A 115,343-nucleotide genomic window follows, 5' to 3' on the forward strand; every position below is an offset into this window, starting at 1 on the left:
TTTAATCGGCTGGATTTCTACGGTCGAAAATTCCACTGGAATTTTCAACGCAACGAAATCATAGCCGAGACCGTTGTGCTTCATTATAACCAACCGCTAACCAATGATAAAGTTCTTTAGAAAAATTAGACAAAAACTACTCTCTGAAAATAAATTCAGCAAGTATTTGATTTATGCAATTGGAGAAATCATTCTTGTCGTTATCGGAATTTTAATTGCATTGCAAGTTAACGAATGGAATAGTGATAGAAATAAAAGAAAATCAGAAAAGATATTATTAGTTCAACTTAAAAGTGATTTAGAAAAATCGAAAATTGAGTTAGGAGAAATAAAAGAGTATCATTTAGATAGAGCAAGAGCAAGTACTATAATACTTCAGTCCTTTTGGAAAACTGAAACCCCAAATGATTCCATTGTAAATTATTTCCAATTAGCTGGAAGCACCAAAATGTATAGTCCTATATTAGGTACAACAAAATCTCTTATAAGTTCAGGAAATATAGATTTGATTAGCTCATCCGAGTTTAAAAATGACATCGTATCTTATGTTGAAAAAGTAGAAAGTAAGCTGAAAGATATTAAAAGACACGAAGAAAGTTATTTTAGAAAAGGCGTTGAACTAATTGATGAAATAATGCCAAATACTGTTCAACCAAAAGAATATTATATAAAAAGGTTTGACGAAGCCACAAAAGAAGATTTGGATAGATGGGATGAGACTGGTTTATTTATAGTACCTAAAAACTTGGATATGGTTCCGTTTAAATCAGATTTAAAAAATATATTCCAAAACAAATTATTTTTTAGGGGCTATAAAAAGTTATACTTATATCAGTATAATGGTTATAGAATCTATGATGAAATACTTATACTCACAATTGAGTTATTGGATAAATTGAACAGCACTGAATTAGTGAAAACTGAGTAAAAAAATAAAATAACGAAAGCACAACAATGGCTATATGTAATTGCTTGTTCTCGCCTACTTTGGAAATTCCTGCGGAATTTCCAACTTGGTGTGTACTTGCAAAGTTAAGTGCTAACCCACGCAACTACTCATAGCCGAGACCGTTGTGCTTCATTATAACCAACCGCTAACCAATGATAAAATTCTTTAGAAAAATTAGACAAGATTTACTCTCAAAAGGAAAAACGGGAAAATATTTAAAATATGCTCTTGGAGAAATTGTTCTTGTAGTGATTGGTATTCTAATTGCGTTATCGATTAATAATTGGAATGAAGATAATAAACAACAATTTAAATCAGAAAATTTAAAAACTCGTCTGCAAAACCAGATTAATCAAAATATTCAACAGACAGAAAAGAAAGCAGGTGACATAAAAATACGGCTTGAGAAAATGACTAGCCTTATGTTAATGATTGGAGAGCCTTTAGAAACATTTGACTTTAAAGAGCTTGATGCAAAATTTAATATAATACTAACTGATTTTCATCTTGGTCTTGATTTGAATACACTGGCAGAGGCGCAAGACAATGGCGAAATTGCATCTATAAAGAACGATTCCTTAAGAGTTGCACTGTATAAACTTGCAACTATAAATGAAACGATAGAGCAACGCGAAACTATAGCAAATAACGACAATCTTAATTTTGTAGTACCTTATTATTACAGAAACTTAAATGGAAGGAATATTGCTTCCAATACCGATATTAGCCATAGAGAAAAAATCGGCAGTTCAAAATTGAAAAACCATAATTACAGTGATATACTTAACGATAGAGAATTTGAAAATCTTTTAGATTATAGAATCTATTATTCTCAAGAAATGCTGGAACGCTATGATTACTTAAAAGAATATTTAGAATATATAAAACTATTGTTGGAAAAATCAAAATAACGAAAGCACAACAACGTGTATAGCCAATTGCTCTTTCTGTGCGTATTCGGAAAATCCTAGCGGATTTTCCTATTGGTCCGGTTTTCTTTATTAACTTAGTTCTAGCCAACGCAACAAGCCATACACGAACACGTTGTGCACAAGTTGAAAAAAATCACGGATGAAAGCCCAAATTGAGAAATTTAAAGTAAACGGAAAAGTTTACGCTTGGACTTATAAAGACAATCAAAATAATTATCCTGGGTGGAATTTTACGTTGGATAAAACTGCAAGTGAAAGTCTGACCGAATTGATTGATTTGATGGATGAATGTGAATGGGCAAGTAAAAAGACTTTTGGATTAGAAATGCCAACCGATTTACAAATTGGCGTACCGAATAACCAAAACGGAATGGCGAGATGGAAAACAACATCCAAAATGACTTTTAACCACAGAAAAAATGAATCAGAAAATCATTGGTTGATTAAAAAATCTGATATCGGAATCGAAATACAGTTTGGAATTAAAAAGCTGACTGAATTACGGAACGCAATAAATGGAATACCAAAAGGGAAAGGTGATTTTGCTATCTCAAGTAATGATGACGAAAACATCCTCTATTTTTGGTGGAATTTGGAAAAATAAAAACCTGTGCACAACAACGGCTATAGTTCATTACGGCTGAAATTCCTAATCGGAATTTCAAGCCTTTTTGCTATATTTATGGTTACGGCGGAATGATACTCGCGTACCATTCCGTAACGAAACCATAGCCAAAACCGTTGTGGTTCATTATCAGAAACCGATAACCAATGATAAAATTCTTTAGAAAAATTAGGCAAAATCTACTTTCAGAGGGCAACACTGGAAAGTATCTCAAATATGCCATTGGAGAAATAGTTCTTGTCGTTATCGGAATTTTGATTGCACTTCAAATTAATAATTGGAATGAGGGAAATAAGGAAGACATTTCTGCTAAAGTTTTAGCCAAATCACTAATTCAAGATTTGACAAAAGATGTCGAATTCTTATCTGATGCAACAAATTTTAGTGCCTTTAAAATTAAGGAATGTGATGAGTTATTTGACATCTTAAAAACACCAATTACGGACTGGGATAAAGAAAGATTTTATGAAAAAGTAAATATTGTTGGTCAGTCTAATCCCTTTTTTCCAACTAATGGAACTTATCAGCAAATAATTACGACTGGCTCATTGAAATATTTCGACCAATCAATCTCAAATGAACTGAATGCCTACAATATGAACATTGAACAAGTTCGATATTGGAGTGAGGCGGAAGATAAAACGCTTTGGCTAATGGCTGATATTTTATGGAAAGGTATTAATGTACAAGCACTTGGCGAAATTAGATTTGATAATCAAACAAATAATCCGAGATACATAAGAATTAAAGATGAATCTATAGATGAGTTTTCAAACTACATTGCTGGAGTAAAAACATACCGATCTAAAACTCTAAATGAATATAAGGAACAATTAACTTTAGCACAAAAGATAATCTCTTTATTGAAATCGGAATATAATATTAATTAAATAACGAAACCACAACAATGGCTATAAGTAATTGCTGGTTCTCGCCTACTTCTGAAAACCCTCGCGGATTTTCAGTTTGGTATGTACTTGCAAAGTTAAGTGCTAACCCACGCAACTACTCATAGCCGAGACCGTTGGCAACAATATGGACTAACCAATCAAAACTCAATAATATGGAACGTAAAGATTTCTTAAAAAAGTCAGCAATCGGAATTGGAGCATTGTCTTTTATTCCTATGATAAATGCTTGTAAATCTGAATCAAAGAATGAGGTTAACAACAAACCTTTAAAATCCGGTATTACAGAATTACAAAAACCCAAAATTGTAAAAGAAAACGAGGGAAACAAATTGAATGTTTTGGGAGATAATCAAAATATCAAATTGACCGGTGCTGACACCAACGGACAGTGCACCTTAATTGAGCAGAATAATGAGCCAGGTGTCGGAATTCCACCTCATGTCCATGAAAATGAAGATGAGGTTTTTCAAGTATTGTCAGGAAAAGTTGAAATGAATGTTGGTAATCAAACCACCACATTACAGGAAGGTGACTTAATTTTCTGTCCAAAAGGAGTTCCACATTCATGGAAAGTTGTTGGAGAAGAAAAAGCCCGAGCTATGTTGAGTATTTTTCCTGCTGGTCTAGAGGGAATGTTTAAGGAATTAGCGGAATTACCTGCAGGACCACCTGACATGGAAAAGGTTAAAGCTATTTGCGGGAAGTATAATTTGAAGTTCGTTTAAATAAAATACAGTTGCCGACAATGTATAACCGCAATTACGGCGGATTCGTCTACGTCCGAATCCACTCAGTAATTTGAAATGTTATAAAATCAATAAAAATAGTAACTTAGAAAAACCGTAACTGACGGTTATACAGAAACGTTGCCTACAATTTGAAAAAGATTTCTCTCATACTGACATTTATTTTTGTTGCTGGATGCGGTTCTAGCAAATACAATGCTGACATTCTTTTTGAACAAAAACTCAAAGACTGCACTCAAAATAAATATGCTGAATTGGCTGATAAGTCATTACCAATTGACACTCTTCTTTTTAAAAAGGCAAATATTCATAACTTATTTGAAAACAAATTAATATTTGACGGTTATCTTAATGAAATTAGCATTAAGGGATATTCTGACCTTTTAAAAAGTGATATACCTAATGAGTTTTTCATTGAATTTGAAGACGAGTTAGGCTTTGACCCTAGTCTATTGTTTCCAATAAACTCATACATTTCGTGTTATGGTATTCTTTATGAAAGACTCAAGCTATTTAACGAAAAAAGTTGGCAGTTTAAATTTGGTTATGCTTATAATCAATATGAAGCATATGGTAAAATGAAATTAAAAAGTGAATACCTAAAAAATGCTTTGTATGAAATTCCCGAATCAAAATTTCAAGACATACTTTACAGAAAAGTGTTCCTTGACCTGATATATTCTGATTATGAAAATAAAAAACTGTAGGCAACAATGTATAACCGCAAATACGGCGGATTCGACTACGTCCGAATCCACTCGGAATTGCAAGCGTCAGTGATTAATCGAAAAGCAGTAAATTTAATACCGTAACTGACGGTTATACGAGACCGTTACAAGCAAGCTAAACCAAACAATGAGCGAAAGTATATTATTTGAGATTTTAAAGAAATCAAAAGAGAACAAAGAAATTATCGGAATTTGGAAATATAATGACGATGACGGATTTTGGGCTGGATATGTGAAAGATTATAATGAAGAATTAGTTACAATCCACCACTTTACTAAATATGGAAAGTCGGACGGAATAATTATTGAGCGAATCGAAAACATAAAAAGTGTTGACTTTGACGATGATTACGCAAAAGCAATGCAATGTCTGATTGACTATTCATCGGAACTTGATAAAGACGAAAAATTTGAGTTGGAATTAAACGATGACGAGGAATGGCAAACTGGAATATTAAAACAACTCGAAGGAACTGACCGAATTGCTCGCTTGGAAATTAATGGTTCTGATTATTTTTCTGGATTCATTACCAAACTATCTGAATCGGACTTGATTCTGCATTGCGTTGGAAAAATGGGAGAAGACGAAGGAACAGTAATTTACCGAATTGAAGATGTGACTGCTGTACGAGTTAATGACATTGAAAATAGGAAAAGAGTAATGCTGTTTAAATGGAGAAAAGCCAGCTTGTAACAATGTATAACCGCAATTACGGCGGATTCGACTACGTCCGAATCCACTCGGAATTGCGAGCGTCAGTACTTAATCGAAAAACAGTAATTTAAAACCCGTAACTGACGGTTATACGAGACCGTTGGCTTCAATGCTGAAAAAATAATTACGATGTCTATAAAAAATATAAATGTATCACCTTATTTGAGCATATTTGGAATAACCATATTATTTCTCTTCCTATCTGGTATACTCATGTTCTTAACATTTGATTTAGAAGAAAATTATATAAAACATAGTATCAAAATAATTTCAATCGGCTCATACATTGCGTTAACCTATTTTATCAGTAAATATTATTTTAATAAAATCAATTTAATTCCACCGAAGTTAATTGGAATAAACTTTTCTTTATTTATGGCTATACTAATTGGGATTTTCTTTGCCTTGATTATACAATTACCATATCGAATTTACGCCATAATCAGAACAGGGGATTTTGTATACATTTTTTTGGCTTTTAATATTGAGAATTTTATTAAGGCTCTAGGCGCTGGAATATTTGAGGAAATAACATTTAGAGGTACATTATTAAATTTCTTTAACCAAAAGAATAAAAAATATTTAGGGTTAATTATTTCTTCTCTGATTTTCGGCTTAATCCATATTGGAAATTCATTCATAGGTGTAGAAATATCATTTATATACGTTATTTATATTATCTTTTATGGTTTCTTATTTGGTCTAATTTATTTAAATCTTGGACTTATTGCTTCAATTTCAGCTCATGTTGTCGGTAACTTTCTTATTGGTGGATTTATAAAACCTAACATATCTGGTTTTTATTATAATGTAGCAATAATTGTAATTTTATGTGTTTGGTTGTTTTTTAGAGATAAAAGAAAACAAAGTAATAAAAGCACTAAAGCCAACAACGTGTATAATTAATTGCTTTGGTCGTTGCTTATTTGGAAAATTCCTTCGGAATTTTCTCGCGTTCGTTTTTGTTTACTAAATTAGTTGCTTAACCACGCAACTAACCATACACAAAACCGTTGTGCAAAATGTGGGAAATGAAAAAAATAAAGAACATACTATCTATAATTTTATTCTTTTTTGCTGGAGGAAGTATTATAACTATTGCTACCATTCTGATTAATACCTTTCAATCAAGTGAACTGAATGACTTATCAATAGGATTTGAAATTGGATTCTACATTTTTACGATTTCTATTGGTGCCCTTGGACTTATAAAATATTGGGATTCTGTAGAAGCAAAAAGGAATGAAACTAACTGGACTAAATATAAAATTCTCGATGAAAAGTATAATGATTTTGTTGTTTCAAATAATGAAATAATATCTTCTTTTGAATGGCAACATAAGTTTGACAAAATTGCTGAAGTTTGTCTAAAAGAAAAGAAATACAGGAAATCAATTGAAAAAGGAGAAAAGATTGATTTTAAAAATGAAGATATACAAGTTATTGAACAACTTGATAGATTTCTTGACTTTTTCGAAAACCTATACTACGCAGTTTCAAAAAAAATTCTTGATTACAGCGACCTTCAAATGTTTTTTCATTACCACATTATAACTCTTAATGAATATTATGAGGATAAAGAATATAAATCCTTTAGAAATTATGTTGACAACTATTACTTTAACATTGACAAATTCCTTTCAGAATATAAACAGACTATTGAAAAATAAACACTTTGCACAACACCGTGTATAAAACATAGCTAGTAAGTGCTAAACCAAAAGGATTGTGCTCATATGCAAAACCGCCAAATTTTTAAATTTGGCTTTTAGAATAGAAAAATTAAAAACAAAACATAAAAATTCGGCTCTGTGTTTATCCGAAAAACTAGCGTCTTTTTACACGCTACGTTTCATACACAAGACCGTTGTGCTTCATTATCAGAAACCGCTAACCAATGATAAAATTCTTTAGAAAAATTAGACAAAACTTGTTGATGGAAAACAAAACTGGGAAGTATTTCAAATATGCTTTCGGAGAAATAATCCTTGTTGTGATTGGAATTTTAATAGCGTTATCAATTAACAATTGGAATGAAGAAAATTTACAAACTGCAAATTTTGACAAAATACTAGATGGACTCGAAATCGAACTTATAGAAAATATCGAAGAAGCAAATTTTGAAATACCATTATACAGAAATTCTATATCAAAAATTAAAAACGCCCTTTTAAACAAAGTTACTAGAGACGATTTTATTAATGATGTTAATTTAAGAAATTTAATAAGCGATGATAAGTTTGATTTTAATTCCGATGATATTAAAGCCCTAATTCAAAATCAAGAGAATTTTCCAGAGAAATTTAAGGTTCTAATTCCAAGTCTAAAAAAATATCTCAAAATAGAAAGACGATATTATTTGGCTGAAAAAACCTATGCCGAACATGTGTCTAAATATTTGCAATACCTTATGGATAACCAATCTTGGTATGGTAAAAAAACATATTACGAAGTTGATACTTTGGCCTTAGAGCAGGAAGTTGATTTTTATCATAAAAATACTTTTTTTAAAAACTATTTAAATACTTATAACTCTACAATAAAAAATGTCTTAAGAGAAGGTACTAGTGTTAAAAGTGCAAGTCTTACCATTTTAGCAGAAATTAAAAGAATTAGAGAGAATTATATCGAGGAGGATATCATAAAACTATTTGCCAAATTCAAAATGATTCCGTTTTTAGAAAAAACATGTGACTATCCAGAAAACAAAAACAACTATGGAGATTTATTGCACTTACCATTTTTTAATACTACTAATAAGCCAGTTGTATTAAAATGGAGTAATTATAGTTCAAACAAAATAAAGTTAGCCCCAGGAGAGTTAGTTGTTAATTCAGCTAAAAATCGAATAAGAGAAAAAGATGTTGTACAAGTAATTTCCGATGGAGTTTGTATAAAAAAATACCAAGGATTTGAAGATGGTTTTATATTAATCGAATAAATTAGTACTATGATTAAGTTTTTTAGACGAATTAGACAAAACCTACTGATGGAAAATAAAACAGGAAAGTATTTTAAATATGCCATTGGAGAAATAGTTCTTGTAGTAATTGGAATTTTAATTGCCCTTTCAATTAATAATTGGAATGAAGAAGTTGGTAAAACAAAAATTGAAAAGGAAATTGTACAAGAGATTATATCTGATCTCAATGAAAGTAGAAACAAACTTATAGAACTGTCAAAAAACGATAGCGGAAAATTGCCTGAATATATAAGGTCAATGAAGTTGGTTGAAGATTATTTTATTGACCAACCAGTTTACAACGATTCTATGGCTATTCATTTTTCCCGAATCTTTTCGTTTTCAAATATTGAATACAAAATAACAGGTTACGAAACACTTAAGTCCATTGGTTTTAATATAATTAAAGATAGAGAAATAAGAAAGGATATAGGTATATACTTTACTCAAACCGTGCCTCAAACTTATAGACAGTTTGAATTGGTGGAAAAGGAACAATATGAATATTTAATTGAACATCAAAAAAAAGACTTTAATACAATATTTTTAGATAATTCTTCGGAAAGAAAAGTTCTTCAAATACCCATTGATTATAAAAATTTAAGACAAAATAGAGATTTTAGACAAGCTGTAAAAATGTATCGTTATATCACTGATTTATACTTTCAAAACACAATAGAATCTCTAAGTGAAACTAATAAACTGATTTCAAAGCTAGAAGAATATCTTAAAAACTATTAAAGAGATAAAATTTGCTTGTAAAATTCAATAAGGAAAAGAAAAATAACGAAAGCACAACACCGTATATAGTTTATTGCTAGTTCTAGCCTACTTACGAAAATCCTCGCAGATTTTCTATTCGGTTTTTATTTGCTAAATTACGTGTTAAACCAAGCAACAAACCATATACAAGACCGTTGTGCTTCATTATCAGAAACCGCTAACCAATGATAAAATTCTTTAGGAAAATTAGACAAAAACTACTCACTGAAAACAAATTCAGTAAATATTTGATTTATGCAATTGGAGAAATAATCCTTGTTGTTATTGGAATTTTGATTGCATTGCAACTCAACACCGCTAAAGAAAATAAGGAAAAAAGTGAATTGGGTTATAAATACTTAACCGAAATGAGAACTGAGGTTCAAAGTGATTTTTTTGAATTAGATGGTAGAATTAGAAGGTTAAATAGAAATATTAAAAATCACGAATCTGCTTTAAGAACTAACAATATAGACGCTTTACCTCTAGATAGTATTAATATGATAATTAACCCAATAAATCTAGATTTTGAAATTAGTGAATTGACTTTTAATAGAATGAAGAATTTGGGATTAACCTCATTATCTGAAAACGAAGATTTAAACTCACAGATAAGTGAATATTACAATTCTTCGGTTGTGAGTTTAAAATTAGGAATGGACTTTGTTTTTGAAGAACTAAAAAAGTACACAGACTTTTTTAAATATAATCAAGATGCAATTGATTATAGCTTTGACCATACTGTAGAGTTTGAATTTCCTGAACTCTACAATCAATCAAGGGAAGAGTTAATTAATGAAAAGAGATATAATAGTTTACAATTTATTAAATCCAATAGAGGGCGAATGATCATACTGAGTGACCTAGAAAGCAAACGATACTCACTAGCTATATTGAAATCATTCAAAACAATTACGCAAAATCTATTGGAATCTATTGTTGAACAATTAAAAAACAATAACTCACTTATTGAGCCCTTACCAGAGTTTCCATCTGATGCTGATTTTACAGAAATTACAGTAAAACCTGAAATTCTAGAAAAGTATATTGGCACGTACCAATCTGAAACTAGTACAGTTCTTACTGTTTTAGTAGAGGGTAACCAAATTTATATACAGGGAAAAAACAGAAAGGATGAAATTATTCCCTCTGGTGAGAATAAATTTTTCGTGAAGGATTATTTTTTATCAATAATGTACAATAAGAAAGAAAATGAAATAATAAGCTTTACTGTCAATAACGGAGGAAAAAAAATAGAATTTTTCAAAATTGAATAATAAATAACGAAAGCACAACATTGGTTATAATTCATTGGGGCTGAATTCATAGCTTGATAAAAAATACTATATTTAACTTTAAAACTAATCTGACTTGATTTCGATACACAGCTTGCCATCGCTCCGAAACACACGCACAGCCAAAAAACGGGCTGCGCTTCCCCTCGCTAACGCGAGATAATTACGCGCCAACGCTAAGCTGTCAATCCCCACCGAAATCATAACCAGAGACGTTGTGCTTCATTATGCCAAACCGCTAACCAATGATAAAATTCTTTAGAAAAATTAGACAAAAACTACTCTCTGAAAATAAGTTCAGCAAGTATTTGATTTATGCAATTGGAGAAATAGTTCTCGTGATAATTGGAATCCTTATTGCGTTAGGAATTAACGAAAATGTAAAAGACAAAAATAATTTAGAATTACGCGATTTATACATTATTCAGTTAAATGATGAAGTAAATCAAAATATAAAACAACTAAATAATTTAGAAAATGAAACTAGTGAATTAATTAAAGACGTGGATACTTTAATTCGATTATTAGTGAACAAAGAATATGATAACCCTAAATTGGCATCAAAATCCCAAATACTAATTATGGCTAATGATTTTCACCCGATAATGATAACTTATGAAAATCTGAAGTCTTCTGGTGACCTAAAACTATTTGATGATTTAAACGTACGTAACTCAATATCTGAATCATATGAAACATTTAATGAGATAAAAACTGTAGAGTTAATAGATAATAAAGGGGTAGAAATATATTATGAGAATTTTTTGATACCTAATGTAAGTTTTTGGGATATGAACACAAACCCAAAAAGTTATGCTAAAGAAACTTATTTTCAAAATATGGTTTTAGCGCGAAGTGTATCTCTGCGACAAAATAGAGATGCATATGAGAAATCAATCGAATCCTTAACGAAGCTAAAAACTACTTTCAACGAATTACATAATGATAATTAGAAAATAACGAAAGCACAACACCGTGTATAATTAATGGCTAATTCTCGCCTACTTACGAAAATCCTCGCGGATTTTCTATTCGGTTTTTATTTGCTAAATTAGGTGCTTAAACACGCCACTAATCATACACAAACACGATGAGAACACATTCGCCAAAGGCGAACTTTAATTACTACGTGCTTTCGCACTCTCGTCCTTAAAGTAAATGTGTTCTCATCACAAGGGTTAAACCAAATTACACAAATGACTTTACAATAAACAATCGCCTTTGACGGGCTTCGAGCCAAAACGTGCGCCATCGTCGGTTAAAAGTAATTTGGCCCTGGTCCTCGAATTCCCAATCTAATAAATTCTACAATTTACTCCTCGCTCCGCGAGGCTAATTGACGACCAATAATTAGAGATTATATGGAAGTCCGATTCTCTAATTATTGTTGGAGAATTTATTATCTTTTCATTCTCAAACCAGAACTACGTTTAACCCTTGTGTTGTGCAACATTTAAAAAAAATTATGAGCGATAAAGAAAAACCAAAAAAACCAAAGGAAACATCAAGACCAAATACGACTTCAACTTGGCAAACTTTCAATAAAAATGAAAAGAAAGATAAGACCGAAAAGAAGAAAAGAAACTAATAAAATAATGGCTGATTTTTTAAATCTATCAACCATTTTTGACATTTGTTCTCTATTTCTATTCATAGCATTATTATAGCTTTCAATTTGAGTAGCTAAATATTCTTTATCAAGTTCTTCATCTTTGAAACTGTCGAAATATGAATTAATCATATTTTCAGGTAATGCACCATTGAAACTGATTTTTTGTGGGAAAAGGTTCTTTCTTAAAAACAAAAGGCTAATAATGCTTCCAGCTAATAAAATAATATAATAAAATTCTAATTCTATTATTTTAATAAATGAATATGAAAAGATTGAAGTTATAAAAGCAAATAAAAGAAATGACTTATTTCTATTTTCAGATATTGAATTTAAAATGTGCGTTGCCATTTTATCAGCTTCTGAAAAGATTAACTCTAAAGAGAATTTCGTATGATTTTCTATTTTAATTTTTTCCATAATGTAAATTTAAATTAATAATCTTATTTAAAAAACGTTGCACAACAATGGCTATAATTCATTGCTACTACTCGCCTATTCCCAAAATTAGTTTAACTTTAAACGTCTGGATTTCTACGGTCGAAAATTCCGCTGGAATTTTCAACGCAACGAAATCATAGCCGAGACCGTTGTGTACAATTTTTGTCACATCAATATTTTTTTATCGTCTTTATGAATAAATGTATTTATCATGACACTAACCAATAAACGACCGATTTTATATTTTTTATTATTTATTTGTACTTTTTGCTTTGCACAAAACAAGATTATTGATTCTCTGACAATCCTAAAACCAACAGGGTCTTATTCTGTAGGTACTATGATTTATGAATGGACTGACGAATCCCGAATTCTCAATTTAACCAATCAGAAAAATGATAAACGGACTATTATTGCCCAAATTTGGTATCCTGCTGAAATTGATAAAAACTCCATAAAAGCAAAATATTCAGCATTATCAAATGATTATAAACATGTTATTTCTAATTCATATTTGCGACCTTCATTTAATTCATCAATCACTAATTCCAACGTAATACTAATTTCTCCCGGCAGAGGAACAGAACGTTACTTGTACACATCACTTACCGAAGAACTTGCAAGTCATGGATTCATTGTAGTTTCAGTCGATATGCCAGAAATTGGATATACAATTTATAAAGATGGCTTTGTTGTAAAACCTTCAAAAGAATATAAAACTCCTCAAGGTATGATGGGAGGTCCTTATGAAAAGGTCGACGCTTTCTTTGAAAAGCCAACTGAAATTGGATATCAAGACTTGCTTTTTACTCTCGCCAAATTAAATGAACTCAATCAAAATGATGTAAACCAGCGTTTTAAATCCAAAATGAATTTACAAGAAATTGGCATATTTGGTCATTCCTTAGGTGGTAGAATCGCGGGAAAATTTGCACATCAAGTAAATGCTGTAAAAGCATATATTTCCATGGAAGGAATTCCACCAAGAGAAGTGAGATATGAGGGCTTATTAAACATTCCAGTAGTCATGTTATGCAGTAGTGGGACATGGCCATATGCAAAAGAAAACTATTTCAGTTTGATCGATAATAGAAAAAATAGTGTTTATATGATTGAACTGCCTGAATTTGGCCATAATTCTGTTACAGACAATCCTTATATTTACCCTGAAAGTTTCAATTATTCTATAAATGCTTCGTTAGGATTGGAAATCACTCGGAAAATTGTTTTAAGTTATTTCAACGAAACGCTGAAAAAAAACACTACTTTTTCAAATATTCTAATTGATATAAAACAAATTAAGGTTTCTAAATATGATTAAAACAGTACACAACAACGTGTATAATTAATGCTTCATTCCTACTTCAATTTAAATCTATATCTTTAATCAACTGATTTGCAACTACTGAAAATCCTCCGGATTCTAAGTCGCACAAATCATACACGAACACGTTGTGCTTCATTATGACAAACCGCTAACCAATGATAAAATTCTTTAGAAAAATTAGACAAGATTTACTTTCAACAGGAAAAACTGGAAAGTATTTTAAATATGCTATTGGAGAGATTATACTTGTTGTTATTGGAATTTTGATAGCACTTCAGATTAATAATTGGAATGAAAACAGGAAATTAGAAAACAATAAACAAAAACTATTGCTTGCATTAAAACAAGAACTTCAAATAAATAAAGGAATATTAGAAAATTATTTAATTGGGCTTCATAAAAATAATTCTCAAGTAAATAAGCTTATCAATTATTCGGCTGGAGCTCAAGAATTAGAAATTGATAGTGTTAGAATCTATGCCTCTACTCTATCATACCCAATAAAACTATCCTTATTAAATTCGGTTTTCGAAGAGGCTGTTTCTGCTGGTAAATTTGAGATTTTAGGGGATAGTCTAAAAAGTACTCTTTCTTTTTTAAAGGATTTTACTCAATCTAGAAATAATATTAATGATAAAGGTGATAATCTTCATTTTAATAATAATGGAAATAACACCGATTTAATAATGATTCTAGATGTTTATAATTTGGATGGTGATGAAAGTAACAATTTACATCCATCACTAACAAAGCATCCAGATTTTGTAAAAAACGATGAGGATTTTATTAAATATATAAAATCTTCAGATACATATGCCAAAATAAGCAAAGTCCATTATTTTAATGTTTTAGATGAAGGTTGGATTAAAAATGGTCTATTATGGTTAACAACCGAAAACATTAGACGGATTGATAAAGAGCTAAGTAAATAGAGAAAAATTATGAAATTCTTCAAAAAAATAACGAAAGCACAACAATGGCTATAATTCATTGCTACAATATGGCAAAGCCCAAAATTAGTTTAACTTTAAACGGCTGGATTTCTACGGTCGAAAATTCCGCTGGAATTTTCAACGCAACGAAATCATACACAAACACGTTGTGCGTCATATAAAATAAAAACCGTTTAGAATACATTGTAAAATTAAAACCAACCAAAATGAAAGAACCTATCACAAAAAAATCGAAAGGAATTAAGTTCGATAAAGTTGGGTACTATGCAATAGGATTAATCGTTCTAGCATTTTTAGGTTTTTGGCCCACCTACTTTTCAAAATTCTTTGATGGCACAGCCAACTTCAATTCCTATTTTCATTTTCATTTTGCAATGGCATCAATGTGGATTGCGCTATTGATCTTGCAACCCATCCTTATAAAGAAAAAGAAATTCTCTATCCACAGGAAAATCGGAAAATTGAGTTTTATGATTTTACCCTTATTCTTCGTTTCAGTAATTTTATTGAAACATTCAAATCTAGGAGGTCAAGTGACCGAAGGATTAGGTGCAAGTTTGTGGCTACAATTAAAAGATTTAGTAATTATTGGCACCATGTTTACTATCGCAATAGTGAACAAACGTAATATGCAAATTCATGCTAGAGCCATGATTGCAACTGGGATTGTATTTATCGAGCCTACTTTAGGACGTTTTGTTATTCTTACCGTATTACCTGAGCCGGATTTTATGCTAGGACTAGGGATTACAGTTATCATAATGTATCTTTTAATTCTTTCCCTAATTTTCATCGAACGAAAACAAAAAAGCGGACGATGGGTATTCCCTTTACTTCTTGGACTATTTATGGTATTTCACTATCTCATATTCTTTCAAGTAAGTTTTCCATTATGGGATTCAATTGCAGAATGGTTTGTAAAATTACCTATAACATAATAAATGAAATTGCGATTTAAAAAATACGAACGCACAACACCGTGTATAATTAATTGCTAGGTCACTGCCGACTTACGAACATTCCTTCGGAATATTCTATCTGTGATTTATTTGCTAAATTAGGTGCTTAACCACGCAACTAACCATACACAACAACGTTGTGCGTAAGTTGAAAAAATGAGTAACTACGATAGAATAAATAGCGAAAGGAATATATTTCTGACCAAAATATTTGAGCCAGAAGAAAACTCATTGGAATTTGAATTGACAATGGGAATAGTTGGCGAATTGGAAAAGAGTCATAAGATTCTCGGTGTTGATATCGGCCCTTCTCGACCAGTTTATCACAATGAAAATAGTGAAATATTCAAAATAACTTTTGACCGATATATTGCCTACTCGGTAATTAATGAAAGTTACGAAAATCTTGGAGGAACTGAATACGTTGGAGAAAAAATTCGGACTTATAACAAATCGAATTTCTTGGACTATGTAAAAGCGGACACTTTTGCATCGGCGGACTATCCAGGAGAATTTAAGCATTATGCATTTATATCGCTAAATCACATTGTGAACGTAGTATCAACTGTTGAACCGAAAATTGAAAAAGTAAATTGAAAAACCTACGCACAACAATGTATAACCGCAATTACGGCGGATTCGACTACGTCCGAATCCACTCGGAATTGCTAACGTCAGTGCTTAACCGAAAAGTAACGCATATTAACCCGTAACTGACGGTTATACGGACCGTTAGCCACAATACCGAAAATGAGTAGAGTCAAAAAATTTCTTACTGAATTAGACGACTATGAACTAGCAAATTTTGCAAAGTTCAAGCTTCTTACTTATATGAAAGAAACTCAATCGGATATAAAAGAATATTTAGCTGAGCGGAATCTTACGGAAACCAAAATTGACCAACTGATATCTGAAAACCCAAAGTCAAAGCTGAAAGACGATAAAAAAAGGTGTCCAAGATGTTATTCAGATAAAATCCGAAAGGATAAAGTCGAATGGACAGATACAGCTGTGAAAAGCGGATATTCAGATGAAATAGCCTCTTTAGATGGGTTAACTGGACGCGCGACCTTCGTAGAAAATGAAATATGCAATGTTTGTGGAATTTGGATTTCTGACCCAAATAATGAAAAAGGAAAATCTATTTGGCGAACAATTTGGAATTATCTGACTGACAATCCACTTGGATTGTAAAAAAGTACAATGGCTAACAACGTGTATAATTCATTACGGCGGAATTTCCTATCGGAAATTCCCTGCACTTTTGCTATCTTTCGGTTTACGTCGGAATAACACTGCGTGTCATTCCGTAACGAAACCATACACAAGACCGTTGGCAACAATTTGGAAATGATTCGAAATTGATGTATATTTACACCAAACAATTAAATTATGTCAAGACAAAGTATATCATTTACAGAACCTAACGACGAATGGCTTAAAGCCCAAGTCAATGGAAAAGAATATTCAAGCAAAAGCGAATTAGTAAACGATTTAATTAGACAAGCTAGAAAACAACAAGTCGAAATTGATTGGGTACGAACTAAATTGGAAAAAGCTGAGAATAGCGGATTTACAAGCGAATCAAAAAATGAAATTTTAGCCCAATCAAAAACTCTACTGAATGGCTAAATATCGCTTAAGTAATGAAGCTAAAAATGACTTAATCCGAATTCATCACTATGGAGTTAAAAAATTTGGAACTACTCAAGCGGATAAATATTTTGAATCATTCTTTGAATATTTTGAAATTATTACCCAAAGACCTTTTTCATTCGAGTCAGTTGATTATATAAAAAAGGACTACAGAAGATGTGTTTGCGGAATAGATAGTATTTACTACAAAATAAATAACGACGTCGTTGAAATAATGGCAATTGTCGGAAGACAAGATTTAAACCACATACTGTAACCTGAATAATTAAAACTGTTGCCAACAACATGTATAATTAATTGCTTGGGCAAGTGCTTATTTGGAAAATTCCTTCGGAATTTTCTTTCGTTCGTTTTTGTTTGCTAAATTAGTTGCTCAAACACGCAACTAACCATACACAACAACGTTGTGTGTAATTTGAAAAATGAACTTCTTTAGAAAAATATTTCGTCAGAAAAAGACTAAAGCGGAACCTAGAAAAACTGTTCCTCGACCTGAAAATTGGAATAAGACTCTATCTGATTTAATGCAAGAAATGAAAGATGGAAAAAGACATCAAGTCGGACAACCAGAAACTGACTGGGCTCTCGAGTATGAACGTAGCTTGATTCCCGAAAATTATCGTTATCCGAAAGAAGGAGATTTGTATGAATCAAAATTTGACCAAGAAATTGAATTTTTAACAGCTTGGTCAGCACCTTTTACTGGTGGCGGAAAAGCCACTCTTTACAAAGGAGAACAAATATGGATAAACTCTGAACCTAACGAAGAGAAACCGATTGGTAGTTATGCTCTTCCTGTAAATTATTCGGAATTGGAAAAAAGAATGGTTTCAAAAACTGATAGAAATGCGTCGAAATATGGAAACTTCTACTTTCATTTTGATACTGTGATATTGAATGACAAATTTAATCTCATACAAACTGGATTTAAGAAAAAACCATGGGAATAAAAACTACACACAACAACGCGTATAGCCCATGCCTTTGAATACACTGAAATTTATTTACCTTTAAACTAAATAAATTCCGTGTAACTCACTCTGCCGGATCCACCTTCGCATAGCTTCGGTGGAAGAAGTCGGCACGAGCCATACCTGCCTGACGGCAGGCAGGCACGAACACGTTAGCTGCAATGGGGAAAAAATCATCCAGAAATAGGTTGACTAAAAATGAGCTTCAAATTCATGAGCACTACACCACCAACCAATAATTCAGTAAAAATAGCATTGCTGGCATTTATTAGTAGTCCTGCATGGCGTTGGTTTCAAAAGGCCATCGTATTGACGATTTTCTCTTTAGTGGTGAATCATTTAGCAACACGTGATAGTTTTCCCGGTGGTGAATCGTATAGATTCCCCATAGAAGGTTTTCTGTCATCCATTGTTTTATGCGTTCTCATTGGAATCATAGCGCATTTTAATTTTAAATTTTACAAGAAAAAATATTTCTCTAAAAAGGTAGAAATTGTCACTATTGTATGGTTTATGGGTTCTACTCTAGGGTATATTACACTCATGTATATTCCTGTAAATATTATTGCAGATAAAGTTGTGGGGGGACAGACAGTGTATTATTATTTATTAATTGGTTTGCTGCTTACCATATTATTGAGTTTTGTTCTAATAGGTTTATGGTATGCGCAAGACATATATAATTTATACAAGCTATCCATAAAAGATGCAGAAATAACAATTGAAAGCGGTGCAAAAATCACGAAGCTCACATATGAAAATATCTTGTGCTTTTATAGCGAAAACAAAATTGTATATACGGTTCAAAAAGATGGCTCAACAATTACCACCGATTTTACATTGAACGAGCTCGAGGAGAAGGTAAATGATCAATTGTTTTTTAGAGCCAATCGTAAAATTATAATCCACAAAGATGCCGTAGACCAAATTGAAAAGATTGAAAATGGCAAGTTAAGTATTCGGTTAAAAGCCTCCATTGAAAACGATGCAAATGCCGAAATTCATATCAGTCGTTACAAGCGAAAAGCATTTATGAATTGGTTTCAATAAAAGATGCCATCAACTACCGACTATTCAGTTATAAATTTACTACCATTCAGTAAAAACATAAGTATTTAAAAGGTTTTTCAGAGAATTTGTTCATTATTTCGTTTAGAAATTAAAATCAAAAAAATGAACAAAATTACCTTACGTCAAACATTAATCCCATTAATTACTATTGCAATCATCTGCTTTTTATGGTTTGGACCAATCACTAGAAGTATTATAGAAAATATCATTATTTCTATATTAATCATTATAGCAAATTATATAGAATACAATGGAAAACCATTTTCAGCACTTGGATTTCAACGTGAAAAATTCACATTCAAAAACATCCTCGTACTTGCTCCATTAGTTGCACTAGGACTCTTTGTTTTTTATGTCTTTGTATTGGTTCCTGTAGTTACAAAACTCACAGGATCTCCTATAGATTATTCAAGTTTTGATGAATTGAAAGGAAATCTTCCAGTCTTTTTAATTACTTTATTATTAGTATGGGCTACTGCGGGATTTGGAGAAGAAATTATCTTTCGTGGTTATTTTATGCGACAATTTGTAAAATTCTTTGGAGAAAGCAAAATCAGTATGGTGCTTAACATTATACTAATTACTGGTTTTTTTGGCTTTATGCATAGTCAGCAAGGAATTACTGGGCAACTTGTTACTTGGATTATCGGAGCACTCTTAGCCCTGATATTCTACTTGCGTAAATACGATTTGTGGTTTGTTATTGCCGTACACGGTTTTTTTAACACCATCGCTTTAACTTGTATTTACTTTGGTTTGGCGTAACAGCGCAAGTGGATTTCACTCTTGAGTAATCGTTGCGCTGATGGACTCGTTACGGAATAAATACTCAGGAAAACGCAAAGTTTCGTGTTTACTCAGACCAAACCACAGCAGCTAACAACGTGTATAGCACATGCCTTTGAATACACTAAAATTTATCTATCTTTAAATTATATAAATTTTGTGTAACTCACTCTGCCGTATCCTCCTTCGCAGAGCTTCGGTGGAAATAGTCGGCACGTACCATACACAAACACGTTAGAGCCAATATTGACCAAAATATGAAAACAAAATTTACAATTTTAATTTCAGCAATCATTATTATTTAGTCTTGTAAATCTTCAATTGAAGAAACCGTTGACTTAAAGGTTCAAAATTGGATTCATGGTTCTGAAAACTGTGAAGATAATACTGACCCACCAATTCAGGTAGTTAAGTATAACAGTAATACTCGGATTTTACGTCAAAACAAATGCACAAATTACGAGGCACCTTTTATGTTTCTATTTTTTGGAGAAGACAAAGTATTATTGATGGATACTGGAGCTACAAAGGATGATGAACTCTTTTCTAAAAAAACAATAAACACAAGTTAAATTACCTTAAAAAAGAAAAAATGGGAATAGCCATTATTCTTATTGCTACCCTCATATTGTAGCATATCATTCCACTACCTTTTAGACTGATTTTGGATATACTGGATAACCACGAAATTCTTAAACAAAAATGAAACATTTTAATTGAAGCGCTATGTACTATTATTTATGATAACTTGGAATCTGACTAAAAAAATACTCAATTAATATTCAAGTTACAAGTGAACTTCAGAAAAGAAAGAGCGATGTTTCAAAAGCTCAAAATTGGATAATGGTATGTATAAAAGTTGATGACTTTCCTATAACTGGAATTGAAATGAGTAAAAGGCAAAGTATAATAACAAATCTCAGTAATACGGGGTTTTGGGCTAATTTCAAAAAAACCTTTTTTATTATTTAAGTCTGCCAAATCATCGATTTATTGTTTTTAATGACTAACTTCAAAAAAACGTCAACTCTTGGCTTCGTGCAGATTTGAAGATATTATGAAAAACATCCTTTTAATTCTAGTTTCAATTCTATTAACCTCTTTAATATATGCTCAAAACGAAACTGAAAAATCTAATTCTTCGCAAGCAAACCTTCAAATTAGAGTTAAAATAGAAAATTATCCATATGATATAATACAATTAGGATACCATTTTAATAACAGGCAATATCTAACCCCTGATGCTATAACAAAAACTGATACCATCTATAAACAACCTGATGGCTTTTTTGTAATCAATATAAAAGAACCAATAAAACCAGGCATATACCTGTTAATTGTACAACCTAATAATAACTATAGTGAAATTTTAATTACTCAAAATGACCGAAATATTGAAATTTCATCAGACTATAATAATCTTATTGAATCCATGCAATTTGATGCTGGTTCTTTTGAAAACAGGCTGTTTTATGATTATTTAAAATTTATTCAGAAGAAAAAAGAAGAAGTAAAAGCACTGCCCCAAGATGAGATAAATTCTGGCCAAAGTGACAAGACCATGTCTATTAATGATGAAGTCTCTGCTTACCAAAACGATATAATAAAAGTCCACCCAAATTCATTCACAGCTGCACTAATTAAATCTACTTTAACTGTAAAAATACCAGAATTTGAAGGTTCAGAAATGGATAAACAAAACAAGAGATTTTATTATTACAGACAGCATTATTTCGATAATATAGATCTTACTGACCCTAGAATGGTCAGAACCCCTATTTTATTTAATAGCGTGGAGAACTACATTAATAAATTGCAGGTGCAACATCCTGATTCTATTAGTAATGCTATAGATTTTGTACTTAAAAAAATGGAACCCTCTGAAGAGACCTATAAAAACTATGTTGTTCATTTTTTAAATAAATATGCAGAGTCTAAAATTATGGGAATGGATGCTGTTTATGTCCACATGGCTGATAACTATTATGCTAAAGGCAAAACACCTTGGATTGACGAAGCCCAACTGCAAAAAATACTTAAAAAATCCAATGCCATTAAACCAACATTAATTGGGAAGGTTGCACCAAACATGGCTTTAGAGTCAAATAATGGGTTTAAATTTGATCTTCATGACATAAAAAGTAAATATACATTGCTCTTCTTCTGGAATGACAATTGTGGTCTTTGTGCAAAAAGTATAAAAGATCTAATTGAAGTCAATGATAAATTAGAAAACTTAGATGTTGAACTTGTCGCGATTTGTACAAGAAATGCCGAAGAGGTTAAGAATTGCTGGGATTATGCAACTAATTGGAAAATTAATGAATGGTTTCACGTAAAGGTTGATTCAGAAAATGACTTAGTAAGTAGCACATATAATTTTACAAGTAGCAAACCAAAAATTTTTGTGCTGGATAGCAACAAAAACATCATAGGTAAGAACTTAGGCGCTGATCAAATAGTCGATTTTTTAATTAAGTTCAATAAAAATTAAAGTGACAGACACTATACAAACCCATTGGATGAAAAAAATGCTATAATTCAATGTAGTCCAAACGATGGCAAATACAAAAAAATGAAAATACCATATTTAGCATTCTTACTATTAATTTCTAATCTAGTATTTAGTCAAAATAATTTCGCTGACCTAGAATATAAGCTCGTTAATGAATTTATTGAAGTAGGCTATCCAAAATCAAATTTTGAATCCATATTTAAAGTATGTTCCCAAACCAATTTGTGTGTTGGTGTTGGCGAATCGGATATTGTGATAGGGAGGTTTAAACTTGAAAATAATGCGTTTTTAAATCTATATTATAGTGAGGGCCAAAGTGATGACCCACAACTAATTATCGAACACAAAACCAAAATTATATTAAATGTTATTGGTGACAAATTTCATTTTAGAGGCAAATCTCTTTATGTTGAAGGCTATTCAAATAATCTATTCGACAAAAAAAGAAAGTTCATATTTGAAAATGGTAAATTCAATGAAGTTAAACAGCCACTATATTTTGTAGGGATAAAGGGTAAGCTTAAGCGTAACATTAAAATTCATGAAACTAAAGATTTGACATCAATAGTTGCAACATTGCCAAAAAATTATCCAATTGAGATAGTTATGGCCGAGTTTAATGAAAATGATATTGCTGAGTACTTTCTTGTTAAAACAAAATTCGGACTCTTAGGATGGTTAAAAATAGAAATGGATGATGAGAACGGAGGATTAATGGATGGGTTTTATTTTCATGGGGATTAATTCACTGCTATGCTTTAATAAACAGCATATTATCCTCAATTATACAGTAATAAATATATAATCTATAAAATGAAGAATGTTTTCTATTTATTAATTGGTGGAGGAATCATTGGATATTTAATTTATGTCGTGGTTCAAGTGTTTTTAATTGCTTTTGGCGCAAATCAATCAACCTGGGGGACATTTAGTGGGCATTTAATAGCTGGAAGCATTCTATTATTGGTGGTAGTATTCGGTTATTTATTGGGTAATAAAAAAGAAAATAACTCCGAAAACCAACGGTCTTCCGTTTCCCAAAATATAACTGCACCTTCCTACAATAAGGATGAAGATGAATTTCCGGTTTCAAAGCTTATTGTAACGGCTGGTAAAGACACTTGCCGAGAGCTGGAATCTAAAATTAGAAATCACGAGGCCGTAGTCAGTACTTTTCAAGATTCCGGGAATTGGTATTCAAATGGAGAAACGGGTCCCGAATGGTTTACATTACACATCACTACCTCTCAAGATCGTAAGGAAGACATTGATACACTCGTAAAATTGGAATTAAAAAAGATCGATAAGTTCATTTCTTCACAAAGTTTATTTTGGGAATAACCATTAATTAAAAAAACATATTAGATAATGAAAAAAGTAATTCTAATTATAATTATTAGTGTTTTGATGTTTCATGTAAACGCTCAAGAAAAAAAGACCTTTTATAAAAATGGAGAAGTATCAGAAATAGGAAATTATTCAGATGGTGTAAAAACTGGAGAATGGAAAACCTATTATGACAGCCGTGAACTGCTATCTTTAGGAAACTATAAGGATGGGAACAAGTCAGGAGAATGGAAATATTTTATTAAAAATGGAAATGTGGCAATTATTGAGAACTATTCTTCGGATGGAAAAAAAACAGGAGAATGGAAACGGTATCTTTATAATGGACAATTAATGCACCTTACAAACTATATAGAAGGAGAAAAAAATGGTATAGAAAAAATATATTTTAGTAATGGGCAGTTGAAAAATATCAGAAATTATGTCGATGGAATAATTGTTGGAGAAGATAAGTGGTATTATAGGAATGGGCAGTTGCAAGAAATAAGTAACTATGTTGATGGAAAAAAAACGGGTGTATTTAAAAGGTATCATGAGAATGGAGAACTACAATATATATCAAACCATGTTGATGGAAAACAAGCAGGTGAATTTAAAATGTATTATACGAATGGACAGCTAAAACTCATAGGAAACTCTTTCGATGGAAACCGTAAGGGAGAATTAACATGGTATTATGACAGCGGTGAATTATTATCTTCAGAAAACTATGTTGATGGAAAACAAACAGGTGAATCGAAAACCTATCATAAGAATGGAGAACTACAGAAATTAGAAAACTTTATAGACGATTATAAAGAAGGAGAATGTAAACTGTATCATACAAATGGTCAAATCTATCAAATTATAATATATAAAAAATATAAGACGATGGAAATTCTTTCTTGTTTTGATGGTAAAGGAAATAGTTTAGATAAAGGAACATTAAAAAATGGCAATGGAACGATTAATGAATATGATATTGATGGGACCTTTATAAAAAAAGCAAACTATGTTGATGGGGGAATTATTGAAGAAACGAAATACTATTATGCAAATGGGCAGTTAAGGAAAAGTGAATCTTATGCAAATTTAAAACGGACAGGAAAATGGAAGTACTATGCTGAGAATGGAGAACCACAATTTATAGTAAACTATAAAAATGATAAAATAACAGGGGAATGGAAACAGTATCATGAGAATGGAGAGGTCTCAGTAATAGGAAATTATTCAGATGGAGTAAAAACCGGAGAATGGAACAGTTACCATACAAATGGTCAAACTTATCAAGTTCGTTTTTACAAAGAAAATAAACTAATGGAAATTCTGTCTTGTTTTGATGGTAACGGAAATAGATTAAATAAGGGAACATTAGTAAATGGCAATGGCACTATTAATGAATATGATATGAACGGAACATTGATAAAAACAGTAAACTATGTTGATGGAAAAGAGAATTAACCGTCTTACCAACTTAATGTTGAATTTAAAATAGAAAAATGAAAAAAATAGTCTTACTCGCAATTTTTAGTGTTCTAGTGTTTCATGTGAACGCTCAGGAGAAAAAAACCTTTTATAACAATGGGCAATTAAAAAGTGTAGGAAGTTATGATGAATCTTCTAATGATTATGGAGTCAAAAAAGGAGAATGGAAAACCTATTATGAAAACGGACAATTAAAAAGCATAGGAAGTCATGAAAGGTTGGGTTCAAGTAGTAAGACCAAACACGGCGAATGGAAATTCTATTATGACAACGGACAATTAAGTGAAATTTCAAACTATAGTTTTGGCTGGAAAAAAGGGAAGTCTATAACCTATTACAAAAACGGACAGTTAAAAGAAAGTGTTAGCTATAACAGTAATAAAACGGTAGGGCGAACAAAAAAAATTGGAGCCTATAAGGTATATTTTGAAAATGGACAAATAGGCCAATCTGGAAACTTTGCTGATGATGAGAATTGGTCTTCTGATGTGAAAACAGGAGCATGGAAAATCTATCATAAAAATGGAAAATTAAGGTACAGTGGAGGCTATGTAGAAGATCAACCAACAGGAGAATGGAAAATCTATTACGAAAATGGGCATTTAAGTTCTATAGAGAACTTCAAGGATAATTATAATCATGGAGAAAGGAAGCTGTATCATACAAATGGACAAATTTATCAAGTACTGTTTTATAAGGAAGGTAAATTAATGGAAATCCTATCTTGTTTTGACGGTAACGGAACTAGTTTAAATAAAGGCACATTAGTAAATGGCAATGGCACTATTAATGACTATGATATGGACGGAACATTGATAAAACAAGTCAACTATATTAACGGAATAGAAAAAAAATAACGTTTTACAACTTGATGTTGAACTTAAAATAGAAAAATGAAAAAAATAATCTTACTCGCAATTTTTAGTATTCTGGTGTTCAACCTAAATGCTCAAGAAAAAAGATACTATTATGATAGTGGGAAATTACAGGCTATTAAAAACTATTCAAATGGAAAACTAGACGGCGCACAAAAGGAATATTATGAGAATGGGCGATTAAAATCAATTAGTAACAATTCTAATGGAGAAATAAATGGCTTGTTTAAAATGTATTATGAAAATGGTCAATTAAGTAGTATCATAAACATGTTAAACACTAAAGAACATGGAAAAGAAATGGCCTATTCTGAGAACGGCGTGTTAGAACGAGAAAACAATTATTCATATGGGAACTTACATGGAGAATGTAAAATCTATCGGATAAATGGCGAACTGGAAAGAATACAAAACTATTCTAATGGAAAACTAGATGGCGTACAAAAGTACTTTTATGAGAAGGGAAAACCACCTACTATTGTAAATTATTTAAATGGAATACGGCATGGAGAATTTATAAATTACTATTTAAATGGCAATATGTCTGAAAGCGGCATTTTTTATAGAGGAAAAAAGACAGGAGAATGGAAAGTATATGATAAGAGTGGACAATTATACTATATTGGAAACTATATAGACGGTAAGAAAACAGGGTTATGGAAGTTTTTTAATGAGAGCGGTCGATTAAGCCGTACCGGAACTTATTCAAATGGAGAATTAATAGGAGAATGGGAAGAATATCCATACATTGAAACTGATGTTAATACTTCCAAGTCTGTTAATATTGACAAACAGGAATCGATGACTGAAAATCATATAGACTATAACGCTGATGCTAATGCTTTCAAGTCTGTTAAAATTGGCCATCAGGTTTGGATGAGTAAGAATCTTAATGTTAGTAAGTTCAGGAATGGCGACCCAATTCCTCATGCTAAAACCAAAGAAGCATGGGATAAAGCTGGAGACACATACAGTCCTGCTTGGTGCTATTATGAAAATGAAAGCAATAACGGTGAAATTTTAGGCAAGTTGTACAATTGGTATGCTGTTAATGATGAAAGAGGCCTAGCACCTTTAGGGTGGCACATCCCTTCAGATGATGAATGGACAGAGTTAACCGATAATCTAGGCGGTGTTGATAAGGCAGGTATTAAAATGAAAAGCATGAGTATGTGGGATGATTATAATAATATTCGAGAAAAAGGCGTTTTCGAAGCGCTCCCAGGTGGTAAAAGGTTGAGAGGAAGATTCTCAAATGGAGGTACAAAAGGTGTAAGTACTAGCTGGTGGAGTTCTACGGAATTCTGGACTCGAAGTCTTTTTTACGTTAGAGAAGGGGTAAATAGAGAATATGGAGGAATGCGAACTGGAATTTCTGTTAGGTGTATAAAAGATTAACCGATTTAGTAATACAGATTTTGTTATATAAAGTCTAAAATTATGAAAAAACACTTCATTTTTATTTCACTTTTTTTAATTACCATGAGTTCTTTTGGGCAGAAAAAATTACTTCCACCCAAAATGGAAATTAAGGATCCTGTACTTAAGGAGTTTATCAGCAATTTAAAAAACGCCGTTAAGAAGAAGGATAAAGAATACATACTTAGTATATTAAGTTCAGACATTTTGGTTAGTTTCGGAGGTAACGGTGGCATTGAAGAATTCAAGAGTCGATGGAATTGGTCTTCAGACGATTCCTCTTTTTGGAAAACAATGGACAAGATATTACAGTTGGGAGGTGAAAAATATAAAGGCGGTGGAATTTACTCCATACCCTATGTTTTTTCAAATTGGCCTAGAGATGATGAGAAATACGGGGCGTTTGAACATATGGCCATTACAGGAACCAACGTAAACGTTAGAAATAACCCAGACCTAAAAAAATCAGAAATAGTTGGACAGTTTAGTTATGATATTGTGAAAGTAGATTACGAAAAGTCTATTAGATCTATTGATGAAACAATTTGGTATTATACAGAAAGTCTCGACGGAAAATTAAAAGGGTACGTTTTTCGGGATTACATTTGGTCGCCGGTTGGCTATCGAGCAACCTTCGAGTTTATTGACAATGAGTGGAAAATGACTGTTTTTGTTGGCGGGGACTGATTATACTAATAATGTTCAGCATTTTAAACTTTGATGCTAATTATTACATGACTTCTCAATCGTTGCATAGACATTTGCGCCGTTTAATTCTTATGTAAAGTTAAAATCTAAACATCCACCCTCCTTTTTTTTTAGAAAATATTTACAAATCGCTTTAATAAAATAAGTGACAAAATTTCTGAATCATTCTTTTTTTAAATAGTTGTGAAATAACAAATCCCCGAAGGAAAAAGAAAATATTAACATTTGCCAACAACGTGTATAATTCATTACGTCTGAAATTCCCTTCGGAATTTCCTCGCTGCTGAATTTTGGGTTCGTCCCTTTTTGCTATCTTAGTTTTATCGGAACGAAATCATACACGAACACGTTGGCAACAATCAAACTGAATTATTATACATAGCACTTTAGAAAAAATTCAAGTTTAAAAATCCTTCTAAAATTTCCACATTTTTCTAATTCTGTTTTTCTTATTCATAATACTAGTTCCTTTTAACGTGTCCCATAGGAATAGACCAGATATTTTCTCAACTTTAGAAGTTTCAACTAAAAAACTATCTAGAGGTTCAGGAGACTCCTCATTGGGTATGATAAATGACCACATATTAAATGTACCTGTATTTCTCTCTGTTAGAACAGACTTAAAAAAAGCATGAGGAAGTGGTAATGACACTTTAATACTAGGATCATCATCACCAATCATTATAACTTCTTGGTCAAAATAAAACAATGGTCCAGAAATTACATATGTTTCAAAAACCTTAGGATCATTATTTAATTCCCTGACCGCTTTCTCCAATTCTTTCCATACACCACCATTAAATTCAGAAACTTGAGGACACATATTAGACAAGAGAAAAGTTTCACTATTTTGAATTTCAGTATCAATTTGATTAGCACTAGCTACAAGATGACCCCTTTCAAATCCAGAACCAATATAGACATCCTTATCTGCTCTAAATTTCTCAGGTATTCTATAATCTGATCTGAAGACATCTTTTCTATCGACATGATTGGTATCAGGATTAACAATTTCTAAAGCCCATTTTGCCTGTCTAAAGTAGTACGAGTAACCCAACACATAATGTCTATTAAATAGTATTTGGTCTGCTTCTGGTAGACCGTATCGTGTTTCTCGTTTAAGATTTTTATTACTCATGGGTTCTTATGTGATTGGTCAATAGGTTATTAAAATTAAAGAAAATAAAATTATCATAGTCCTAATCAAATATACCTTTTAGAATCTATACTCTTTAGAATAAACTTTAAAAGTAAAATTGACGAACACTTTACTTTCAGCATTTTAACTATTAATTAATTGGGATTATTGATTCTCCTGAAATTTTTAACCACTCACTGACAGATACTTTTTAAAGCACAGAATTTAGGTTGATATTTGATTATTATAGTCTTATTCAATGAATATAATAAAATGATACATTATCCACTTCATTTGGTAACTAAAAAGAACTTTAAATCCGACCTAGTTTATTTTTTCCGATTTTTTTTTTGACTCTTAAACTACATAAATTCAAAAAGTATAATTAATTAAACGCAAATAAATCATTATATTACACTTATATAATAGTTATTAACCAGAAAATTTAAACTGCATACGATTCTGCATACGATTTTATAAAAAAAGAGCTCGGAAGCCCAGTAAATACTTTTTGTTTTAGGCAAATTTTGAGTTCATAACCCGGAGGTCACGAGTTCAATTCTCGTTCTCGCTACAGCAGTAAAAGCCCAGCACTGACAAGTGCAGGGTTTTTTTATGCGCTGCATTGAAGCTTGCTTCAAAATGAGAGCGCAAAAAAACTCTGACAAAACGAAGTTTTGATGGGTTTTACTATTGTAAAGCTCACCAGCGAAGCATCAACAGCATGTAATTCTCGAAAACCAATGGGATGCTGAAGGCTCAAAAAAACTCTGACAAAACGAAGTTTTGATGGGTTTTACTATTGTACAGCTCACCAGCGAAGCATCAACAGCATGTAATTCTCAAAAACAATGAGATTCTGATAGCGCAAAAAAACTCTGACAAAACGAAGTTTTGATGGGTTTTACTATTGTACAGCTCACCAGCGAAGAATCACAGCATGTAATTCTCAAAACCAATGAGATTCTGAAGGCGCAAAAAAACTCTGACAAAACGAAGTTTTGCAGGCTTTTACTATTGTACAGCTTCACTAAAAAGATTCATCGAAGGTAAATCTGAGAGATAACGATTAATCACTAAAACTCCATAATTAGAACCAAACTTAAGTAAGATTCTCTCCTCCCAAAGTTAGCTAAAGAAACAATCTAGATAAAAGTTGTAACTTTAGTTAAAAGAAAAATTACGCATGTGGGCTTTAGGCTTTTTATTTAGTGCAGTTTTCACTAAAATGGCTAATCCAAGTCAAAATGATTTTTTGGTTGACATCCTTCAAAAAACAATACACAAAACCGTAAAAGCACATTAGAAAACCAGAAGAAACAAGAATGTTATTCGACAGTATAGAATATATATCCATAGAGAATCAAACCACAAGTTTTCCAAAACATTTTCACGAAACGTTTTGTATATCACTTATACATAAAGGCATTGAACAAATTGATTTTGAAAACCAAAGCCTTTTTACAGAGGCTGGTAGCATATCTATCACTAACCCTTACGAAATACATTCTAACCCACTAATTGATAATGACTCTTACCTAAAGTTTGATACAATCTACGTACCAAATAAGGTGGTGAAATATGTGCTAAACGGAAGAAATATAAAGTTTATAAACCGACAAATAACAAGTAAAAAAGCCAATAAGTTGTTTTTAAAGCTGAAAATAGCCTTGGATACCAAAGATGATGAAATGGTAGAATCTTATCTGTCACAGTTTATGCAAGTCTTAGAACAGTACTCACAGGAACACAAAACTGAATATTCAGGTTTAAATTTTAATAACTACAACCAAATTAGAAGTTACATCGAAAGCCATATATATCATAAGATTAGCCTTGACGAACTATCCAAAATAGCCAATATCAACAAATATGGATTCACAAAAAAATTTAAAGCTTGGACAGGTATGACTCCTATGAATTATGTATTAATGCGGAAAATATTTTCAAGTAAAAAATTGATCAAATCCAATACAGAACTTACTGATTTAGCCTATCAATACAACTTTACCGATTTGGCACATTTTTCAAAAACGTTTAAGCGTTTTATAGGTATTTCACCAAAAGAATACCAAGTAAACTATAGTAGAGAATTGTAATTACCAACATTATACAAGTGGCCATAGTTTTATAAAATTACATTTGGTAAAAATTATTGCCATATGAAAAGAATTAAATTATTACCGCTATTTCTTGTTCTTATTTCTATCACTATAAATGCGCAATCCATAGATGCTCCCTTACCACAAGAAAAAATGCTGAAGGATTTAGAGATATTTAAAAATATCCGTTTAGAGGCCAACTCAGGGCTTTACAAATACAGAACAAAGCAACAAATAGATAGCATATACAATTGGGCTGAGAACACAATACAGAGCTCATCAACGTACCGCGATTTTTACAATATCATTTGCCAATTAACGGATTTTGAAGGAAGCTCACATAATAACACGGTCTTACCATCAAAAATTTCAACTAAGTTACGAGATGAAGGCAAGGGCTATTTTCCGTACCCAATAAAATATATTTACAACAAATGGATTATTAACTTTGAGAATGGCACAGTTCCTTTAGGTAGTGAACTAGTGAGCATCAATAATGAAAATATTGCAGACATCATTAAAAACCTCAATAAATACTACACAACAGATGGTGTAAACACAACAGGAAAACGGATAGGGTTAGATATTGGTTTTAGTAAATACTATCGAATTAATTATGGACTCAAAAGTGAATTTTTGGTTGAATATAAAACAAGAGATTCGAATGAAATTAAAAAAACAACACTCAATAGTATTTCATACAGAGCCTTTTACAAAAATGTAAATAAGCGCTATTCAAGACCTTTTGATACTGTCAATTATAAAGATTGGAAAGAAAACGACACCTATCATTATAAATCTATTGACCATCAAACCGGCATACTAACAATAAACGATTTTGGATTGGGAAATGAAAAGGACCCGAAACATCTCAGGTATGTTGCTTTTTTAGATAGCGTTTTTACAACAATTAAAGAGAAAAATATTAAAAATTTAATAGTAGATGTGCGTTATAATGGTGGCGGAACAGATCCTAATGACTTAGTTACTTTTTCATACTTAGCACAAAGAAACTTTCAAGAAAATACCCAAGCTTGGATTAGCTTCAAAAAAATACCATATCTAAAATATATTTACTCTAAAATCCCAAGGTTCTTAAGACCGCTTGGTGTTGGCAAATACAACAGAGAATTTCAAAAAGAATTTCCAGAAGAAAAAAACGGTAAATACTATCAAAACGCTAGCAGTGCAGACCATAGCATATGGAAACCAAATAAAAATGCGTTTAACGGAACCATCTATCTGCTTATTAGCCCGAGAGTAGCTTCAGCTGGCAGTTTATTTGCTGCAATGGTAGCAGGTAATAAAAATACAATAGTCATTGGCGAAGAGACCATGGGTGGTTATTATGGACATAATGGACACACACCTTTGGGTTATATCTTGCCAAAATCTAAAATTGAAACCTTCTTTTCTGTAGTGAATTTAGAACAAGATGTGCCTAAGAAAGCCAATCAAATTTATAACCGAGGGATAATACCAGATTATAAGGTGATTCAAAACTATGAGGATTACTTAAACCAAAAAGACACACAAATGAACTTTGTTATTGACTTAATAAAAAAGAACAGTACAAAATAAGTATCAGTCGTTGAATTATTATATCCTGAAAACTTAAACTGCTCACCCAATTCTTTACTTGTGTATTACTGACTCTCGTCATTTTAGGAATGCCTAACGCTTCCGCCCACGAGACTTCAGCTCTTTGAGCTTCACATAAATCAATTTCATGCGACCTCGGGAGTCTTCACGCCTTTCGATTTCAAAATTAGAAATCGATTTAATTAGAGGTGTTAATTTTTGAAACCCATAATTACGAGAATCAAAATTTGGTTGTTTCTTTTGCAGTAAACTACCAACATCACCTAAAAATGCCCAACCATCATCATCGGCAAGATCGTCTATAGTGCTTGCTATAAACTGAATCTCCTTACGAGTTATTTTATCATAGTTGTTTTTAGAGTCTTTGCTTGTAGAGGAGGCTTCCGTTTCATTTTCTAAAACCTGGTGTTTTAAAATCTCTATATAAATAAATTTATCGCAAGCTACAATAAACGGGTTTGGTGTTTTCTTTTCACCAATACCGTAAACTTTCATCCCTGCCTCTCGTAAACGGGTAGCCAAGCGTGTAAAATCACTATCGCTAGAGACCAAGCAAAAGCCATCGACTTTCTCTGAATACAAAATATCCATAGCATCGATGATCATAGCAGAATCGGTTGCATTTTTACCTGTGGTGTAGCCATATTGCTGTATAGGTGTGATGGCATTTTCTAACAACATATTTTTCCATTTCGACAAATGGGGTTTGGTCCAATCACCATAAATGCGCTTTATGGTTGGGTTACCATATTTAGCAATTTCTTCCATCATTTCTTTTACATAAGCAGATGGAATATTATCACCATCAATGAGCACTGCTAATCGTATATCTATCATTATAATTTTGTGTTTATAATTGATTTAAAGGTAATGGCTTTAATATAAAAAACCACTTTATATAAAGTGGTTTTTTATATTATATATTTTACTGTTCTACACCTTTCCAAGGAAGGAAGATAAAGTATAACGTAATCTCAATTAAAACAAGTGTTGCTTTACCGCATTGTTAGAATGCACCTCCTCCATCATCATCGTCATCATCGTCATCATCATCACTTTCGCAAACTACACCATGTGCAATGATGAAAATCTCACCACTAATGTCTGAAAGCGAATAGGAATCACTTGAAGCATCATCTAATTCATTCTGATGAGGATATTGACCAGGTGCCACAGTAGCATTACCATTATTACCTATTGGATAAGGCAGTTCACCTACATAGAGGTGGGTTTCATTTAATACAAAACCTTCAAGCATGTCAAAATCTACATCAACTGTTCCAAGGGCTTCGTCATAACTAACACTTAAGGATCCTACAAGAGTTCCTTTATCAGTATCGCACTGACCAGCACCAGAATACAGATCAAAGGTGTATTCACCACCTGATAACGGACCAATAGTCCAACCCCAACGGTTAAATCCGTCGTCTAAAAAGCAGGTGGATGCATCCTCCCCTCCAATCGCAAAAAGAGTCTCGCATGATGCTTCGTCATCCTCATCTGATGACTCATCATCCTCTGCCTCGTCATCATCATCTGCTGAAGTGTTAGATTCGTTTGCTGTAGAATTTAATTGCTGACCTTCTAACTCAACTGGTTCAGTCTCGCACGAGAACGAAAACACTAAGGCTAAACAAATAAATAAAGTGGTTAAATTTTTCATAGTAGATTATATTTGATCCTCTAAAATTATATGAATATCCCTTGTATTACAAATATTTTCGATGTAAGGTAAATCATAATATGTTTTATCCTACATATTTATGATTTAAATTCTGGGTTTAAACTCCAGTAAACCATATAAACGGCACCAACAAAAAACGATATGTTGAGCAGGTAAAAACAGATAAAGATCATTTATTACAACGATTTATCTCCTTATTTTACCCTACATTATATTAGTTCTCGCAAGGACTAATTGAAGCTGATACTACAATTAAAAGATTAAAAAATCACAAATGAAGGATATCAATTATTTGTTTATACTTTTAGCACTGGTCGCTGAAATAATAGGAACCATAGGCGGTTTTGGCTCTTCGGTATTTTTTGTTCCCTTAGGCAATTTTTATTTTGACTTCCACTCGGTTTTAGGATTGACAGCAATTTTTCACCTGTCTAGTAATTTGAGTAAGATTTTCTTGTTTAAAAAAGGATTAAACAAACGGCTATTACTGTTCATAGGCATACCTTCTGTAGTTTTTGTCATTTTGGGAGGTATGATGTCAAAAATTATAGATGCTTACTTTTTGGAAATCGTCTTAGGTATTTTTCTAGTGGGCTTAAGTGCTTATTTTCTCATCAAAAGCAAATTAGTTGTACTTCCAAAAAACAAGAATGCTATTATTGGCGGATCACTCTCAGGTTTTTCGGCCGGATTGCTCGGCACAGGAGGTGCCATTAGAGGATTAACAATGGCTGCATTTAACCTAGAAAAAAGTGTTTTTATAGCCACTTCTGCTTTTATTGATTTTATGATAGACTTCTCTAGAACAATTGTGTATTACAACAACGGGTATATTCACAAACACGACCTTAAGTATGTGCCGTTTTTATTGGCTATTGGTTTAATAGGATCCTATATTGGCAAGAAGATCCTGGTTTATATACCACAAGCAAAATTTCGTAAACTGTCCTTGGTCTTTATCCTATTAATAGGAATAACCACGCTGTTTAAAGTCTACTTTTCTTAGGCAATAATAACAGAACATAAAATTAAATTTGCAGTAAACAACACTGACTCCCGTCATTTTAGGAATGCCCTAAGCTTGCTACTTTTATGAGATACATAAAAGCGTCATAAACTGATTAATACTGAAGCCATGGGAAAAATAAGCACCTCCGAACGACAAATAACATTATACTACAGTTCTAAATCCGTTAGAGCCAAGCAAACTATGGTCTATGCCATTGCTGAAGGCTTACCGGTCTCTTCTATTGACATTATGAAAACACCGCTTACAGGCACACAAATTGCCAATTTAGCCTCTCGTTTAGGTATTGAAATTAAGGATTTGGTGAACCAAGACCATCCTGCTTACGAGGAGAAATTTGAGCATGCCGATTTATCAGATAGGGATTGGATGAAAATGATACAGCACAACCCAGAGATCATGAAACAGCCAATAGCCTTGCGTGGCGATATTGCCATATTGGTAGAAACACCAACGGATATTATCAAGATTTAGATTCTTTTATCAAGCCATAGCTTAATATAGTTGGAATAATAAACCCTAGAATACTGACCCAAATTGGGATCTCTGCATTATCTACGGATAACTCTAAATTTAAAATAGCACGTAGTAAATGTAAAAGTGCCACAATGGCAAATACTACTGCTGCAATTTTGGTATACGGTTTCATAACTATTAGTTTTTAGGTTACTTCATAAAGCCTAAACAAATGTAGGTGGTACCATTTGCAGATACTATGATATTGGTCAGTAAGAAAACTAGTGCACTGCGCTTTAAACAATCCTTAGCCCAACAACTCAATAAGTAGGTTGTTGTACTTATTAATATTAATAAGCCTTAAGTTAAGATCTATACTTTTGTTTTTGTAGTCTTTTTTAAGGTAGGATATCATTAGAAACAAACTTTCTATCAGCTTTTCTAAATCATAATCTAGGGCACGTTTTATCTTGTATTGCTCTGTGAGTTTTTTAGTGACTTTTTTACGTGAAATTGCCAAGTATGGCAATTCGTACCTTACAGCTGCAGCAAGTTCCTCTAGCTCCAGGTTTTTAATAATCTCCACACGCCTTTTATCATCTATGTCCATGGATAAACTTACATCCATTAAAAACTTAAGGTTAAGCTTGGCCTCTGTTCTTAAGGCACGCTTTACGGCACCTACTTTGGCCGCTTGGGTGGCGCCTTCTTTGGCGACGTCGTAAATGTCTTTGATGATACTCATGGTTTAAATTTAACTTTTAGACGTCAATTATCTGTTGAAACAAATTAATACTTTACATTTTTAATACCCTTTTGTTTTGCCCTCTGCATACTTGTTTTCTCTATCTCTTGCTTGAGTATTCTCATATGAGCAGCAATTTGACGTCTTATACTTGGGGAATCCATCCCATCTTTTCTTTCCTTCTTAGAATTTATATAGTATTTCTTAGATGCATTGGTGGCATAGGTCAAAAAATTACGTTTTCCAAAATGTGTATATCGGCTATATAACTGTTGCTTAAATATTTTATCTGACTTAGAATTTTTGCTATATGCCATCATTACTGTTTTGACAACTCTCGCTTTGAGCTTTCTAAAATAACGAGATAAACTTGAAGGTCTTATGTAGATATTCTGACCGTTATATTCAAATCCTAAATACTGGAGGTTCTTAAAATTCTTATTTTCATTTGGCAACTCATCAAACATTTTAGTAGTTTCATTATATTGACGCTTAAAAGATCTTAATTTACCAGTCATTGAAGTTTTAAAATCTATAACATCTGTTTTCTTGTCCTGAATAGTTAATTTGTATTCATCATTTATAAGGTCCATCAAGAAATTCTTTAATCTATTGACATCCTCTTTTTTGCATATTATCATCAAGTCATCGCAATATCTTCGGTAAACAAATCCTTCCTTTTTACCTTTCTCAACAATTTGTTTGTCAAAGTCTATCAAATATACGTTTGACAATACCGCACTCATTGCCGAACCTTGAGGTATACCATTTTTACTTAGCGTCCTATCCCTCTTCCTGTTTAAGGTTATCAAATTACGTTTACGCAATATTTCCATCTTGTCGTTGTAAGTTGATCCGTTTAGTGTAGAAGGAATAAAATCAAATAATGACTGATAGCCCTTATCGTAACCTTTCTTGTATTTATATTTCTTCTTTTGCTTCCTTTCATAACGTCGTAGGTTGATCTTAAAATGTTTTAAAAAACTTTTATAATTCACATATGAATACTTTGTTAAAGATCGAAACACTTTATATTGGTCAGCTGGAAGTTTATTTTTTCCAATTACCTTACCCCACATTTGCTTGAGTATTTCATGATCTATATGATCAAAATAGCCCTTTATGTCCAAAGTAATAACAGAACACTCACCATGTAAGTCAATCATATTGTCGACCTCTTCAAACGTTTCCTTTGAAAACTGAATATTACATTTACCATCAAGATCACTTCTATATGCCAAAACTACCTCATCAATAGAAATAGACTTAATATAGCTCTGATAATATTTGTTCAGCGCATAGGCATAAAAGCCATAAATGTAAGTGTCGAAATGCGATGCAAAAAGTATCGGCCTAATCTTAGTTTCTAAGCCATAGTCATCTTCACCTACTTGATAACGATATCTCGGTGTTTTCTGCAGTACCTTGAGCAATGGTGAGAAACCATATTGTTTTATTCTACCAAAAGTTGGATCAGATAGTATCGTTTGTAGACGTTCTTTATGCGTAGGAAAATCAAAGTAGGGATCAAATTGAGGATAAGTTTTAAGTTGAAAATCATTTTCAACTTTTTCAACATATTCATCCCATAATTCATTTGTATACATGCTCTTTATATTTCTTTCAATGGGAGCATGGGCCATGGACGTATCAGTTAACCGACACCACGTATTACGACGTGTTCCCCAATCCACAGAGGAATTTCACCTCTTAAGACCCTATCTCCAACCCATGGCGGATCATATTGCTATGCCGCACTCCAGGTCCAACTTGACATTGCTGTCGTAAAAACCTAACCCAACCCTAAAGTTGCGGTATCTATCTTACTCGCGTAAGAACCAGGGGAAATAAGAACAAAGGTATTGTTATGAATGTTATCAACTCTTTAAACAACTTAAGATTCCTTCTACTGGTATCACCAGACTGTGAAGGAGCCCACCTGGCAGTGCAACTGACAGATTTGGCACTAATCTTGCATATATCAAAGAAAATGCTTAACTTAAACAATACACCAATTGAGCCTTTTGTCCTAATGGCAAATACCTCAAAGCAAGTAACATACAGCAATAATTGTGCCGAAATAAATAAAGTGAAGTATTGTCAGTAAATTGTTATTCACTCCCTAAAACTCATCTATCTTCTCCTTTATTTTTTGGATTTAACTTAGTATAATCACTAATTGAAAAAAGTAAATGGTTTCTTGTTACTTTATTGATAATCCCCTCTCCCCTCCGCAACCATATCTATTTGTTCTTTAGCCTCACCAATAGTAACCTGCCCATTCATAAGTATCTGTAATAACCAATCGAATAAAGAAGCTAATTTGTGGGTTATAAGCGAATATTTCATTTTACATTTTTTATTTCAACTTTTCCTTTAAAATAGGCTTAGCCATACTTGTTTTTCCATTCGATTTTTCACCTGTTTTATGACAATAGTTTTCAGGAAAATTTTCATCACCATATTGTATCCATACTTTCCAAGCTTCAAGACTTAAGGGTTGCTCAGGATTGTATGGAATTTCAATACCAGTTCTAATACAATAACCTATTTCTTCAGAACTAGCATTATCATCTTCTTTTAGTGCATTACCACATTCAGGACAAAACCTATAGTGATCTTCTAACTTAGAATCACATTTAGGACAGAGAACAATAATATTAGTAATTATGTCTTTCTCAGGTTGGTCTTGGTAAACAAATTCAGTGGGAATGTCTCTAATAAAATCAGAAACTGCCCCTTTTTGACTCATTAAATACAAATGATCTTCTGCCCTTGTTAACGCTACATAAAAAAGTCGTCGTTCCTCTTCTAGCAAATGATCGTAATCTGTAGGTTTTATAACTTGGTAAATCTTATCCTGCAACCATGGATCTGGGAAACCACCTTTATTAGAATGTAACCCTAAAATAAACACGACTTTAGCTTCCAATCCTTTAGCACTATGTATTGTCTTAAATTGTATTCTATGACCAGAATCCTTTAATTTCTGTTTTAAATCATATGCCATTGCTGACCTTCTATATAGTACTAATATGTCTTCTGGATTAACACCTTTACTTATATGAGTCTCTATAGTTTGCCATATAAATGCGTTAGTTTGTCCTTCTTCTTCCTCATAAAATATCTTGATTTTCTGTCCTCCACGTTTAACGGCTTTAATTTCTTTAGGAATTTGAAATTTATTCTTCTTAATAGCTTCTGTAGATGCACTTACAATTGGGTCTGTACTTCTATAATTTAAGTTAAGAGTTAGTAACTCTGAATTGTTAAAGTGTTTTTTAAAATTTACGATATAACCAATTTCAGACCCTCTAAATCCATAGATACTCTGCCAATCATCACCGACACAGAATAACTGGGTGTCTTTTTTTGTAAGTAGATTAAGTAATTTTACTTGTAGATTATTGACATCTTGAAATTCGTCCACCAAAATGTGCCTATACTTATCCTGATATCTTTCTCTAATGTTCGGATAATCCTGCAGTAATTGTATGCTCTTGGTTAATAAACCATCAAAATCTAAATACGATTTATTAATACAATAGTCATTAAATGCATTAATAATTGGAATTGCCAGTTCGTAGAACATTCTAACCCTTTCATAATCGCTTTTTGAAGCCTCTTCTACTATCTGCTCTACTGGTTTTTCTGAATTTACAATTTTGTTCCTGACCTCGTTCACCTCTCTAAAAAAACGTTTTATTTCTTTTCTGAAGTTTGAAAACTCTTCATCATAATGCAAGACAGTTGCAGAAGTTAAATCATCACTTATTCTTCCTTTGATGACACGATCTAAAACTTGATTGAAGATTGCAGAATTATGAGTAGCATCATCATAAGTTTTTATACAGGTGTTGCCTGCTATCTTCATTTTACCTTCTTTCCAAAACGATGGATAACTCTTATTACTTATATGTTCTAGGTAGACATTAGCCTGTGGAATGAAAAAGTCTGGATGAAAGACTACCTTTTCAACCTTTACTTCTGGTTCGTAAACATAATCTATGCTATTGCGATATAACCAATCCGCAATATACTGTTCAGATTTTGAACGAACTTTATCGCCTTTTAAACACGTAAAATACTTCCCTTCTGGTCTAAACTCTTCTTTAGCTTTATCATTATGTATAAAGTCTACAAAATAATCTAAGATGTAACGTTTTAACCTTAAAAGAAACTCCTTATCATTAGATAAATTAATGGTAACCTTTTCAATTATTTCGCTTACGGTCTCCTCAGCAGTTGAGCCAATAAATTCGCTATTTGATTTTTGGTCTGAAACTATCTTGAACTTATTATCAAAGACATGTACACCGTCTGTTTTTATCAGTTGATAACATAGACTATGAATAGTTTTAATGGTTAATCTGTTTAACCAAGGAAATTTATTTAAATAAGTACGACGTTGCTGATTTCTTTCCTGCGCTGTAATACCTTTAGTTTTAAGAAACTCTTCATAAAAACCTGTTTTATCTGAAGACAGAATCATTCTATCTAGCATTTCATTTGCAGCATTTTTAGTAAAAGTTACGGCGAGGATGTTTTTTGCATCAACAAGCTTATCATCAATTAAATAATTTATTTTATGAAGTAAGGTCTTGGTTTTACCAGAACCTGCACCAGCTAAAACAAGAAGACGTTTACAATCTGATAGTACAGCCTTAAGTTGCTGATTATTCAGTGAGGTTAGATTAGTTTTGGTTGATATGTTTTTCATTTGCTTATTAAAAATATTTGGGGACTAAAACAATGACTTATTATTTGGTAATTCTCGCTTTGCGTCCTCTACCATATAAATTGCTTTACAATTGGAACAATACAAGTAATATTCATAATAATAAGATTGGTTTGGTTTTAATTTTCGTTTTTTAGGGCTTTTATTTATAGTAGGTGTACTACATTTTCTACAAGGATCACCTTCGTTTTCTATTTTCTGTTCTTTGTAGTTTTCAATATTCTCTAAATAATCTAAATAGCCTTCGTCTTCTAATTTGTCCTCTAAGTTTATGCCTTCGTTGGCTAAAACATCGCAACGTTCATTTTCTATATGACCTGCATGACCTTTTACCCAATGGAATGTTACTTCATGCTTATCTAGCACATCGAGCAGTCTTTCCCATAAATCCTTGTTCAGTACCAAATTGCCTTTTTTACGAATCCAGTTGCTTCTCTCCCAATTTTCTGCCCAACCTTTTTCGATACCATCTACCACATATTTAGAATCTGAAAAAATGGTAACCTTCGCTTTGGTCTTAATGCGTTCTAAACCAAATATCACTGCCATTAACTCCATCCTATTGTTTGTGGTGAGCTCATAACCTACAACAAATTCTTTTGTTCTGCCTTTATAGCTTAACACAACACCAAATCCACCTTTGCCAGGATTAGGTTCTGCACCTCCGTCGGTAAATAATTCAATTTCTGGTATGTCTCCATCTCGCCAACTCATTATTTTGTTGCTTTTTCAACAATTTTGATTTCTTCTTCCGTTAACCCATAGAGCTCATAAACCATTTGGTCTATTTCTTTGTCCGTTTTATCAATTTCTGCTTTTAATCCCTCTGCTTTTTGTTTTTGCTCCTTAAAATACTGCATCCATTCAGCTTCATCGCTTAATGAAAGTTTATTGTATTCTGTTTCATTTTCTTTAGCAGACTTTTTTCTAGTTTTTTCCAACTCTTTCAAAAATTCTCCAAAATCCAATTCGTGCCAATTCTGAAGTTTTTTTGTCACATTAAGTTCACCAAACTTTTCTATTATAAGTGTTAAGAATTTATCAATTTGATTTAAGAAAGATTTTTTTGTTTCAATACAATGCTTAGACTTATTTATAAAGTTGGAATTATTATCAGGGATTATAAACGGAAAATTCTCCATAAAACCTGTAGACATTTCATAATAATTATTTGCTTTTGGTGGACATTTTAGAGAAATTAAATATTTGCAAAAAGAACTATTTAAAATGGGCAATATTGTATGATATAATTCAAAATTTTCTTCATTTAATAAATAAGCATAAACACGTGCATTTCGAAATAATTGCCTTTTATCATCAAATGCAAATTTTGTTGTATTCGTAGTTCCAGGATAAATTATTTTGATAGAATCATATATCCACTTCTCTCTTGGCCTATTTAATTGATACCATTTACTAGAATTACTGTAATCTCGCCTTCCTTGACTTCTACTAACTAGAATAGCTTTTTTATCATTTAAATATTTAAAAACATTAGGATATTCGGATTTGAGAGTGTCAATATCAAGCAGTGTTGTTTTTCCCTTTATTTCCTTATAAGGATATAAGCAATATGTTTCAGGTATTGCTAAGTGCCATTTATGTAGTTCATTTGGCCCCAAAATTGGATATATTAATTCTTCTTCCAATTTCAAATCCAAAACTTGTTTCTTAGTTAAGTAAAAAACTTCATCAGAACTGGTTACTACACCAGTTTTGGCATTACCAATTTCCTTTCCATACTTTACACCTGATAACCCTTCAATTCTTCTGAGTAAAGATGTATCTGAGACAATTACTTTTTTAGAGCAAAAGTTATCTAATTCAAGTTTGAAAAAATTAAGTGTATTTACCTGCGAAAATTCGTTGTTTGCATTTGTTATTAAAATTGAAGGATTACTTGACTTTACTGAAATAAATATTCCGGCATAAGTTGTGGCATCCTTAAACACCTGTGAATCAGAGGAAAACATTATTATTTCAGTTTCTGTGTTTTTTGCAATAAATTTTCTTAGCCCTATGCCTGAGGTGGTGTAAATGAATTGATAGCTGGTTATAATTGAATAAATTCCATGTTGGTTAAGTAGGCTTATAGATTTTTCATAAAAAATACTCGATAAATCAAATTTACCAGATGATGAAGTGAAATTAGTTTTGTAAAATTGAACATGTTCCTTAGAGATAAACTCAACCCTTATATAAGGTGGATTTCCAATAATTACATCAAAACCACCTTTAGCAAAAACACCTGGAAATTCGTTTTGCCAATTAAAAGCTCTATCTCCCGCAACGTTTAGGTCGTCAATCAAGCTATTACCACATTTAATATTACTATTTAATGAAGTCAATTTTCTGCCTTTTTGTGCAGTTCTTAACCACAGCGAGAGTTTTGCAATTTCTACACTTTCTTCATTAATATCTACACCATAAATGTTGTTTTCTAAAATGGCATTTTCCACTTCGCTCAATACCATTGCATCTCCAAAAAGTTTGGCTTGTAATTCGTCAATGTATTGATGTTCTGCGATTAGAAATTCCAAGGCTTGGTTTAGAAAAGCACCACTACCACAAGCTGGGTCGCAAATGGTAATTTGTAATAACCATTTACGGTAATCTTCTAATTTTTGGTTGAGTTTCTTTATTGTGGCTTTTTGGCGTCCTTTTCTTTCTTTCTCATACTCATCTTCTTGTATGTCAAGTTCGGTTTTCTTTTTCTCACAAAGTTTACCAACCGTATTATCTACAATGTATTTCGTAATATATTTTGGTGTGTAAAAAACACCGTCTTTCTTGCGTTTGGTTTTACTTTGGTCAGATGTAACTCCTTGAATTTCTGCTTGAATTTCGTCAATGTCGTTTAACGAATGTTCAAAGATATGTCCGAGGATGTTTACACTTACTTCACTCTCAAAATCGTAGTTACTTAAATTAACTGTGTGTTTATAAAGTAAGTCGTCATTGATTTTGATGTTATCTAAAATCTCGTCTGGTGCAAAAAGTCCACCATTGTATGCGAAAATATCGTGTTGTTGTCCTTTGTGTCCTGTGTTCATATAACCGAAATACTTTTTAAATCGGTCGTATAAAGGAAAATACTCGTCATATTTATCTCGTAAATCAGTCCATTGGTTTACGATAGAACGAATAGAGTTTGGTGGAAGCAACAATCTATCTTCTGCAAAAAAGATAAATAGGAAACGATCGAGTAATTTCTGAGTTTTCTTGAATAACGTTAGTTTGTCGTATTCTGGATTTTCTTTTTGTATAGCATCAAAAATTTCGTTTCTAAATGAAGCGTAATCTTTGTAAAGTTTTTTAGTGACGTTTTCCTCTTGCGTTAAGGATTCATCTTTAATCTTTTTCGGTATGTCCTTTAAAAGGTATTCAGACGATAGACAAAGCCAAAGAAGGTCGAAACGTTCTTTTGAGAGTTGAAACAGATTAAATTCCTCAAAGTCAACTGCGTTGTCAATGTAAAAGCGCAACTTCTCAAAGTTTGACGTAATGACATAATTACAACCTGGTTGGTTGTTTTTATATCCAAATGCTTGGGTTTCTACTTTGTTTAAGTCTGTTGTGTTGGTGCCTTTCAGTTCAATGACTGCAAGTGCTTTTTCGCCTTTTAGGATTGCTCCATCTGTCTTTTTAGAGCCTTTTATGTTCTTTAATTCGGTAGTAAGATTGAAGTCAGGCGTTGGGTTCTTGGTGTAGCCCAAAACATTCACAAAAAGGTCAATCAGAAATTCGCCTTGGTATTGTTCCTCTTTCGAGTTTCGAATGTTTTCTTGAATCGATGTATTATGGAAATGGTTGGTAAACTTGTTGTAGGCTTCGTTTACTTTGTCTTTATCTAATCCTTTAAGATATTTATTTAGTACAGAATTTTGGTATAATGGCATATTAGCATAGCCAATACAATCTTGTAGTGGCAAATTAGTTTTAATTGATTAATAAAAACCAGTTCTAAGGGACTATAAATATATAAAACAGATTTTGGCTTCAAAGTGATATTTGTCATAATAATTAACAATTTTACTTTGTTTCACCACCACCAAACATACGCCTACCCATAGCCTTCACATCATCAATAGCTTTACCTTTTACCAACCAGGAAATCCCAAAGGGAATTACTGCTGTGGTTTCAAAAATATAGACGTAGTAGTCATGGATAATAAACGCTTCTGTGATAAAATGCTCTATGGCAATACAAACGAGTATTAAAGCTACTGAGATAAATACCGCATTACCACACCACTTATACAACTTATGGTTGCCATCGTCTGAGCCTCTAGTAAATTTGTAGCGGGACATCCAACCCATACAGAGTATAAAAACACCAGCACTCACCAAATGCACTGTATTTGCCCAATCTTTGTTATGTCCAAAAAGAGGAAGCTCACATACGTTACACATAGCGTCAATAATACTATTAGCACTGCCCACACAACTCGTTGGTATGAATACTACAATAAGTGCCGCCAAACCACCAATATTAGTTAAAAAATCATCGCTTATGGTTTCTGTAGCCTTATCTATTTTATAGCCCTTATACGAGAGTAAAAATAAGCCAAAAGCTGAGAGTATAATTATAAAAATAAGTGAAGGCAAGGTACTGTAATAGTAATGACTTATTGAGGCGTAGAAGTCCCAAGCCGCCAATGGTAACACAATAGGCAAAAACAACCCAAGCGTACCTATAAGCTTACGGATTCTATAATCGGAGTGTTGGAGGTCTGTGGGTGGCATTGACTTTAGTTATTATATACAGTCCGACAAATTACTCTCAGGTATTCCTTTTTCGTTCTCTAACCCATTTTGATATTCGATTTTATAAATAAAATCACCCGTTTCAACTAATGGAGATTTATCTATACTCATAACCACTGCCTTTTTATTATCGTGCATAACGCACTCTCCTAATTCATATTTTGGTAAAACATCTTCTGCTGCATCTTTAGCCGCATCAACTGCCTCTTTTACAGCATCTTCTGCAGAGTCTATTGCGTCTTTAGTTGCATCAGTAGCTGCATCAGCTGCGTTTTCAATTGCATCTTCATTTTTTTCTTTTGTTTCTCTACAATTATATATTAATGCAAGTATCACCATCAACACTAAAATATATATGATTCTATACTTCATAATTAATTTGTTTTTACTTTGTTTAATTCGGTCTTAAGCTTTCCCCAATATTCAGATATTTCATTCAACGATTCATTAAAATCGTCTCCAGATTTATTATTCACATCCTCCAAAATGATTTTCTCTAGGAGCATAGCTTTTATCTCATTTAAGTACCTCTCTTTTTCTTGTAATTTGTTTTTATTGTCATTTAGACTTTTTAGTGCATTATTTACACCTGTTGGTAATTGAGCGAATGAAGTATCATTGTTATTGGAGGTTAAATTAGTTCCAGCAAGCTGAATAGAAGCAAATAGGTTAATACTTTGAGATAGTGCTTTAAAACTAGCCTCTATTACATCCTCAGCATCTAATCTAACCCCTTTGATAGTGAAATTATTATTATAATCACCACTTTTACTAGAGTTCTCTTCTGGGTTTTTCCTTAAAAGGACAGCAATATCAGTATCTCCCATAAATGTTGATACTTTAGTTTGGTTAAAAGTACTCTTCCAAATTTTGTTTTTGTTAGTATCGTCCGTAACAAATGATGTCAAAGGATCTCCAAGCAGGTGAAATCGTAATCTGTTAGATGCTTGTTTTGTAGAATTAACAGACTCTTTTGTTTTGGTTACCTTTTCATTAAAAATATCATACTTTAATTTACTTGATTTTAAGGATTCCAGCTCTTTATTTTGAGAATCATCTTTATTATTAATTGACTCCATCCTTTCTATTTCTTTTTCTTTATCAGTAGAATTGTTTGACAAAAAGTTCTCAACTTTGTCATAAAAAATAAGTAACTGATTTTGTAACTCAGTTGCTTGATTTAATGCACCGAGGTTATCATTCTCTGCATAAAGATTTTCTGTAATTTTTATCTTCCCTTCTATTTCATTAAACATATCATTTACGGCTTCCTTTTCAGAGGAAGCATCAGTAAGATAATCATCCAAAAACTCAAAGTAATCTTGGTTTATTAATTTTCCTTTTTCATAGTCATACCTTATATTTTGAATTACTGTTGGAATCTGTTCTTTTAGGTCATCCTCCACCTTTTGAACAACTGCATCTCTGTTCGCTGCACTAACTTCAACCTTTAATCTTGCAGTACAAGAAGACATAATAATACCTGTTAAAACCAAAATGAGACTATTGTTAATTATTTTCATTGTACCATTTTTTTATGTCATTAAATGACGTTATACTTTTACTAGCACCTAAGGTTCTTATCTCACTTATAAGCAATTGAAGCATAATTTCTTTATTATTCCGCTCATTTGAAGTATCATCTGTTTTTAGAGAAGTAATATAATTGTCTATTTTGAGTGCAAACAAGTCCATATCATTCTTCTTACTTGCAATTTGATTTTCCAATTCTTCATTGGCTTCTAATTTGTCTTTATTAGCCATTAATGCTAATGATTGTATTACATCATTATTTACCGAAGTATTCTTAATTTGAGTTGCGATTGCTTCAGAATTAGAAGACAGAATTAAAACTAATTCTGAACCATCTTCTTTGAGCCCACCAAAATTCTTTGATTCCTGTTCTTCATTTTGAGGTTCGGTTTTCTTTTTGACCGCAGTAGAATCACTTGGTGAATCCTCCACTGAATTCTCCTTGGTGAATAATCTTCCTTTTTCAACTTGTGGTATTTCGTTAAAATATTCATTAACTGCCTCTTGGTTGAAATAACCTGAAAGATATCTAGAACTTGACATAAATGACCATCCACGAATTGAAACCCTATAATAATTTGGAACTATTGAAGTTGGATTTGATGATTTAGCGTCGTTTATTTTATCCTTGAAGTAATGTGTTTCCCTGAACGATGTGCAGGACATGAGTAATGCCAATAAAAACATTACAGAAATTTTCATTTTCATAATTCGGTTGGTTTTGGTTAATAGTTAAAATTAATAGCAAGCACAATAGTAGTCCATACCCAATACTGGGTAATTTTTACGTTTCGTGCGTCAACAACGAATTATGTTAATCCGTACCTTAAGGACAGGTACTTAGTGAATTGTCTTTAAATTATAAAAAATATCTGGATTTACAATAAATATTTTCTTACATACCTTAATAATCGGTGAAGTGTAGGTTTGAGAGGTATTAAAAGACCAAATCTCGCATTAGGGATAATTTGGCTTCTGCTTTAAAAGTCTTTAATATAACCTAATCAACTGTAATAGATATTCGCAATTTTTAATACCTTTAATGGTACAAAAATTTATTTCTATGATCTTTTTATATGTATTTCTTGGTTTTCTAGTATTGTCGGCATTTTATGGCATTGGCATTTATAACCGCTTGGTAAAATTAGGCACTCTAGTTGATGAGGCTTGGAGTGGCATTGACGTGCAATTAAAAAAGCGTTATAACCTAATACCCAACCTGGTAGAAACTGTAAAAGGCTACGCCAGCCATGAAAAGGAAACCTTTGAAAATGTAACGAAAGCCAGAAGCCAAGCGCAAAATGCAACAACTGTGGAAGATCAACAAGCGGCTGAAAATCAGCTAAACAAGGCTTTAATTAACTTATATGCGGTTGCAGAACAATACCCAGAGCTAAAAGCCAACGAGAATTTTTTAAACCTGCAAAATCAATTATCGGTTATAGAAGGTGATATTGAAAAAGCCAGACGCTACTACAATGGAACCACACGCGATTATAATATTGTTATAGATTCGTTTCCGTCTAATATTATTGCAGGACTCACCAACTTTAAAAAAGCAGCCTTCTTTGAAATTGAATTGGCAGGCGAACGCGAAAATCCACAAGTAAAATTTTAAGCCTTGCGAAAACTCGTTTGTCTTTTAGTCTTTTTTAGCACCTCATTGGCTTTGTTTGCACAAACTGAGCGTGTGTTATCGTTTCATTCTGCCATAGACGTTGATACCTCAAGTGGTATTACGGTAACAGAGTCCATTAAGATTTATGCCAACGGTACAATTTTTAAACGCGGCATTACACGCACCATTCCAACCGTAAGCCGCGATAGTACTGGAAATACAATACGACACAATTTTAGAATCCTAGCTGTAGAACGCGATGGTAGACCATCGAAATACCACACTAAAAGCGGGAGTGGTAGCACGACCATATATGTGGGCGAAAAGGATGTGTTTTTAACAGAAGGCGAATACGACTATACCATTACCTACCGCATGACTAGACAAATTCGCTTTTTTAAAGACTATGATGAACTCTATTGGAATGTGAATGGTTTTGATTGGGCTATATCGTTTGGTGAGGTGTCTTGCGATATTACACTACCATCTAGTGCTTCTATAATACAAAATGCCTGTTATACCGGACGCTATGGTAGCACAAGTACGGATTGTACCGCCACACCACTATCAGGTCATAGCATACGTTTTAATGCTGGTCATTTAAACGCTGGCGAAAACTTAACTGTGGCTCTAGGCTTTAGCAAAGGTAGTGTCACTGAGCCTCCTCCTCCACCTCCACCAACATGGTTTCAAAAGTTTGGAGCTCTTTTGTTGAGCGCCTTTATCAGTTTAGCGCTCTTGTTTTATTACGGCTACACCTGGTTACGATTTGGTATAGACCCAAAAAAACCAACTGTAATTCCGCAGTGGGACATCCCACACAGCATGTCACCGGCTTCTGTAGGTATGTTAGATAAACGACGTTATCATGGTGATTTAATAACAGGCACTATTATAAATTTAGCTGTAAAAGGCTACCTTAAAATTGAAGAAAAAACGCAAGACTATGTGTTTGGTTTGTTTAAAAGTCAAACGTTTATCATCCATAAGTTAAAGGAGGATACTGGCAATCTTAAAGCTGAAGAAAAGGTGTTATTCTCAAAACTATTTGCTGATACTGATCAACTTAAATTAGAGGGTAAATATGATTCTGATGTAAAAAGTGCTGTTACAGCCTATAGAAAATCACTAAAAAACCAGCATCATAGTTTTATTTATGAAGGCTTTAATTACAAATTTTGGTTACTTCCATTTTTTACTATTGTGGCTTATGTTGTGGCCTTTGTGATTCTTGTTTCGGAATATTTTGAAGGTGATAATGATGGTGTGATATTCGCTGTGTTTTTGGCGTTGAATATTATCTTCTTTTTGATTTATCAATACCTCATACGCAAACCTAGTATAGAAAAGTTGAAGTTAAAATCAACGATTGATGGCTTTAAACTATATATGAGTGCCGCGGAAGACAAGCAAATTGCACATTTTAATCCACCAGACTTAACACCAGAAATTTTTGAAAAGCTCTTACCTTATGCTATTGTATTGGGCGCTGAAGATGTTTGGGGAGCAAAATTTCAAAACCTCATTAATACGGCTATGGTTGATCAAAGTTATCAACCTACATGGTATGCTGGTCGTGTAACCAACTTCTCTAGCTTTAATCATAGCTTAAATTCTTCATTATCTAATTCTATTAGCAAATCTGCAACACCACCATCTAGTAGTGGTAGCGGTTCTGGTGGTGGAGGCTTCTCTGGCGGCGGTGGCGGCGGTGGCGGAGGTGGCGGCTGGTAGTGGTCGCTTTGTGTGTATGTTAAACATTAATCTTTCCTGTAAGTAATTCTATCGCGTATCCCACCACTTGCTCTGTGGATAATAACATCTGCTTTTTTGTGTTTGGCCAATGCTGGTGGCAGTGAATTACCACCAAATACCATGTATGAATTTAAAGACGGTTTGCGTTACACCTATTATTGCGTAAGCTATGAAACCACTAATTGTGATGATGCTTATTGGAGTGCTCTTGAAACAAGCGAGGCCATACCCAATCCTGATGCCTTTTCAATTGAACCTAATGTATTAACCATTGATGGTGATATGCTATTTGACCTGGAGTTTTCTTGTGATAGCAATGTTGTTAACGTCATATTTCCAGATAGTGTGTGGCAATGGTGGCGTATTGGTACCTCACCAACAGACTGTGAGTAATTTATACAATCTTAGAATTTATTTAAAATAGCCTGTAACATTTGGGATACCTTTATTTAGGATCCCATAGACGTAGGCTTTCTATAATTGCTTTACCAGCCTCTACATCCTTATCTAAACAAACAACTCCGATCTCATAAATAGTATGTTGTTGTTCATCACAGATCATGGCGAAAAAACAACGATAGGTTTCATAATTGCCTTGCACATAACTTACCTCATATGAATGACCCTCACCAGTTTTCTTTGCTAATTTTAAAACCTCTGAAATATCATTGAGCTTACTGTAAATAGCATTATCTTTTAACAACGTGGTCTTTTTGGCAATTTCTTCATACATGTAAGTGCTAACAAATCGCTGTGCTACAAGTGAGACTATTTGCTTGTCATTAGCATAACGTGCCTGTGTGTCATTAGAAAAGTTTTGGTCTAAATTCAATTTGCCCATGCTTACAAAGCTGATATCTAAACCATCAGGCCTGTTATAATATTGTGTTTGTGCTTTGACCATAGGACCCAGCATTAAAATAAATAGGATGGTATTAATTACTTTCATAGGGTATTGTGTGTATTTTCAAATTCCAAATTATGTTGCTATAATCTTGATAACTCGGCCTCGGCTGCTATATAACCAAATCCTGCCCAATTACCATTGGCCATTAGATAGTTGTACATGGCCATTGCTGTTTCCATCTGATCATTATACTGGTGCCAATGAGCTATGCCATAGTTCACGGCTTCTTTTGATCCTCCTGAGGTATTAGCATCCAAATCATTATCCAACAAGTCACCTTTATAATACAACAACAGCATATGGTAGGCCTTGTTTTCAATAATGTTCATCTCAAATGGGATGGGTTTCAGCAATTCATCAGCCTCATCAGCACGGTCTAAACGTTGCAATATCATATACAACCAATGTAATGCTGCCACACGCATATCATCATTGGTAGAGGCTTGCAAACAGTTCTCAAAATTGGTTAGGGCATTGGCCCAGTCTGCCTTTAAGTAATAGGCAAGACCTAAATGGTAATAAATATTGGTATGCAACGATGAGACTGGTATATTAAGTGCATTAGGCATACCATCAGGTTCAACGCGATCGGGTTGTCCATTTATAAGCCCACTTGCCGTTTCCAAATCTTTTATCGCTAAATCTAGTTGTCGCGTCGTAATATATCTATGGCCACGATGACGATACATGCGCGCATCGTCAGGGAACTTTTCTATCCCTTCTGTAAAAACACCTATGGCTTTTTGGTAGTCTCCTAAATAGGCCATACGTCTGCCCAGCCAAATAATAAAATCCGGGTTCATAGGATTACTGTTATACGTATCTAATGCCTTTAGGTATTTAGAAACTTTAGCAGAGTCTTTAGCTACTAATTGCGGACTTACCAATGGCTTCATTACTAGGGATTGCCCTTGAAGGGTATCAATCTTAACACTGTCTATGGGTATGGATTTCCAACCCTCTTGGCAATTTACCAATAGGCTTAGCAAAAGTAATAGTAGTATTCGCTGTTTCATAAATTTTTAAATATTGATTTAGTTATAAACTAATCTCACAAATAGAAACCGATTAGTCATCATAGCTAATCCGATCTCGTATACCACCACTTTCGCGGTGAATAATAACATCTGCTTTTTTGCGCTTTGCTAAGGTTTTGGCCTTGCGTATGGCTGTACTCTGCTTTCTATGTTTAGATGTAATGCGTTTATTGCCTTCGCGTCTTACAGCCCAACCGTCTTCATAAGGAACGACATGCTGGTGCCAAGTGCGTTTTGGGCCAATATCTTTTCCCAAAGCTTTGAATATGGCTTCAATTAATTGGCGAATAGCATCTGCTATGGTGTTTTTTTTGGACATAGTTTTTTTAATTACTTAAAAGTAATCAAATTTTATATGTTCATTTTGGCTTGGTCCACTACTTTCATTTAAAACACTGTTTTAAATGGAGGTATATTGCGTTGCAAAAGCAAAAAATCGTTGTTGCCCATCTTTGTGAAACTTTTATTCTATTTTTTTTGCCTTACAGCTTTCTTCATTTTGTCTTAATATTACCTTCATTTTGTCTTGATACAAAACGAAGCAAAAAATCAAAACGATTTTTAGGAAATTACTGCGTACCATTCGCCACTAATTTTATATTTCTAAATCCTAAATTACTCTATTCTTCAATCCTTATTCTAGGTTATGATAAGCTTTTAAGCTCATTATTTCTGAAAATCGTTGGGTTGAATCATGATAAAATTCTGAACTCATTACTTCTCAAATCGTGGTTGCTAATCTTTATGGCATTCCTGTTCTAACAAAAAGTAAAATCCAGCACCGAAGTGCTGGATTTAAGGAAATAATCATTAAAAAACCGATAATTTTCACCGATATGTTAGTCCTTTGTCGCTTTCTTAAATGTGTAATTTACGCCAAACATAGCCATTGAGGTTGTCATCTCATAAGATACTGAGGTACCTGGAATCTTACCTAATGGATTATTTGGTGAAATGTTCATTGGGCTTAATAATTGGCCTTCTGTAGCACCATCGCTATCACCATAGTGGTAAACCGCATCTAGTCTCCAGTTATCATTAATCTCATAACTTAAACCAAATTGATACGCATGCTTTATAATTGCAGTTGCTGGTGTTGAGAAAAATGCTAATTCTTCATCAATAGGGTTTGTACTATAGGTATAACCTAAACGTAATGGTAATCTATTGATACCTTTATATTGTAATCCTGTAGAAATAATAGAGATATCTTGCCATCCAAAACCTTTTACTGATCCCGTTGGGAAACCATTACTGCCTATTTCCCAGCCACTAGCTTCAAAACCTTCCGTGTTTTCATAAAGTACACGTCTAAAATCTAAAGCAAAATCAAAATTAGTGAAGGAATAACCTAAACCAAGCGATACTATGGCAGGGTAATCCATTTGGAAATTAACATCTGGTGCATCTGTACCATCAAGGTATTCGTTATCAAATTCAAATTCACCAAACGTCTGATTAGTTTTATAGGAAGCACCTAGTTTTAAACCATGACCTGAATCATAGAATACACCAACCTGCGCACCAAAACCAAAGGCAGGTGTACTATCCGCTTTTGGATAGCCCTTACCTGTGCCACCCATTGAAGGTGGGAAATCTGGCGATGCTAATGGATTAGGGTTTAACTCTAATGCCGCATAGTTAAAGTTAGGTTGTATACCTATAGATATTTTATCTGTTAGCTCATAAGCATAAGTACCACTCACTTGCAATAACATATAATCGGACTCAATATGTCCAAAACCATTAAGCGCTTGTGGCCAGTTGATGGCATTGGAGTTGTTTGGATCCCAGTTCATATTTGGGTTACCACTCATATCCATTGGCAAATTTGTCTCTTGTGGAAACGTTACCCCAAAACCACTAATACCAAAGGCTGATACACCAAAGGTGTGCTTGCTGTTTTCTTTACCCCATACCATACCAATTGCTGGCATATAAGACATACCTCTGTCATCTTCAGTAGTACCAAAAGTTGCAGGAGATGCTGGTGTGCCAGGACCAAACGTACCAGCAGGATACAACATACCTGTTGGTAAGCTAGAACTTAATTCTGGTGATGAGAAGAAAAAGCCTAAATCAAACTTTAAGATCTTATCATCAAAAACTGAAATCGCTGCTGGATTCCAGTGCATAGCACCAGAAATATCAAGTGGTTGTGCCGTAGAGGCGCCACCCATTGACATGTTTATAGATCCGACGCCTTGCATAATATGACCAGTTTGGGCATATAAGCCAAGCGAAAATAGTAATACCATTAGTTTCATAAATGTTGTTTTCATGATAAGAAATTTTAAAACATCCTGCGAATAAAATTAGTTTAAGGACTAGGTTTATTAATCGCTTTATTGAATGTTGGTTAATACCTAGCTACACACAAAAGTATGTGGCAATTATTTACAGAAATATGACAAATATCATAGATGGAAATTCAAAAAATCAGAAATTTTTGAACCGCCCGAAACACCTATAAAATAAGGTGTTTTGAGACTATGGCCTTATGTAACATTTGTTACAATAAGACATGACAAATGTCATGCTTGGAGATGAGGTATCACCCTAACTTTACACCTAGAATAACAGGCCATGTCTTTTTACATGACCGCAAAACTAAACTCAATGAAAAATTTAGTGATCTTAGGTGCAGGAACAGCCGGTACGATGATGGCGAATCACTTGGTAAAAAAGCTTTCTAATAAGGAATGGCAAATTACCATAGTAGATCAATATAAAACCCATTATTACCAACCAGGTTTCTTATTTCTGCCTTTTGATATCTATACAGAAGATCAGGTAAAAAAGGTCGGTAAAAAATTTATTCCTAAGGGTGTAAACTACATTCAGAAAAAAATTGAACTGATCTCACCAGAAGATAATAAAGTCACCTTAGAAAATGATGAAACTCTTAATTACGATATTCTTATTGTTGCCACAGGATCTACAATAGCACCTGATGAAATAGAAGGTATGGACGGCCCAGAATGGCGCAAGAGTATTTTTGATTTCTATACCTATGAAGGTGCCAAAGCCCTTAGAGATAAGTTACGCGAATGGGAAGGTGGTAAACTCGTAGTGCATATTACAGAGATGCCAATTAAATGTCCTGTAGCGCCTTTAGAATTTGCATTTTTAGCAGATTCTTATTTTAAAAACAAAGGTATGCGCGATAAGGTAGATATTACTTATGTAACACCTTTAGATGGAGCATTTACCAAACCAAAAGCGACTAAAGCCTTACATCACTTGTTAGAGGAAAAACAAATATCTGAAGTTACTAGCTTTAATATTGAACGCGTAGATTACGAAAACAAAAAGATTATTGATTATGCGGATACTGAAGTAGACTACGATCTTTTGGTTACCGTACCTACTAATATGGGTGACGAACTTATAGAACGCTCTGGCATTGGTGACGACCTTAATTTTATCCCTACAGACAAAAACAGCTTACAGTCTAAGGCCTATGAAAACGTATTTGTTATTGGTGATGCCACTAACCTACCGACTTCTAAAGCGGGTTCTGTAGCGCATTTTGAAGCTGAAATACTTGAGGAAAACATATTGAAGTATATAAAAGGAGAACCTCTTGATGCTTCATTTGACGGCCATGCAAACTGTTTTGTTGAAACTGGTAATGGCAAGGCCTTATTGATTGACTTTAACTATGAGCAAGAGCCTGTAGAAGGAACTTTCCCAATTGCTGGTATAGGACCAATGCAATTGTTGAAGGAAAACCGCATGAACCATATGGGCAAACTAGCCTTTAGATGGGTGTACTGGAATATGCTTTTAAAAGGTGTACCAATTCCGTTTGTATCGGCAAACATGTCTACAAAAGGGAAAAAAATTGAAACCGCAACTGTTTAATTATTAATACAACTATTAAATTCTAAATATCATGAAAAAATTAATTGCCAATAGAGAAATAGATGTTAACGAAGAAGGCTATCTCGTTGACTTTAAACAGTGGGACCGTGAAATTTGTGAGTGTATTGCTGGCGAATGTAACGTGGTTATGACTGAAAAACACTGGGAAGTTGTGGAATATCTGCAAGATAAACACCATAAAGAAGAACCTTTATCAATACGAGGTATTAAAAAAAGTGGTGTGATAAACATTAAAGAATTCTATGGCTTATTTCCTGGTGGACCATTAAAAATATCGACTAAAATAGCTGGTATTCCTAAACCAAAGAGCTGTATTTAAGGCTTAATTATAATTTTAAAAACACATTATTATGGGTACAAAAGTTAAAAAAATGCTTTTCATATTATCCAAAGCAACAATAGAGAATGTTTACGCGGCATTTGTAATGGCGAATGGTGCACGTATGGAAGGTATTGAATCTGAAATATTCTTTACATTCTTTGGTTTAGAAGCCATACAGAAGAAAAAATTAGAAAATCTACACGTCGCTACAGTAGGTAATCCTGCAATGCACATCCCAACGATGCTTGGTGGTTTACCAGGTGTTGAGGCACTAGCAACTAAGATGATGAAAAAAGAGATGGAAAAACTAGATATGCCACCTGTTGGTGAGTTCTTAGAAATTCTATCGGATTCTGGTTGTAAACTTTGGGGTTGTAAACTGGCCGTAGACATGTTCCATCTTGAGGAAGATGATTTTATAGAAGAACTAGACGGAATAATAACTATTGGCGATTTCTATAGTCGTGCGGATCAAGAAGGTACGCACCTACTGTTTATATAATTTAAATACTTAGCAATAAGTTTTAATTGAGTTTAGACGTTATAGGTCATTGCGGTGAAAGTTTTTCATGACGAGACTTTTGCCGCAAACCTATTATCGCTTTCTACTGCGATCCGTATTACAGCGTCTACATCTTGACAGATAGGTTACCGATATCTCATAGACTCCATCTGTTCTTCCTATATTGGTTGTATTCATATCATAAGACAATCCAAATCGAAATTCATTATACTCCAATCCAAAAAACGCATTTACGGAGGTTAATAGGTGACTATTGTCATCATTCTTAGCAGGATTTGTGGCCGCAGTCACACCTATTAAGAATTCATTCACCTGAAACAAGGAACCTATATCCAATCGATTGTACTGCCCTTGTTGCATATAATTGGCCGTCATCATAATGCTATAATCATTCAAGAAGGGAAATCTATAGTTTCCATGAATGGAAAAGAAAATATCCAAGGGTAATTTTTCACCATCAACAAATGAGATATTAGGTGTATTGAGGTGTTTTGCCGAAAAACCAAACCAATAGGTTCTTCCGTTTAATTCTGCTTTTTCAAATACAAATCCACTGGAAATATCAGCAAAAAAAACATTCTCTACATTATTGCTCAATGGGTCTACAGAAACCGGATTAATAACACCTGTATCAATATTAATCTGGTCTGCCAAAGTGAGGTTTCTAAATCTAATATCCTTAAAGCCTAATCCTACTTCTATGGCAGGTCTAAAAAACCAACCACCGTTTAAATTCACACGATGTGCATAATTGGCATTAAGCTGGTAGAAATTGTAATTATTAAACGATTCGTGTTGCCAAAGGGCACTAATACCAATACCGAAACCTAAGCTTGGACCATAGTCATAGGACTTGTTAGCATAAGCATACTGTGTGTTAATCCTAAGATTCAGATTTGGCCATTGCGTTCTGCTAAGTACGCCAGCACTAATACGATCGTTATCTTCAAAACCGGAAAATCCAGGATTTAGGGTTTCTTGTATGTAATTGGACTGCGTGAATATTGGATCTTGTGCAGTTGCTGACCAAACGCAAAAAACAAGTACAATGCAGGCTATATGTCTTAACTTCATTCTTGTTTTACTTGATAAATACAAAGGCACCTTGTTTTTTGATTTCGTCACCATAGAATGTCTTGGCAGTGAATGTGTAATAATAATTTCCGTTTTCGACAATTTCGTCTTTTATAGTACCGTCCCATCCTCTTATATCATCACCAGATTCTGAATAGATTAAACTGCCCCAAGTATCAAAAATATTGAGCTCTAAGGTATTTAACCCTCTAAATACAGGACCGAAATAATCATTTAGACCATCTTCGTTGGGTGTAAAGGCATTCGGCATAATTAGTTTATAACCTTCTTCTACAACGAGTGTAATGACACGTTCGTATACACAGCCAAATGGATAGGTCACGGTTTGTGTAACAATATAGCTTCCGACTTCAAAATACGTATGCACCGGATTTTCTTCAGCTGAAAAACTTCCATCGCCAAAATCCCATAAAATACTCACATAGTCTCCCGTAGCTGTATTGGTAAATTCAATTGGATCTTGAATAGAATAAACACCAAAATTTAAGAATCCAAACGAAGAGACATCAAAATCAGGATCACCTAATTCTGGTATTTCAACGTTAAAACTAAAATTAGTAGTACAACCTTGACTATCGGTAACTTCTAACATTACTAGACCTTCCTCGTCTGTAGTCATTAGTTCATTATTGAGTCCACTTACCGTTCCACTAGACCACGTGTATTGAAATGGAGGTATGCCTCCACTTGCCATAGCTACAAAAGTCTGTTCTACAGTTTTGGTATCACAATCTACGTCGGTTTGTGTGTCTACATCCAGTGTTAATGGCTCAAAACGATTGACATCCCAGCTTCCTTCTATATCACATCCGTTAGCATCCGTAACTGTAACCACGTAAGTGTTTGGTGGTATATTGTCTAAATCTTCTGTAGATGCACCATTAGACCATGCAATAGTGAATGGTGGTGTACCACCTTCAATCAATAGGTTTATAGCACCACTATTGGTATCGTCACAATCTAAGGCATCAGTAATAATTGCTGATAATTGTAAAGGCAGAATATTAAATATGGTAAAACTTTCCTGGATAACACAAGGTGTACCATCCGTTATTGTTACCGAATAATTACCAGGAGCTAAATTATTACGCTCTACGCCAGCACTAGGATCATCATCCCAAACAACTGTTACTGGATCAATACCACCTTGAAAATTCAATACAATACTTGCATCATTTTCACCAGCACAAGACATTTGTGTCACTAAAGGATCAATTAAGAAAATTGGTGCTTCCTCTATTTCTATTTCAAAAGCACGCTCACAATCTTCAGAATCGGTAATCGTAATAATATAGATTCCAGCAGACAGATTAGTTTGACTATTTCCTGTTCCGAAATTGCTCCATTCAATAGTATATGGCGGAATTCCACCAGTGATATCATTTATAGTAATTGACGCATCATTATCACCATAACATTCTATTTCAGTCGTGGTAACATCAATATCAATTTGATCATTCTGTAGTACCTCAACCGATAAGGTATCCGTACAGTTGGATGTATCAGTAACAGTAAGGTTGTAAAAACCTGCAAATAAGGAATCTATATTTAGATCTGTACTTGTGTAACCATTTGGTCCAGTCCAAGAATAGGTATAACCTGGTCTTCCTCCTACAACATTAACCTCAATAGCTCCAGTATCTTCACCAAAACAAATAATATTAGTCTGTGTTATTAAAGTGGCTTGTAGTTCTGTTGGTTCAATTATTACAAAGGTTAGTTCTATTGGTCCACAATTATTGGCATCTGTCACTGTAATATTATAAGTGCCTGGACCCAAATTTGAAAGGTCTTCATCAGTTGAAAATGGTGTGCCATCCAATGTCCAAGTATAAGTATATGGCATTGTACCACCAGCAACATCAACATTTATTTCTCCATCATTAGCTCCAAAACACGAAATGGTTTCAGGATCAAAATCAACAAAACTAAACGTAAGCTCATCTGGTTCTGTCACTGTAAAGGTTTCAGAATACGGACAACCGCCATCATCAATTATATCTAATGTGTAAGTACCTGCTTCGAGGTTAAAAATATCTTCATCTGTACTTATAAACCCATTTGGCCCAGTCCAATTTATAGTATACGGATTACCTGTTGTGAATGGTACACCACCTGTTATATCTATTTCAATAGATGAATTATTAGATTGATAACAAATATTATTAATTACTGCTGAGGCTACTGAAATTGAAGGGTTAACGGTAACAACTACTTCAAAATCGGCACCAACACAATCTCCTGAAGTTGGCGTAATGGTATAAGTAACTGTTGAAGGACTCGTTGTGGTGTTTACTAATATCTGACTTATTGTTGTTGAAGCTGTAGATTGATCTGTTGCTCCTGTTACAGAACCAACAGGTGTTACCACTGGTGTTGTCCACGTGTAGGTGGTATTTGCCGGAACAATATCACCAGATGTTGTATCTGGGATGTAATTAAATGCATTGCCACTACATATTAATGCTGTACCATCAGAAACACTTGGTGTTTGATTCACTATAATTTCAGCCGTTTGAGAAATTATTTCAGAACATCCACCAGAACTGAAAGTTAAAACAGCATAATAATAGGTGGTTCCTACTGTGTTAACAGGCGGATCATAAGTGTTTGTTGTTACACCAGTAATTGGTGTTCCTGAAGTTGTATCGTCAATTGTATTTTCATACCACTGATAGGTTGGTGTACCTGTACCATTTGAAAATGATACCACAAGTGATGCCGTGGATTCACCTATACACAATTCATCTGAAATTGGTTGCGCTGTAAATTGAGCTCCTGGGTTAACCTCTACTTCACTTGTATCACTGATCACCTCACAACCCGACACATCTTGTGTCACTTCACAATAATAATATAATGTGCCAACTGTATTGGTTGGTGGTGTATAATTTGCGTTAGTTGCACCTGTAATCAATGTGCCTCCTACATTACTATTTATGGTGTTAACATACCACTGATAAGAAATGTTTCCTAAACCACCACTTATTTGAACCTCAACATCTTGAGAGGTTGTATTTTCACAAATACTTTGGGTGGTAATCGGCTGAGATGAGATAACTGGATCATCTACAACAATAACCTCAGCAACATCACTTAAAAGTCCTGGGCAACCATTAGCAGTATAACTAATTTCTACATAGTAATAATAGCTTCCTGTTGTATTAAAAACTGGAGGTGTGTATGATGAAGCTGTAGCTCCTGGAATTAAAGTACCACCTGTATTATTATTTATTGTGTTTAAATACCATTGGTAGTTTACAGTACCAATTCCACCTGTTAAGTTAATAGAGAGGGCATTCACTGTACCTCCATTACAAATAGATTGTGTTGGTAATGGTTGTGCTACAAATTGTGCGGCATCTGCAACTTCAATAGAAGCCGTGTTTGAGGTAATTTCATTACAACCACCTGTAGAGAATGTAATGACTACATAATAATATGTTGTACCCACTGTATCCGTTGGTGGTGCATAATTTACAGTTGTTGCTCCTGCTATTGGTGTACCTGTTGTATTGTCATCTACCGTATTCTCATACCATTGATAAACTGCTGTACCTGTACCTTGAAAGGTCACCGTTAAATCATTGGTTGTACCATTTAAACACACTTCATCTGATATAGGTTGCGTTAAAATTAGCGGTGCTGGCTCTACAATTATTTCAAAATTTATAGGCGAACCAATACAACCGTTTAATTCAGGTGTAACGGTATAAATCAATGTAATGTCAGAACTTGTAGTATTTACAAGTGTTTGAGCAGGTATGGTATCCGTATTTCCATTTGGTATATAGCCTGTTAAACCGACAGGATTATTTGAAGTCCAAGTATAAGTTGTACCTGGGAAATCTGAAGTAATACTAATTTCATTAGACTGTGTCCCAGAGCAAATGGTTTGAGATAAATCTGTATTTGTTATGGAAGGGATATCATTAACAGAGAATGTTTCTGAAACTATGGATGTGCCACAACTCGTAGTAATTTCAAAAGTAACTGTATAATCACCAACTGAAGCATATGTAATTGTACCGGGATCTAATTGATCTGAAGTTGCCGGTGTACCACCAGGAAAAGTCCAGCTGTAAGTAATAGTCTCAGTTGCAGGTGCACACACCTGTACATTGGCAACAGGATTAATAGATGCTGAACCACAAAAATCAGGTATGGTATTTAAGGTTGATGCTGGTGGTTCCTTCACTTCAACAATTTGCGTTGTTGTATAATCGCCACAAGTGTTAGTAACCGTCATAGTCAATTGGTAGGTACCAGCACTGTTGAATTGGAACGATGGATTTTCTGAATTCTCAGTAGTACCATTGGTAAAATTCCATGATGCAAATGTGCCACAAAAATCAGGTGCATATGCCACTTCCCATAGATAGGTTTCTCCACCGCAGGAATCAGATAAATCAGTGGTATTGGTAGCATTAACATCAAAAGGTATACAGCCATTATTATTATCTAATGCAAAATCAGCAACCAAATCTGATTCGATACAAATTTGATATTGAACCGGATCTGCAATACCACAAAAATTCTCTTCAATTAGTGTTACAGTATATGTTCCTGGAGCTGTATATATGTGCGTAGGGTTTTCTAAATTAGAGGTTGTACCATCACCAAAATCCCATGAGTGATTCGCTATTGTGGTACAGTTTGGTCCGAAACCACCAGTTGTTGTATTAGTAAATTGTATTTCTGTATTGACACAGCCAGGCGTTTCAAATTCAAAATCAACTGCTGGCTGATCTAATATAATAATAGGTCCTGCTGTTAGTACAGTTTGTCCACAAGAGGTGGCAATAACCAAGGTAATTGTATAAAAAGGAACCGGACAATTAGATTCGGTATACTCATGAGGTATCGGAAAAGGATCAGCTAAAGATGGGTTATTAGGATCATAATTGGCAGTTGCCGCAATAAGTTCTGCCTGCGTATATTGAGCTGTGGTTCCGTCACCATAATTAATAAAATAAGTGGTGTCAGGTGGATTAGTTCCCCAAGACCCTATTGCAAAATCAAGTTCGTTGATAGGTAAACATAAATTGACCGTGTTACCTGGACTTATAATCGCCCCTACCGGATTACTAGAATTCTTTACGAGGATGGTCTCAGTAGCATTACATCCTGTATCTCCATAACCTGTAATGACCATATTAAAGGATCCTAGTTCGGCATAAGTATGTGAAATTGGGAATGTAATATTTGTTTCTGAAGTGCCATCTCCCCAATCAATATCATAGCCTGTTATACAGGCTGTTGAGGTAGACGTGTTTCCTACATTAACAGTATAAGAAGGGTCCACCGTGTTATTACCACAGTTATCAAATGGATCGGTAAAAATCGCATCTAAGTCTTCAAAACTTAAATCTGGCCTTTGCTCTACATTAATAACTGAAGAAAAACTAGTACTGCAACCATTGGCGTCAGTAACGGTTACTTCTGCAGTGTAGTTTGAAAAACCACAACCAAAAGCATCATATATATGTTCAGGGTTTTCGTCTGTTGAGTTAATACCATCACCAAAAGCCCAATCGTAAGTGAATGGTCCATTACCTGTTACGTTTGATGTAAACATTACAGGGTCTGCTGAACATCCACCATCATTAAAGGTAAAACTAACCGTTGGTGGTTCTGCAACTGTTATAGTCGCTGTTCCTGAAACTACCTCAGTATCATTATTATCGTCAGTAACTGAAATCAACTCATATACAAAATCACCAGCTACGTTAGTATTTACATCTACCGAAACAGAATTATTGTTACCCGTTGTAGAAACGGATTGATTTGCTCCTCCATTTATTGTATATACAAAAGTGTACGGTGTATCTCCTCCAGATCCAGTGAAGGTTATTTGAGGTAAGGGAGTCTCATTTAAACATACGGTAGCGGTACCAGAAATTGTTGCATTAGGTGGAAGTTCAAATATTGTAGAAGTCCAATACTCATTAAAATTACTTTCAGTTAAAATGCTGGTTGCTAGGTTAAATGCACCAATACATCCAAACAAAAAAGTGAATGCCAAGACAAGTAGGTTATATCTATTTTTAAGCATAAATCTTTAATAGCTAATAATTTAAAGCGTTCCAATGTAACTAAATTCTTATGAAATAAATAATTGTATAAAGATTTTTCGATAATGTCTCAATTTATTCTATAAAAAATAATAGCCCTAATTTATCTAGGATTATTGTAAAAAACTAGACGATTAAATGCTAAATTATCGCAACACCAAGCTCATAATATATTATTAAAGCCTATATAAAATGAAAGTGTATTACTTAACTTTGCACCATAAATATACTTTGTAAGTATTATGAAAAAGGAGAAAAAACCAGATCAAGTTGTTTATAATACAGAAACTCAGCGTTATGAAGCACACCTAAAACCTTACGCAACAGATTTGGTGGCACCTGTTATTACTTCTACAGATTCTATTGCCTGGAAAAACAGGAACATTAATAAGGTTAACAGACATATACAAGCCAAGTATAATGAGCTAAAATCTGCTTACAATCAGATGATGGAGCAGTACGAATTTAATAATCTGGTTTATAGTGCATCTTTTAATTTTGAGCCTGTAATCGGCGAAAATTATCATTTATATAAAAGAACAAACGAAACTACTTTCCTCTCTATTATTTCTCCCGAAGAATGCAACTTTAATCATATTGGTAGTTTCTATCTTGATTCAGATGGTATTTGGCACAAAATCTAGTGAAAAAATCAAAATCCTAAGTTTTTTCACTTAGCTAATCATTACATTCTTAACACTTTATGATATTAGACAAATAAAATCCTTGATTTTTACAGATTATAATTATATGATTTTCAAATAGTTATAATTTAATTGTGCATTTCATCGATTTTTTTTGCATTTAATGGGATGTCAGTATATATTTGCTTCGAATTTAGTCCCAAACTAAGTTAACCGCTTATGAAAACTATTACCCACCCCAAGCTAAGGGCTTTTGTCCTTATGCTATTCACAACTGTGTGTGCACTGGCGCAAACGCCAGATTATAATGTACAACATTTACAAGACGATATTGCTAATACAGGAGGTTCAAACACTGGTTTTACAGCTGTTTCCTCAACTGCAAGTGCATTTGCATTAGCTAACAATAACAGAAAAGTTAGTGCAGGTGTTAATGGAAATGGAGGTAACTTAGCAGCCGATGATCTTTCAGGTGCAAGAGTTCTTACTGCTACTAATACCCTAACCTATTATAGGCAAGCTGGATCAATAGCTTCTAATACAAGATTTAACACGTCCATATGGGAATATGTAGGTCCTGTTGGAGGTGCAAATGAAATGATTGTGCGAGGTCGTTATGCGGTATCGCTTAATGGTGCAACAAATAGTGTTACACAAGGTTTAAGTGGAATTACAAACGCTAACGATTGTATTCCTTTTATTACTGGAATATTGACTAATGATGGTGCTGCTGGTGCAGATACAGGAACTGCTGTGGCTTATCTAGAAAATGCCACAACACTACGAGTTCAAAAAGGTACTAACACAAATAATGTAACTGTTTATGTAACGGTTGTTGAATTTACAGGAAGTAATTGGACGGTATTACATGGTGACTCAGGAAATGTTGCAGGAGATACTGGAACCATAACACTCAGAGATGGGTCCGACGGTACAGGTACAGCCACAAACGTTAGTGCATGGAGCGATGCTGTTATGTTTAGTCATCACAGAGCAGATAATGCTGCAAGTGGTGTAAATCAAGCCATAGAAGATAACTGGCCAGTAATGGCACCAGGCTCTAATAATCAAAGTGTAGATTGGACATTTTCGGGAGGACATTTATCAGATGGTACCAACCGTCAATTTGTACATGTTTTGGCCAATACCAATCTAAATGTAACGCGATATACAAATACGAGTAATGCTGCAAACGCAACAACAATAGACATTACATCAGCTGGATTGAGTAATGTAAATGAAGCTTTAATTGTTGGTACATCTATAAGTAGTGGTGGTGGTACCGCTTATGGTAGAGGTTGGAGAAACTACTATTTAAACTCTACAACACAAGCTGCGCATTGGGCGCATAGAAGTGGCAACACAATGAGCCATAACATACAAATCGTTGATTTATCAGGATTGGTAACTTTAGCTTCGGGACCAGAGATGAATGTACAAGGAAACGCAACGACCATTGCAGATGGAGATACTACTCCTGCAACAGCTGACGATACGGATTTTGGATCTGTTAGTACAATTTCCTCACAAGCAAATATATTTACGATTCAAAATTTAGGAACTACAAATTTAAATTTAACTGGCGGTTCACCTTATGTTACAATTGGTGGAACACATGCAGCAGATTTTACAATAACAATAATTCCTGGTGCAACAATTGCATCATCCGGTTCAACGACTTTTGAAATAACATTTACACCAGGAGCTGCAGGCTTAAGAACTGCAACGGTATCTATTGCTAATGATGATAGTGATGAAAACCCATACAATTTTAATATCCAAGGTACAGGAACCACACCTAGTTATTGTGCTGCAAACGGTAACAATGACAGTTTTGAATATATAGGCAATGTAACTTTAAATACAATAAATAATACTTCTGTAGGAGGTACTACATCTACTGGATATTCTGATTTTACAGGAATTTCAACATCTTTAACACAAGGTGCAGTATATCCAATATCTATAACACCAGTTTGGACAGGAACAGTTTACACCGAAGGCTTTGCAGTTTATATTGATTTTAACCAGGATTATGATTTTGCCGATGCTGGTGAGCTAGTATTTACAGCAGGTCCTGATACTGTTTCACCACAATTAGGTAATATAACGATTCCAGGTGGTGCAACAGTTGGTAATACTAGAATGCGTGTCATAATGGATGATGCAAACCTTCCAGTTGGACCATGTGGTACTCATAATTATGGTGAGGTGGAAGACTATACAATTACTATTGCGGCTTCATCACCATTAGCGGAGATTAATGTAACAGGTAATGGCACGAATATAGTTTCAGGTGACATAACGCCAAGTACAACAGATAATACAGATTTTGGCAATGTTGACATCGCAGGTGGTACCCAAGCAAATTCTTTTATCATAGAGAATTTAGGAGGTACGAATACACTTAATCTTACCGGAGCTTCGCCTTATGCAATAATCGGCGGTACACATGCCGCTGATTTTACAGTAACAACAATACCCTCCAATGCAATAACAGCTGGTAGCAATACCACTTTTATAATTACCTTTGACCCAAGTGCGTTGGGTATAAGAACAGCAACAGTTACAATTGCAAATGACGATTCTGACGAAAACCCATATACTTTTAGTATCCAAGGGAACGGATTTGTTCCGCCTCCATGTGGTTCAACTGTGGTACATACTGCAAATTTTGAAAGCGGTTTAGACGGCTGGACATCAGGTGGTGCAGATGCTTCTAGACAAAATAATGCGACTTGGTCATACCAAGGAAGTTATAGTCTTAGAGTAAGAAACGTTGATGCAGTTGGTTCAACAACTTCATTTGATTCTCAAGCATTTGATTTATCTAACTACAATAAAGTAGACTTTAAGTTTTTCTTCGCACCAAACAGTGTTGAAGACACAGAAGAGTTTATGTTAGAATATAGTAGTGATAATGGTACAAATTGGACAACCGTTCAAATTTTTGAAGGTGGATCTATTGCAGCGAAAACTGCAGATTTTGAGTCTACAACAAGTGCTATTTTTTATGGTAAAATTGTAACACTCAAAGACACCGATTATACATTCCCTGCCTCTACAGTATCTCGATTTAGGTTACGCTGTAATGCCAGTGCTACTGATGATGAAGTCTATATTGATGAAATCACAATTACAGGTACTAGCTATTGCACACCGACAGAAGGACCAGGTGGTGTTAGCTCTGATTTAGATTTATGGTTGCGTGCAGATATGATAGATGGCGTAGATGAAGATGCCGATGGTGCTTTAGTCTCTGATTGGTTTGATAACGGAAAGGGTAATCATGCTTCTACAATGGTATCTGGACTAGAACCAGTATATAGAGACAATACAACAAATAATATAAATTTCAACCCAGTAGTTGAGTTTGAAAACAATAATAACACTGCTAATTCTGATATGACCTATATCATTAGTGACGGGAGTCGTGATGAATTAACAGGTACAGGTGGTTTTAATAGTGCTGATATGTTTGTTGTGATCGTACCAGATCCAACAATTACAACAACTATGATTCCTCTAGATACATTTACAAGCTCAGATCCAACCGTAAATGACATACAGGCGGAGGATGTAACCGGTTTTGGATATGGAGCATATAGTCAAAGATTTACAAATGAATATTTTGGTTATTGTTTAGGAACCTCACAAGCTGGACCACCAATTACTGGATATGGAAGAGGAGATACGGCTGGAACTGTTGATTATAATCAAATTGGTATTATTAACATAAGACACAATGGAGCTGTAAACGACATGGACATGTATCTAAACGGCAATACCATTGGTAATGTAACTAGTGACGCACCAGATTTTTCAACAGTGGCAAACACAAAATATTGGTTAGGACGAAGTCAATACTGGAATGGTAGTTTTGATGGTAGAATTGCAGAGGTTATTACCTACTCCTCCACTCAAAATGATGGTGATGCCACACAGGCACGAAATAGAATTCAATCGTATCTCGCCATTAAATATGGTATTACTCTTGGTGTTAATGGTACATCGCAAGATTATGTAAATAGTGACGGTACCGTCATTTGGGATCAATCTGCAGATGCTGCAGCCTATAATTATGATATCGCAGGTATTGGTAGAGACGATGCCTCTGAATTAATACAAAAACAATCAAGCAGTATAAATAATGCTACAGATGTTGACGGCCCTATAGAAGGTGTCATAACAGTTGGCCTTACCGATATATACAATACCAATAAAGAAAATAAAGACTTAAATGCTACAACCCTAGGAGACAAAGAGTTCTTAGTATGGGGTAATGATGGTACAGACTTAAACTTAGCCGCTTCAACAATTACTGTAAATATGAGTGCTGGTATTGCACCTGCACTAACTACAGACGTGACCTTCACGGCCATGCAACGCACTTGGAAATTTGTTGAGACTGGCGGTGATATACCAGAAGTTAAAGTAAGCATACCCCAAAATGCAGTAAGAAATATTACACCTCCTGGTCATTACTACATGTTCATCTCTGATACTGGGATTTTTGACCCTACTGCAGATTACAGAGTAATGACTGCAGATGGTAGTGGCAATTTAGAAACCACCTATGATTTTGATGGTACCAAATTTGTAACCTTTGGTTATGCGCCTCAAATCATAGCAGAACGATCTGTTTATTTTGATGGAGCAGCAGATTATATTGATGTTGATGACCGTTTAGATTTAAATCCTGCTGAATTTACAATCTCTGCATGGATTAAAAGAGATGCTGCCGATACAGGTACAGCTTCTATAGTATCTAAACGTGACGCGACCTTCACAGAAGGATATGATTTGAGAATATTGAATGATAACAGAATTGAGATAATTTGGAAAAATGGTACAGACCAAAGTTTAATATCAAATACAAGCATTCCAGATGATGAATGGCACGAAGTTGCTGCGATTTATGATGGTACACGTGTCTCCTTATATATTGACGGTGTTGAAGATAACACTGCAAATAGAACTGCTCCTGTAGCAACTAATGAGAACTTCTATATTGCCGCTGCAGGTAAAAATACACCTACACAGTTCTTTAGAGGAAACATTGATGAAGTTAGAGTGTGGGACGCGGCCTTATCTGAAGACGAATTGCGCTTTGTAATGAATCAGGAGATCTCTGATAATTCTGGTCAAGTAATGGGTAATGAATTACCAACTTCAATATCTAGAAATGACATAGACGTTATTCCTTGGACAGACTTGGCAGGTTATTACCCAATGTCAATCTACACCTATACCAATACTGATGATTTATCAGGTAATGGCAACCAAGGTGCATTAAGAAACTTAGATACCGTAGACAGACAAACTACTCCATTGCCATATGAATCTACCCAGAATGGTGATTGGGATACAGACACAACATGGACCAATGGTGACGTAAACGTATTGCCAGGCACAGCTTCTATAGTTGATAACACTATTACGGTAGACTGGAATATTGTTAGGACATCCCACGATATCACTATGGACAACTCTTCATTGCCAGCAGGTAATAATGATATAAGAACTGTTCTTGGATTGTATGTTGACGCGAATGAATTGACCATAGATGGTGACAACAGTACAGATACTGGGCACGCCATTAACGTATCGCATTACCTGAGCCTTACAGGTAAATTAGACCTTGAAGGTGAGTCTCAGTTGATACAGGAAGAAGATTCTGACCTCGATGTTGCAGTGAACGGTGAACTGGAAAGAGACCAGCAAGGTACAGCTGATACCTTTACTTACAACTACTGGTCTGCTCCTGTTGGAGACACAGATATTGCTACAAACAATTATAGCTATGCGCTACAAGATATTTTTTACGATGGTACTAATGCAGTTAATTTTGACAATGCTAGTTTAAATGGTGCGGCAACAAGCCCTATTACCATTGCAGATTACTGGATCTGGAAATACGCCAACCAGCCAAGTGATAACTATGCGTCTTGGCAACATGTAAGAAGTACCGGTACCCTTAATGCTGGTGAAGGTTTCACCATGAAAGGCCCTGGTACAGGTGTTATTTTAGCGGAACAGAACTATGTGTACCTTGGTAAGCCAAACAATGGTGATATCAACCTTACCATTACTGGTGGTAACGATTACCTATTAGGCAATCCTTATGCTTCTGCTATAGATGCAGATCAATTTATCAGGGACAACGGACCTGAACTACAATATACAGACCCAGGATCTACTCCTGAAAGCAACCCATTGTTGAGCGGTACGCTTTACTTCTGGGAACATTGGGGAGGCGGATCTCATATTCTACAAGAATACCAAGGTGGATATGCAACCTACAATTACTCTGGTGCAGTCGCAGCAGCGTCGATAGGCACTAACGATCCCGATGTTGGTACAGGTGGTACGCCTACCAAACTACCTGGAAGGTACATCCCAGTAGGTCAAGGATTCTTCGTAGTTGGTGAAAACACGGGTACGATAAACTTCAACAACGGCCAGCGTGTGTTCCAGAAAGAAGGTGGTGCATCGTCGGTATTCGTTAGAAATGCCACTGCTCAAAATTCTAGTGACAACCAGGTTTCTGACGAAAGAATGAAGTTTAGAATTGGCTTTAACTCGGTTAACACTATCCACAGACAGTTGTTGTTGACTATTGATGAAAATACGACAGAAGGTGTAGACTGGGCCTACGATGCAGTGCTCAACGAAGAGCAGATAGACGATATGTACTGGATTATCAATGACGAGGCCTATATGGTACAGGCCAATAGCGAAGCTGAAGTTGATACGGTCTATCCATTAGGTGTTAAGACAGATACTGACGGTAACAATACCATTACTATTGATGAGTTGGAAAACGTACCTAGTGATGTAAACATCTATCTGCACGATAAGGTATTGGAGATCTACCACGATTTAAGAGCAAGCGATTATTCTATCTTCTTGAATGCTGGTGAATATCTAGATCGTTTCGAGATTACATTCGGCGTTAATGGCGATGCCCTTGGTATTGATGATATTGAGAGTGAATCCCTGGATGTACTCTACTCCAATGACATAGAAAAAATTGTACTGATTAACCCTAATCTTATTGAAGTGAGTTCTATCGAGCTGTTCAATATCCTGGGACAATCTGTACATCAAATAGAAAATATTTCAGAGAGCGGTTACTCTGAATATGACGTTGAGAATTTAAGTACTGGAACTTATATTATTAAGTTATATACTGCAAGCGGTTCGGTATCTACTAAAAAAGTTTTGGTTAAATAATTTTGCCCCAAATCTTAAATCTTAACCTTAAAAACCCTGACACAGTCAGGGTTTTTTTGTGACCAAAGCTGAAGTAACGGGTCATAATAATAGAAATTTGACTTAAATTTTGGTATTATTTATGCATTTCATCGAATATATTTGCATTTAAAGGATATAAGCACTACGTTTAGCCTACCTATTACCCTGGAAATTTAGTCCCAAATCTAAATTTAACCGCTTATGAAAACTTTTGCCCTAAAAGAAGGTTTATTCTTTTTATGCGTTGTTTTTGTGTTTACATCCAGTGTTTATGCATATCCAACAAAAGAAATAGGTAAAGAATCTTTAAAGATTGACAATCATGTCATTACGTCAACTATTGATGCCGTAAAAACAAACAAATCATCATTTTCATGTGGTACTACAACCGTAGTGCATACTGCAGACTTTGAAAGCGGTTTAGACGGTTGGACATCTGGTGGTGTCGATGCGTCTAGAGTTAATAGTGCAACATGGTCTTATCAAGGTAGCTGGAGTTTACGTGTACAAGATGATGATGCCACGGGATCCGCTTCTTCTTTCGATTCTCCCGCTTTTGACCTTTCAAGCTATAACAAAGTAGATTTTAAGTTCTTCTTCGCACCAAGAAGTGTTGAAGACACCGAAGAATTTATGATTGAGTATAGTGATGATAATGGTAGTACATGGACAACCGTTCAAATATTTGAAGGAGGATCAGTTGCTGCAAAATCAGCAGACTTTGAATCTACTACATCAGCTATTTTCTATGGTAAAATTGTAACACTCAAAGACACCGATTATACATTCCCTGCCTCTACAATTTCTCGTTTTAGAGTGCGGTGTAATGCTAGTGCAAATGATGATCAAGTTTATATAGACGAGGTAACAATTACAGGTACAACTTATTGTACACCAACAGAAGGACCAGGTGGCGTAACCTCAAATCTTGACTTATGGTTAAAAGCAGATATGTTAGATGGTATCTCTGAAGGAACAAACGGTACTGATGTCACAGAGTGGATTGATAATGGCAAAGGAAACCATGCAAATACCATGGTACCTGAGTTAGCTCCAGTTTATAGAGATAATGCAACTCAAAATTTCAACTTTAATCCTGTCATTGAATTTGAAAACAATAATAATACGGCCAACCGAGATATGACCTACATCATTAGTAATGGCAGTAGAGATGAACTAACAGGTACAGGAGGATTTAATAGTACAGACATGTTTGTAGTGATAATGCCAGATCCTACAATCACAACATCAATGATTCCCTTGGATACCTTTACTAGTACAGATCCTACAGTAAATAGTACACAAGCCGAAGATGTAACTGGTTTTGGATATGGTGCTTATACTGGTCGATTTTCAGGTGAATATTTCACATATTGTCTAGGAACAACCTCTGGAGTTGGAGGACCGGGATATGGTAGAGCAGATACCACTGGCTCCAATGACTATAACCAAGTTAGTATTATTAATATTCGAGAAAATGCCACAGCCACAGAAGTAGATATGTTTCTTAACGCAAATACTGTAGGCAATATTTCCAATGATGTACCAGACTTTTCAACAGTTGGTAATACAAAATATTGGTTAGGACGAAGTCAATACTGGAATGGTAGTTTTGATGGTCGTATAGCAGAGATAATTACGTATTCAGCAACGCAAAATGATGGAGACGCCACACAGGCACGTAATAGAATTCAATCGTATTTGGCCATTAAATATGGTATTACACTGGGTGCAAATGGTACATCGCAAGATTATGTAAATAGTGACGGTACAGTCATTTGGGATCAATCTGCCGATGCTGCAGCTTATAATTATGATATTGCAGGTATCGGTAGAGACGATGCCTCTGAATTGAACCAAAAACAATCCAGTAGTGTAAATGATGCCGTTGATGGTACAGGACCAATTGAAGGTATTTTAACTGTAGGTCTTACAGACATCTATGACACTAATAAAGAAAATAAAGACTTAAATGCTACAACCCTAGGAAACAAAGAATTCTTAGTTTGGGGTAACGATGGTACAAACTTAAACTTAGCTGCTTCAACAATTACTGTGAACATGAGTGCTGGTATTGCACCTGCACTAACTACAGACGTGACCTTCACGGCAATGCAGCGTACTTGGAAATTTGTTGAGACTGGTGGTGATATACCGGAAGTTAAAGTAAGTATACCTCAAAACGCTATCAGAAACATTTCACCTCCTGGAAGTTATTTGATGTTTATTTCTGATACGGGAATTTTCGATCCTACAGCAGATTATAGAATAATGACTGCGGATGGAAGTGGAAATTTAGAAACCACTTATGATTTTGATGGCACCAAATACGTAACTTTTGGCTATGCGCCTCAAGTCATTGTTGAGCGTTCGGTTTATTTTGATGGTGTCGTTGATTATATAGATATCGAAGATAGATTAGATATCAACCCTACAAACTTCACAATTTCATCATGGATTAAGCGTGACGCAGCCGATAGTGGTACCAAATCAATAATCTCAAAAAGAGATGCTTCGTTTTCATCAGGCGGATTTGATTTAAGGATTATTGATGATAACAGAATACAAGTCTATTGGAAAAATGGTTCTAACCAAATACTACCTTCTATTACAAGTATACCAGATGATGAGTGGCACCATGTAGCCGTCACCTATAATGGAACCACCGTTAAGATTTATATAGATGGTGTTGAAGATAATTCTGCAGCAAAAACACCACCCTTAGCAAATGATGAATCATTTTACATTGCCGCTGCAGGTAAAAATACACCTACACAGTTCTTTAGAGGAAACATCGATGAAGTTAGAGTTTGGGATACTGCCTTATCTGAAGACGAATTGCGCTTTGTAATGAATCAGGAAATTGAGGATAACTCAGGTCAGGCAATGGGTAAAGTTTTACCTTCTGCAATTACCAAACATGATATAGACGCAATCCCTTGGACAGACTTGGCAGGATATTACCCAATGTCAATTTACACCTATACCAATACGGATGATGCTTCGGGCAACGGTCGTCAGGGCGCATTAAGAAACTTAGATACCGTAGACAGACAAACTGCTCCATTACCATATGAATCTACCCAGAATGGTGATTGGGATACAGACACAACATGGACCAATGGTGACGTAAACGTATTGCCAGGCACAGCTTCAATTGTTGATAACACTATTACGGTAGACTGGAATATTGTTAGGACATCCCACGATATCACTATGGACAACTCTTCATTGCCAGCAGGTAATAATGATATAAGAACTGTTCTTGGATTGTATGTTGACGCGAATGAATTGACCATAGATGGTGACAACAGTACAGATACTGGGCACGCCATTAACGTATCGCATTACCTGAGCCTTACAGGTAAATTAGACCTTGAAGGTGAGTCTCAGTTGATACAGGAAGAAGATTCTGACCTCGATGTTGCAGTGAACGGTGAACTGGAAAGAGACCAGCAAGGTACAGCTGATACCTTTACCTACAACTACTGGTCTGCTCCTGTTGGAGACACAGATATTGCTACAAACAATTATAGCTATGCGCTACAAGATATATTCTATGATGGTACTAATCCTGTAAATTTTACTGGATCAGGATTTGACGGTGCTGCAACGAATCCTATAACCATTGCGGATTACTGGATTTGGAAATATGCCAACCAACCTAGTGATAACTATGCGTCTTGGCAACATGTAAGAAGTACCGGTACCCTTAATGCTGGTGAAGGTTTCACCATGAAAGGCCCTGGTACAGGTGTTATTTTAGCGGAACAGAACTATGTGTACCTTGGCAAGCCTAACAATGGTGATATCAACCTAACTATTACAGCAGGCAATGATTACCTAGTTGGTAATCCTTATGCCTCGGCCATAGATGCCGATCAGTTTATCAGGGACAACGGACCTGAACTACAATATACAGACCCAGGATCTACTCCTGAAAGCAACCCTTTGTTGAGCGGTACGCTTTACTTCTGGGAACATTGGGGAGGCGGATCGCACGTCTTAGCAGAATACCAAGGTGGGTATGCAACCTATAATTATTCTGGTTCCGTCGCTGCAGCTTCTATTGGAACAAACGATCCCGATGTTGGTACTGGTGGTACACCTACCAAATTACCTGGAAGGTACATCCCAGTAGGACAAGGATTCTTCGTAGTGGGTGAAAACACAGGTACGATAAACTTCAACAACGGCCAGCGTGTATTCCAGAAAGAAGGTGGTGCATCGTCGGTATTTGTAAGAAATGCTACTGCCCAAAATTCCAATGACAATGTAGCATCTGATAACAGAATGAAGTTTAGGATCGGTTTTAATTCGGTTAACACCATTCACAGGCAATTGTTGCTGACTATTGATGAAAATACGACAGAAGGTGTAGACTGGGCCTACGATGCTGTTCTTAAAGAAGAGCAGATGGACGATATGTACTGGATCATCAATGACGAGGCCTATATGGTACAGGCAAATAGCGAAGCTGAAGTTGATACGGTGTATCCTCTTGGCATAAAAACTGATACGGATGGCACAAATACCATTACAATTGACAAATTGGAGAATGTACCAAGTGATGTAGATATCTATCTACACGATAAGGTATTGGAGATCTACCACGATTTAAGAGCAAGCGATTATTCTATCTTCTTGAATGCTGGTGAATATCTAGATCGTTTCGAGATTACATTCGGCGTTAATGGTGATGCCCTTGGTATTGATGATATTGAGAGTGAATCCCTGGATGTACTCTACTCCAATGACATAGAAAAAATTGTACTGATTAACCCTAATCTTATTGAAGTGAGTTCTATCGAGCTGTTCAATATCCTGGGACAATCTGTACATCAAATAGAAAATATTTCGGAGAACGGTTACTCTGAATATGACGTTAAGAATTTAAGTACTGGAACTTATATTATTAAGTTATATACTGCAAGCGGTTCGGTATCTACTAAAAAAGTTCTGGTTAAATAATTTTGCCCCAAATCTTAAATCTTAACCTTGAAAAACCCTGACCATTGGTCAGGGTTTTTTTATTTCTTTAAAGTATCCAAAAGTTCGCCGAAATTTAATTTTTCTTGTGCACCACTCATCATATCCTTTAAAGTGAAGGTTTCAGATTTTAACTCTTCTTCTCCAACTAAAACAACAAATGGAATATCTCTACGATTGGCATAATTCATTTGTTTTTTCATTTTGGCACTGTCAGGATAAAGCTCAGCTTTTATTCCTCTCTCACGAAGCTTTGAAACCACTTTAAGACAAGCCATGGCTTCACTATCTCCAAAGTTTATGAATAACACTTTTGTGGTTTCGGTTATGGTATCAGGAAATAAATCTAATTCTTCGAGCACTAAGTATATTCGGTCTAGACCAAAACTTATACCTACACCACTCATATTTTTAAGTCCAAAAATTCCGGTAAGATCATCATAACGACCTCCGCCACCAATAGAGCCTATCTTTACACCTTCAGGAGCTGATACTTCAAAAATGGCACCTGTATAGTAATTAAGACCACGTGCAAGCGTTACATCTAGTTCTAGCTTTGCAGATTTCAATTTTAAGTCTTCTATAGCTTTATTTATAAACTCAAGTTCTTTAATACCTTTCAAACCTCCCTCAGAAGGGCCCAAAATCGTTTTTAAACTTTCTATTTGAGATCCAAAATTACCCGTTAATTCAAACAAAGGTTGAAGTTTAGCAATACCTGATTCTGCAATACCCTTGCTCAGCATTTCTGTTTTTACCTTCTCCTCTCCTATCTTATCGAGTTTATCTAAAGCAACTGTAAAATCAATGAGCTTATCCTTTGCTCCAATCACTTCTGCAATTCCTGACAAAACTTTACGATTATTGATTTTAATAGTAGCACCATGGAGTTTTAAAGCATTAAAAACTGCATCATAGAGTTGTATTAACTCAACTTCTTGAAATAATGCCTTAGAACCAACCACATCAGCATCGCATTGATAAAACTCTCTAAAACGTCCTTTTTGTGGACGATCAGCGCGCCAAACCGGCTGTATTTGATAACGCTTAAAAGGGAATTCGATGTCGTTTTGGTGTTGAACTACGTAACGTGCAAAAGGTACCGTTAAATCATATCTAAGTGCTTTTTCAGATATTTTTGAAGTTATCTTCTGTTCTGATTTTGAAGTATAGTCTTCGTCTGAGAGTTTTTTTAGATATTCTCCGGAATTTAGAATTTTAAATATTAATCGATCGCCTTCATCACCATATTTCCCCATTAAGGTTTCAGAATTCTCAAAGCTTGGCGTCTCAATAGGTTGAAAACCAAAAACCTCAAACTTATCCTTAATAGTATCTATTATATAAGTTCGTTTTGCTACTTCTTCTGCATTAAAATCTCTTGTTCCTTTAGGAATACTTGGTCTTTGAGCCATCTTCTCAATTAATTTTCACAAAAATATTATAAATTTTAAAGGCATTACCAAGATATTTTGATTTTATAGTAACTTTATAGTGTTTAAGTAGTCTTATACTTTTAAACAACCCAACTATTAGAAAATTTCTATGTTTTCATTAGCAAGAGAAAATGTTAAAATCGCATTTGGTTCAATTAAAAGTCAACTTTTAAGAACCATTTTAACTGTATTAATTATCGCCATTGGTATTATGGCGCTTGTGGGTATACTAAGTGGTGTATCGGCCCTAGAAAATACAATTTCTAGTAATTTCTCTTCTATGGGATCTAATACCTTTAATATTCAACGTTACGAATTTACAGCACAGCGTCAAAGTAGTAGGGAACGACAGAAAATAAATCCAGTTATTAGCTATAGAAATGTAAAAGATTTTGAAGATAATTACGATTATCCTTTTACTAAGGTAGCTGTTGTTTTTACAGGAACCATAGGAGCTGAAGTTAAATACGAAAATACTAAAACAGATCCTGAAGTGACAATTTTAGGAGCAAACGAAAATTTTATTGAAAACTCAGGGCTTGAAGTAGAAAATGGACGTTCGCTTAATGTATTTGATATAGAAAATAGTAATGCCGTTGCCGTTATCGGAAGCGATTTACAAAAAGCGTTATTCCCAGATGAAAACCCAATAGATAAAGTAATTAGTGTTAGAGGTTCAAAATTTAGGGTAATAGGTGTCTTAAAAGAAAAGGGTGCAACTTTTGGTAACAACCAAGATTTACGCGCCATTATTCCTATACAAAAAGCAAGATCAATTTTTACAAATCCGAGAATAAACTACGGATTAAGTATAAAGGTTGATAAACAAGATATGATGGAAGCTGCTCAAGATGACGCCATTTTATCCTTTAGGAATGTTAGAGGATTAAACCCTGTAGAAAAAAACGATTTTGGTATTGAACGAAGTGATGATTTATTAAACAGAGTGGCTGAAAATACTGCAGCACTTTATATAGCTGCATGGATAATAAGTATTATAACAATATTTGGTTCTACGATAGCCTTGATGAATATTATGTTGGTTTCTGTAACCGAAAGAACTCGGGAAATCGGAGTAAGAAAAGCAATGGGTGCAAAAAGTAAAACTATAGCGTTTCAGTTTTTTATGGAAACTATAATAATTGGTCAATTAGGTGGAATTCTTGGAATATTACTTGGAATTTTAATTGGTTGGGCTGTGGCTTCTGGTTTTGATTTGCAGTTCTCCACACCTTGGGTAGCTATGATTTGGGCAACGAGTATAGCTTTTATTGTTGCAGTTATTTCGGGTCTATATCCTGCTACAAAGGCAGCCAAGTTAGATCCTATAGAATCACTTCGCTACGAGTAAGATATTTTTATTGACGAATTAATTTCTCAAAATATTGAAACAACTCACCTTTGGTGATATTGGCTCCAGTTTGTATCATTTTAAAAATATCCAAGTGCTTATCCTCTGAATAATCTTTTTTGGCATTGTAAAATTCTATATCATCAGATAATAAGTTATCACGCAACCATTGAAATCCATCATTTGTAGTTAGGTCTACATTATCATGTTTTAATTTCAAGGCAATAAGATGCATGTTTTTTTCCTTACACCTAAATAAATGCAATTGGTTTGGAGAAATGTGTTCCAAATACTCTACTTTACTCAACACACCAAACCAGACCAGATCACTAAAAACATCCAATTCTTGTTCTGCAGTTTCAGGTTTATTCTTCTTTAATTCCTCCCACTCATCTGCCGTTATGGACTGAGTCGCCAAAAAATTGATGAATTCTTGGTGTAATTCTTCAAATTGCTCTTTTGTTAATCTTGAATATTTCATTTAATTCTTTTAATTAACAGCATTAAATGCCTCAAATGCCCTATCTGTTGCTAAAATATCAATGCCTTCAGATTTCCAATTCTCATACAATTGATCTCCTCTAGTTTTAGCCTGTCTATCCAAGTTGCCCAAAGTCCCAAGCATACAAACAATACCATTCTCGTGAAGACGCTTATATAAAGATGGCGGTGATAAGCGCGTACCAGTAAATGCCAACATGTTTTCTGTAGGAATATTTGTTTGTAGCAGTCTATCAAATTCTTCGTGATTTCTTGCGGAAACTGATAATAGCAATTCTGGAGCGTATTTATACGCAGATTTAGCTTGTTCTACGTCATATGTAATTAAAATACATATATCTTCTGCATTTGCCTCTATAATTGCATTTATAACATCAATTTGCTTGACACTACGCTTAATATCAACTGTTAGGATAACATTATTTTTTTTACACCATTTTAAAACATCGGTGAATAAAGGAATTTTATAGTCAGATTTATTACCAAAATCATCTATTAAGCTGTACTTATTTAGTTCTTTATAAGTCTTTTTTCTGACTAATCCACTTCCTGTTGTGGTTCTGTTAATAGAATTATCGTGCATTAGCACCAATTGATTATCCTTAGTCTGTGCGACATCAATCTCAAAAATGGCAGAAATACTGTCATTTATATATTTTATGGTTTCTAAACAGTTCTCAGGATAATTATAAATGTCTTTCCCTCCTCTATGAACACTAATATTTGGATAATTGTTGTTAGAAGCTCTAAAAACTTCAACAAGTTTAGATTTGACTATAGTTTCATTTTTATTGGATTTACACGAAACTACAACAACGGACAAAAAGAGGATTAGGATGTACTTTTTCATTAATGTGGTATAAAAAAACCGCTTAGTATACTAAACGGTCTTATATTATAATTGTATAGGGATTAAGCTTCTGAAACTACCTCAAACGGTAAATCTACAGTTACTTCTCTGTGTAATCTAATTACAGCATCATATTTACCTAAACGCTTTACGTTACCACCAACTACATTGATGTATTTTTTGTCAATTTCATGACCTTCTTTTTGTAAAGCAGCCGCCAAATCAATGTTATTTACAGAACCAAAAAGTTTATCACCTGTACCAACTTTAGATGCAATCTTAATTTCTAAACCAGATAAAGCTTCTGCAGTTGCGTTTGCCTCATCGATAATTTTCTTTTCTTTAAATGCTCTTTGCTTTAAGGTTTCTGCTAAAACCTTTTTAGCAGAAGTTGTAGCCATTACAGCTTGTCCTTGTGGAATTAAAAAGTTTCTACCATAACCGTTCTTAACTGTTACAATATCGTCTTTAAATCCTAAATTCTCAACGTCTTGTTTTAATATAAGTTCCATTGTTATGATATTTTATTTTAATAAATCTGCAACATATGGCATAAGCGCTAAATGTCTAGCTCTTTTTACAGCCACAGATACTTTTCTTTGATACTTTAAAGAAGTTCCTGTTAATCGTCTAGGTAACAATTTACCTTGTTCGTTTACAAAACTTAATAAAAAATCTGGATCTTTATAATCTACATATTTGATCCCAGATTTCTTAAAACGACAGTACTTCTTAGCCTTAGTCGTTTCTATGTTTAATGGAGTTAGATATCTAATCTCTCCATCTTTTTTTCCTTTTGCTTGTTGTTCTATTGATGACATAATTACGCTTTTGCTTTTGCTTTAACTTTCATTTTTTCTCTTCTTCTCTCAGCCCAAGAAATTGCGTGCTTGTCTAATTTTACAGTTAAGTAACGCATAAAACGCTCATCACGTCTAAATTCTAACTCTAAAGGCTCAATAGCTTCACCTGTTACAGTGTACTCAAATAAGTGGTAAAAACCACTTTTTTTGTTTTGGATTGGATAAGCCAACTTTTTTAAGCCCCAATCTTCTTTGGCTATCATCTTAGCACCTTTAGAAACAAGAATATCTTCGTATTTCTTTACTGTTTCCTTTATCTGTTCTTCAGATAAAACGGGATTTAAGATGAAAACAGTTTCATAATGATTCATAATAATTTATTTGTTTGTTATTAAAACGGGTGCAAAAATACACATTTATTCTAATTTTGGCAACGTTTTTGATATTAAAATATCGCATTTTTATGCACTAAAAAATTTGTTAAATATTACACTTTGTCGGTATTATTTGTTTTTTAACCGAAAATATTGTACTATTGTCGATATCTTAACCTAATAAAATATTAATGTTATGACTTTAAACTGTGTAGTTGTTGATGATTCTGCGATTCAGCGCCTCTCTATAGTAAAGTTAATCGAGAATCATTCCTCGCTTAACCTTATTGCGGAGTACAGCAGTGCGTTAGAAACCAAAAACGGTCTTAATACACATAAAGTAGATCTTATCTTCTTAGATATAGAGATGCCTGTATTAAACGGTTTTGAGCTATTAGATGTACTCAACAACAAACCCCAAATTATTTTTGTTACTGGTAAAACCGAATATGCTTTTAAAGCATTTAATTACGACGCTACCGACTATCTTCAAAAACCAATTACTAAAGAACGATTTAATACTGCCGTAGAAAAAGCTATTGAGCAGCATAAATTAAAATTAGACTTTAACGAAACAGATGGCGAACACATTTTTGTGAAGAGCAATCTTAAAAAACGTAAAGTTTATATTAAAGATATTAAGTGGATTGAAGCATTAGGCGATTATGTTAAAGTTGTAACTGAAGAAAATAGCCTAGTCGTTTTATCTACAATGAAAGCATTTGAAAAAGAATTACCAGAAGGTAAATTCTTAAGAATTCACAAATCTTATATTGTGAATCTAGACAAAATAGATCGCTTTAACAGTAAAAATGTTGAAGTTGGTGCTTATGAGATCCCTTTGAGTCGAAATAAAAAGACACAATTGGTAGATGCTTTAAATAACATTAGCTAAACTAATAGTTATCGATATTTAAAACAACTCTCACAGGCCTAAAATCTTTTACAGCATTGAAGCTATTATGTATTTTACTAATAGCTTCTTTTGTTTTTGCTAAAGATTGGTTTTGTGGTATTTTAACCAAAATATTTTTGTTATAAAGATTTCTAATCCTTGAAATAGGTGGAAATTCTGGTCCTAAAACATTTACTTTGAACACCTGTCTAAGTGACTTAGCGAACCAATCGGACGCTAAATTTACCTTGTTATAGTCTTTGTGCTTAAATGTGATTTTAATAAGCCTGTATATTGGTGGGTAATGGTAATTATACCTATCATTCATTTGCTCCTTAAACATGTCTTTATACGCGTTAATGGAAACCTGTTGCAATATGTTGTGGTGTGGATTATAGGTTTGAATTAAAACCTTACCTCTCAAATCCGTGCGACCTGCCCTACCAGCAACCTGAGACATTAACTGATAACTTCTCTCATGAGCCCTAAAATCAGGGAAGTTTAGCAAGTTATCCGCATTCATAATTCCTACCAACTTAACATGCCTAAAGTCTAAACCTTTGGTTAGCATTTGTGTACCCACAAGTACATCTATTTCCCCTTGTTCGAAATTGTTAATCAGTTTTTCAAACCCAAATTTACCACGTGTGGTATCCAAATCCATACGTGCTACATTATGATCTGGGAATAACACCTTCACCTCCTCCTCTATTTGCTCTGTACCAAATCCTTTAGTATCTAATGATGCATTACCACAAGCCTGACAGTTCTTAAGCATTGCAGAATTATAACCACAATAGTGACATCGTAACTGATCTCTAAATTGATGGTAGGTTAAACTTACATCGCAATTTGGACATTGAGGCGAATTACCACATGTAGTGCATTCTACAATTGGGGAATAACCACGCCTATTTTGAAAAAGTATTATTTGCTGACCATCTTCAAGAGCTATGGACATTTCTTGGATTAGCCGATCGCTAAAATGGCCTTTCATGCGTTTGCGCTTGTACTTATCGGCCAAATCCACCAATTCGATATCTGGCATAAGGACGTTGTTGTAGCGTGTAGTTAATTCTACTATTCCATATTTACCATTTGTAGCATTGAAATAACTCTCTAAACTAGGTGTTGCAGAGCCTAGCAAGATTTTTGCATTATGAAAATTTGCCAATACCACGGCTGCATCCCTAGCATGATATCTCGGTGCAGGATCAAACTGTTTGTACGATTGCTCGTGTTCTTCATCTACTATTATTAATCCAAGATTCGAAAACGGTAAAAGAACTGCAGAACGCGCTCCTATTACAATTTGCGCCTTACTCATATTGTTTAATAAATTATTCCAAACCTCAACACGCTCATTACTCGAATATCTTGAATGGAAAACCGCTATTTTCTCCCCGAAATAATTCTGTAAACGTTCAACTAATTGGGTTGTTAATGCTATTTCTGGCAACAAATAAAGGATCTGTTTACCCTTCTCTAATTGCTTTTGAATAAGGCTAACATATATTTCGGTCTTACCAGATGATGTAACTCCATGCAGAAGCGTCACGGCTTTCTCTTCAAAGCTATTTTCAATAGCATTTAGAGCCTCATTTTGTACTTCACTGAGTTTTTTAATGGCAGAATTATCTTGCCCTTCATATTGTACCCTATCTGTTTGTATATGGTACTCTTCTAAAACAGATTTATCTATTAATGCCTTTACAATGGCTGTTGAAGCACCACTTGCTTTGGTAAGCTCAGCAACCTTAATCGGTTTATTATTCTGAGCCTGAAGTGTAAATAAAGTTAAAACTACCTCACGTTGTTTTGGTGCTCTACTCAAAACATCTAACAACTCCTGTAATTTAGCTTCAGATTTAAAAGCATTGTCCAGCTTTACGTATCTCACCAATTTTGGTCTGTATTTTTCGTAAAGTTCCTCGTGCAAATGCAAAATCTCTTTATCAACCATTCCTTTAATAACCGGAAGTACACGCTTTTTATCCAATATGGAAACTACATCTTGAATCTTCAAGGAAGATTGAAATTGTAATGCTTCAAAAATTAAAAATTCATCATCTTTAAGGCTTGTATCATCTACATTGATACTTGTATTTCGAGAAAGAATAGTTTCACTTTCTAGTATTAGGGCATTTGGTAGCGAAGCGCGCATCACTTCACCAATATTGCACATGTAATAATTGGCAATCCATTCCCAATGCTTAAGCTGTGAGGAGGTAATAATAGGGGTCTCATCTAATATTTGATGTATTGTCTTTGCCTCGTATGCTGTTGGGGGATTATTATGAATTTTATACGCTAATGCAGTATAGATCTTATTTTTACCAAAAGGTACCGCAACTCGCATTCCTGTTTTAATAAAATCGGCTTCAGCCTCAGTGATGTGGTAGGTAAAGGCCTTTTGAAGCGGTATGGGCAGTATGACGTCTAGGAAATAATCCATACTAACCCTTAGTCTTTTCTCCAGAACTCTTCCTTAAGCGTCTAAGTGTAGCATTTAACTCATAACCAAGCAATAATATATTAGAATTTAACCATAAGTATAATAGCAGAATCAATAATGCACCAATAGAACCATAGAGTTTGTTATACTGAGAAAAGTTTTCAATATAAACACCAAACAAATACGATGTTAGTATGATTAATAAAGTCGTTAAAAGTGCACCAATAGAAAAGAAGCGTGTGTGCCTACCTTCTTTGGTACCGAAATAATATAATGTTGCCGTGGCCAGATATACCATAAAAACAAAGAATAAATACTTGGCAAAAATAATCCAACCTAATCCAGAATCTGTCTTTAGAGCATCTTGCCCAGTAATACCTTCATAAATTGGCTGAATTATATAAATCTGAAAATACCCAAATACAGCTACGGTCAACAAAACCAAAAAGACCAATATTAAAGAAACACCAAAAGCATATAGGTATTGTTGCACCACATTTCGGGTCAACTGCTCGTGGTACGAATACTCAAACCCAGAGAAAACTGCACTTACACCATTAGCCATTAACAGCATGGATAATAAAAAGATGGTAGAAATCAGTCCTGCACCTCCACCATCGCTTATATTCTCAAAAATGTTTGAAAAGAAAAAATCAGAGGTTTGAGGCGGTAAAAATGAATTTAAAAAATCTAAAAACTCGGTTTCGAAACCATCAATAGGTATATAAGGCATTATAATGATGACGAATAACAAGAAAGGGAATATTGCCGTGAAAAAACTAAAAGCAATAGCACTAGCCCTTGTGGTAAGCGCTCCATTCACAATACCCATTATATAAAGTTCTAGGAGATCATAAATTGATAAACCTTCAAATCCTGGTAATTTTATTCTCTTGAAAAATTTAACAATAAGATTGAGGACAGGAATTTTATCGAGTTTATCTTCTATAGGTTTGGTCATAGTGATATATTAAACGGCTTTAAGGCTTAAATCCATGTTATACACCGAATGTGTTAAGGCACCAGATGAAATATAATCTACACCACACTCTGCATACGTTCTCACAGTATGCTCATTAATACCACCAGACGATTCTGTTAGACATTGGTTACCAATTAGTTTTACTGCCTTACGAGTATCTTCATAATTAAAATTATCAATTAGGATACGATACACTCCACCACAATCTAATATCTCCTTAATTTCTTCAAGATTGCGAGCTTCAACAATAATTTTTAAATCGCGATCGGTATCTTTTAAGTACTGCTTAGTAAGATTAATGGCTTTTGCCACACCACCCGCAAAATCAATATGGTTATCCTTAAGCATTATCATATCGTAAAGTGCAAACCTGTGGTTTTCACCACCACCAATTTTAACGGCCCATTTCTCTAAAGCTCTAATACCTGGAGTTGTTTTACGAGTATCTAATATTTTTGTACCAGTGCCCTCAAGAAGGTCCACAAATTTTTTGGTTTTTGTTGCTATGGCACTCATACGCTGCATGGCATTTAACACCAACCGTTCTGCTTTTAAAATAGATTGAGATGCGCCTTCTACATAAAATGCAATATCACCATGTTTCACATCACTACCATCTTCAATTAAGGTTTCAACCGTCATATCCTCGTCCACGTAAGCAAATACTTTTTTGGCAAATTCTACGCCTGCTATTACGCCATCATCTTTAACTAATAATTTTGCTTTACCCTTTGCTGTATCTGGTATACAAGCCAATGAACTATGATCACCATCTCCAACATCTTCTCTTATGGCATTAGTAATAATTAATTTTATTTCTTTATCAAATTGCTCTTGTGATATCATGCGTAGTTATTTACTGTAAAAATAGGAATTGAAAGATTAAAATTTGAAAAACGTAATATCAATTTCTAAAAAAGTATAACTTTGAAATTATGACGATTAAACTCTTCGCCATCGGCAAAACAGATAACAGCAATCTGCAAACATTAATTGCAGATTATCAAAATCGTTTGGGTCATTATATTCGGTTTGAATTTGAAATTATTCCAGATCTTAAAAAAATAAAACAACTAAGCGAAGCTCAGCAAAAAGAAAAGGAAGGAGAACTCATCCTATCTAAAACCCAAAATTCTGATGTGGTAATATTATTAGACGAAAATGGTAAACAAATGGATTCCGTGGCCTTTGCCAACTATCTGCAAAAACACCTCAACTCAGGGATAAAAAACTTAATATTTGTAATTGGAGGACCTTACGGATTTTCTGAAGCCGTATATAAAAGGGCTAATGGTAAACTAGGATTATCTCAAATGACCTTTTCACACCAGATGGTGCGCTTATTTTTTATAGAACAATTATACAGAGGGTTTACTATTTTAAAGAACCAACCCTATCATCATAGATAATTAGTAAACCCTCTGGTATAATTAAACGCCTGTGCGTTTATAGTTAATAATTAATGTGTTTTAAAAGTTTCTTTGCGTTTTTTTAATTGACGCGTTAGATCGCTTATAGTTTGATTAACTGCCAATTCGTAATTTTTTTCATTCGATGTTGCAAAAATTCTAGGACCAGGTAAACTTAATTCGATGTTACAGATTTTTCCTGCCTGGTAGTCTTTGTCGTCATGTTTGATATAAACTTGAGCAGAAATAATAAACTCAAATTTATTTGCTAATTTCTCTAATTTTTCTGTTGCAAATTCTGATAAAGTATCACTAACATCAGTATTTACATATTGAAAATTCACCGTCATATATGTACTTGTTTTAATTAATAATTCCTAACTCTAATATACAATTATTAATAAGGTATACACCTGATAATTATCATAAATAATATCTAAATATTTCATTGCTGAAAGTTTGAAACCCCGTTTACGTCTATTGTTTTATAAACTAGCAGATTATGAATCGACATATTACAAAGGACATAATTATTTTTGATGGCGAATGTAACCTCTGTAATGGAGTTGTAGGTTGGTTATTAAAATTTGCTCCAAAAGACCTATTTCAATTTGTGGCATTTCAGTCTATATACGGCCATGAATTATTAAAAGAACACGGCTTTCCAACAGAAGAACTTGACACTGTTATTTTAATTGACAAGGATGGAGTAAAAACACATTCCGATGGTTTTCTTAAGATTGTTTCTAAAATACCGAAATGGCAACGCGTTGCAGCACTATTAGCTTTTATTCCAAGAATGATACGGGATTATATCTATAGAATTGCATCAAGAAACCGCGTAAAATGGTTTGGCAAGTCAAAAAGCTGTACCATTGATTTTAATTAATCTCTAGGCAAGGTATAACCACATTGTGAACAATACTTAGCTTCTGTACTATTGGATTTACCACAATTAGTACATTCAATCTTTTGTTTAGTTACGGGTTTTGAAGCTGTAGCCTTTGGTTCTTTTTTCTTCTTTGGTCGCAATAGCCTAATAATAAAATAGAATACCAATATGGCAATGATGACCAGAAAAACCCAAAATGCAATTCTGCCAATTACATATCCAATTTCATAGCCTTTCTTAAACGCATCTTTCTCACCATTTACCTCATCAACGACAATAGAAGACCCTAATGCACTCACATCTAATTGCAATGAATTGAAAAACTGATCTTTCAATGCTGTAAACTCAAGCTCATCGGTTTTTTTAGGTCTAAATTCCGCACTAACATTAAAGGAATTTACATATACAAATCGTTTAAAAAGTAAACTTGGCAATTCCGGATTTGCAACACCCGAAATCCTCGCATCAATGGCGCTAACACCATCAATACCAATATCTTGTTTAAAGGTAACTGTGCCTCCTGAAGCTTCTTCCACTCCCTCTAATTGACCTTCGTAATACTCTTCTAAATTTGCCTCTATTTCAGCATTATAGCTTGGATCTGTTTGGGCAATGGATACCAAATAAAAGGCATCATCATTCTCTAACTTATAAATTAAAACACCGTTTTGATCAAAGATTTCAGGATCTGAAGGAAACTCAATGTTACCAATACCAGGTATTGGTGTTTGCATCCAATCTTGTGCTAAGCAAACTTTTGTTATAAAAAGGAAAAAGAAAGTGATTTTTATATTTAAACGCATACTTTAGTTTGTCTGATTACAATTTTCAGGAATCTGAAATACTTTTTTGACTTTTTTTACATTGACTAGCTTATACTTTCTGAATCCATGCTTTTTACTATACTTACCATATTCTTCGATAATACCATTTAAAAATGGTTTGTCCCTTAGCCACATTTCATAATCAAGGGGAGGATTAAACATTGGTAAGTATTGTGTTTTCGATTCATCTACTAGAAAATAATTGTAAGCCGATTTATCCTTAATACCTCTACTCTTTGGTAAAGCCTCTATTTTGTAGTGAGAAAGTAGTTTACCATTCAATATGGTATCCTGGTAAGAGTTAAAACTATAACGTTCAGTATATTTCTTATACCGCTTTCCGTCCCACTTTGAAATTCCTTCACAATTATTGCTTATAACATAAGCTTTGTTGAATTCATCTTCATGAACTTGAATGATTAATGTAAAGCGTTTGTTATCATTCATATTAACACCAAGTTTATTACTTTCCAAATCTCTAACGGACATCATATAATTATTAGCCTTAGAACTTGAATAGTAAGTTATTTTATGATTATTGGTTGAGTCTTTTGCATCTATATATTCATATTCCAAAGCATAATCAAACTCATATTTAATCTGACTCTGAGATAGAAAACAAGATACCAGACAAAGTGATAACACGGATCTCTTCATACTATTCAAAAACAATATCATCTATATAAATTTTATGTGGTGAACCATAGGCATTGGCAAACAGCACAAAACCAGAACGTATAAAACTTAAATCCGATTTCTTGAGCTTAATGGTAAACTTGCGCCATTTAGAATCCAATGGAATTTCTTTAGCCTCAATCGCCGAATCCGGATAGGTCTTGTCCTTACCAATTAAACCAAAACCAATCTTGGCACTTACACCACCAAAATCTGACTTTGCCCAAAAACTAAAGGTCTTTGCACCACTAATGTCATATCCTCCTAAAATATCGCCCCAATCATTGGCAGGATCTACCAAACCAATACCATACCAGCCACTTTTTTCTTTATAATGAATAAGCATTGAGGTATTGCCAGAGTGTTTTTCGCGCGTGTGGTTCATATCAATTTCCAAAGCCTGGTAATTACCCATATAAGCTGATGGGAAATAAGGAACCTCTATATCATCTTTATACACATAAAACGGTAGCTCTACTTTTGGTACCAAGAATTTTTTAGCACTGGCAATGGCATCTTGTACCACAATAGACGAAGAGGCAATGCCTAAATTATTGTAGGTATCCTTCACCATGGCATAGACCTTTATACTACCATTAACCTTGGGCAATTCTATTTCAAAACCATCCTTAGAATTACCTCTAAGGTTTAAGGGTAAAATTTGATTTCTATATCGTCTACTTCCAACACGATGATTGTACCCAAAACTCATTTCTAAAGTTTCGTTTTCTTTATCAGAAGTTTCTAAAACAACTGGTACCCATTCTCCACTGCCATAAGCTTTATCTGGTAAATTAAAATTGTTGATCTCAGGTACATAATTTTCTGGTTTGTTCCCTGTAAAGGCTTCACGTATGGCCCAATATTGTGGTCTATAACTGCCATTAAAATGTGTCATTAACCACACACCTCCAAAATCGGTTCCATCACTGTAATGAAACACATAAACACCTAAACAATTGGTTTTATTTGTGATCCAATCATAGTAACCCTTGGCAATCGCATCATATTTTTGTTTATCGTTGGGTTCTATCTTTACACCATTTTTATCTTCTGTTACATCCCATTCACCTGTTACACCAAACTCGGTGACAATGTAGGGCTTATCAATATTGCGCTTTTCCATTTCTTCTTGTAAAAAATTGGCGCCAGCACCATAAGCGTTAAGACCATAAATGTCTAAGGAGGGTACGTGTTCTTTCCACCAATCCATACCAAAGGTCCATGCCTCGGTTGATGAAATTGGGTGATTACTATCTATCTTTTTAATATCGCTGCATACACGTTCTAAAAATTGAGAATACACCAGCTTCTCTTCGTCTGTAGCCATATTGAGATATACCTCATTACCAATTCCCCAAGTTAGGGTTGCAGGATGATCTTTATAGGTGTTTACCACCTCAATAGCACTATTGTATTGATCTTCTATTCCTTCCTTATTAGTGAGGTAGTTAAAGCTATCGTCATCTTCCATACCAGGTCTCCCATGACGCATCCAAATACCTACCATCACCTTCATGCCATGAGCATGTGCCATATCCATTAATGCCGGAGTATTTTTACCCGTAGCCCAAAGCCGTAAGGTATTTACACCCAAATATTTTAAATCCTTAAAATAAGTATCATAATTAGCCACATCCTTGTCATAACCCCAAGTTGCACCCTTAATTTCAAAAGGTTCACCATCTACCTTTAAAACCCATTGATCCTCTATTTTTTTGATGGTGGTTTGCGCATAAGATAGCAGTGAAAAAAGTAGACTGAAGAATAAGTAACGCATAGCATATTTTTTATGTATCGTAAAACTACCTATTTTTTAGGGCTTAACCGAATAAAAACTATCTTTGAAATCCTATTTAACACTGATTTATGCAACTTGTTTTCGCTACCAATAACCCAAACAAAATCAAAGAAGTACAGTCCTTGGTACCAGAGTATATAAAGCTATTGAGCTTAGCTGATATTTTGTGTATTGAAGACATCCCAGAAACCACAGGAACTATTGAAGGCAATGCCAAACAAAAGGCAGATTATATCAAAACCCATTATGGTTACGATTGTTTTGCAGACGATACAGGTTTGGAAGTTGAGGCATTAAATGGCGTACCTGGTGTAGATACAGCACACTATGCAGGTCCGCAACGTAATGCCAATGACAATATGGACAAGCTTCTTAAAAATCTTGAGGACAAACCTAATAGAAACGCTCAGTTTATTACTGTTATAGCACTTCATCTTAATGGTAACTACTATGAGTTTACTGGCATTTGCAAAGGTGAGATTACCAAGAGCAAACAAGGTGAAAAAGGCTTTGGTTATGACCCTATTTTTAGACCGGAAGGTTATGAGCACACCTTTGCCCAAATAGACCTTGAGCTAAAAAACAAAATTGGTCATAGAGGTTTGGCTGTAAAACAACTTATTAAATTTTTAAACTCATACAGTTAACTACAATTATCGTTTTATATTAGCCATTAATCTTTGACAATATGAATCCATCTCTTAATGAAATATGTCAATCGAGCAAGCAAAGTTTCGACTTAACTTCTGCTGCAGATCAAGACTATCTTTATAACCTGATAAACCGAATTAGCGACTTTCCTTTAACAGAAATTATTAAGATTGGTAATGACACCAATTCTCCCTTAGCGTTTCGGATAGCTGCCAAAATCACTGACTCCAAAGACTATGTTAGCTCTTGTCAACATCGACTAAAAATAGGAGTTGTATTTGCTATGTGGGGAGAACAAAATCGTCTTTTAAAGAAAACTAAAAGTAATCCTAATGGTGAAGATTTATTAAATGTTAAAGTAGATCAACTAGCCTGGCTTTTTAAAGATTCAAAAATTGATTGGGAAATTTATGCCGTAGATGATGGTTGCCCACATGGAAGTGGTGATATAGCAGAATCCATTCGAAAAAAATCTAAATATGCAGATCAAATACAAGTTCTTTTTTTACAAAAACATTTACCAGCAGATAAACCACCTTTACAAAATCTGGCTTCAGCAAATGATTCTCGAAAAGGAGGTGCCATACTTTTAGGATGTGAAAAAGCTCTTGAAGATGGCGTTGATTTAATCATATATACAGATGCTGATAACTCAGTGCATTTATCTCAAATTGGTTTACTATTAAAACCACATGTAGAAAAAGGTTATAAAGTAGTTCTTGGTAACCGAAAGGATCCCAATGCTGTTTTGGTGAAACAAGAAAATCGCTGGGGAATTGGTATTAAAGCACTGCGACATATGCAACGCATGATTGGAGTTAGTATATTCTCTCTTGGTATTCTTGATTCTCAAGCTGCTTTTAAATTATATCACAAAGACATTTTATCTGAAATACTTAAAAACCCTTCTGTATACGACTTCTCATTTGACTCCGATTGGATTGCCTGTGTAATAGCTATGAAAGAAGAATTTGCGAAAGTACCTTTTGCATTCATTGATTCATTCGCCGAATCTGCTTCAATTGTACAGGGACCAATGACCACTTGGGAAACTTTATTAAAAGGTTTGGTAAAAGCTGTACGTGCAAGAAAGATTCCTCATAATGAAGAAATGGCCACTGTGGTAATGGAAAATATAAAGAGTCACCATGACCTAGATTTATTGATTAATGATTTGCCAAAAGAACTTTTAAATGCTGACGATAAAGATTTAGGCAACCCAGAAATTATGTCGCCTAAAGCTATGGAAGATTGGATTAATTCCATGAAATCGAATCAATAGTTAACCCATTAAATAAACTAAAATATAAGATGTTTCTATGGTAAGTGCTATTCTTAGAATTAAAAAAATCTAATCGTGAATACTTGAATTAAATACAGGATTTGTTTCTCTAAGTTTTCGTACAGGAATTGATTCTAGCTGAGCTGAAATATCTTTGTAAAATTCACTACTCATCATCGCTGTATGTGTATTCCACCAATCTCTTCTTCCTGGTGAACTATGCAATTGCAACCAATATGTAACTTTCCCTAAATATATAGACTCATCTAAAGCACCTTGTTTGTATTGCTGATGACACATCTCCCACATACCAGTTTCGTAAAGACACCATAAAGTAAACCTTTGTTTTTCCCATTCATTAAGAGAATTCAGGTCTTCATTTCCTCGTAAAGCAATTTTATATAATTCTGTATCCTCAGTTAATATTTCTACCAGCTTTCGCTGGTATTCATATACAGCGGTAGTAGCCGCACCACTTAGCTGATTGTTGTTTTGTTTTATTTGTGCTGATAGGTAGATTAAGGTAATAATAACTCCTATGGCACCTAATAGTCCTGCAATGGCACTAACCGCATCCCAATTCATAACTCATTATATTTTATGTTATAGAATAACAAAATTGAACAATACCTATTATCACTCCAAGATACGGTTCTGGCTTCATATCCAAAAATTAATCTTAAAAGTAATTGTTGAATAAGGTAACATTTACTTTTTTTAAAATGTGAAAGCTATTCATAAAATTGTATATCCAATTAAAAGACTATCTTTGCGCTTTTATTGAGCGAAACCATTTATTTTTAGAAACGGTTCGCAGATTCCTCAGGGTGAGGATGTGTTGCAAGAAGTTCAGGTTTAAGTATGTCGATTCACTTCTTATGTAACACTACATAACATAATCGAATACTTAAATTAAAGAATGAGTACATTCCAAGAACTAGGTCTTAGTCAAGACCTTCTTAACGCTATTACGGATTTAGGGTTTACAAAACCTAGTGAAGTCCAAGAAAAAGCAATCCCAGTTTTATTAGATGAAGAACGCGACCTGGTTGCACTTGCACAAACTGGTACGGGTAAAACGGCAGCTTTTGGCTTTCCGATGCTTCAAAAAATTGATATTAATAGTCGTACTACACAAGGACTAATTTTATCGCCTACACGAGAACTATGTTTACAAATTACCAATGAGCTAAAGCTTTACGGTAAATACTGCAAAGGTCTAAATGTAGTTGCTATATATGGTGGTGCTAGTATAACAGAGCAAGCCAGACAGGTAAAAAAAGGTGCACAGATAATTGTTGCAACACCAGGCCGTATGAAAGATATGATAAACCGTAATTTGGTTGATATTTCTAAAATAGGCTACAGTGTTTTAGACGAGGCAGATGAAATGCTAAATATGGGTTTCTATGAGGATATTACCGATATATTATCCTTCACACCAGATGATAAAAGTACATGGTTATTTTCAGCAACTATGCCTAAAGAAGTGGCTACCATTGCTAAGAAATTTATGTACGATCCTATAGAAATTACGGTAGGAAATAAAAATGAAAGTACAAGTCAGGTTTCTCACGAATACTATTTAGTAAATGCAAGAGATCGTTACCAGGCCTTAAAACGATTGTCTGATGCTAATCCAGAGATATTCTCAGTCGTTTTCTGTAGAACAAAACGCGATACTCAAAAAGTAGCCGAAAACTTAATTGAGGATGGATACTCGGCTGGCGCACTACATGGAGATTTAAGTCAGAATCAACGTGATTTAGTAATGAAGTCTTTTAGAAACAGGCAAATACAGACATTGGTTGCAACAGATGTTGCTGCTCGTGGTATTGATGTTGATGATATTACGCATGTTATAAATTACCAATTACCTGATGAACCAGAGATATACACGCACCGATCTGGTCGTACTGGTCGTGCTGGAAAAACCGGTATCTCAATGGTGATTGTTTCTAAAAGTGAAATTAGAAAGATAAAAAGTATAGAGCGGATCATTAAAAAGCAATTCGAAAAAAAAGATATCCCTTCTGGTACTGATATTGTTGAAGTACAATTAATGGCTTTAGCTAATAAAATCCATACAACGGAAACTAATCACGAAATTGATAAGCACCTTGAAAGTATTAATGAGCTATTTGCTGATACTAATAAAGATGAACTCATAAAAAAATTCTTTTCAGTAGAATTTAATCGTTTCTATAATTATTATCAAAAATCAAAAGATTTAACTGTATCTGAATCAAGAGGTTCTGATAGAGATGGTGGTGGACGTGATTATGGTAAATCTACTAACGACACACGCTACTTTATTAATGTAGGAAGAAAAGATGGTTTCGATTGGATGAAATTAAAAGATTTCTTAAAAGAAGTCTTAGAACTAGGTCGTGATGATGTATTTAAGGTAGATGTTAAGGATAGTTTTTCATTCTTTAATACTGAAAAAGAATTACAAGAAAAAGTCTTAGCATTCTTTACAGATTACAAACACGACAGTCGTTTTGTAAACGTTGAAGTCAGTGAAAACAGAGGGCGTAGTGGTGGAGGAAGACGAGACAGAGGACGTGGTAGAGATGATAGACGAAGCGGTGGACGCGGAAGACGTTCTGATAATAATCCTAGAGGAGATAGACGTTCATCAGGTTCTGGAAACAGAAGAGACCGAAGACGATCAGATGATAATAGAAGCGATAGACATTCTAATGATAGAGCAGACAGAAAATTCAATGATTCTAGAGGAGACCGACGTTCTTCAGAATCTAGCAGTTCTACTTCAGATAGACCTAGACGTTCTAGGCGTAGATAAAAGTGTTATCGCTTTAGAGTGAAATGACCTGTGCGCATTTCATTTTTACTTGGTCGTTTTAAAATAAACCAATAGTCTGAGGTAGGCATTAATTTCCCATTGTAAGTACCATCCCAAACACTAGCTGTGGCATTGAGCGTGGCTAGTTGTTTGCCATATCTGTCAAATATTGATATTTCAAAGTCATTTTCATCAGGTGGAAGTTTTATACTCCAAAATGGATTGTCACCGTCACTATTTGGAGTAAAATATTTTGGGTAACCTAATATTGAAATGGCTTGTGTAGCAAAACCACAACCATTTTTATCTCTTACATAGATAATATAATCTCCAAAATTTAAATTTGAAAACACATTGGAATCTTGATAAATGAAATTATCGAGTGAAAATTCGTAATCACCAAAACCTTCGGTAAAAACCGCAATACTGTTTTGACGTTGCCATTCCTCAACTTGAACATCAGAGATAGTAGGCAATCCAGATTGTATCACATTGAAGACCTTTGTAGTACTACAAGCAATGCTTAGCGTAGTGTTATGGTTTTTAAATATTTCAACAGTATAGGTTCCGGCTATGCCTAATTCAATGGATGAAGTAAGATCTCCTGTAGACCAAGCATAAGCATCAAATCCAGCATCTGCGGTTAAAACTATAGATTCGTCTTCACAGATATAAAATGTTACTTCTTCAATAATATCAGGTCTATCCAATACCTGCAGATTAAATGAAGTAATATCATAGCAACTTGGGTTAAAGTTATTTTGAATTCGTGCATGCACAGTTTGAAAATCTATAATATCATAAATTAAGTCCAATGGGTTGGAACCAACAATCGCATTTTCTTCAGAATCAAAAAATAGAACTGAAAAAACACTAGCATCTTGCGTACCCATAACTTCACCAATCTTGGTGTCGAGGTTAAACGTAGTTAAGCCACTGTCATCTTGGGACTCACATTGATAGTAATCACTTGTTATGTTGGCTATTGGAATTTCATAGATGATGACTTCTTCTGTTAATTCTAAGGATTGTCCTGCGAATGATGCACTAACATTAACTGTGTAGACACCTGGACTAGTGTAAGTATGTGTTGGACTTTGCAAACTTGAAGTTGTTCCATCTCCAAATTCCCAAAGTACTGAAGCGTTGTCTACTTCAGATATTAATTCAAAAGTTGTTTCATTTCCCAAACATGAATTATTAATACTGAATGTTGCATTAAATAGTGATTGTACAAATGGCGGTAATCCTAAGGTAACTAACCGTCCTCCTAAATCAACAGCACCTATTTGGTAATCACAATTTGGACCCAAAGTATCAGGACTATTAATAGCATCAAGAGCAGTTTTTCCTGAATTACAAACGTAAATTTTGCCATCGAGTGCCAGTTGTAATCCACCTAGCTCATCACCTCCCTCATATAATAAGGTCTTCGAATTAATTATATCATTCGCATTATTAAATCTTACATCAAATTGAAATAGTCTAGAACTTGCCTCGTTTGTTTGAAAATCGAAATTTTTATCTGAAACATATAACAGCTCACCATTCGGAGAAAACTCTAAGCCATAAGCACCAGAGGCAGATGAGCTACTATAAAACTGATCGTTAAGTGAAATGGGATTTGATACTACTCCCGTATTATCATTAAAACTAAATATTTCCACATTGCTATCTGCACCAAATTTTGCACTAGCAATACGATTACCATCAGGCGAAACTTTTAGATACCCAATTGTATTGGCAATCTTTTGGTCAAACGCATTTGGGTTGTCAGTGCCATGTACAGTCCCTACTGCTGATATTACAGGATTTAGATTAATGCCTTGTGGTGATATTTGGTATGCTAAAAACTCGTTGTTACTCCAACCATGCGTAATAACCCAATAATCAATACCGTTAGCATGTTTTACAGCCGTAATTTTCTCGGTACTTGGGTATAAAAGTTCTTCATTCTTTAACGTAATGTCGCCATTTCCGTTATTAAGACTCATATTTACAATAGAGTATCTAAATCCATGATCACCAGCAGAACTGTCTACAGTAAAAATGTAATAGATATTATCGGAACCTGGTCGTTGTATAATTATGCCAGATTGCGTACTGGACGGATCACCTAAAAGACCAAACCCATTAAGCATTTGGTTGTGATTTTTATCCCATACACTAATACCATCTGTGTAGAAAAGTAAATCACCGTTGGCATCAGAAATTGAACCGCAACCCTCATTTGTAGCAAGTTGACCATTTAAGTCTAAAACAGGTGCTCCAGAACTAAAATTGAGACCAGCATTTACACCAAAATACCAATTTGCAGCTTCACCTTGTGATAAAACACAATGCATGAAGCTAAAACTGAGCAGTATTATTAAAAGCGTCTTTTTCAATATTTTTTAAAATAGCGAGTGGATTTGATGCAATCCCCTAAAAACGAAAATACAAACAATTGCAAAAAATAAGATGATTCTTAACATTAGAGGTTAATGTATAACGATAAACGGTAAAATAGACATCTTGTTAATATTAAGTCAAATCTATAATAGTCCTACAGCAAACTGCGTTTTGTTTAGTACATTTACACCGTAATAGATGTGCATGCGATATTTATTGATCTTATTTTTATGTTTCACTACAGTTAATAGCTATAGTCAAGACAGCACCAATACTAAACTACCTACACGCGTTAAGGGTACGATTATTAGTAGTTCTACTAATGCTCCATTAAGTGAAGTAAATATTGTAAATATCAATCAGGTTGTAGGAACCTCAACTAATGATGAAGGTATTTTTGAAATTAAGGCTGTTGCTAATGATACCTTGCTCCTTTCCTATTTAGGTTACAAATCCGTTAAAGTAAGAGTAACTAATGACTGGCTTAAATTTGGTAATACTAAAATAACCATGACCGAGCTTGCCCTAGCGCTTGAAGAAGTTACCGTAAAACAACTACAGCTCACAGGGTATCTTAAGGTAGATATGATGGCTGTACCAATACAATCTAATAACCGTTATCGTATTTCAGGTTTGCCAGGTCAAGGTTATGAGGCAGGTAGACCAAATATTGCTACTAAAGTATTGGGTGCTATTTTCAATCCGGCTGATTTTCTTTATAATATGTTTGGCAAAAAGCCAAATGAAATGAAGAAGCTCAAAAAGATGAAGAATGATGATGAAATTAGAAACCAACTTGCTAAACGTTTTGACCGCGAAATGCTTTTAGTTTTGTTACAAGTAAACAAATATGATCTCGATGAAATAGTTAACCAATGTAACTACTCTAAGGACTTTATCAATACTGCCAATGATCTTCAGATTTTAGACGCCATTAGCGAATGCTACGAAGAATACAAGGTCATAAGTCGTAACAATAAGCGTAACAAAGGCAAAAAGAAAGGTAGAGCCTAAGATTTTAAGCGTTAGAATGTAGTGCTACTCTATTACCTTCAGAATCAATAAAAACTCCCATAAAACCATGTTCATCTGAGATTTTGGTTTTTGGCTGATAAATTTTACCTCCAGCACCTTCTACTCTATCGAGTTCGTTTTGCACGTCTTCAGACATAAAATAAACCAAAGTACCTTCTTGACTTGGAATGTAGGATTCTTGCTTTACCAATGTGCCTGTTGCACCATTAGAACCATTACCTCCTGGGAACCATCCCATTAAAAAACCACCAAAATCTACTTCTTGGATTTCTACACCAAATACGATTTCATAAAACTGCTTGGCGCGTTTCATATTATTAACCGGAATCTCAAACCATCCTACCATAAAATACTATTAAGATTCTAAAATAACTTTGAGTTCACTTAAACCATCCTCAAAATCTTTACCTACGGTTTTATCCATATTAAAAAACAAAAAGAAAATATTTGTAGGAGGTTTATTAACTCCAGAAAAACCCCAGGTTACCTTAGTGGATTCCTTATCTATTGCATCGACTGTTATAAAAGCATCAGACTGAGATTTCCATGGTTTAAAGAATCGCAATTGGCTTTCAAGAGTTTCATTCTCAACAACACGTGTTATTTCTTGTTCACCAGTACCTACTTCCTTATTGCCTTCCCACTTTGCAATAAAACCAACTTCCCCATCTACTCCTTCATAACTTTGTACCATCTTTGGGTCCTTTTTCTTCCATGGTGACCAATCGTTTTGTTTCTTTACGTATTTAATGTAATTGAATACTTCCTCAACAGGTTTGTTTACTGTAACACTTCTACTTACGTTGTAGTTTTTAGGCGCTATTATAGTTAGTAGAATAATAATACCAATAATAGCAAGCACTACATATAATGCAATAATCATAATGCTTAGATTTATTTAGTTAGTTCTTTAAAGTTACGAAAAATTAAGATTCAGATGCAAATCGCTCTACGATAGCATCGTGATTTTTGATTGTTTTTTTGATCCAATCGAAGCGTTTGTCAATGCGTTCTTCTTCCGTTAATTGCCATGGAATCACAGAATTTCTGAGTTTTGAAGTCACATGCTGTAATATTATTGCAGCTGAAACGGAAATATTAAGACTTTCTGTAAATCCAAACATAGGAATCTTTAAGTAACAATCTGCCTCATCTAAAACTTGCTGTGACAGACCTTCGGTTTCTCTACCAAAAAAGAAACACGACTTTTTAGAAATGTCAAAATCAATTAAATCACAGTCATTTGCATGTGGTGTTGTGGCTACAATTTGATAGCCTTTTGCTTTTATATCCTTGATACATTGATTTACGGTGTTATATCTATTTAAATCTACCCATTTTTGTGCGCCCATTGCAATTTCCCTATCGATACGTTTGGTATTAACCTCTTCAATAATATTTACTTCTTGTATACCGAACACATCACAAGACCTAATTACAGCACTTGTATTATGTAATTGATATACATCTTCAGTGGCAACAGTAAAATATTTGGTACGCTGTTCTAAAACTTGGGCAAAACGCTCTCGCCTATGCTCGGTGAGATAGGATTCTAAGTATTCGAGAAGTTTTAAATCTGCCATAAAAGATTATATTTATCAAATATAATCGAAACAAATGTCAATTAACAAAACCCCAATTTTACTTTTTTTTATTGCTTTTTCACTACTTATTAATACGCAAGAATCATCCAAGGATTGTGACTGCACGAAAATTGAAAATAATGAAAAAAATGATTTAAAGGTCGTTGCCTTAGCTGAATCTATTGAAAACTCTTTTCATAGTGAAAGCACGGAAGCTTTTAATGATATGTTTAATATCGATTGCTTTACCAATCGTATCACTGATAATGAACTTGTAGAAACAGACAGTGAATTTGCAAAAGGTTTTATACAAGGTGTAAAGGGTGCTGTGAACACTTTATCCACTAGGATTTTAAGAGAAATACAAATGGATCCTATTACAATCTCATCAGTTATGAATACAATATCATTGAAGAGGCCTATTATTTTACTTTCAGATTGTATTCAGAAGAAACAGGTGTAAACTATCATGATTATATGGTCTGTAGAATAGATGGACAGTTAATGTTCAACGATATTTATATATATGTTACAGGTGAGCATTTAAGTGAAACATTACAACGCTTTTTAATAAAGTCTGTACCTTCTAAAAATCCTATGAAAAGACTATTTGGCAATGATAAAAAAGTTGATGTCGATAATTTTTTGTTAGCAAGGGCTATGGTAGACAAGGGTGAATTTCAAAATGCCTATAATGAAATGGATAAAATAAGTGGTGAACTGGCAAAAGAAAAGTTCATTCTTCTTTTTAAATCAGGTATCGCTGCAGAAATTAGCAATGAATTATATGAAAAAAACTTGGCTGAGTTTACCGACTTGTTCCCAGAAGATCCAACACTATATCTCAAATTGATTGATTATAACATACTAAAAGAAAATTATAGAAAGGCGAATGAAAACATTGACAAACTGATTTTTGAAACTGAGGATAATTTCCTAAGAATTATGAAGGCAAAGATTTGCCTACTTGATGGAGATTATGAAACAGCAGAAAACCATTATAACTATATGATGGAATATTATCCGGATTTCTTTGAATCTTATATTGGCGCAATGATAACCTTAAATTACCTTAATAGATTTAATGAGGCATTAAATATTGCAGATAACTTAATAGAAATGGGTTATGATAAAGATATACTTGCCGAATTTTTTGAAGAAAAAGACGAATTTGGGGAGAATGTGTTAGATCCATTGGTAAAAAGTAAGCCATATAAAAAGTGGAAACGTAAATCCTGAACGATTAGATAATGAAACATATTGTTGTTTTAACAGGAGCAGGTATGAGTGCTGAAAGTGGTGTAAAAACATTTAGGGACCACGATGGTCTTTGGGAAGGTCATGATGTAATGAAGGTGGCTTCTCCTCAAGGATTTAGATCCAACCCTAAACTTGTTTTAGATTTTTACAACCAAAGACGACGACAACTTATGGAAGTAAAACCAAATGAGGCCCATAAAGCAATCGCAAATCTCGAGTCTAAATATAGAGTTACGGTTGTAACTCAAAATGTCGATGATCTTCACGAACGTGGCGGTAGTAGCAATGTTGTTCATTTACATGGTGAATTACTTAAAATTAGAAGCACAGGTAATCCAAGCGATATAAAATATTGGACAAAGGATTTAAAGCTAGGTGATACTTGTAATAAAGGTTATCAACTTAGACCACATATTGTTTGGTTTGGCGAAGATGTTCCCATGATTGAAAAAGCTGTAGAAATTTGTTTAACGGCAGATATATTGCTTATTATTGGCACAAGTATGCAAGTATATCCAGCAAATGGACTTATTCATTATGTGAGTTCTGATATTCCAATTTATTATATAGACCCAAGACCTGCAACCGTTAATCATCCCAATATTAAGGTGATTGCTAAGACAGCAACTGAAGGTATGATCGATCTAATGGAAATATTATGATTTAATCATCTTCACTAAGCGTAAAAAAATCATTCACAGGCTTTTTAAAAATTAAAGATAGTTTCAATGCTAATACGGTTGAAGGGACATAACGATTAGCTTCAATTGAATTTATCGTTTGTCTTGAAACATCAATTTTTTTAGCAAGTTCATCTTGAGTAATATTTAATATGGCCCGCTCTACTTTAATTGAATTTTGCATTATCTATAACGTTTTAATGTATGATAAAACATCAATTGAATCATTAACATAAATAAAAGTACCTGAAAATCGCCTAAGTCTTTAAAAGGTTCACCACCAGAATGAACAACATTAGATACACCATACTCAACATAAGGCATTACAAGTGCATAAATAACGCCAACTACAAAGGCTATAGCATAAGATTGTGCCCTTAGATTGATGGTCATCTCATCTTCAATTTTATCTTTCGATAAAGACATTATTAGCATCCCTACTAAAAGTGATTTTTGCAATAATAATTTTAGCCATTCGGTTTCGCCATCCATAGCAAAAGCTCTGAAAAACATCATCACAATTGTGGCTAATACAATTACTAAACCAATTGTCATAAATTGATTTGGTAATCTAAAACTGGCAATTTTATTTAGCCGTTTTCTTTCACATTCCATTATTTTATTAGTTTCCATATAAGACAAATATATTTTATATTATGTAAATTATTTTTTACTATATGACAAACATACTTTACATTTTTGAATAAAACAAATCCAAAATCAATTTTAGTTATCTCAACTCTTATTGGATGGAATCTTTTGGTTTGTACGTGTTAATGTAATTAAGAGCTCTTTTGTTATCAGAATTACGGCTATACGCTTCCTTGTAATTAGTATAGGCATTTAGGCTATCACCACTTCTTAAATAGGCTTCAGCCAAACTATCGTATACGTTTGCACTGTTTGGATGTAGTTTAATATTTATTTTAAAAACCGAAATTGCCTTATCATATTCTTTCTTTCTTATATAACTATACCCCTTGCTATTAAAATCCCGTTCTCTTATATAAGAACTTGTAGAGTCTTTTTCTTTTATCTTTAAATAACCAGCTAAGGCTGCTTCATAGTTGCCTTCTTCTAAATGTGTACTAGGTGTCTTATACGAATCTGGAACTTTCAAATAATCATAAGTAATATTACTTGGATCTTCCTCTGATACAATAGATAAGTAACGTTTATTAGTTTTTGGATGTTTCACAAACCTTAGTTTCTTATACATATCGGCTACGAAAATCTCATTGGTATCTGTAACTACAGGTGCAAATACACCTTCTTTCCAATTCATCAGTAACTTATCGTTTTCATAATACACTAAAATTAATTCGTCTTCATTGAATTGGTATTTACCTGACGATTCATTTTTAAATGCTTCGGTAAATTCAACTCTTCCTGTACAACTCATCATTATGAATCCTATAACTATTAAACAGCCTATTTTCTTGATAATCATATAACAATGGATTTGATTGGTTAAAATAAAAAAGTCTCACTATAAAGTGAGACGATTCTATATAAAAATTGTTACCAACTAGTGTTTATTTTACACCCATTAGCTCTACATCAAAGACTAAAGTTGCATTTGGAGGAATAACACCACCTGCACCAGAAGCACCATAACCTAAGTCACTTGGTATTACTAGTCTTGCTTTATCTCCAACATTTAATAAACAAATACCTTCGTCCCAACCAGGAATTACTTGACCTACACCAACTTGAAAATCTAGAGGCTGATTACGCTTATATGAAGAATCAAAAACAGTCCCATCAGATAACTGACCTTTGTAATGTACAGAAACCATATTACCTTTTTCTGCTTTTTTACCATCACCTTTTTGTATGATTTTATAACGTAATCCCGAATTTGTTTCTTCAAATCCTGAAGCTAATTTATCTAATTCAGCTTTTACTGCTTCACGTTCAGTAGCAACACGCTTTTCTCTTTCTCCTTCAAATGTTCTAAAGGCTTCTATTGCATTGAAATTTTCGGCATCCTCACCTACTCTGAGAATTTCTAAAGCATCTATCATATCATCTTGTGCAACGGTATCAACTACATCTTGCCCTTCAACAACACTACCAAAAACAGTATGTTTACCATCTAGCCAAGGTGTTTCAACATGCGTAATGAAAAATTGACTCCCATTTGTACCAGGACCTGCATTTGCCATTGACAATTTACCTGGTGCATCATGCTTTAAATCTGGATGAATTTCATCGTCAAATTTATATCCTGGATTACCTGTACCAGTGCCTTGTGGACAACCACCTTGAATCATAAAATCAGGTATTACTCTATGAAACTTTAAACCGTCATAATAAGGTGTACCCTGAGGTTTTGCTGAATTTTCTAAATTCCCTTCTGCCAAGGCAACAAAGTTACCAACTGTACCAGGTGTTTTTTCGAACTCAAGATTTACTAAAATCTCTCCTTTTGTTGTTTTAAATTTTGCGTATAATCCGTCTTGCATTGTTTTGTCTTTTATTTAAGGGTGCAAAGATAATCAATGATTTATGATTTACGAATTAAGTAGTAATATTTGAGAAGTCCGTTATAAGAGTTAGTTTTGCCAAAACGAATTTCATGGGATTTTCTTTGTCGAAACTAAAATCAGCATTTGGTGGTAATTCTAAACCTAACAAACCTGAAGACTCTATTGAAAAAATAATTTCTGAGATTGAGAATACACCTTTTGGAGTATCAGATTCTAATGTGCTTTTTGCAGGTTTAAATGAATTAGGTGGTTATTACTTTTTTCAAACTGTTGTTGTGGGTTCTTTTAAATTCAAGACATTTGATGGTGCAAAATTAATAATGAAATCTGATGATTTTGAATTGGAATTAGATTCTGATATGCAAGAGTTAGAGTCTGAACCTTCTCAGGTAGCAAAACGATTTATAACTAAGATTGATTTTCAGATAGAAGAATCAGATATCATAAATTTACAAAGTGAACGAATTACTGAAATTAGATTAAAAACTAAGAAAGGTGATTTAAGTTTTATAAAGTATGTTAATACTATAGACGAAGAAGAGTAATTAGTTAGCTACCTCACTAATAAATTTAATACGGTATAAACGGAGATCCTCATCTTCATAATCACCATCAAATTCTTCAACAGCATCAGAGATTTTATCACTATCAGACTCCATAAAATACTCATGTATTTCTTCTTGTTGGTCTTCGTCTAAAATCTCGTCTATCCAATAACTGATATTGAGTTTCGTACCTGAATAAACAATAGATTCCATTTCCTTGATAAAATCTGGCATTTCCATTCCCTTAGCTGAAGCTATATCATCGAGACGTAATTTTCTGTCTACATTTTGTATGATATACAGTTTTAAAGCAGAATTAGTACCTGTGGATTTAACGACCATATCATCTGGCCTAACAATATCATTTTCTTCAACATAATCTGCTATTAAAGCTACAAAGTCTTTACCATACTTTTTAGCCTTACTCTCACCTACACCATGAACATTATTTAATTCATCTACAGTAATAGGGTATTTTAATGCCATATCTTCTAACGAAGGATCTTGAAAAATTACAAAAGGAGGGACACCCAAGCGTTTAGCATTTCGTTTACGTAAATCTTTTAGCATGGTCATCAGTTTCTCATCAGCTGAAACTCCACTACTCTTTGCATTGGTTATTATACCATCATTAGATTGCTCGTCATACACATGATCTTCTGCCATCATAAATGATTTCGGCTTATCAATAAATGCTCTCCCTGCTTCACTTAGTCTTAAAACACCGTAGGTTTCAATGTCCTTCTTTAAATATCCTGCCACAAGGACCTGACGTATCAGTGCCATCCAAAATCGTGCTTCTTTATCTTTACCTATTCCGAAAAAGGGTTGAATATCCGTTTTATGAGAGGAAATTAGAGCATTAGACTTGCCAACAATAACTTGTACTAAGTCCTTGGATTTATATTTTTCATTAGTGCTACTAACTGTTTCTAATAAGGTTTTAACCTCATCTTTAGATTCTACCTGTTTTTTAGGATTTCTTACATTATCATCCATATCTCCACCCTCTCCAGTCTCTGTATCAAACTCTTCACCAAAATAATGTAGAATAAATTTTCGCCTTGAAATAGATGTTTCTGAAAATGCCACAACTTCTTGTAATAATGCATGACCAATTTCTTGTTCTGCCACTGGTTTACCTGACATAAACTTTTCGAGTTTCTCTATATCTTTATAAGCATAGAATGCCAAACAATGGCCTTCACCTCCATCACGACCTGCTCTGCCTGTTTCTTGATAGTAACTCTCTATACTTTTTGGAATATCATGATGAATAACAAATCTCACGTCTGGTTTGTCAATTCCCATTCCAAAGGCGATGGTTGCAACCACAACGTCAGCATCTTCCATAAGAAACATATCCTGATGCTTTACACGAGTCTTTGCGTCTAATCCTGCATGATATGGCACGGCTTTAACACCATTTACTTGTAATACTTGTGCTAACTCCTCAACACGCTTTCTACTTAAGCAATAAACAATACCAGATTTACCTTCATTTTGCTTTACAAAACGAATGATATCTGCATCTACATTTTTGGTCTTTGGCCTTACTTCATAATATAAATTAGGTCTATTGAAAGACGCCTTAAAGGTTACTGCATCTGTAATGCCTAAACTCTTTAAAATATCCTCTTGTACCTTAGGTGTTGCTGTTGCAGTTAATCCTACAATAGGAATATTATCACCAATGCGCTTAAGGATATGTCTTAAGTTTCTATATTCAGGTCTAAAATCATGTCCCCATTCACTTATACAGTGTGCTTCATCTACAGCCATAAAAGAGATTTGAACAGATCTTAAAAAATCCACATATTCTTCTTTTGTTAAGGATTCAGGAGCCACATAAAGCAACTTTGTTATACCATTAACAATATCCTCTTTTACACGTTTAACTTCAGTTTTGTTTAGTGAAGAATTTAATACATGAGCTACACCTTCATGCTCAGAAACTGCACGTATAGCATCTACTTGATTTTTCATTAAGGCAATAAGTGGAGAAACAACAATCGCAGTACCATCCTTAATTAATGCAGGTAATTGATAACACAAAGATTTACCTCCACCCGTGGGCATTATGACAAAAGTATTATTGCCTACTATAACATTTTTTATAACCTCTTCTTGAAGACCCTTAAACCCAGAAAAGCCAAAGTATTTTTTTAGCGCCGAGTGTAAGTCAATTTCTGCAATACTCATTAATCCCTATTAGTATTTTATATACATTTGCAATAAGTTTAAAGATAACATATTTCTTTAAATCTAAAAAAAGCAATAAAAATTAGTTTTGAACACAAAACAATCCATTTTAAGTACTGCAAAAAGTACTATAAAATTAGAGAGTGAGGCAATTGAGCACCTATCTGAATTATTAACTGACGAGTTTGCCGAAGCAGTAGAGTTAATCTATCATTCTAAAGGAAGAGTTATTATTACAGGAATTGGCAAAAGCGCTATAATTGCGACTAAAATAGTTGCAACATTGAATTCTACTGGTACACCTTCAGTTTTTATGCATGCTGCAGATGCTATTCACGGAGACTTAGGATTAATTCTAGAAGATGATGTTGTTATCTGCATTTCTAAAAGTGGTAATACGCCTGAAATAAAAGTTTTAGTGCCCCTTATTAAGAATGCTAAAAATAAAATGATTGCAATTACCGGAAATAAAGATTCCTTTTTAGGGCAACAGGCAAATTATGTTATGAATGCTTTTGTAAAACAGGAAGCCTGTCCAAATAATTTAGCACCTACAACAAGTACTACAGCACAATTGGTAATTGGTGATGCTCTTGCCGTATGTTTACTTGAATTAAGAGGTTTTTCTAGCAAAGATTTTGCAAAATATCATCCAGGAGGAGCTTTAGGGAAACGTTTATACCTAAGAGTTAACGATCTGTCTTCACAAAATTTAAAACCTCAAGTTGGATTAGATGCTACAATAAAGGAAGTTATTGTAGAAATTACTGAAAAAATGCTTGGTGTGACTGCAGTTGTAGATAATGATAAAATTATTGGAATTATAACGGATGGTGATTTGAGACGAATGCTCAGCAAGAGTAATGATATTGCCAATTTAACAGCTAAGGATATTATGAGTAATAATCCAAGAAGAATTTCTGAGGACTCCATGGCTGTTGATGCAAAAGAAATAATGGAAGAATTTGAGATTTCGCAACTTCTTGTAGAACAAAATGGAACATATGCAGGTGTTGTACATCTTCACGATTTAATAAAAGAGGGCATTATATAATGGCGACAAGGAATATTGACGAAATGTCTTTTTTAGATCATCTCGAAGACTTGAGGTGGCATTTAATTAGAGCTACTTTAGGCATATTAATTGCAGCTACACTAGCTTTCATCTTCAAGAATTTCATTTTTGATGTTATCATTTTTGGACCAACTAAAATGAGTTTTCCAACATATAATGGCCTTTGTAGTATTTCGAAATTAATTGGAATTAACGACACTACATTTTGCGCTGAAAAATTTCCATTCATCATTCAGAATAGAACAGTTGCAGGACAATTTTCGGCACATATTTGGACCTCAATTTATGCAGGGTTTATTATTGCATTTCCTTATGTAATATACCAATTATGGAGTTTTATAAGTCCAGGTTTAAAGGAGAATGAACGCAAAAATTCAAGAGGATTTTTATTTATAACATCTATGTTGTTCTTTATTGGTGTATTATTTGGCTATTATATTGTTACTCCGTTATCTCTTAACTTTTTGGCTAACTATCAAATAAGTGAAATGATATCAAATGAGTTTGATGTGAGCTCTGTTATAGCAATTGTGCGATCCTCCGCAATCGCCTCTGGTTTTGTTTTTGAGTTACCAATTATAATTTACTTTTTAACTAAAGCTGGATTGGTTACACCTGTATTTTTAAAAAAATATCGAAAGTTTGCTTTAGTCATTGTATTAATTTTAGCTGCGGTAATAACACCACCAGATATAGCAAGTCAAGTTATAGTTGCCATTCCTATTTTAATATTATATCAAGTAAGTATTTATATTTCGGCTGTAGTAGTTAAAAATCAAAAAAGAAAAATTAAAAATGTCTGACATAGTAAAAGAATTTAATGAATATCGCTCTAAGATGAACGACAAAATCTTAGCAGATAATAATAAAATAGTAAAACGAATTTTTAACCTAGATACCAATGCATTTCAGGATGGTGCATTAGATAAAAAAACAAAAGAACTCTTAGGTCTTGTAGCATCAACTGTATTACGTTGCGATGATTGTGTAAAGTATCATCTTGAATCTTCGCATAAAGTAGGTGTTACAAAAGCTGAAGTAAGTGAAGCTTTAGGTATTGCAACTTTAATTGGTGGTACTATTGTAATACCTCATCTGCGAAAAGCTCATGAATATTGGGAAGCAATCGAAAACCAAGGTTAAACTTTTAATAAAACTAAGCCACTAACAAAATTGTCTATATGATTTTGTTATTTTTAGCGTTGTTCTATAGAATATGAAATTAAGAGCCGAAAATTTAATGAAGTCCTATGGAGGACGAAAAGTAGTTAAAGATGTTTCACTTGAGGTTAATCAAGGTGAAATTGTTGGTTTATTAGGACCTAATGGTGCCGGTAAAACAACATCTTTCTATATGATTGTAGGTATTATTAAACCCAATGGTGGTAATATCTATTTAGACAATACAGATATAACTAAATATCCAATGTATAAGCGTGCTCAAAATGGTATTGGATACTTGGCACAAGAGGCTTCTGTTTTTAGAAAACTTAGTATTGAAGATAATATTTTAAGCGTTTTACAACTCACAAAACTGAGTAAAAAGGAACAACACGAGAAAATGGAATCTTTAATAGAAGAATTTGGTTTAGGCCATATAAGAACCAACAGAGGAGATCTACTATCTGGAGGTGAACGTCGTAGAACTGAGATAGCGCGTGCATTGGCTACTGATCCTAATTTTATTCTACTGGATGAACCTTTTGCTGGTGTAGATCCTGTAGCGGTTGAGGACATACAACGTATTGTGGCTAAACTCACCAAAAAAAATATTGGTATTTTAATTACTGACCATAACGTACAAGAAACTCTTGCTATTACAGACCGTACTTATCTAATGTTTGAAGGTGGTATCCTAAAAGCTGGTGTACCCGAAGAGTTGGCTAGCGATGAAATGGTGCGTAAAGTTTATTTAGGTCAGAATTTTGAACTTCGAAAAAAGAAATTAGAATTCTAAACTAGTAATAAACTACTTAGTTTAATTATTGGCTATCTTTCTTTGGTAGAATAAATGTTACTCCCTTAACTATTAGCAAACAAATATTACCAACTACAAGGCCAATAATAAAGTCTCTCAGAATATTTGGAATACCTTCTAAAACATGATGGAGATATTCAATATTATGCACAAAAATACCACCTGAAACGAGCAAAAGTGCTAACGTTCCAATAACTGATAATGACTTAATAATAAAAGGCAAGGCCTTTGTTAGTCCAACACCAAGATTATATAAGAATCCAGTCTTTGAATTACTATTTTGTATAAGCTTAAACCCTAAATCATCCATACGTACAATTAAAGCAACGATGCTGTAAACACCGATAGTGGCAATAAGAGCCACAATAGTAACGACAATAATTTGTTTAGTTAGGGACTCTTCAACTACAGCACCCAAGGCAATAATTACAATCTCAACCGAAAGAATAAAATCCGTTATGATTGCAGATTTAATTTTTGTTTTTTCAATTTTTAGTAATTCCTCTTTAGATATATTTAATTGTGCCGCTAGGATTTTTTCTTCTTTACGATGAAAAAAGAATTCATAAATTTTCTCAGCTCCTTCATAGGCTAAATAAAGTCCACCAATCACCAAAACAACAATCACCATTTTTGGAACAAAGGCACTCATTAAAAATGCCAATGGTAAAATGATGATTTTATTAATTAATGATCCTTTAGATATGGCCCACAAAACAGGAAGTTCTCTTGATGGACTGAAACCTGAAGCTTTCTCTGCATTAACAGCTAAGTCATCGCCCAAAATTCCTGCTGTTTTTTGAGTTGAGACTTTAGTCATTGTTGCAACATCATCCATTAGTGTCGCTATGTCATCTAGTAAAGCAAATAAACCTGAAGCCATTGATTTAAATTATTAAATTCTTAATTAATTTGTTTCTGGTCTGATAATGATAACAGTATATAAAGAATAATAATAACCGGTAGTGCCGCAAATTGAAGCACTATTAATGCAACAACACTAATTATTAAGAAAATATAGCGTATTGCATTAGTTTTAAAACTCCAATCCTTAAATTTTAGGGCAAATAATTTGATATTTGAATTCAACAAATAACAACTCAATAGTGTAACTCCAATTAAGAACCATTTATTAATAATTATTGAATTCATTATATCATTATTCTGAAATTCTAAAATCATTGGTAATGATAATATGAGTATTGTATTTGCAGGGACTGGAAGTCCTTTAAAATACGTTTGCTGGTCTTCATCTAAGTTGAATTTTGCCAATCGATATGCAGAGGCTAACGGAATTAAAAAACCAATTAAAGGTAAAATAGATAATTTAAAACCTTGCCAATGAAAAACTGAATTCCAATTTTCATTATAAGAGGCAAAATCTGGTGCATCTACAGTCAATGATATTAATTTAAACATAATAACACCTGGAACCACACCGCTTGTTACTAAATCTGCTAAAGAATCTAGTTGTATCCCTAATGG

Annotated in this window: 105 protein-coding genes (1 of these 105 running past the window's edge); 59 read left to right on the forward strand and 46 right to left on the reverse strand. The window is 34.0% G+C overall.

The features are described from left to right. Nucleotides 1-103: 103 nt before the first annotated feature. The 13 genes from ACFWV9_RS10640 to ACFWV9_RS10700 all read left to right on the forward strand — a co-directional run bounded on the left by ACFWV9_RS10640 (nucleotide 104) and on the right by ACFWV9_RS10700 (nucleotide 11,578). Entirely contained in the window at nucleotides 104-928 is an 825-nt protein-coding gene (locus ACFWV9_RS10640; protein ID WP_411895201.1) for a DUF6090 family protein, read from the forward strand. A gap of 173 nt (nucleotides 929-1,101) precedes the next feature. Further along, on the forward strand, nucleotides 1,102-1,860 hold the full coding sequence (locus tag ACFWV9_RS10645) for a DUF6090 family protein (protein WP_411895202.1): 759 nt from the start codon (nucleotides 1,102-1,104) through the stop codon (nucleotides 1,858-1,860). A gap of 160 nt (nucleotides 1,861-2,020) precedes the next feature. Continuing rightward, the gene (locus tag ACFWV9_RS10650; protein ID WP_411895203.1) at nucleotides 2,021-2,485 is read left to right on the forward strand and encodes a hypothetical protein; all 465 of its coding nucleotides are present in this window, start codon (nucleotides 2,021-2,023) and stop codon (nucleotides 2,483-2,485) included. A 167-nt stretch (nucleotides 2,486-2,652) separates the two neighbouring features. Beyond that, nucleotides 2,653-3,396: a DUF6090 family protein gene (locus ACFWV9_RS10655; protein ID WP_411895204.1), complete on the forward strand. Its 744-nt coding sequence runs from the start codon at nucleotides 2,653-2,655 to the stop codon at nucleotides 3,394-3,396. A gap of 173 nt (nucleotides 3,397-3,569) precedes the next feature. Then, nucleotides 3,570-4,142, forward strand: coding sequence for a cupin domain-containing protein (locus tag ACFWV9_RS10660; RefSeq protein WP_411895205.1), 573 nt, complete (start codon nucleotides 3,570-3,572; stop codon nucleotides 4,140-4,142). A gap of 152 nt (nucleotides 4,143-4,294) precedes the next feature. Then, nucleotides 4,295-4,870, forward strand: coding sequence for a hypothetical protein (locus ACFWV9_RS10665; RefSeq protein ID WP_411895206.1), 576 nt, complete (start codon nucleotides 4,295-4,297; stop codon nucleotides 4,868-4,870). 148 nt (nucleotides 4,871-5,018) lie between these two features. Further along, nucleotides 5,019-5,585 (forward strand): hypothetical protein, encoded by a 567-nt coding sequence (locus tag ACFWV9_RS10670; RefSeq protein WP_411895207.1) that lies wholly within the window; start codon nucleotides 5,019-5,021, stop codon nucleotides 5,583-5,585. A gap of 396 nt (nucleotides 5,586-5,981) precedes the next feature. Next, the gene (locus ACFWV9_RS10675; protein ID WP_411895208.1) at nucleotides 5,982-6,512 is read left to right on the forward strand and encodes a CPBP family intramembrane glutamic endopeptidase; all 531 of its coding nucleotides are present in this window, start codon (nucleotides 5,982-5,984) and stop codon (nucleotides 6,510-6,512) included. A gap of 125 nt (nucleotides 6,513-6,637) precedes the next feature. Continuing rightward, nucleotides 6,638-7,276 (forward strand): hypothetical protein, encoded by a 639-nt coding sequence (locus tag ACFWV9_RS10680; RefSeq protein WP_265244050.1) that lies wholly within the window; start codon nucleotides 6,638-6,640, stop codon nucleotides 7,274-7,276. Between the two features lie 227 nt (nucleotides 7,277-7,503). Beyond that, complete coding sequence (locus ACFWV9_RS10685) at nucleotides 7,504-8,547, forward strand: hypothetical protein (RefSeq protein WP_411895209.1); 1,044 nt, start codon at nucleotides 7,504-7,506, stop codon at nucleotides 8,545-8,547. A gap of 9 nt (nucleotides 8,548-8,556) precedes the next feature. Continuing rightward, nucleotides 8,557-9,309 (forward strand): DUF6090 family protein, encoded by a 753-nt coding sequence (locus ACFWV9_RS10690; RefSeq protein WP_411895210.1) that lies wholly within the window; start codon nucleotides 8,557-8,559, stop codon nucleotides 9,307-9,309. A 206-nt stretch (nucleotides 9,310-9,515) separates the two neighbouring features. Then, nucleotides 9,516-10,607: a hypothetical protein gene (locus ACFWV9_RS10695; protein ID WP_411895211.1), complete on the forward strand. Its 1,092-nt coding sequence runs from the start codon at nucleotides 9,516-9,518 to the stop codon at nucleotides 10,605-10,607. Nucleotides 10,608-10,870: 263 nt separating this feature from the next. Continuing rightward, nucleotides 10,871-11,578, forward strand: a complete 708-nt coding sequence (locus tag ACFWV9_RS10700) for a hypothetical protein (RefSeq protein ID WP_411895212.1) — start codon at nucleotides 10,871-10,873, stop codon at nucleotides 11,576-11,578. A gap of 569 nt (nucleotides 11,579-12,147) precedes the next feature. Here ACFWV9_RS10700 and ACFWV9_RS10705 read toward each other — a convergent pair. Beyond that, the gene (locus ACFWV9_RS10705; RefSeq protein WP_411895213.1) at nucleotides 12,148-12,654 is read right to left on the reverse strand and encodes a hypothetical protein; all 507 of its coding nucleotides are present in this window, start codon (nucleotides 12,652-12,654) and stop codon (nucleotides 12,148-12,150) included. 232 nt (nucleotides 12,655-12,886) lie between these two features. On the opposite strand from ACFWV9_RS10705, the gene ACFWV9_RS10710 reads away from it, so the two are divergent. The 17 genes from ACFWV9_RS10710 to ACFWV9_RS10790 all read left to right on the forward strand — a co-directional run bounded on the left by ACFWV9_RS10710 (nucleotide 12,887) and on the right by ACFWV9_RS10790 (nucleotide 28,705). Further along, nucleotides 12,887-13,996 carry an alpha/beta hydrolase family protein gene (locus ACFWV9_RS10710; RefSeq protein WP_411895214.1) on the forward strand — a complete coding sequence of 370 codons (1,110 nt, stop codon included), beginning with the start codon at nucleotides 12,887-12,889 and terminating at the stop codon, nucleotides 13,994-13,996. A gap of 161 nt (nucleotides 13,997-14,157) precedes the next feature. Next, nucleotides 14,158-14,934 carry a DUF6090 family protein gene (locus ACFWV9_RS10715; RefSeq protein WP_411895215.1) on the forward strand — a complete coding sequence of 259 codons (777 nt, stop codon included), beginning with the start codon at nucleotides 14,158-14,160 and terminating at the stop codon, nucleotides 14,932-14,934. 227 nt (nucleotides 14,935-15,161) lie between these two features. After that, nucleotides 15,162-15,893 (forward strand): hypothetical protein, encoded by a 732-nt coding sequence (locus tag ACFWV9_RS10720; protein ID WP_411895216.1) that lies wholly within the window; start codon nucleotides 15,162-15,164, stop codon nucleotides 15,891-15,893. Nucleotides 15,894-16,070: 177 nt separating this feature from the next. Further along, nucleotides 16,071-16,511 carry a hypothetical protein gene (locus ACFWV9_RS10725; protein WP_411895217.1) on the forward strand — a complete coding sequence of 147 codons (441 nt, stop codon included), beginning with the start codon at nucleotides 16,071-16,073 and terminating at the stop codon, nucleotides 16,509-16,511. A 153-nt stretch (nucleotides 16,512-16,664) separates the two neighbouring features. Continuing rightward, complete coding sequence (locus tag ACFWV9_RS10730; protein ID WP_411895218.1) at nucleotides 16,665-17,108, forward strand: hypothetical protein; 444 nt, start codon at nucleotides 16,665-16,667, stop codon at nucleotides 17,106-17,108. A gap of 198 nt (nucleotides 17,109-17,306) precedes the next feature. Next, nucleotides 17,307-17,546: a type II toxin-antitoxin system ParD family antitoxin gene (locus tag ACFWV9_RS10735; protein ID WP_036578964.1), complete on the forward strand. Its 240-nt coding sequence runs from the start codon at nucleotides 17,307-17,309 to the stop codon at nucleotides 17,544-17,546. Next, nucleotides 17,539-17,826 (forward strand): type II toxin-antitoxin system RelE/ParE family toxin, encoded by a 288-nt coding sequence (locus ACFWV9_RS10740; RefSeq protein ID WP_189360878.1) that lies wholly within the window; start codon nucleotides 17,539-17,541, stop codon nucleotides 17,824-17,826. The genes ACFWV9_RS10735 and ACFWV9_RS10740 overlap by 8 nt, the downstream gene beginning before the upstream one ends. Nucleotides 17,827-17,992: 166 nt before the next feature. Then, nucleotides 17,993-18,520 (forward strand): hypothetical protein, encoded by a 528-nt coding sequence (locus tag ACFWV9_RS10745; protein WP_411895219.1) that lies wholly within the window; start codon nucleotides 17,993-17,995, stop codon nucleotides 18,518-18,520. Between the two features lie 219 nt (nucleotides 18,521-18,739). Beyond that, nucleotides 18,740-19,591, forward strand: coding sequence for a LytR/AlgR family response regulator transcription factor (locus ACFWV9_RS10750; protein WP_411895220.1), 852 nt, complete (start codon nucleotides 18,740-18,742; stop codon nucleotides 19,589-19,591). 123 nt (nucleotides 19,592-19,714) lie between these two features. Continuing rightward, the gene (locus ACFWV9_RS10755) at nucleotides 19,715-20,377 is read left to right on the forward strand and encodes a CPBP family intramembrane glutamic endopeptidase (RefSeq protein WP_411895221.1); all 663 of its coding nucleotides are present in this window, start codon (nucleotides 19,715-19,717) and stop codon (nucleotides 20,375-20,377) included. A gap of 1,078 nt (nucleotides 20,378-21,455) precedes the next feature. Next, on the forward strand, nucleotides 21,456-22,892 hold the full coding sequence (locus tag ACFWV9_RS10760; protein WP_411895222.1) for a DUF5106 domain-containing protein: 1,437 nt from the start codon (nucleotides 21,456-21,458) through the stop codon (nucleotides 22,890-22,892). A gap of 81 nt (nucleotides 22,893-22,973) precedes the next feature. Next, complete coding sequence (locus ACFWV9_RS10765; protein ID WP_411895223.1) at nucleotides 22,974-23,657, forward strand: hypothetical protein; 684 nt, start codon at nucleotides 22,974-22,976, stop codon at nucleotides 23,655-23,657. A 69-nt stretch (nucleotides 23,658-23,726) separates the two neighbouring features. Continuing rightward, nucleotides 23,727-24,254: a hypothetical protein gene (locus tag ACFWV9_RS10770; protein WP_411895224.1), complete on the forward strand. Its 528-nt coding sequence runs from the start codon at nucleotides 23,727-23,729 to the stop codon at nucleotides 24,252-24,254. 27 nt (nucleotides 24,255-24,281) lie between these two features. Continuing rightward, a complete protein-coding gene (locus ACFWV9_RS10775; protein ID WP_411895225.1) occupies nucleotides 24,282-25,700 on the forward strand; it encodes a toxin-antitoxin system YwqK family antitoxin in 1,419 nt (472 codons plus the stop codon). 38 nt (nucleotides 25,701-25,738) lie between these two features. Then, entirely contained in the window at nucleotides 25,739-26,581 is an 843-nt protein-coding gene (locus ACFWV9_RS10780) for a toxin-antitoxin system YwqK family antitoxin (RefSeq protein ID WP_411895226.1), read from the forward strand. Between the two features lie 36 nt (nucleotides 26,582-26,617). Next, nucleotides 26,618-27,997 (forward strand): FISUMP domain-containing protein, encoded by a 1,380-nt coding sequence (locus ACFWV9_RS10785; RefSeq protein ID WP_411895227.1) that lies wholly within the window; start codon nucleotides 26,618-26,620, stop codon nucleotides 27,995-27,997. A 42-nt stretch (nucleotides 27,998-28,039) separates the two neighbouring features. After that, nucleotides 28,040-28,705, forward strand: a complete 666-nt coding sequence (locus ACFWV9_RS10790) for a hypothetical protein (protein WP_411895228.1) — start codon at nucleotides 28,040-28,042, stop codon at nucleotides 28,703-28,705. 436 nt (nucleotides 28,706-29,141) lie between these two features. Here ACFWV9_RS10790 and ACFWV9_RS10795 read toward each other — a convergent pair whose 3' ends face one another. Then, nucleotides 29,142-29,864: a DNA/RNA non-specific endonuclease gene (locus ACFWV9_RS10795; protein WP_411895229.1), complete on the reverse strand. Its 723-nt coding sequence runs from the start codon at nucleotides 29,862-29,864 to the stop codon at nucleotides 29,142-29,144. 1,325 nt (nucleotides 29,865-31,189) lie between these two features. Between ACFWV9_RS10795 and ACFWV9_RS10800 the strand changes: the two genes are divergently transcribed. Together ACFWV9_RS10800 and ACFWV9_RS10805 are read left to right on the forward strand one after the other, a co-directional pair. Further along, on the forward strand, nucleotides 31,190-31,963 hold the full coding sequence (locus tag ACFWV9_RS10800) for an AraC family transcriptional regulator (RefSeq protein ID WP_411895230.1): 774 nt from the start codon (nucleotides 31,190-31,192) through the stop codon (nucleotides 31,961-31,963). A gap of 63 nt (nucleotides 31,964-32,026) precedes the next feature. Continuing rightward, nucleotides 32,027-33,547, forward strand: coding sequence for a S41 family peptidase (locus tag ACFWV9_RS10805; RefSeq protein ID WP_411895231.1), 1,521 nt, complete (start codon nucleotides 32,027-32,029; stop codon nucleotides 33,545-33,547). Nucleotides 33,548-33,640: 93 nt separating this feature from the next. On the opposite strand, the gene ACFWV9_RS10810 is transcribed toward ACFWV9_RS10805, so the two are convergent. Then, nucleotides 33,641-34,402 carry an NYN domain-containing protein gene (locus ACFWV9_RS10810; protein ID WP_411895452.1) on the reverse strand — a complete coding sequence of 254 codons (762 nt, stop codon included), beginning with the start codon at nucleotides 34,400-34,402 and terminating at the stop codon, nucleotides 33,641-33,643. A 172-nt stretch (nucleotides 34,403-34,574) separates the two neighbouring features. After that, nucleotides 34,575-35,231 (reverse strand): hypothetical protein, encoded by a 657-nt coding sequence (locus tag ACFWV9_RS10815; protein ID WP_411895232.1) that lies wholly within the window; start codon nucleotides 35,229-35,231, stop codon nucleotides 34,575-34,577. Nucleotides 35,232-35,526: 295 nt separating this feature from the next. Here ACFWV9_RS10815 and ACFWV9_RS10820 point away from each other — a divergent pair, with 295 nt between their 5' ends. Next, nucleotides 35,527-36,258, forward strand: coding sequence for a sulfite exporter TauE/SafE family protein (locus tag ACFWV9_RS10820; protein WP_411895233.1), 732 nt, complete (start codon nucleotides 35,527-35,529; stop codon nucleotides 36,256-36,258). A gap of 129 nt (nucleotides 36,259-36,387) precedes the next feature. After that, nucleotides 36,388-36,753, forward strand: a complete 366-nt coding sequence (locus ACFWV9_RS10825; protein ID WP_411895234.1) for an arsenate reductase family protein — start codon at nucleotides 36,388-36,390, stop codon at nucleotides 36,751-36,753. Here the strand turns inward: ACFWV9_RS10825 and ACFWV9_RS10830 are convergent. The 11 genes from ACFWV9_RS10830 to ACFWV9_RS10880 all read right to left on the reverse strand — a co-directional run bounded on the left by ACFWV9_RS10830 (nucleotide 36,743) and on the right by ACFWV9_RS10880 (nucleotide 49,226). Beyond that, nucleotides 36,743-36,928, reverse strand: a complete 186-nt coding sequence (locus ACFWV9_RS10830) for a hypothetical protein (protein ID WP_411895235.1) — start codon at nucleotides 36,926-36,928, stop codon at nucleotides 36,743-36,745. The genes ACFWV9_RS10825 and ACFWV9_RS10830 overlap by 11 nt on opposite strands. 114 nt (nucleotides 36,929-37,042) lie before the next feature. Then, nucleotides 37,043-37,480: a hypothetical protein gene (locus ACFWV9_RS10835; protein WP_411895236.1), complete on the reverse strand. Its 438-nt coding sequence runs from the start codon at nucleotides 37,478-37,480 to the stop codon at nucleotides 37,043-37,045. Between the two features lie 44 nt (nucleotides 37,481-37,524). Further along, nucleotides 37,525-39,174 (reverse strand): reverse transcriptase domain-containing protein, encoded by a 1,650-nt coding sequence (locus ACFWV9_RS10840; protein WP_411895237.1) that lies wholly within the window; start codon nucleotides 39,172-39,174, stop codon nucleotides 37,525-37,527. 514 nt (nucleotides 39,175-39,688) lie between these two features. Continuing rightward, entirely contained in the window at nucleotides 39,689-39,829 is a 141-nt protein-coding gene (locus ACFWV9_RS10845; RefSeq protein WP_411895238.1) for a hypothetical protein, read from the reverse strand. A 10-nt stretch (nucleotides 39,830-39,839) separates the two neighbouring features. Beyond that, nucleotides 39,840-42,200: a UvrD-helicase domain-containing protein gene (locus tag ACFWV9_RS10850; protein ID WP_411895239.1), complete on the reverse strand. Its 2,361-nt coding sequence runs from the start codon at nucleotides 42,198-42,200 to the stop codon at nucleotides 39,840-39,842. A gap of 24 nt (nucleotides 42,201-42,224) precedes the next feature. Then, nucleotides 42,225-42,932, reverse strand: a complete 708-nt coding sequence (gene rnhA / locus ACFWV9_RS10855; protein ID WP_411895240.1) for a ribonuclease HI — start codon at nucleotides 42,930-42,932, stop codon at nucleotides 42,225-42,227. Beyond that, nucleotides 42,932-46,117: an Eco57I restriction-modification methylase domain-containing protein gene (locus ACFWV9_RS10860; RefSeq protein WP_411895453.1), complete on the reverse strand. Its 3,186-nt coding sequence runs from the start codon at nucleotides 46,115-46,117 to the stop codon at nucleotides 42,932-42,934. Before ACFWV9_RS10860 ends, rnhA begins: the two co-directional genes overlap by 1 nt. A 133-nt stretch (nucleotides 46,118-46,250) precedes the next feature. Continuing rightward, the gene (locus ACFWV9_RS10865; protein ID WP_411895241.1) at nucleotides 46,251-46,964 is read right to left on the reverse strand and encodes a hypothetical protein; all 714 of its coding nucleotides are present in this window, start codon (nucleotides 46,962-46,964) and stop codon (nucleotides 46,251-46,253) included. Nucleotides 46,965-46,976: 12 nt separating this feature from the next. After that, entirely contained in the window at nucleotides 46,977-47,357 is a 381-nt protein-coding gene (locus ACFWV9_RS10870) for a hypothetical protein (RefSeq protein ID WP_411895242.1), read from the reverse strand. Between the two features lie 2 nt (nucleotides 47,358-47,359). Then, nucleotides 47,360-48,508 carry a hypothetical protein gene (locus ACFWV9_RS10875; RefSeq protein WP_411895243.1) on the reverse strand — a complete coding sequence of 383 codons (1,149 nt, stop codon included), beginning with the start codon at nucleotides 48,506-48,508 and terminating at the stop codon, nucleotides 47,360-47,362. Continuing rightward, nucleotides 48,495-49,226 carry a hypothetical protein gene (locus ACFWV9_RS10880; RefSeq protein ID WP_411895244.1) on the reverse strand — a complete coding sequence of 244 codons (732 nt, stop codon included), beginning with the start codon at nucleotides 49,224-49,226 and terminating at the stop codon, nucleotides 48,495-48,497. The genes ACFWV9_RS10875 and ACFWV9_RS10880 overlap by 14 nt, the downstream gene beginning before the upstream one ends. Before the next feature lie 355 nt (nucleotides 49,227-49,581). Here ACFWV9_RS10880 and ACFWV9_RS10885 point away from each other — a divergent pair, with 355 nt between their 5' ends. The 3 genes from ACFWV9_RS10885 to ACFWV9_RS10895 all read left to right on the forward strand — a co-directional run bounded on the left by ACFWV9_RS10885 (nucleotide 49,582) and on the right by ACFWV9_RS10895 (nucleotide 52,284). Beyond that, nucleotides 49,582-50,136, forward strand: a complete 555-nt coding sequence (locus ACFWV9_RS10885; RefSeq protein WP_411895245.1) for a LemA family protein — start codon at nucleotides 49,582-49,584, stop codon at nucleotides 50,134-50,136. 3 nt (nucleotides 50,137-50,139) lie between these two features. Further along, on the forward strand, nucleotides 50,140-51,870 hold the full coding sequence (locus tag ACFWV9_RS10890) for a DUF2207 domain-containing protein (RefSeq protein ID WP_411895246.1): 1,731 nt from the start codon (nucleotides 50,140-50,142) through the stop codon (nucleotides 51,868-51,870). A 141-nt stretch (nucleotides 51,871-52,011) separates the two neighbouring features. Beyond that, nucleotides 52,012-52,284 (forward strand): hypothetical protein, encoded by a 273-nt coding sequence (locus tag ACFWV9_RS10895; protein ID WP_411895247.1) that lies wholly within the window; start codon nucleotides 52,012-52,014, stop codon nucleotides 52,282-52,284. Nucleotides 52,285-52,336: 52 nt separating this feature from the next. Here the strand turns inward: ACFWV9_RS10895 and ACFWV9_RS10900 are convergent, their stop codons facing one another. From ACFWV9_RS10900 to ACFWV9_RS10915, 4 genes are all read right to left on the reverse strand, one after another. Beyond that, the gene (locus tag ACFWV9_RS10900) at nucleotides 52,337-52,840 is read right to left on the reverse strand and encodes a hypothetical protein (protein WP_411895248.1); all 504 of its coding nucleotides are present in this window, start codon (nucleotides 52,838-52,840) and stop codon (nucleotides 52,337-52,339) included. A gap of 38 nt (nucleotides 52,841-52,878) precedes the next feature. After that, the gene (locus ACFWV9_RS10905) at nucleotides 52,879-53,814 is read right to left on the reverse strand and encodes a tetratricopeptide repeat protein (RefSeq protein ID WP_411895249.1); all 936 of its coding nucleotides are present in this window, start codon (nucleotides 53,812-53,814) and stop codon (nucleotides 52,879-52,881) included. Between the two features lie 52 nt (nucleotides 53,815-53,866). Beyond that, entirely contained in the window at nucleotides 53,867-54,154 is a 288-nt protein-coding gene (locus tag ACFWV9_RS10910; protein ID WP_411895250.1) for a DUF2188 domain-containing protein, read from the reverse strand. Between the two features lie 520 nt (nucleotides 54,155-54,674). Then, a complete protein-coding gene (locus ACFWV9_RS10915) occupies nucleotides 54,675-56,117 on the reverse strand; it encodes an OmpP1/FadL family transporter (protein ID WP_411895251.1) in 1,443 nt (480 codons plus the stop codon). Between the two features lie 337 nt (nucleotides 56,118-56,454). On the opposite strand from ACFWV9_RS10915, the gene ACFWV9_RS10920 reads away from it, so the two are divergent. The 3 genes from ACFWV9_RS10920 to ACFWV9_RS10930 are packed head-to-tail and all read left to right on the forward strand — an operon-like array spanning nucleotide 56,455 to nucleotide 58,547. Continuing rightward, the gene (locus ACFWV9_RS10920; RefSeq protein ID WP_411895252.1) at nucleotides 56,455-57,702 is read left to right on the forward strand and encodes an NAD(P)/FAD-dependent oxidoreductase; all 1,248 of its coding nucleotides are present in this window, start codon (nucleotides 56,455-56,457) and stop codon (nucleotides 57,700-57,702) included. Between the two features lie 31 nt (nucleotides 57,703-57,733). Next, a complete protein-coding gene (locus ACFWV9_RS10925; RefSeq protein WP_411895253.1) occupies nucleotides 57,734-58,042 on the forward strand; it encodes a TusE/DsrC/DsvC family sulfur relay protein in 309 nt (102 codons plus the stop codon). A gap of 31 nt (nucleotides 58,043-58,073) precedes the next feature. Beyond that, the gene (locus tag ACFWV9_RS10930) at nucleotides 58,074-58,547 is read left to right on the forward strand and encodes a DsrE/DsrF/DrsH-like family protein (protein WP_411895254.1); all 474 of its coding nucleotides are present in this window, start codon (nucleotides 58,074-58,076) and stop codon (nucleotides 58,545-58,547) included. 93 nt (nucleotides 58,548-58,640) lie between these two features. Here the strand turns inward: ACFWV9_RS10930 and ACFWV9_RS10935 are convergent, their stop codons facing one another. After that, nucleotides 58,641-59,642, reverse strand: coding sequence for a PorP/SprF family type IX secretion system membrane protein (locus ACFWV9_RS10935; RefSeq protein WP_411895255.1), 1,002 nt, complete (start codon nucleotides 59,640-59,642; stop codon nucleotides 58,641-58,643). A gap of 7 nt (nucleotides 59,643-59,649) precedes the next feature. Continuing rightward, the gene (locus ACFWV9_RS10940) at nucleotides 59,650-65,688 is read right to left on the reverse strand and encodes a PKD domain-containing protein (RefSeq protein ID WP_411895256.1); all 6,039 of its coding nucleotides are present in this window, start codon (nucleotides 65,686-65,688) and stop codon (nucleotides 59,650-59,652) included. Nucleotides 65,689-65,979: 291 nt separating this feature from the next. On the opposite strand from ACFWV9_RS10940, the gene ACFWV9_RS10945 reads away from it, so the two are divergent. The 3 genes from ACFWV9_RS10945 (at nucleotide 65,980) to ACFWV9_RS10955 (ending at nucleotide 78,609) form a co-directional block, all read left to right on the forward strand. Beyond that, complete coding sequence (locus ACFWV9_RS10945; protein WP_411895257.1) at nucleotides 65,980-66,381, forward strand: DUF2452 domain-containing protein; 402 nt, start codon at nucleotides 65,980-65,982, stop codon at nucleotides 66,379-66,381. Between the two features lie 219 nt (nucleotides 66,382-66,600). Further along, complete coding sequence (locus ACFWV9_RS10950; protein ID WP_411895258.1) at nucleotides 66,601-73,617, forward strand: choice-of-anchor D domain-containing protein; 7,017 nt, start codon at nucleotides 66,601-66,603, stop codon at nucleotides 73,615-73,617. A 222-nt stretch (nucleotides 73,618-73,839) separates the two neighbouring features. Beyond that, nucleotides 73,840-78,609 (forward strand): LamG-like jellyroll fold domain-containing protein, encoded by a 4,770-nt coding sequence (locus tag ACFWV9_RS10955; protein ID WP_411895259.1) that lies wholly within the window; start codon nucleotides 73,840-73,842, stop codon nucleotides 78,607-78,609. A 59-nt stretch (nucleotides 78,610-78,668) separates the two neighbouring features. Here ACFWV9_RS10955 and hisS read toward each other — a convergent pair whose 3' ends face one another. Further along, complete coding sequence (hisS, locus tag ACFWV9_RS10960; protein ID WP_411895260.1) at nucleotides 78,669-80,042, reverse strand: histidine--tRNA ligase; 1,374 nt, start codon at nucleotides 80,040-80,042, stop codon at nucleotides 78,669-78,671. A 130-nt stretch (nucleotides 80,043-80,172) separates the two neighbouring features. Here hisS and ACFWV9_RS10965 point away from each other — a divergent pair, with 130 nt between their 5' ends. Further along, nucleotides 80,173-81,414, forward strand: coding sequence for an ABC transporter permease (locus tag ACFWV9_RS10965; protein WP_411895261.1), 1,242 nt, complete (start codon nucleotides 80,173-80,175; stop codon nucleotides 81,412-81,414). 7 nt (nucleotides 81,415-81,421) lie between these two features. Here ACFWV9_RS10965 and ACFWV9_RS10970 read toward each other — a convergent pair whose 3' ends face one another. The 5 genes from ACFWV9_RS10970 to rpsF all read right to left on the reverse strand — a co-directional run bounded on the left by ACFWV9_RS10970 (nucleotide 81,422) and on the right by rpsF (nucleotide 83,939). Next, the gene (locus tag ACFWV9_RS10970) at nucleotides 81,422-81,895 is read right to left on the reverse strand and encodes a DUF6495 family protein (protein ID WP_411895262.1); all 474 of its coding nucleotides are present in this window, start codon (nucleotides 81,893-81,895) and stop codon (nucleotides 81,422-81,424) included. Nucleotides 81,896-81,904: 9 nt separating this feature from the next. Further along, nucleotides 81,905-82,765 carry a glycerophosphodiester phosphodiesterase family protein gene (locus tag ACFWV9_RS10975; protein WP_411895263.1) on the reverse strand — a complete coding sequence of 287 codons (861 nt, stop codon included), beginning with the start codon at nucleotides 82,763-82,765 and terminating at the stop codon, nucleotides 81,905-81,907. Between the two features lie 62 nt (nucleotides 82,766-82,827). Next, on the reverse strand, nucleotides 82,828-83,277 hold the full coding sequence (gene rplI, locus ACFWV9_RS10980; RefSeq protein WP_411895264.1) for a 50S ribosomal protein L9: 450 nt from the start codon (nucleotides 83,275-83,277) through the stop codon (nucleotides 82,828-82,830). A gap of 12 nt (nucleotides 83,278-83,289) precedes the next feature. Continuing rightward, the gene (rpsR, locus tag ACFWV9_RS10985; protein WP_411895454.1) at nucleotides 83,290-83,589 is read right to left on the reverse strand and encodes a 30S ribosomal protein S18; all 300 of its coding nucleotides are present in this window, start codon (nucleotides 83,587-83,589) and stop codon (nucleotides 83,290-83,292) included. Beyond that, nucleotides 83,589-83,939, reverse strand: a complete 351-nt coding sequence (gene rpsF / locus ACFWV9_RS10990) for a 30S ribosomal protein S6 (RefSeq protein WP_411895265.1) — start codon at nucleotides 83,937-83,939, stop codon at nucleotides 83,589-83,591. Before rpsF ends, rpsR begins: the two co-directional genes overlap by 1 nt. Before the next feature lie 199 nt (nucleotides 83,940-84,138). Between rpsF and ACFWV9_RS10995 the strand changes: the two genes are divergently transcribed. Further along, nucleotides 84,139-84,837, forward strand: coding sequence for a LytR/AlgR family response regulator transcription factor (locus ACFWV9_RS10995; RefSeq protein WP_411895266.1), 699 nt, complete (start codon nucleotides 84,139-84,141; stop codon nucleotides 84,835-84,837). 1 nt (nucleotide 84,838) lies between these two features. Here the strand turns inward: ACFWV9_RS10995 and priA are convergent, their stop codons facing one another. Genes priA through nadC form a run of 3 tightly spaced genes read right to left on the reverse strand, consistent with a single transcriptional unit; the run spans nucleotide 84,839 to nucleotide 89,120 of the window. Further along, on the reverse strand, nucleotides 84,839-87,292 hold the full coding sequence (priA, locus tag ACFWV9_RS11000; protein WP_411895267.1) for a primosomal protein N': 2,454 nt from the start codon (nucleotides 87,290-87,292) through the stop codon (nucleotides 84,839-84,841). A gap of 1 nt (nucleotide 87,293) precedes the next feature. After that, nucleotides 87,294-88,253 carry a YihY/virulence factor BrkB family protein gene (locus ACFWV9_RS11005; RefSeq protein WP_411895268.1) on the reverse strand — a complete coding sequence of 320 codons (960 nt, stop codon included), beginning with the start codon at nucleotides 88,251-88,253 and terminating at the stop codon, nucleotides 87,294-87,296. A 9-nt stretch (nucleotides 88,254-88,262) separates the two neighbouring features. After that, a complete protein-coding gene (nadC, locus tag ACFWV9_RS11010) occupies nucleotides 88,263-89,120 on the reverse strand; it encodes a carboxylating nicotinate-nucleotide diphosphorylase (protein ID WP_411895269.1) in 858 nt (285 codons plus the stop codon). A gap of 89 nt (nucleotides 89,121-89,209) precedes the next feature. Here nadC and rlmH point away from each other — a divergent pair, with 89 nt between their 5' ends. Continuing rightward, a complete protein-coding gene (gene rlmH, locus ACFWV9_RS11015) occupies nucleotides 89,210-89,683 on the forward strand; it encodes a 23S rRNA (pseudouridine(1915)-N(3))-methyltransferase RlmH (protein ID WP_411895270.1) in 474 nt (157 codons plus the stop codon). Between the two features lie 50 nt (nucleotides 89,684-89,733). On the opposite strand, the gene hpf is transcribed toward rlmH, so the two are convergent. After that, nucleotides 89,734-90,033: a ribosome hibernation-promoting factor, HPF/YfiA family gene (gene hpf / locus ACFWV9_RS11020; protein WP_411895271.1), complete on the reverse strand. Its 300-nt coding sequence runs from the start codon at nucleotides 90,031-90,033 to the stop codon at nucleotides 89,734-89,736. Between the two features lie 152 nt (nucleotides 90,034-90,185). Between hpf and ACFWV9_RS11025 the strand changes: the two genes are divergently transcribed. Continuing rightward, nucleotides 90,186-90,572, forward strand: coding sequence for a thiol-disulfide oxidoreductase DCC family protein (locus tag ACFWV9_RS11025; protein ID WP_411895272.1), 387 nt, complete (start codon nucleotides 90,186-90,188; stop codon nucleotides 90,570-90,572). Here ACFWV9_RS11025 and ACFWV9_RS11030 read toward each other — a convergent pair. Genes ACFWV9_RS11030 through ACFWV9_RS11040 form a run of 3 tightly spaced genes read right to left on the reverse strand, consistent with a single transcriptional unit; the run spans nucleotide 90,569 to nucleotide 93,854 of the window. After that, the gene (locus ACFWV9_RS11030) at nucleotides 90,569-91,378 is read right to left on the reverse strand and encodes a zinc-ribbon domain-containing protein (protein WP_411895273.1); all 810 of its coding nucleotides are present in this window, start codon (nucleotides 91,376-91,378) and stop codon (nucleotides 90,569-90,571) included. The genes ACFWV9_RS11025 and ACFWV9_RS11030 overlap by 4 nt on opposite strands. A 3-nt stretch (nucleotides 91,379-91,381) precedes the next feature. Then, nucleotides 91,382-92,056 carry a hypothetical protein gene (locus ACFWV9_RS11035; RefSeq protein WP_411895274.1) on the reverse strand — a complete coding sequence of 225 codons (675 nt, stop codon included), beginning with the start codon at nucleotides 92,054-92,056 and terminating at the stop codon, nucleotides 91,382-91,384. Between the two features lies 1 nt (nucleotide 92,057). Beyond that, entirely contained in the window at nucleotides 92,058-93,854 is a 1,797-nt protein-coding gene (locus ACFWV9_RS11040; RefSeq protein WP_411895275.1) for a glycoside hydrolase family 2 TIM barrel-domain containing protein, read from the reverse strand. Nucleotides 93,855-93,943: 89 nt separating this feature from the next. Between ACFWV9_RS11040 and ACFWV9_RS11045 the strand changes: the two genes are divergently transcribed. Together ACFWV9_RS11045 and ACFWV9_RS11050 are read left to right on the forward strand one after the other, a co-directional pair. Then, nucleotides 93,944-94,522: a non-canonical purine NTP diphosphatase gene (locus ACFWV9_RS11045; protein ID WP_411895276.1), complete on the forward strand. Its 579-nt coding sequence runs from the start codon at nucleotides 93,944-93,946 to the stop codon at nucleotides 94,520-94,522. 41 nt (nucleotides 94,523-94,563) lie between these two features. Next, complete coding sequence (locus tag ACFWV9_RS11050) at nucleotides 94,564-95,808, forward strand: glycosyltransferase (protein ID WP_411895277.1); 1,245 nt, start codon at nucleotides 94,564-94,566, stop codon at nucleotides 95,806-95,808. Between the two features lie 69 nt (nucleotides 95,809-95,877). Here ACFWV9_RS11050 and ACFWV9_RS11055 read toward each other — a convergent pair whose 3' ends face one another. Next, complete coding sequence (locus ACFWV9_RS11055; RefSeq protein ID WP_411895278.1) at nucleotides 95,878-96,393, reverse strand: hypothetical protein; 516 nt, start codon at nucleotides 96,391-96,393, stop codon at nucleotides 95,878-95,880. Between the two features lie 334 nt (nucleotides 96,394-96,727). On the opposite strand from ACFWV9_RS11055, the gene ACFWV9_RS11060 reads away from it, so the two are divergent. Next, entirely contained in the window at nucleotides 96,728-98,617 is a 1,890-nt protein-coding gene (locus ACFWV9_RS11060; RefSeq protein ID WP_411895279.1) for a DEAD/DEAH box helicase, read from the forward strand. A 5-nt stretch (nucleotides 98,618-98,622) separates the two neighbouring features. Here ACFWV9_RS11060 and ACFWV9_RS11065 read toward each other — a convergent pair whose 3' ends face one another. Then, nucleotides 98,623-100,962, reverse strand: a complete 2,340-nt coding sequence (locus ACFWV9_RS11065) for a T9SS type B sorting domain-containing protein (protein WP_411895280.1) — start codon at nucleotides 100,960-100,962, stop codon at nucleotides 98,623-98,625. Nucleotides 100,963-101,206: 244 nt separating this feature from the next. On the opposite strand from ACFWV9_RS11065, the gene ACFWV9_RS11070 reads away from it, so the two are divergent. Further along, the gene (locus ACFWV9_RS11070; protein ID WP_411895281.1) at nucleotides 101,207-102,022 is read left to right on the forward strand and encodes a carboxypeptidase-like regulatory domain-containing protein; all 816 of its coding nucleotides are present in this window, start codon (nucleotides 101,207-101,209) and stop codon (nucleotides 102,020-102,022) included. 4 nt (nucleotides 102,023-102,026) lie between these two features. On the opposite strand, the gene ACFWV9_RS11075 is transcribed toward ACFWV9_RS11070, so the two are convergent. The 3 genes from ACFWV9_RS11075 to ACFWV9_RS11085 are packed head-to-tail and all read right to left on the reverse strand — an operon-like array spanning nucleotide 102,027 to nucleotide 103,626. Beyond that, the gene (locus ACFWV9_RS11075; protein ID WP_411895282.1) at nucleotides 102,027-102,389 is read right to left on the reverse strand and encodes a VOC family protein; all 363 of its coding nucleotides are present in this window, start codon (nucleotides 102,387-102,389) and stop codon (nucleotides 102,027-102,029) included. 9 nt (nucleotides 102,390-102,398) lie between these two features. Further along, a complete protein-coding gene (locus ACFWV9_RS11080; RefSeq protein WP_411895283.1) occupies nucleotides 102,399-102,926 on the reverse strand; it encodes an SRPBCC family protein in 528 nt (175 codons plus the stop codon). Nucleotides 102,927-102,969: 43 nt separating this feature from the next. Continuing rightward, nucleotides 102,970-103,626: a TrmH family RNA methyltransferase gene (locus ACFWV9_RS11085; protein WP_411895284.1), complete on the reverse strand. Its 657-nt coding sequence runs from the start codon at nucleotides 103,624-103,626 to the stop codon at nucleotides 102,970-102,972. A gap of 34 nt (nucleotides 103,627-103,660) precedes the next feature. Between ACFWV9_RS11085 and ACFWV9_RS11090 the strand changes: the two genes are divergently transcribed. The 3 genes from ACFWV9_RS11090 to ACFWV9_RS11100 are packed head-to-tail and all read left to right on the forward strand — an operon-like array spanning nucleotide 103,661 to nucleotide 105,548. Beyond that, the gene (locus ACFWV9_RS11090) at nucleotides 103,661-104,089 is read left to right on the forward strand and encodes a hypothetical protein (protein ID WP_411895285.1); all 429 of its coding nucleotides are present in this window, start codon (nucleotides 103,661-103,663) and stop codon (nucleotides 104,087-104,089) included. Beyond that, the gene (locus ACFWV9_RS11095; protein ID WP_411895286.1) at nucleotides 104,065-104,865 is read left to right on the forward strand and encodes a hypothetical protein; all 801 of its coding nucleotides are present in this window, start codon (nucleotides 104,065-104,067) and stop codon (nucleotides 104,863-104,865) included. Before ACFWV9_RS11090 ends, ACFWV9_RS11095 begins: the two co-directional genes overlap by 25 nt. A gap of 11 nt (nucleotides 104,866-104,876) precedes the next feature. Next, a complete protein-coding gene (locus tag ACFWV9_RS11100) occupies nucleotides 104,877-105,548 on the forward strand; it encodes an SIR2 family NAD-dependent protein deacylase (protein WP_411895287.1) in 672 nt (223 codons plus the stop codon). A 1-nt stretch (nucleotide 105,549) separates the two neighbouring features. Here ACFWV9_RS11100 and ACFWV9_RS11105 read toward each other — a convergent pair whose 3' ends face one another. From ACFWV9_RS11105 to ACFWV9_RS11120, 4 genes are all read right to left on the reverse strand, one after another. Continuing rightward, nucleotides 105,550-105,750, reverse strand: a complete 201-nt coding sequence (locus tag ACFWV9_RS11105) for a helix-turn-helix transcriptional regulator (RefSeq protein WP_411895288.1) — start codon at nucleotides 105,748-105,750, stop codon at nucleotides 105,550-105,552. Further along, the gene (locus ACFWV9_RS11110) at nucleotides 105,750-106,199 is read right to left on the reverse strand and encodes a hypothetical protein (protein ID WP_411895289.1); all 450 of its coding nucleotides are present in this window, start codon (nucleotides 106,197-106,199) and stop codon (nucleotides 105,750-105,752) included. Before ACFWV9_RS11110 ends, ACFWV9_RS11105 begins: the two co-directional genes overlap by 1 nt. 109 nt (nucleotides 106,200-106,308) lie before the next feature. Next, complete coding sequence (locus ACFWV9_RS11115; protein ID WP_411895290.1) at nucleotides 106,309-107,016, reverse strand: tetratricopeptide repeat protein; 708 nt, start codon at nucleotides 107,014-107,016, stop codon at nucleotides 106,309-106,311. Nucleotides 107,017-107,101: 85 nt separating this feature from the next. Continuing rightward, complete coding sequence (locus ACFWV9_RS11120; RefSeq protein WP_411895291.1) at nucleotides 107,102-108,034, reverse strand: peptidylprolyl isomerase; 933 nt, start codon at nucleotides 108,032-108,034, stop codon at nucleotides 107,102-107,104. Nucleotides 108,035-108,147: 113 nt separating this feature from the next. Here ACFWV9_RS11120 and ACFWV9_RS11125 point away from each other — a divergent pair, with 113 nt between their 5' ends. Then, nucleotides 108,148-108,603 carry a hypothetical protein gene (locus tag ACFWV9_RS11125; protein ID WP_411895292.1) on the forward strand — a complete coding sequence of 152 codons (456 nt, stop codon included), beginning with the start codon at nucleotides 108,148-108,150 and terminating at the stop codon, nucleotides 108,601-108,603. On the opposite strand, the gene recQ is transcribed toward ACFWV9_RS11125, so the two are convergent. After that, a complete protein-coding gene (gene recQ / locus ACFWV9_RS11130) occupies nucleotides 108,604-110,805 on the reverse strand; it encodes a DNA helicase RecQ (RefSeq protein WP_411895293.1) in 2,202 nt (733 codons plus the stop codon). It abuts the gene before it with no gap. An 88-nt stretch (nucleotides 110,806-110,893) separates the two neighbouring features. Between recQ and ACFWV9_RS11135 the strand changes: the two genes are divergently transcribed. From ACFWV9_RS11135 to lptB, 4 genes are all read left to right on the forward strand, one after another. After that, nucleotides 110,894-111,859 (forward strand): SIS domain-containing protein, encoded by a 966-nt coding sequence (locus ACFWV9_RS11135; protein WP_411895294.1) that lies wholly within the window; start codon nucleotides 110,894-110,896, stop codon nucleotides 111,857-111,859. Continuing rightward, nucleotides 111,859-112,683 (forward strand): twin-arginine translocase subunit TatC, encoded by an 825-nt coding sequence (gene tatC, locus ACFWV9_RS11140; protein ID WP_411895295.1) that lies wholly within the window; start codon nucleotides 111,859-111,861, stop codon nucleotides 112,681-112,683. The genes ACFWV9_RS11135 and tatC overlap by 1 nt, the downstream gene beginning before the upstream one ends. Next, nucleotides 112,676-113,023, forward strand: coding sequence for a carboxymuconolactone decarboxylase family protein (locus ACFWV9_RS11145; RefSeq protein ID WP_411895296.1), 348 nt, complete (start codon nucleotides 112,676-112,678; stop codon nucleotides 113,021-113,023). The genes tatC and ACFWV9_RS11145 overlap by 8 nt, the downstream gene beginning before the upstream one ends. Nucleotides 113,024-113,096: 73 nt before the next feature. Continuing rightward, nucleotides 113,097-113,837 carry an LPS export ABC transporter ATP-binding protein gene (gene lptB / locus ACFWV9_RS11150; RefSeq protein ID WP_411895297.1) on the forward strand — a complete coding sequence of 247 codons (741 nt, stop codon included), beginning with the start codon at nucleotides 113,097-113,099 and terminating at the stop codon, nucleotides 113,835-113,837. 25 nt (nucleotides 113,838-113,862) lie between these two features. On the opposite strand, the gene ACFWV9_RS11155 is transcribed toward lptB, so the two are convergent. Together ACFWV9_RS11155 and ACFWV9_RS11160 are read right to left on the reverse strand one after the other, a co-directional pair. Beyond that, entirely contained in the window at nucleotides 113,863-114,741 is an 879-nt protein-coding gene (locus ACFWV9_RS11155; protein ID WP_411895298.1) for a DUF808 domain-containing protein, read from the reverse strand. A 20-nt stretch (nucleotides 114,742-114,761) separates the two neighbouring features. Beyond that, nucleotides 114,762-115,343: the 3' portion of a CDP-alcohol phosphatidyltransferase family protein gene (locus ACFWV9_RS11160; RefSeq protein ID WP_411895299.1), read on the reverse strand. Its footprint extends 177 nt past the window's final position; 582 of the gene's 759 nt are visible here — the last part of the coding sequence; its start codon lies off the right edge, out of view — the gene reads right to left on this strand; the stop codon is at nucleotides 114,762-114,764.

Origin of the sequence: Winogradskyella sp. A2, from assembly GCF_046762865.1 — a bacterium.
Lineage (GTDB): Bacteria > Bacteroidota > Bacteroidia > Flavobacteriales > Flavobacteriaceae > Winogradskyella.

Bases quoted from the DNA above. Each gene is read 5' to 3' on its own strand.
- ACFWV9_RS10765 (WP_411895223.1), top strand. From the start codon at position 22,974: ATGAAAATACCATATTTAGCATTCTTACTATTAATTTCTAATCTAGTA.
- ACFWV9_RS10725 (WP_411895217.1), top strand. From the start codon at position 16,071: ATGAGTAACTACGATAGAATAAATAGCGAAAGGAATATATTTCTGACC.
- recQ (WP_411895293.1), bottom strand. From the start codon at position 110,805: ATGAGTATTGCAGAAATTGACTTACACTCGGCGCTAAAAAAATACTTT.
- ACFWV9_RS11070 (WP_411895281.1), top strand. From the start codon at position 101,207: ATGTGCATGCGATATTTATTGATCTTATTTTTATGTTTCACTACAGTT.
- ACFWV9_RS10865 (WP_411895241.1), bottom strand. From the start codon at position 46,964: ATGCCACCCACAGACCTCCAACACTCCGATTATAGAATCCGTAAGCTT.
- ACFWV9_RS10875 (WP_411895243.1), bottom strand. From the start codon at position 48,508: ATGAAAATAATTAACAATAGTCTCATTTTGGTTTTAACAGGTATTATT.
- ACFWV9_RS10880 (WP_411895244.1), bottom strand. From the start codon at position 49,226: ATGAAAATGAAAATTTCTGTAATGTTTTTATTGGCATTACTCATGTCC.
- ACFWV9_RS10910 (WP_411895250.1), bottom strand. From the start codon at position 54,154: ATGTCCAAAAAAAACACCATAGCAGATGCTATTCGCCAATTAATTGAA.
- ACFWV9_RS10680 (WP_265244050.1), top strand. From the start codon at position 6,638: ATGAAAAAAATAAAGAACATACTATCTATAATTTTATTCTTTTTTGCT.
- ACFWV9_RS10815 (WP_411895232.1), bottom strand. From the start codon at position 35,231: ATGAAAAATTTAACCACTTTATTTATTTGTTTAGCCTTAGTGTTTTCG.
- ACFWV9_RS10835 (WP_411895236.1), bottom strand. From the start codon at position 37,480: ATGAGTATCATCAAAGACATTTACGACGTCGCCAAAGAAGGCGCCACC.
- ACFWV9_RS11155 (WP_411895298.1), bottom strand. From the start codon at position 114,741: ATGGCTTCAGGTTTATTTGCTTTACTAGATGACATAGCGACACTAATG.
- tatC (WP_411895295.1), top strand. From the start codon at position 111,859: ATGGCGACAAGGAATATTGACGAAATGTCTTTTTTAGATCATCTCGAA.
- ACFWV9_RS10975 (WP_411895263.1), bottom strand. From the start codon at position 82,765: ATGAAAAAGTACATCCTAATCCTCTTTTTGTCCGTTGTTGTAGTTTCG.
- ACFWV9_RS10850 (WP_411895239.1), bottom strand. From the start codon at position 42,200: ATGAAAAACATATCAACCAAAACTAATCTAACCTCACTGAATAATCAG.
- ACFWV9_RS10920 (WP_411895252.1), top strand. From the start codon at position 56,455: ATGAAAAATTTAGTGATCTTAGGTGCAGGAACAGCCGGTACGATGATG.
- ACFWV9_RS10690 (WP_411895210.1), top strand. From the start codon at position 8,557: ATGATTAAGTTTTTTAGACGAATTAGACAAAACCTACTGATGGAAAAT.
- ACFWV9_RS10720 (WP_411895216.1), top strand. From the start codon at position 15,162: ATGAAAGAACCTATCACAAAAAAATCGAAAGGAATTAAGTTCGATAAA.
- ACFWV9_RS10730 (WP_411895218.1), top strand. From the start codon at position 16,665: ATGAGTAGAGTCAAAAAATTTCTTACTGAATTAGACGACTATGAACTA.
- ACFWV9_RS10740 (WP_189360878.1), top strand. From the start codon at position 17,539: ATGGCTAAATATCGCTTAAGTAATGAAGCTAAAAATGACTTAATCCGA.
- nadC (WP_411895269.1), bottom strand. From the start codon at position 89,120: ATGATATCACAAGAGCAATTTGATAAAGAAATAAAATTAATTATTACT.
- ACFWV9_RS11090 (WP_411895285.1), top strand. From the start codon at position 103,661: ATGTCAATTAACAAAACCCCAATTTTACTTTTTTTTATTGCTTTTTCA.
- ACFWV9_RS10670 (WP_411895207.1), top strand. From the start codon at position 5,019: ATGAGCGAAAGTATATTATTTGAGATTTTAAAGAAATCAAAAGAGAAC.
- ACFWV9_RS11110 (WP_411895289.1), bottom strand. From the start codon at position 106,199: ATGGAAACTAATAAAATAATGGAATGTGAAAGAAAACGGCTAAATAAA.
- ACFWV9_RS11075 (WP_411895282.1), bottom strand. From the start codon at position 102,389: ATGGTAGGATGGTTTGAGATTCCGGTTAATAATATGAAACGCGCCAAG.
- ACFWV9_RS10755 (WP_411895221.1), top strand. From the start codon at position 19,715: ATGAACAAAATTACCTTACGTCAAACATTAATCCCATTAATTACTATT.
- ACFWV9_RS10970 (WP_411895262.1), bottom strand. From the start codon at position 81,895: ATGAAATATTCAAGATTAACAAAAGAGCAATTTGAAGAATTACACCAA.
- ACFWV9_RS10955 (WP_411895259.1), top strand. From the start codon at position 73,840: ATGAAAACTTTTGCCCTAAAAGAAGGTTTATTCTTTTTATGCGTTGTT.
- ACFWV9_RS10750 (WP_411895220.1), top strand. From the start codon at position 18,740: ATGAGCTTCAAATTCATGAGCACTACACCACCAACCAATAATTCAGTA.
- priA (WP_411895267.1), bottom strand. From the start codon at position 87,292: ATGGATTATTTCCTAGACGTCATACTGCCCATACCGCTTCAAAAGGCC.
- ACFWV9_RS10785 (WP_411895227.1), top strand. From the start codon at position 26,618: ATGAAAAAAATAATCTTACTCGCAATTTTTAGTATTCTGGTGTTCAAC.
- ACFWV9_RS10805 (WP_411895231.1), top strand. From the start codon at position 32,027: ATGAAAAGAATTAAATTATTACCGCTATTTCTTGTTCTTATTTCTATC.
- ACFWV9_RS11105 (WP_411895288.1), bottom strand. From the start codon at position 105,750: ATGCAAAATTCAATTAAAGTAGAGCGGGCCATATTAAATATTACTCAA.
- ACFWV9_RS10770 (WP_411895224.1), top strand. From the start codon at position 23,727: ATGAAGAATGTTTTCTATTTATTAATTGGTGGAGGAATCATTGGATAT.
- ACFWV9_RS10715 (WP_411895215.1), top strand. From the start codon at position 14,158: ATGATAAAATTCTTTAGAAAAATTAGACAAGATTTACTTTCAACAGGA.
- ACFWV9_RS10825 (WP_411895234.1), top strand. From the start codon at position 36,388: ATGGGAAAAATAAGCACCTCCGAACGACAAATAACATTATACTACAGT.
- ACFWV9_RS11060 (WP_411895279.1), top strand. From the start codon at position 96,728: ATGAGTACATTCCAAGAACTAGGTCTTAGTCAAGACCTTCTTAACGCT.
- ACFWV9_RS11045 (WP_411895276.1), top strand. From the start codon at position 93,944: ATGCAACTTGTTTTCGCTACCAATAACCCAAACAAAATCAAAGAAGTA.
- ACFWV9_RS10660 (WP_411895205.1), top strand. From the start codon at position 3,570: ATGGAACGTAAAGATTTCTTAAAAAAGTCAGCAATCGGAATTGGAGCA.
- ACFWV9_RS10775 (WP_411895225.1), top strand. From the start codon at position 24,282: ATGAAAAAAGTAATTCTAATTATAATTATTAGTGTTTTGATGTTTCAT.
- hpf (WP_411895271.1), bottom strand. From the start codon at position 90,033: ATGACGGTGAATTTTCAATATGTAAATACTGATGTTAGTGATACTTTA.
- ACFWV9_RS10685 (WP_411895209.1), top strand. From the start codon at position 7,504: ATGATAAAATTCTTTAGAAAAATTAGACAAAACTTGTTGATGGAAAAC.
- ACFWV9_RS10780 (WP_411895226.1), top strand. From the start codon at position 25,739: ATGAAAAAAATAGTCTTACTCGCAATTTTTAGTGTTCTAGTGTTTCAT.
- ACFWV9_RS11050 (WP_411895277.1), top strand. From the start codon at position 94,564: ATGAATCCATCTCTTAATGAAATATGTCAATCGAGCAAGCAAAGTTTC.
- ACFWV9_RS10950 (WP_411895258.1), top strand. From the start codon at position 66,601: ATGAAAACTATTACCCACCCCAAGCTAAGGGCTTTTGTCCTTATGCTA.
- ACFWV9_RS11035 (WP_411895274.1), bottom strand. From the start codon at position 92,056: ATGAAGAGATCCGTGTTATCACTTTGTCTGGTATCTTGTTTTCTATCT.
- ACFWV9_RS11100 (WP_411895287.1), top strand. From the start codon at position 104,877: ATGAAACATATTGTTGTTTTAACAGGAGCAGGTATGAGTGCTGAAAGT.
- ACFWV9_RS10915 (WP_411895251.1), bottom strand. From the start codon at position 56,117: ATGAAAACAACATTTATGAAACTAATGGTATTACTATTTTCGCTTGGC.
- ACFWV9_RS10700 (WP_411895212.1), top strand. From the start codon at position 10,871: ATGATAAAATTCTTTAGAAAAATTAGACAAAAACTACTCTCTGAAAAT.
- ACFWV9_RS10830 (WP_411895235.1), bottom strand. From the start codon at position 36,928: ATGAAACCGTATACCAAAATTGCAGCAGTAGTATTTGCCATTGTGGCA.
- lptB (WP_411895297.1), top strand. From the start codon at position 113,097: ATGAAATTAAGAGCCGAAAATTTAATGAAGTCCTATGGAGGACGAAAA.
- ACFWV9_RS11055 (WP_411895278.1), bottom strand. From the start codon at position 96,393: ATGAATTGGGATGCGGTTAGTGCCATTGCAGGACTATTAGGTGCCATA.
- ACFWV9_RS10790 (WP_411895228.1), top strand. From the start codon at position 28,040: ATGAAAAAACACTTCATTTTTATTTCACTTTTTTTAATTACCATGAGT.
- ACFWV9_RS10650 (WP_411895203.1), top strand. From the start codon at position 2,021: ATGAAAGCCCAAATTGAGAAATTTAAAGTAAACGGAAAAGTTTACGCT.
- ACFWV9_RS10900 (WP_411895248.1), bottom strand. From the start codon at position 52,840: ATGAAAGTAATTAATACCATCCTATTTATTTTAATGCTGGGTCCTATG.
- ACFWV9_RS10655 (WP_411895204.1), top strand. From the start codon at position 2,653: ATGATAAAATTCTTTAGAAAAATTAGGCAAAATCTACTTTCAGAGGGC.
- ACFWV9_RS11115 (WP_411895290.1), bottom strand. From the start codon at position 107,016: ATGATTATCAAGAAAATAGGCTGTTTAATAGTTATAGGATTCATAATG.
- ACFWV9_RS10760 (WP_411895222.1), top strand. From the start codon at position 21,456: ATGAAAAACATCCTTTTAATTCTAGTTTCAATTCTATTAACCTCTTTA.
- hisS (WP_411895260.1), bottom strand. From the start codon at position 80,042: ATGGCTCAAAGACCAAGTATTCCTAAAGGAACAAGAGATTTTAATGCA.
- ACFWV9_RS10935 (WP_411895255.1), bottom strand. From the start codon at position 59,642: ATGAAGTTAAGACATATAGCCTGCATTGTACTTGTTTTTTGCGTTTGG.
- rpsF (WP_411895265.1), bottom strand. From the start codon at position 83,939: ATGAATCATTATGAAACTGTTTTCATCTTAAATCCCGTTTTATCTGAA.
- ACFWV9_RS10945 (WP_411895257.1), top strand. From the start codon at position 65,980: ATGAAAAAGGAGAAAAAACCAGATCAAGTTGTTTATAATACAGAAACT.
- ACFWV9_RS11030 (WP_411895273.1), bottom strand. From the start codon at position 91,378: ATGCGTTTAAATATAAAAATCACTTTCTTTTTCCTTTTTATAACAAAA.
- ACFWV9_RS10710 (WP_411895214.1), top strand. From the start codon at position 12,887: ATGACACTAACCAATAAACGACCGATTTTATATTTTTTATTATTTATT.
- ACFWV9_RS11120 (WP_411895291.1), bottom strand. From the start codon at position 108,034: ATGCAAGACGGATTATACGCAAAATTTAAAACAACAAAAGGAGAGATT.
- ACFWV9_RS11065 (WP_411895280.1), bottom strand. From the start codon at position 100,962: ATGCATTGTGTTTTATCACAAGGTGAAGCTGCAAATTGGTATTTTGGT.
- ACFWV9_RS11025 (WP_411895272.1), top strand. From the start codon at position 90,186: ATGAATCGACATATTACAAAGGACATAATTATTTTTGATGGCGAATGT.
- ACFWV9_RS10905 (WP_411895249.1), bottom strand. From the start codon at position 53,814: ATGAAACAGCGAATACTACTATTACTTTTGCTAAGCCTATTGGTAAAT.
- ACFWV9_RS10895 (WP_411895247.1), top strand. From the start codon at position 52,012: ATGTATGAATTTAAAGACGGTTTGCGTTACACCTATTATTGCGTAAGC.
- ACFWV9_RS10925 (WP_411895253.1), top strand. From the start codon at position 57,734: ATGAAAAAATTAATTGCCAATAGAGAAATAGATGTTAACGAAGAAGGC.
- ACFWV9_RS11125 (WP_411895292.1), top strand. From the start codon at position 108,148: ATGGGATTTTCTTTGTCGAAACTAAAATCAGCATTTGGTGGTAATTCT.
- ACFWV9_RS11040 (WP_411895275.1), bottom strand. From the start codon at position 93,854: ATGCGTTACTTATTCTTCAGTCTACTTTTTTCACTGCTATCTTATGCG.
- ACFWV9_RS10870 (WP_411895242.1), bottom strand. From the start codon at position 47,357: ATGAAGTATAGAATCATATATATTTTAGTGTTGATGGTGATACTTGCA.
- ACFWV9_RS10965 (WP_411895261.1), top strand. From the start codon at position 80,173: ATGTTTTCATTAGCAAGAGAAAATGTTAAAATCGCATTTGGTTCAATT.
- ACFWV9_RS10820 (WP_411895233.1), top strand. From the start codon at position 35,527: ATGAAGGATATCAATTATTTGTTTATACTTTTAGCACTGGTCGCTGAA.
- ACFWV9_RS10745 (WP_411895219.1), top strand. From the start codon at position 17,993: ATGAACTTCTTTAGAAAAATATTTCGTCAGAAAAAGACTAAAGCGGAA.
- ACFWV9_RS10735 (WP_036578964.1), top strand. From the start codon at position 17,307: ATGTCAAGACAAAGTATATCATTTACAGAACCTAACGACGAATGGCTT.
- ACFWV9_RS10645 (WP_411895202.1), top strand. From the start codon at position 1,102: ATGATAAAATTCTTTAGAAAAATTAGACAAGATTTACTCTCAAAAGGA.
- ACFWV9_RS11145 (WP_411895296.1), top strand. From the start codon at position 112,676: ATGTCTGACATAGTAAAAGAATTTAATGAATATCGCTCTAAGATGAAC.
- rnhA (WP_411895240.1), bottom strand. From the start codon at position 42,932: ATGAGTTGGCGAGATGGAGACATACCAGAAATTGAATTATTTACCGAC.
- ACFWV9_RS11085 (WP_411895284.1), bottom strand. From the start codon at position 103,626: ATGGCAGATTTAAAACTTCTCGAATACTTAGAATCCTATCTCACCGAG.
- ACFWV9_RS11080 (WP_411895283.1), bottom strand. From the start codon at position 102,926: ATGATTATTGCATTATATGTAGTGCTTGCTATTATTGGTATTATTATT.
- ACFWV9_RS10705 (WP_411895213.1), bottom strand. From the start codon at position 12,654: ATGGAAAAAATTAAAATAGAAAATCATACGAAATTCTCTTTAGAGTTA.
- ACFWV9_RS10640 (WP_411895201.1), top strand. From the start codon at position 104: ATGATAAAGTTCTTTAGAAAAATTAGACAAAAACTACTCTCTGAAAAT.
- ACFWV9_RS10695 (WP_411895211.1), top strand. From the start codon at position 9,516: ATGATAAAATTCTTTAGGAAAATTAGACAAAAACTACTCACTGAAAAC.
- rlmH (WP_411895270.1), top strand. From the start codon at position 89,210: ATGACGATTAAACTCTTCGCCATCGGCAAAACAGATAACAGCAATCTG.
- ACFWV9_RS10845 (WP_411895238.1), bottom strand. From the start codon at position 39,829: ATGAAATATTCGCTTATAACCCACAAATTAGCTTCTTTATTCGATTGG.
- rplI (WP_411895264.1), bottom strand. From the start codon at position 83,277: ATGGAACTTATATTAAAACAAGACGTTGAGAATTTAGGATTTAAAGAC.
- ACFWV9_RS10795 (WP_411895229.1), bottom strand. From the start codon at position 29,864: ATGAGTAATAAAAATCTTAAACGAGAAACACGATACGGTCTACCAGAA.
- ACFWV9_RS10885 (WP_411895245.1), top strand. From the start codon at position 49,582: ATGATCTTTTTATATGTATTTCTTGGTTTTCTAGTATTGTCGGCATTT.
- ACFWV9_RS10800 (WP_411895230.1), top strand. From the start codon at position 31,190: ATGTTATTCGACAGTATAGAATATATATCCATAGAGAATCAAACCACA.
- ACFWV9_RS11005 (WP_411895268.1), bottom strand. From the start codon at position 88,253: ATGACCAAACCTATAGAAGATAAACTCGATAAAATTCCTGTCCTCAAT.
- ACFWV9_RS10860 (WP_411895453.1), bottom strand. From the start codon at position 46,117: ATGCCATTATACCAAAATTCTGTACTAAATAAATATCTTAAAGGATTA.
- ACFWV9_RS10675 (WP_411895208.1), top strand. From the start codon at position 5,982: ATGGCTATACTAATTGGGATTTTCTTTGCCTTGATTATACAATTACCA.
- ACFWV9_RS10930 (WP_411895254.1), top strand. From the start codon at position 58,074: ATGGGTACAAAAGTTAAAAAAATGCTTTTCATATTATCCAAAGCAACA.
- ACFWV9_RS10995 (WP_411895266.1), top strand. From the start codon at position 84,139: ATGACTTTAAACTGTGTAGTTGTTGATGATTCTGCGATTCAGCGCCTC.